This is a genomic window from Algoriphagus sp. 10J20-15 (genome assembly GCF_055809615.1).
In genome coordinates, this window is record NZ_JBVVUG010000032.1 from 115,344 (window position 1) to 230,686 (window position 115,343).

Here is a 115,343-nt window from a genome sequence, read left to right on the forward strand (position 1 = left end):
TTCAGTCGGTTTCCAAAGGAAATATCATAGAAGAGCAATATCAACCTGAAGTCATCAGGAAGCAGATCGCTTCTGAGAAAAACATCAAACTTCTTCAAGGACTTTTGGAAGGAGTTGTAGAGAATGGAACAGCGAAAAATATCGCCAACGCCGATTACAAAATCGCAGGTAAAACAGGTACTGCTCAAAAGCTGATCAACGGACAGTATTCCAGAATTTACTATACAAGTTTCGCAGGCTATTTCCCTGCTGACAATCCAAAATATTCAATGATTGTGGTGATCGATAGTCCAAAAGGCTTTGCTGCATACGGGGGAGATGTGTCTGCGCCGGTTTTTAAAGAAATCGCAGACAAAATCTATGCACTTGACATTGAATTAAACCCAGACAATCAGCAAGAAATATTCAGGGCTGAAGCAGATGGAACGCAATTGCCATACGTGAAAGCAGGCAAAGCGGAAGAGCTTCAAGGCATTTTCCAGCAACTTGGATTGAAGGCATCTGCTGCTAATCCTGAGGAATGGGTGAAGACAGTCGCCCAGGATGCAAGTGTTCAGATGAGCGTCAATGATACAGACAAGTCGACTGTACCTGATGTGTCAGGACTTCCGCTTCGAGATGCGCTTTTCATTCTTGAGAATAAAGGATTGAAAGTCAATTACACTGGGAAAGGCAGAGTAAAAGCGCAGTCTATTTCCGCTGGGACCGAATTAAGACCCAACGCAACCATAAATCTGGTATTAGGATAAATGAAAGTACTAAAAGACATATTATATAAAGTATCGCTTACCTCTACTACCGGAGACATGGAGTTGGGAGTGAAGGATATTGTCTTTGATAGCCGTCAGGTCACGGAAGGAAGTGCTTTCGTAGCGATCAAAGGTACACAGGTAGACGGCCATGAGTTTATTGAAAAAGCAATTGGTTTAGGTGCTCAGAGCATCGTTTGTGAGCAATTGCCAGAGAAACTAGTAGAAGGAATAAGCTACGTGGAAGTGGTGAATTCTGCCCGCGCGCTTGGTGTCATGGCAAGTAACTATTTTGACAATCCTTCTGAGAGTATCAAGGTAGTGGCGATCACAGGTACTAATGGAAAGACCACCACAGCCACTCTTTTGCATCAACTTTTCATGCGAATGGGCTACAGCACAGGCTTGCTTTCTACTGTAGAAAATAAAATTAATGAAACTGTTATCCACGCTACTCATACTACGCCAGACGCGGTGAGTGTGCAGGCTTTGCTTCGCAAAATGGTGAAGGAAGGCTGTACGCATTGCTTTATGGAAGCGAGTTCGCATGCCATTGTGCAAGAGCGAATAGCTGGGTTGAAATTAGCCGGAGCAGTTTTCACAAATATCAGCCATGACCATTTGGATTATCATGGCACGTTTGACGAGTACATCAAGGCAAAAAAGAAGTTGTTTGATGAGCTTCCAAAAGAGGCTTTTGCACTGGTAAATGGTGATGATAAACGAGGATCTGTGATGTTGCAGAATTGCAAAGCTTCACATCAGTTTTTTGCGCTGAAGTCTCCTGCGGAATTCAAAGCCAAAATCATTTCCAATACACTCGAAGGACTGGAGCTAGACATCAACGGTAAGTTGATCTGGTTCAGGATGATCGGGGCATTCAATGCCTACAATCTTCTGGCGGTTCTGGGAGTCACTGTCCTTCTGGGCGAAGAGGAGGACGAAGTTCTTCGTGAGCTTTCAGGGATCCGCGGAGCTAAAGGGCGTTTCGATAGAATTTCCATTGCTGGAATCACTGCTATCGTGGATTATGCGCATACGCCAGATGCTTTGGATAATGTCCTTAAAACAATCAACGGTGCTAGAACGGGTGGGGAACAACTGATCACAGTAGTGGGCTGTGGAGGAAATCGTGACAAAACCAAGCGTCCCATCATGGCAAAAATTGCTGTTCAGGAAAGTGATAAAGCAATTCTTACTTCTGACAACCCTCGATTTGAAGTGCCGGAAGAAATACTAAAAGATATGCAGGCTGGGGTAGGTCCGTCTGAAATCAGAAAAACATTAAACATTGTGGATCGCAGAGAGGCAATTAAGACGGCTTGTATGCTTTCACAAAAAGGAGATATCATTCTTATCGCCGGCAAAGGCCATGAGGATTATCAGGAAATCAAAGGAGTGAAGCATCACTTCGATGATACCGAAGTAGTAACCGAGTTTTTACAACAATTGACACAGAGCTGAGATGTTATATCCACTTTTTGATTATTTGGACAAAGTGCTTGATATCCCCGGAACAGGGGTGTTTAGATTTATCTCATTCCGAGCTGGAATGGCAGCGCTTTTTTCTTTGATCATCACCATCTCTTTTGGTCACAAAATCATTGCTTGGATCAGAAATAAGCAGATCGGGGAGACAGTAAGAGATCTAGGTTTAGAAGGCGAAAAGCAGAAAAAAGGCACACCGACGATGGGGGGCTTGATGATCATGGCTGCGATATTGATTCCGACTTTGCTTTTCGCAGATCTGAATAACATCTACATCATTCTTTTGCTGATCACTACGGTCTGGTTGGGAGCAATTGGCTTTGTAGATGATTACATCAAGGTTTTCAAGAAAAACAAAGAAGGTCTCGCCGGTAGATTTAAGATCATCGGTCAGATTGGCATCGGGATTATCGTGGGTTCCACACTTTATTTCAATGAAAGCGTAGTAATCCGTGAGTTTACCAACCCGGTTTCCATAGAAGAAGGTGTAGTAGAAACGCCAACGTACAGAGATGTGAAAGTGGCTAAAACCACCATTCCTTTTACCAAAAACAATGAGCTGAATTACGAGACTTTGCTTGGCTTCATGGGTGAGGCAATGACTCCGATTCTGTACATTTTCGTCGTGACTTTCATCATTACCGCGGTTTCCAACGGTGCTAATATCACAGATGGTATCGATGGATTGGCAGCAGGAACCTCCGCTATTATCGGATTGACGATTGCGATTTTCGCCTACCTAAGTGGTAATGCGATTTTCTCATCCTACCTCAATATCATGTACATCCCCAATTCAGGTGAGCTGGTGATTTTTGCCTCGGCATTCATCGGAGCTTGTGTGGGTTTCCTATGGTACAATGCTTATCCGGCTCAGGTTTTCATGGGCGACACTGGCAGCTTGATGTTAGGTGGAGTAATTGCTGTTTTGGCGTTGACCCTTCGCAAGGAATTGCTGATTCCAGTAATGTGCGGAGTCTTCGTAATCGAAAATGTAAGTGTGATGCTCCAAGTGGGCTATTTCAAATACACGAAGAAAAAATTTGGGGAAGGGAGAAGAATCTTTTTGATGTCTCCGCTACACCATCATTACCAAAAGAAAAATATCCCAGAGGCCAAAATCGTAACCCGATTCTGGATTGTGGGGATTCTTTTGGCGGTAATCACTTTGGCAACATTGAAACTTAGATAATAGAAATGCAACGATTAGTCATTCTGGGTGCAGGAGAAAGCGGATTGGGAGCAGCAATGCTAGCCAAGCGGGAAGGCTATGTCGTGTTTGTATCTGATGCAGGCAAAATTTCAGAAGCTAGAAAAGCTGAAATGCAGCGTTTAGAAATTCCATTTGAGGAAGGAATGCATACGGAAGAAGAAATTCTATCTGCTGATCTGATTATCAAAAGTTCAGGTATTCCTACAAAAGTTGCAATCGTTCAAAATGCGCTAAAGGCCAAGATTCAGGTAATAGATGAATTGGAGTTTGCCAGCAGATATAGTAAGGGCAAGGTGATCGCGATCACTGGAACGAATGGTAAAACCACTACAACTTTGCTCACCTACCACTTGATGAAAGAAGCAGGTTTGGATGTGGGATTAGCTGGTAATGTAGGGAGAAGCTGGGGCATCTCAGTTATTAGAAGGAGACCGTGAATGGTGGGTGATCGAATGCAGTAGCTTCCAGATTGATGGATTTGTAGACTTCAAGCCTTCTGTAGCCATTCTTACCAACATCACTCCAGATCACTTAGATCGATACGAGTATCAGATTGATAAATACATAGATTCCAAATTTGGAATCTTCAAGAATATGAGTGCAAATGATCAGGCAATTCTCTTTGCTGAGGATTTCTTGACTATGGAAGGATTGAAAAATAATCCTATTCAGCCGACTCAAAACTGGATTTCACTAGAAAGTGCCCAATCAAGTGGGGGGTATTTCAATGGGTCTTCCCTGGAAATAAATGTAGTTGGACATTCAGCAACAATTCCGCTGAATGTTCTTCCTATACAAGGCAAGCATAACATGCTGAATGCACTTTGTGCTGGTTCGGCAGCCTTAATCGCTGGATTGGATGAGGTGGCTATTATAGCTGGGATTCAGACTTTCAAAAATGCGCCACACCGAATGGAGCAAATCCGCGAAATAGATGGAGTGAAGTTTATCAACGACAGTAAAGGCACCAACGTGGAAGCTACGGCTTATGCTTTGGCTAGTTACGACAACCCATTGATCTGGATCGCTGGGGGTGTTGACAAAGGGAATAATTACGCAGTCATTTCACCAGTAGTGGCTGAAAAGGTAAAGTCTCTGATTTGCCTTGGAAAGGATAATGAGAAGCTGAAAACAGCTTTTGGCTCGACAGTGCCTGATGTCCGTGAGACCCAGGATATTTCTGAAGCAGTGAAGTGGGGACAAGTGCTTGGTGAGCCGGGAGATATCGTATTGCTTTCACCTGCTTGTGCAAGTTTCGACTTGTTCAAAAATTATGAAGACCGCGGCAATCAATTCCGCGCGGCAGTAGAAAACCTTAAACCAAAAGCCATCGCATGAGTGAGTTTAAAGCATGGATAGATAGAAATTTCAAAGGCGACCCAATTATTTGGGGCATTGTCATTCTATTGTCGCTTTTCAGCATTCTCGTTGTGTATTCTGCTACGGGCTCTTTGGCTTATAAGTATGCTGGTGGAAACACTGAGTATCTTGATCAGACATTCCATGTTGATTTTTGTGTCACTTGTAGTGATGTGGTTTGCTCATAAAGTTCCTTATAGAAAGTATGCAGTCTATGCTCGATTGGGAGTGATTATCTCCATTCCTCTTTTGTTGGTGACGTACTTGTTTGGATCGAATATCAACGAGGCAAATCGCTGGATAACTATTCCGGTAATAAATCAGGCATTTCAGCCATCGGATTTGGCAAAACTAGCCTTGATAGCTTCCATCGCTGGAATGCTGGCAAGACGTCAAAACAATATCAAAGACTTTAAGAGCACATTTGTTCCTATCATTATTGCGATAGGATTGATCAGTGGATTGATCGCTATGGCAAATTTCTCCACTGCAATTCTACTCTTGATTACCTGTTTGCTAATCATGTTCATTGGAAGAGTTCCTGTGAAATATTTGGCGATGGTTTTAATGGTGGGAGCATTGGGATTGACAGCTGCTGGCTTCATAGGACAAAGAGGAGCGACGCTTGTTTCCAGAGTTCAGGACTTTATGAACGAGGACGAAATTCCATTTCAGGCTGAGCAATCATATATAGCAATCGCCACTGGAGGGATCGGCGGGAAAGGCCCAGGAAATTCTGAGCAGAGAAACTCACTCCCTCATCCTTATTCGGATTTTATCTACGCCATCATCATTGAGGAGTATGGATTGATCGGAGGATTTTCCGTGCTCTTCCTATACCTCGCGCTGCTTTATAGAGGCATGCGTATCGTGGCAAATTCTAATAAAGCATTTGGTGGATTGCTATCTGCGGGATTGAGTTTCGCATTGGTGATTCAGGCATTGGTAAATATGGCAGTGGCCGTCGGGTTGGGGCCGATTACAGGTTTGCCACTTCCTCTGCTAAGCATGGGAGGAACATCCTTGGTGTTCACTGGTATTTCGCTAGGGATTATCCTTTCGGTAAGCCGTGGTGATCATCAAGACGAATCCCAGACTAGCTCAGCCACTGGAAATAGAACAAGACTTAAAACAGCATAATTATTAACGCACAACGCACATATCGCATTTTGATCAGTGGTGGAGGTACCGGAGGACATATCTATCCGGCGATCGCTATTGCACATGCCTGGATGGAAAAATATCCTGCCAGCGAGATCTTATTTGTGGGTGCATTGGGCAAAATGGAAATGCAGAAAGTCCCTGAGGCTGGATACAAAATCAAAGGACTTCCAGTGGCTGGTTTGCAAAGAAGCTTGTCTCTGGAGAACCTGAAGTTTCCTTTCAAACTATTGAAAAGTCTGACTCAAGCTTCCAAGATCATTGCCGATTTTAATCCTGATGCAGTAGTAGGAGTAGGTGGCTACGCAAGTGGGCCGGTGCTTTATGCTGCGCAAAGAAAGGGTATTCCTACGCTGGTACAGGAGCAAAACTCTTATGCTGGTTTGACTAATAAAATTTTGGCTAAACGAGCCAAAAAGATCTGTGTCGCTTATCCTGAAATGGATCGCTTTTTCCCAGCTGACAGAATTGCCTACACAGGAAACCCTGTTCGCAAGGACATTCTTGATCTATCAGGAAAAAGAGAAAAAGCGCTTGCTCATTTCGGGTTAGACCCTGCCAAGAAAACACTTCTCGTTTTGGGTGGCTCACTTGGAGCTAGAACGCTAAATAATGCAGTGTTAGCAGATATGCAAAAACTGGAAGAAGAAGGCTATCAGGTGCTTTGGCAATGTGGCAAATTCTATTTCCAGGAAATGAAAACGAAGCTGGCCGATTCTGGACTGGCGACTATTCACTTGAATGAATTTATCCGCGAGATGGATTTGGCGTATGCCGCTGCGGATGTGATCGTGTCTAGAGCTGGCGCATTGTCGGTTTCAGAACTTTCCCTAGTAGGCAAACCAGTGATTTTCATCCCGTCTCCAAATGTGGCCGAAGACCATCAGACCAAAAATGCAATGGCTTATGTAAGCCACGATGCAGCCTTGCTTTTGAAGGATTCAGAGGCTGTAGGCGCTTTGGAACAAGAAGTAACCAAACTGATGAAGGACAGCGCGCTGTCTGAAGCATTAGGGAATAATATTAAGAATCTGGCTAAGCCGAATGCGGCAAATGCCATAGTGGAAGAAGTAGAACAATTGATTGCATGAGTTTCGAAGGAATAAATAGCGTCCATTTGATCGGTATAGGTGGCATAGGCATGAGTGCTTTGGCTCGCTGGTTCCGCCATGAAGGATATGCTGTGTCCGGCTATGACCGTACGCCTTCCCCGCTTACGGATGAATTGGTCGTCGAAGGAATGCAAATTTCTTTCGAAGACAAACTAGAGACTATCCCTGGTCTTCGTGCTCGGGAATCCTGAGAAATCCCTGATTATTTGGACCCCAGCAATGCCGAAGGAAAGTGTTCAGTTGAATTACTTCAGAGATAATGGCTTCCAATTGAAGAAGAGATCCGAAGTGCTTGGCATGGTGACTAGATCGTATTATGCGATTGCGGTAGCTGGCACACACGGCAAAACAACCACTTCTTCTATGATCGCTCACATGCTGAAATCCGCCAAGAAACCTGTAGTTGCGTTTCTTGGGGGAATCACTCAGAACTATCAAAGCAACCTGATTTTAGGAGGGAAAAAGTCTAAGGAACCAACCTTGGTAGTTGTGGAGGCAGATGAGTTTGATAGATCTTTTCTCAGACTTCATCCGAATGAGATTGTATTAACGAGTGCTGATTCAGATCATTTGGATATCTATGGAGATGAGCAGCACATCTTGGATGGATTCTTAGAGTTTGTCAATCTGCTAGATAAAAAAGGTAGACTTTACATTCAGCAGCAAGCTGGGCAGAGACTTGGAGAAGGAAAACTTCCTAAAGTTGCTACTCGAGAATATGGGTTGAGATCTTCAGGAATAAGTGCAGAAAATATTCAAGCTAGGCCGGGGTCATTTGTCTTTGACTATGTTGATGGCAAGCAGGAGATAAAAGGCTTGGAGTTATTCATTCCAGGTTTTCACAATGTGGAAAATGCTTTGGCAGCTATTGCAATTGCGCTCGATCATCAAATCTCTGAAGAGCAAATCAGAAAAGGAATCAGCTCCTTCAAAGGAGTAAAACGAAGATTTGAGATTCATGTGAATGAAGGAAATCATGTCTTCATAGATGACTATGCACATCATCCTGAAGAGATCAGGGCATGTCTAAGTTCTGTGAGGGCAATGTTTCCTACTAAGAAGTTGACCGTGGTTTTCCAACCGCATTTGTTCACTAGAACTAGAGATTTTGCCGAAGGCTTTGCAGAAAGTCTATCCTTGGCAGACTCGGTGATTTTGTTGGATATATATCCGGCTAGGGAGCTCCCTATTGAGGGGATTACCTCTGCAATGCTACTTGAAGGCATTAATACAGGTCATAAAGAATTGGTGTCCAAGGAGAATTTAATGAGTCATTTAGATCAAGCTTCTCCGGAAGTTTTGGTGACACTTGGGGCTGGCGATATTGATCGTCTAGTGCCAGGAATTGCAGCTTGGATGAAAGAAAGGCTTAATCGATACGCGATATGAAGAGAGCCAACATAAAGAAAATCGTAGCCTTTGTGGTGCTCAGTCTGGTGCTGGTGGGTTTTATAGGGTTTGTGGAAAAGCAGACTCTGTATAAAACTTTCCAAGGTACTGAGCTTGACATCAAAGGCGTGAGTGGTGTCTATTTCGTGGAGGATGCTGAAATCACAAAAATCCTTAATGAAGCCTTTCCTCAATTGAAAGCAGGGTTGATGTTGGAAGAAGTACCGATGAAGGCGATTGAAGCGAGGTTGCTAGGGCATCCATTTGTCAAGTCTGCAGAAGCGATGCTGGGTCAGAAGGGAATTTTGAATTTGAAGATCAGCCAGCATCAGCCAATTGCCAGAATTGCGCAGCCAATGGGAGCGGATGGCTACATCACTACTGAGGGCAAAGTGATTCCTACTTCCACTTCATACACCAGTAGAGTGTTGATTTTGGAAGGCGATTATGCAGAAATGCTGATGGATAAGGGAGAAATCACAACGGATATGCCTGAGTTGATGGATTTGATCACATTCATTACGGAAGATGAGTTTTGGAATGCTCAGATCACCGAATTGGAATTGAATTCGAGAGATGATATCCGCCTGTATCAGCAGGTAGGAAGGCAGATCATCGAGTTTGGTGATGCACATGATATAGAGAATAAGTTTGACCGGATATCGGTTTTTTATAAGGAAATATTGCCCCGCAAGGGGTGGAACGCTTACAACCGTGTTAGCGTGAAGTTTAAGGATCAAATAGTCTGTGAATAATAGCTTGGATATGGAAAACAAAGAATTAATAGTAGGACTGGACATTGGGACAACCAAGATCTGTGTCATCGTAGGTCGCAAGAATGAGTATGGCAAACTCGAAGTTTTAGGCATGGGCAAAGCCGTTTCTGACGGAGTTGATCGTGGTGTAGTGACCAATATTGACAAGACTGTCCATGCGATTGAGAAAGCGGTTGAAGAAGCTTCTGAAATGGCGAATGTTGATATCGCGGATGTCATTGTTGGGATTGCAGGTCAACATATTCAAAGCAAGATTCAGAGTGGTAGCATTATGCGTCAGCCGACGGATGATGAGATCACCATAGAGGATGTGCGCAGACTTTCCAGTGAGATGGAAAACATCCTTATTCCTCCTGAAAATACAATTATACACGTGATGCCACAGGATTATACTGTGGATTACGAAGGTGGTATCAAAGATCCTGTAGGAATGTCCGGTACTCGTTTGGAAGCTGATTTCCATATAATCACTGCCCAGACTACCGCGATAAATAACATTAACAGATGTGTACGTAGAGCAGATTTAGTTTCCAAGCAACTAATTCTGGAGCCGTTGGCAAGTTCACTTTCTGTGTTGAGTGATGATGAGAAAGAAGCAGGCGTTTGCCTGGGAGATATAGGAGGCGGAACTACAGACATCGCCATTTTCTACGAAAATATTATCCGTCACACGGCTGTGATTCCTTTGGGTGGAAATATCATTACTAAGGATATCAAAGAAGGCTGCATGGTGATGCAAAATCAGGCTGAGCTGTTGAAAACAAAATTTGGCAAAGCCATCACAGAAGAGGCAAATCCAAACGAAATCGTCTCGATACCTGGCTTGAGAAATAGAGCTCCAAAAGAGATCTCTATCCGAAATCTAGCTTCCATCATTCAGGCAAGAATGGAGGAAATCATAGAGATCGTGCAGAATGAGATCATGCAAAGTGGACACTACAAGAAACTGGCTGGAGGAATTGTCCTTACAGGTGGTGGCTCTCAATTACAATTTATCAGTCAGCTATTCGAATACATGACTGGCCTTGATACTAGAATCGGCTATCCAAATGAGCATTTGGGTAAATCAGTAATTGAGGAAGTGAAGAGTCCAATGTATGCTACTTCAGTAGGACTTGTGCTTGCTGGTTTCAAAGCACTGGATGATAGAGATCAAGGCTACACTAACCGCACAGCAAACGGAAAACACATAAAGAGACCAAAAACAATGGACATCAGTCCAAAAGATATTTTCGATAAAATCGCGGGAAGACTGAAAGGAATTCTAAGCGATGATATCGGCGACGATATTAACTACTAGGGCTTATGATTGGGGGAGATTGCTGGTGCTGCCGACAATTTCCCTATTTAAAAAACCACTAATACAACCATAGAAAATTCACCAATAAATATAAATATGTCAGATAACATGAAAGATTACAGATTTGATTTACACAAAAACCCAAAGTCAATTATAAAAGTAATTGGCGTAGGTGGAGGCGGTTCTAATGCCGTAAACCACATGTTTGGCCTAGGGATTAAGGACGTTGAGTTTGTGGTAGTCAATACCGATGCTCAGGCGCTTAAGTCTAGCCCGGTTCCGCTTAGATTGCAATTAGGTGCCAATTTGACCGAAGGTCTAGGTGCGGGTGCAAATCCTGAGCAAGGAAAAAATGCAGCAATAGAATCAGAGGATGAGATCCGTGAGCTATTGGCTGACAATACCAAAATGGTATTTATCACAGCTGGAATGGGTGGAGGCACCGGTACTGGTGCGGCACCTGTAGTAGCTAGAATTGCAAAAGAATTGAATATCCTGACTGTGGGTATTGTTACCGCACCATTCATGTTCGAAGGAAAGAAGAAAATGAATGTAGCTCAGGCAGGTATCGAAGCGCTTCGCGAGAATTGTGATACTGTACTGGTTATTTTGAATGATAAACTGAGAGAGATCTATGGTAATCTTGCCATCAGAACTGCTTTCAGCAAAGCGGATGATATACTTTCTACCGCTGCAAGATCTATCGCTGAGATTATCACTGTTCATCAGGATGTCAACGTGGATTTTGAAGATGTGAAGACAGTAATGAAAGACGCTGGTGCTGCGGTGATGGGATCTTCTACCGAGGAAGGTGAAGGACGTGCAATCCGTGCAGCCGGTGCTGCCATTTCTTCTCCATTGTTGAACAACGTGGACATCAAAGGAGCTGAGAAAATCTTGCTTTCTATCATGTCCGGTGAAGATGAGGAATTGTCAATGGACGAATTGAGCGAAATCACTGAATACATCCAAGAGAAAGCTGGCGACAATGCTGAGGTGATCTTCGGTCAAGGTATTGATCCGGAATTGGGCAAAGCTATCCGTGTGACTGTAATTGCTACAGGTTTCCAAATGGACAGATTGGCTGGTACGAAAAGAGAAGAAACTGCTAAGGCTATTGCTGCACCATCTCCTGCTCCTGCTCCTGCTCCAGTTGCAAAAACTCAGGTAGAAGAAATCGAAGAAGAGAAAACAGTAATCAATTTAGATTCAGGAAAATCTGAGAAAGTTAAGGAAGAGCCAGTTGCTAACGGATCTACTTTTGTGTTCTCTATGCCAAAAACTCCTGCTCCTACACCAACTCCAGCGCCGGAAGTGAAGCCAGTTGCTGAAACTCCAAAGAGAGAAGAGCCAGTTGAAGCGCCTAAGCCAGCTCCAAAGAAAGAAAGCTTATTTTCTTTTATGAAAAAGGAGGAAGTGAAAGCTGAAGCTCCAAAGCCTGCGCAGGAGAAAATCGTCCATGATCTTTTCGAAGAAGAAGACGAGAAAAATACTGTACAAGAGCCTAAGAAAGAGGAGCCTGCTACTCCAGCTTTTGCAAATGATTACTATGAGCAAATGAAGCAGAAGGCGATTCAGAGAGCTCACGAGCGTTTTGAAAAGCTAAAAGGTAACCGTGCATTCAATCCAACTCCGGAAGAATTGAAGGAAAAAATGGAAGTGCCTGCTTATCAGCGTAAAAATGTAGTATTGAATGAGCCTCAGCATAGCTCAGAGCCAAGCATCAGTAAGTACAACTTGAGCGATGACAATGAGATTCTAGGAAATAATAGATTCCTGCACGATAATGTGGACTAAGTCCTAAAATTCAAGCAGCATGTCTGCCCGGGTTTGCAGCAAGTCCAAGTACAACCTGTTGGTGAGCAGGTTATCTGACATATTTTGCTCTATTTTAGCGAGTTTCGGCTTAAGAGCAAGGACATGCATACCCAGATAATGGAAGATGTCGGTAAGGTGGCTCATTGCGATGCCACCGCCGCCTATTCCAGATGAAATACCCACCAAAGCACACTTTTTATTCCTAAATGTATTAGGGTAGGTCATCCCGTCGATAAAGGTTTTTAGGATTCCCGGAAAAGAACCGTTGTATTCAGGAACGATGAACACAAACTTTTTCCCACCCACTAGCTGATCGTGGAATTCATTATACAAGTCATGCTTCCCGTTGTTTTCATACAATGCATTCTCAATAAAATCTCCAGGTAAGTTTTCCAATTCAAGAATTTCCGATTGCTCTCCTCTTTCTTTTAAAATAGCTTGATAAAGCTCAGCGATGGTTTTTGAAACAGAATTCTTGCGGTTGGTTCCTACGATTATCTTGATCATTGCATGTTTTTTATGAAAGCAATACACTCTTGCCCCTGCAAAAGTTCGAAGCTGAGCCGTAATTTCTATATTTAGGGCTGGCAAAATATACCATATGAACTACCTAAATCAAATATCCGAAGCAGCATCTTTTATCCAATCACAGTATTCTCAGGAAGTATCTATTGCAATAATTCTAGGAACAGGACTTGGACATTTGGGTGATCAAATTAACGTGGAAAAAGAAATCGACTATGCTGATATCCCTAATTTCCCGCTGTCTACAGTGGAAAGTCATTCTGGGAAATTGATTTTTGGAGAGCTTTCTGGGAAAAAAGTAATGGCAATGAAAGGGCGTTTTCATTACTATGAAGGCTATTCCATGCAGGAGGTTACTTTTCCAGTGAGAGTGATGAAAAAGCTAGGGATAAAAACACTTTTAGTTTCAAATGCCAGTGGAGGACTTAATCCAGAGCAGGAAGTAGGGGATGTAATGCTGATTCGAGATCACATTGATTTGTTTCCGGAGAGCCCACTTCGTGGAAAGCATTATGATGAATTTGGCCCAAGATTTCCGGATATGAGTGATGCCTATTCACAGAATTTGACTGCTATTGCATTGGGTTTTTCCAAAGCAAATAAATTTCGGGTTCACACGGGTGTGTATGTCGGAGTGCAAGGTCCAAACTTGGAAACTCCTGCAGAATACAAATACCTCAGAGGATTGGGCGCAGATGCGGTGGGAATGAGTACGGTGCCCGAGGTGATCGTAGCTCGACAGGCTGGAATTGAAGTTTTTGGAATTTCTGCGATTACAGATCTAGGAGTAGAGGGAAAAATCAAGAAAATCACACTCGCCGAAGTACTTGCTGCTGCTTCGATTGCAGAGCCCGTGATGGCGGAGATCATCAAAGAAGTGGTGAGGCAGATGGATTGAGGTATCCGTTGTCCTGCTTCTCCAGAAGCTGGACCGTATGGTTTTAGTTAAGTGCTATTTCGCTCTTTCAGAGCTTGTGGAAATAGCTAATTTTCAACATTACCCAGCTCTATAGGCTGGGCTAGGTTGTTTAGGGCTTTCAGCCCTTTTTTCCTTAGCTAAATAATATGTCCACTGTGCACTTCTAGGTGGACCAAGGTTAATTTTTCATTTAAAAAAAATGTGCCTCTGGGTCTTGTCGGGAGGACTCACAGCAATAAAACCTTCGAGGTTCAAAAAAAACCTCAAAGGTTTACCACTCTAAGGCCGTGCCGCCCCGAGAGTTAACTACCAACTTGTCGGCTTATAATCTTTCAAGAACTTCCCGTTCCAATGCTTCCCCGTATTGATGCCATCAAATAGCGGATCCATCACTCTTGCCGCACCATCGACGATGTCCAACGGAGGCTGGAAGTCATGTAAATCTTGCTTTCGCTTCGCCAATTCAGCCGGATCCTCATCTGTTACCCAACCAGTGTCTACGGCGTTGGTGTAGATCCCAAATTTCGGTAGCTCAGCGGCAGAAGTTAGTGTCATCATATTCAAGGCAGCCTTTGCCATATTGGTGTGAGGATGTCGGGCTTCCTTGTGGAATTGGTGGAATTTCCCTTCCATCGCCGATACATTGATGATATGTTTTTTACCCGTATTATCCTTCTTCATGATATTTACCAGGCGATTGCATAGCACAAACGGAGCAACAGAATTTACGAGCTGAACTTCTAGCATTTCGTTCGTGTGGATTTCTCCCAACTTCAATCTCCAGCTGTTTGTCTTTCGCAAATCCACTTGCTGCAAATCAGCGTCAAGCTTCCCAATTGGGAAAATCTCCTCAGAACTTAAGGAATCATCTATGCTGTATGGGATTTGTGTCAGCTGAGCAGAGGAAGTTAAGCCAATTCCTAGTTGTTTTCCATGCCAGGAAACAGGCAGATTTTTGTTTTCTCCATCTGCAAATTTCTGACTGAGAATGCGAATCTCTTGCAAACATGCATGATGATCGGAAAGTAGCTTTTGCGAAGCTGAAGAAAGATCCGTCCAAGGCAAAGACTCGTTCTCCATCAAATGCTGGTAAAAGCCTGATGGTCGGCGCACGGTCTGAGCGGCATTGTTGATCAGCACATCCAAGCGATCATATTTCTGCTCTATGTAATTACAAAAAATCTCCACACTAGGAATATGTCTCAAATCCAAGCCATGAATGTGAAGCCTGTCTCCCCATTCCTTAAAATCAGGTTCTTTGGCAAAACGTAAAGCTGAGTCCACCGGAAACCGAGTTGTGGCAATGACAGTTGCTCCCGCTCTCAGCATCATCAGCGTAATGTGGTAGCCGATTTTCAATCGAGATCCAGTCACCAGTGCAACTTGGCCTTTCAGATCTGCCGTTTGAAAACGCTTGGCATAATTGAAATCCCCGCAACTTGAGCACATGGTATCGTAGAAATGATGCAATCTGTCAAAGGATTCCTTGCAGACGTAGCATTCCCGAGGTGATTCAAGAATAATAGCTTCTTCTGCTTCTTTGCCAGTCAAATCTAACATGGTTGGTGCTATGAAAATCGAAGCTTCACGGGCAGAACGGATACCAGTGGTCTTTCTGGCAGATTTGTCTTTGTCTGCAATTTTCTTTCGTTGAATCTTCTTTGCTCCTTTTTTTCGCTCAGCAAGTTCCTCTTTGCTTGGTCTGGAAAATCGTCCTGCAGCCATTAAGAGCGCAAGTCTAGTTTCCGCTGGAATATCAAAAATCTGGTCCGTATCTGCATTCAACCCTTCCAGCACTGCAATGGCTTGTGTGATTTGTTCTGGTGTGATTTTCACTGAGGTTACAGATGCTGGTTCTTTTTCCATGATAGTTAAATACAAGGGCGCAAAAGTAAAGATTTTAAAAATGGAAATTGGTGTGGCAAAGGGAGTGGGGTATTTAATGAAATGGAGATGTCCCACTTTCATTTTTGATTTGGTTTTGAAGTCGGACCCTGAATCTAGATGATCGCGCCTCTGTTGCCTCCGCAAGTGAGTTTCATTGAAGGTTGCTAAAAAAGCCCATGTACTTACCAAAGGGTAACATAGGTTAATCCTTTGCCGCTCCGCTGCGAGAGAAAACAGCTATTTCAAGAAAACTTCTGACCTCACTAAGGGTAAATCCCCAAACCCTTGTCATAGAATCAAACTAAACCAATTAGTATGAATTCGTTTACAAAGATTCTTTGGGTATTATTTTTCATGGGAATCAATCCCCTTCAAGCTCAGCAGCTCACCCAAACTATTCGTGGCACGGTGATCGATCAAATCACAAAAGCTCCCATGCCTGGCGCTACGGTCATGGTTTTGGGTTCAGACCCAGTGATCGGAACTACCACGGATGTGGCTGGGGATTTCAAAATTTCTAATCTTCCATTAGGTGCATATTCGCTTAAAATCAGTTTTATAGGTTTCAAAGAAATTGTCTTCCCGAACGTGCAACTGAACTCAGGCAAGGAAGTCGTCCTGACAATTCCTTTGGAAGAAGATATCACCCAAATCGATGAATTTGTTATTACCGCAACTGATAAAGACCGAACCATCAATGATATGATTCAGGTAAGTGGACGGACATTTTCTGTGGAAGAGGCCAGGAAGTTTGCTGCTGCGGTAAATGACCCAGGGCGAATGGCTTTATCTTTTTCGGGCGTTACAAGTACGGATGATGGCAATAATAATATTTCTATCCGTGGAAATAGTCCCAACGGTTTGCTTTGGAGAATGGAAGGCATAGAAATTCCAAATCCCAATCACTTTGTCAACCCAGGCACTTCAGGTGGTGGGGTATCTATTTTGAGTTCTCAGCTTTTAGCTAATTCAGATTTCCTGACTGGAGCTTTTCCAGCGGAATATGGGAATGCGCTTTCAGGTGTTTTTGATCTGAGCTTGCGCAAAGGGAATAATGAAAATCAGGAATTCACACTACAGGCAGGGTTTCTGGGCTTAGATGTGGCAGCAGAAGGTCCAATAGCCAAAAACTACAAAGGTTCTTATCTGATTAATTATAGATATTCCACGCTCTCTCTGCTTTCAAAGATAGGGCTTCCGCTGGGCGACTTTGTTACCAATTTTCAGGATTTATCTTTCAATGTTTATTTGCCAACTGGACCAAAAAGTACCATCACATTGTTTGGTTTCGGAGGGCTAAGTGATCAGGATGGTGATGCCTTGACTGATTCACTGGAATGGCAATCTGAAGGTGATCGCTATGGTAGTACTTTCTTTTCGAACACAGGAGCAGTAGGAATCAAGCATTCATATATCTTGAATGAGGCAAACTTCTTGCAAACCACGGTTCTCGCTTCAGGAAATGCTTTGGGTACTACAGAGCATAGGCTGGATGATAATCTGCAGTTTCAGGATCGTTTTTATGAAAACTACAGCAATTCAAAAATCACTTTGAGCTCTGTTTTGAACACCAAATTTTCTGCAAAAGCGAATTTGAGAAGTGGGTTTTATGTGAACCAGCTATATTACAATCTTCGGGAAGATAATTATGAGGAAGAAACCCAAAGTTTAGAAACCAACATCAATTCAAAAGGAAATACCCAGAGTGTTCAGGCTTTTTCCCAATTGAATTATCGCGCCAGTGAGCGATTGACTTTCAATGTAGGCTTACATTATTTGCAGCTTTTATTGAACAACTCCAGTTCAGTTGAGCCTAGATTGAGTGCTTCTTATGCCTTGGACGAAAAGCAGCGATTGAGCTTTGGGTATGGATTGCATTCGCAGGTACAGCCACTTGGGACATACTTTGCGGAGCAAGAGGTAAATGGCCAAATTATCCTTCCAAACAAAGATCTAGGACTGAGCAAATCACATCATTTTGTGCTGGGCTATGATCGCTCCTTGACACCATACTTGCGAATGAAAGCGGAAACTTATTACCAGCATCTTTTCAATATTCCTATCAAAAGCGGAGCTGATGAGACCTATTCCATCATCAATCAGCAATGGACTTTTGCCACAGATCCGCTGGTAAATGAGGGTTTTGGAAGAAACTATGGTGTGGAGCTAACTCTAGAGCAGTTTACCCATAAGGATTTGTATTTTCTTCTTTCTACTTCTGTCTACAGCTCAAAGTATAAAACGAATGAGGATGTTTGGAGAAATACAGCATACAATGGCAATTTCAATGTGACGTTCACTGCAGGTAAGGAATATAAACTTAAAAAGGAGCGAGTGCTTGGGCTGAATGTCCGTGCTATTTATTCCGGTGGACTGCGCACCACACCTTTAAATTTGGAAGAATCCATAGAAAAAGGCGAGGGGGTTTATGATGATAATTTAGCCTATTCGTCACAAAATCCATCTTATTTCCGAACAGACTTAAGACTAAGCCTTAAGAAAAATAAGCCTAACTCTACGCGAACTTGGGCACTGGATATTCAAAATGCTACTAATCGCCAGAATGTCTATGGTAGCTATTTCGAGCCGATGAGCAACGAGATCGAAATCTCGTATCAAGCTCCACTGATTCCTATTCTTAGTTATAGAGTAGAATTTTAAATATTGAAACTGAAGTTTGCAAAAGCTTCGGGTTTTCCCTCAATGCCTACTATTCCTGGGAGCACAGTTAAAAAAAAATAGCAGTTTTAATTCGCCTAGTTATAAAATTGGTTTAGGATTTGAGAAGGTGTTTTTCCCAACTTAAAAAAAACACCTATCCTCAATGAAACTACGTTACTCTTTGTTTTTAGCCAGTTTTATACTTTTTAGCCTTACTGCGTGCAGCTCTGATGAAGAACCTCTATTTCAAGATAAGTACACATCTGAAGATTTAATCCAATTGCATGGAGTTGACCAGAAAAATTGGAGAATTGAAGCTTATTATGATAACTACAATCAGAAAGTACTTAGTGCAAAAAACGCATGCTTTGTTGATGATATTTTTGTGTTCCAGAAAGGGACGAAAACAGTACAGGTTGTTCCGGGAGAAATCAGCTGTAGTGAAGTGGAGCCTGAGAATGAAATCACTACAGTTTCCTATGAATTTTACGAACAGGAAGGACTCATCTTTATTTCGATCAGCAAAGCTTCTTTAGTTAATGGAGTTATTAAAAACAACTTTTTCAGTTTGCAACTGGTAGAATTGTCAAACTCAAAAATGATTTTTGCTAGCGGTGAAAAAGGAAACTATGAGGTGGCGATAGTTTTTTCAGCCAGCTAATTTATCTGATCATCAAGGTTAGAATAGGGAAATCCAGATTATTCTGTTCTATCTGTATAATTATTTGCATTTTTGACCATAGTAATCATCAACTACTTTTAGGTGAAAAAACAATTACTTTTTATAATACTGCTGTTATGTCTGCACCCTAGTGTTGGCACAAAGTTCGCAAAATGGCAAAGTAGAAAAGCAAGACTCTACTGTGCAGAAAAAGGTTGATTTCAATGTCATGCCTTACCTCAGTTACAATAGAAACTTGAAGTTTATGATTGGGGCAATTCCCATGGCGATGTATCGATTGAATCAGGCTGATACTATTTCTCCCAAATCACTTTCTGGATTAGCAGCAGTTTATACCACCAATGGATCTTATTTTATCTCGATTTTTAACCGTTGGTATTTGGCTGAGGATACCTGGAGGATCAAACTTTTTGCGGTGAACGGAGACCACAATTCCCAGTTTTACATGGATGATTTGGACGCTCCCGGATTTTATGATTACGGGACCAATACTACGCTTGTGAGCGTTGGAGCTCAGCGAAAGATTGCCAAAAAACTTTTCGTAGGTGTGACATACACCTATGCCAACTACCATACCACGTATGAGGATGGTGTGCAGCCCGAATCGACTACCCAAACGAATGGGCTAGAGCTCAATCTTATGCTTGATACCCGAGATGCTGTCTACTATCCTATGACCGGTGTGAATAGCAAATTGCGGTTTATCGCTTATCCGGAGTGGTTTGGGAATGATGTATCGGCCAATAAAATTCTGACCGAGTACAATCGCTATTTCCCGATGAAAAACGGTAAAGATGTGCTTGCCGCGAGATTTTCAGGCACTTTTGGCTTGGGTGATATTGCCTTCGAGCAGCAGGTAACATTGGGAGGAAAAGATATTAGAGGCTATTCTGAAGGGAAATATAGAGCTGATGGGCAAATGGCGATTCAAGGAGAATACCGCTATAATTTTGGCGAGAAAATGGGCATAGTTGGTTTCGCTGGACTTGCCACGATTTACGGCTCCGATACGGAGTCTTTCAACTGGAAAATGTACCCAGGACTTGGAGTAGGCTATCGCTATAGAGCTTTCAAAACTGTAAAATTCAACATCGGTCTTGATGCAGCTGTAGGCAAAGATGACTGGGGAATTTATTTCAGAATCGGAGAGGCTTTTTAAGTCAGTTGGCAGGCATTAAGTTTTGGTTATTTACCATCAGCTAGCATCGCTTCTCCTTTGATTAGATTCTTCTTGAAGAGCTCAAAATCACGATGTCTTGGTTCAGCTCCCAGTTCCACAGCTTTTTTAAAGAGAGGTACAGCTTCTTCCACTCTTCCTAAAGCCACAAGGCCTTCCCCCATTGAGTCATAGACATTCGGAGAATCAGGATGGTTTTCAAGATTTTGCTGGAAAAGTGATAAAGCCTGCTTGTATTTATCGAAGCGCATTAGGCTATATCCTAACATGTTGATATTTTCTTCGGTGAGTAATGAACCAGGCATATAGGAGAAAAGATCGGAAATAAATGTATCAAACTCTTCTGGGCTGAGCTTATGCGCTGCATTCATGATTTTTTTATTTGGATCAGCATAGAGCACTTGGCGGACGGATTGAGCGATTTGTGTAGGTTCTTGAATAAGAAGTGAATTCATAGATCCTGAAGAGAGAAGCACAGAATATTCAGGGTGGAGAGTTGTGTATTCGTCTAGAAATTTCTTTTTGGACTCAATCAATAAATTGAAAAATTCACCAGAATTCTCTGAAAGCGAACCCATCATTGGGAATGCGTTAAACCTGCTTCCTAGAATCACTAATGAGCTGACCTCTGGAACAGCCTGCGAAGACCAGATTAGCTTATTTTCCTCCAGTATCGTCAAAAACAATTCAGCTTCTTGCGTATTTCCTTTAGAGCGGTTTGTCATGCTCAGGTTTTGAAAATCCATGTATTCTGATACTAACTGCTCACCATCCAAGCCATTCTCGCTTAGGTATGCGCTGAGTTGAGTGGTGTTTTCAATATCTAGGATAGGATCTACATAGATCATTCCTTCTACCTCACTTGGATGGTTTTCGGCAAATTCCCGGATCAGAAGATTTCCCCAGGTGTTCCCTGCCAGAATATAGGGCGGCTGGATTTTCATTTCTGCCAAAAGTGCTTCGAGATCTTTGACACGTGTTTCTAGGGTAGGATTTTCTTCAGATGCTGTAGACTTTCCAAGTCCAAGTCGATCGTAAGAAAGAACAGGTGAAAAATCAGCGATTTGATCAAAAACCCTATTCCATATCTCAAGACTTTCGCCACTTCCTGCTTCCAGAATTACGATGGGTTGATGTGCTTTTCGCTGCTCCAAGCCCGAGGTTTTAATCCGTATTTCTTTTCCATCTATGGGAATTATTTCGGTTTTTGATTGGGCAAAAACCTGAGTGGAAAGTAAGAAAACAGGTAGAAATCCGAGTAAATATGCCTTCTTCATTTGATGAGAAATTAGTTAGAACTAAAAGTTAATTAAAAAATACGAATTGGGAGGCTCTGACTGGCAGTTCTTTACAAAAATTAACTGAGGGTATTTTTAGAAAGAAATTTTCAATCCCCTCGAGAAGTTTGCACTTCATTATTTTTTATACCCCATCCAATCCACTTCTAGCTCAAAGGGTAATTGAGGCTTCTCGAAAGAATTTGGATGGCCCGCGACAGACCAGTCCTGCGTGTGCCAAAAGTTCATTCTATACTTGGAAGCATGTTGGGGAATTCCAAGTTGCGAACCTTGATAGTCCCAGAGCACAACAGTATCCGCAGTCTCAGGATGGAGCATCCACCAGCGCACTTTATCACTTTCCCAATCAAATCCATAAGTATAAAACTTTTCCGAAGCATCGTAATCTTCAATGGCTTGGATACTTTCTGGCATATTTTGCAAACCGGTTAGTGGAGTTGGAGTCCCGTCATAATTCACCTTTGAGATCGTCTCGATGATTTTGCCCTCAGCCAGATTGATGATTCTTCCGATGCGCTGAAGCTTGCCATGCTCACCGGTCCAAGTCCCAACGTAGATGATTCTTGGATCAGCAATCAGCCATTCAAAGTCAATCTCACTCAGACCTAAATCTTTGTCTTCGTGATAAGTGAAATACCCGACTACAGCTCCCACATTCGGTTGCTTATCGCTGACATCTGGTACTTTTAACCTTGCAGAGTAGCTTCCAAAATGGGTGAAATTCTTAGAAATGATCTCAGGACCTTTGCCGGGGCCTGCTTTTTCGTCTGGGTTTAGCTTAAAAGAAAGAATCGTGGTTTCTGGTTCCGAGGGAGATGAGACTCCCATTTTATATTTGAAATCGGCAGGTGTTCCTGTGGAACCGTAGCGGAAATTTTTTGACTTTGAGGAAGAAAAGTCTTCAAAGAAAGATTTCTGCTTTTTATAGGGATCGACTGGAAATAGGCTGAGTGCAACAAGAAACAGGAATATAAGCAGATGCTTCATACGTTGAAGTTAAGGTTGACACAGGTGATTTCCTAAGTCTAGGAATTAGGTGTAGAAGGTGCGAGATTGCTCAAGTAGGGCAGATTTGAGGTTCCCATTTCTTACTTCTTAAGTCAAATGTCTTGAAACTCTAAAACTCAACATCTACAATCCTTCATCATATTTTTGATTCCTTTACGGGTAGAAATTCGAACTGCTTTAAAAAGTGAAGGGGAATTTAAATCGATTGTTTCTCCATCACCTATAGGAATTGGAAATCCTCCCAGGATGGTTTCAATGGAATTTTCAGAAATAATATTTCCTGTTGCAGTTTCCTTCATTGCAATCCGTAGATTACTTTTTACCTGCGTATCAGTATCCCAATAGCTTGGAGAATTAAAGTCGGAGGGATAGACTTTTTCCCAATTGCCTGTCCAAGCTAATTCGCCCAAACTTATCCCGATGAGATAGGATATTCCCAGCTCTAGATGAAGTTGAGCAAGTTGATCAGGGTCATTAATATCTTTGATTCCTGCATTTAGCAGTTCATATTCCATATTATCATAGATGTCCACCTTGGTAAAACCCTCCTCTTGAAAAATTCTGACAATCATTTCTTCCAGATACCTATGATCGCCAGGAGTAAGCTGACTGAAGCCTTCCTGCCAATTGAGTGGTAAAAGCAAAATTCCATCTTCTTGTGCTAGGCAAATATGACAGCTAATTCGCGGATAAATTTTGGTAGAAGAGCAGGCAGAAAAAACTATAAGGGTAAATAGCAGCAGGCAAATGTTTTTCATCATGCACTTATTCAATACGTTAAACCTCACTTAGGGTACGATAGGCTGCCCATTTGCTTACCAATCCAATGATTGAAATGAAATGAATAAGCATTGCTGAGCCTAGAATTAAATCAGTATTTGGTTTACCGTTAATTTTAAAATATGCTCCGAAAAGCATCATACTAACACTAATAAGCAACAGCCGAAACATGAGTTTCTGACGTTTGGTGAGGTTGTTTAGGCGAAGGGAAAGTTTGTAGATGAAATTGGTCATGCGGGTAATTTAGTTGAATACTTGAATTAAATGAGGGGCCACCTGAAAAAATGTAGTTTTCATTCCTGCCAAGTTACTTGGTACCTTGTACTTAGTACACAAAACTATTTTCTCGGATGGAAATCTGTCAGCACTTGCCTTAAGTAATCACGGTCCAAATGCGTGTAAATTTCTGTAGTTGTAATGCTTTCATGCCCAAGCATTTCCTGCACAGCGCGAAGATCAGCTCCACCTTCGATGAGATGCGTAGCAAAAGAATGTCGGAATGTATGAGGAGAAATATTCTTTTCAATTCCAGCCATTTCAGCTGTCTTTTTGATAATTAGGAAAATCATCACTCGAGTTAGTTTCTTACCCCGCCGGTTAAGGAAGACAAATTCCTCATGTCCTTTGGCAATGGTCTGATGTCTCCGAACTTCATTTTTATAAATATTCAGGTATTTCAAAGCATCTTTTCCGATGGGAACCAAGCGCTCTTTGTTACCTTTTCCTGTCACTCTCAGAAACCCAACATCTTCGAAAACCTGTCCTTTTTTCAGTTCTGTCAATTCAGAAACCCGAAGTCCTGAGCTATAAAGCATCTCAAGCATTGCGCGATTGCGATGGCCCTCAGGTTCACCAAGAGGAATTGCTTCTAAAAGCTGTACAATCTCCTGATAACTCAACGTGTCTGGTAGTTTTCGGCCAAGTTTCGGAGCTTCTAAAAGTTGAGCTGGATCTTTAGTGATTCTATCTTCATACATTAGGTATTTGTAGAAAGCTTTGATCCCCGAAATAATTCTAGCGTGTGTATAATCTGATATTTCCAGTTTGGCTAGGTCATTTACAAACTTCCTTAAGTGCTCCAATTCCAACTCTAATGGGCTTTTTTCAGGGAAAGTCACCTCAGAATATGCCGCCAATTTCTCTACATCTCGGGTATAAGCTTCAATGGAATTTTCGCTTAAAGACCGCTCCAGCTTGAGGTAGTGACGGAATTGCTTGATGTGATTTTGCCAGATTTTTTGCATGCAGGTTGGAAGGTTGTAAGGTGATAAAGTTAGAAGGTTTCGTACTTTCCAACCTTACAACTTTACTACTTTACCACTTTATAACCTGAAAATCCTTTTAACTTTGGCTCATCAACTATCAAACCGAATTTTGTTTTGAAAATAATGATTATTAACGGCCCAAATCTTAACCTCCTGGGTAAAAGAGAGCCGGAAGTCTATGGAAGCACTTCTTTCGAAGAATATTTTGAGGGTTTGAAAAAAGCTTTTCAGGATGTTGAACTGCATTATTATCAAAGTAATGTGGAAGGTGAATTGATCAATAAGATCCACGAAGTCGGGTTTTCCTTTGATGCAATCTTGCTGAATGCAGGAGGCTATACGCATACTTCGGTAGCTATTTCAGATGCCATTGCTGGAGTAACCACGCCAACGCTGGAAATACACATTTCGAATATTTATAAGCGGGAGGAATTCCGCCACAAAAGCATTATTTCCAAATCCTGTGTCGGTATGATCTCAGGTCTTGGCCTGAAAGGATACGCCCTAGGAATTCTCTATTTTCAATAACCTATTAACCTATGCTTACATTTGCTCCCGGGCCATCTAAAGTTTATGATGCCCTTCCTACTTATCTGCAAGATGGATACACTGAAGGAATTCTGAGTGCCAATCACCGTAGTAGCGCTTTCATGAACTTGTATCAGGCAACTGAACAATTGATGCGTGAAAAGCTCCATATGCCGGAGGATTACAAGTTGCTTTTTACTTCAAGTGCTACTGAAAACTGGGAGATTATTACTCAGTCTATCGTGCAGCAAGCGAGTTTTCATATCTATTCTGGCTCTTTCGGGAAAAAGTGGATTGGCTTTGCGAAGCATATCAATCCGGCAACTGACGGACTAAAAATCGAAGCAAATCAAGCGCTCGATGTAGCAAACTTGGAGATTTCTGAAGATTTTGATCTGATCGCGCTGACCCAAAATGAGACTGCCAATGCGACGCAGGTTCCGATGTCTGTAATCGAAGAGATCAAGGAGAAATATCCTGAGAAAATGATCGCTGTTGATACTACATCTTCTATAGCAGGAATCGAGTTTGACTTCACTTTGGCGGATATTTGGTATGGTTCAGTTCAAAAGTGTTTTGGACTTCCAGCAGGTTTGGGGATTTTGATCCTTTCTCCAAAAGCTATAGAAAAGTGTGAAAGCAAAGGCGAGAATGGACGCTATAATTCTTTGAGTTTTATCCTTGAAAATGCAGCTGGCTATCAGACGCACTACACACCAAATGTGTTGGGGATCTACTTGCTCAACCGAGTTTTGAAAGATTTGGAAGAAATCCAGCACATCGATGCAAATCTTCGCGAACGTATGCAGAAGTTGGAAAATGCCGTGGCTCAGTCTAAGTCCCTTCGAATGCTAGTGGATAATGCAGAGACAAGAAGTACTACGGTATTAGCGGTAACTGGTCCTGAGGAATTGATTTCAGCAGTGAAAAAGGATGCGGAAAAAGAGGGAATGCAGTTGGGCTCTGGCTATGGTCCGCACAAGCCAACCAGCTTCCGAATCGCCAATTTCCCTGCGATCACCAATCCAGAGATGGATAAGTTGATTGGGTTTTTGGGGAAATATTAAAGAAATTCAGAAAGCTGAAGTCAGAAATTTGAAAGTAAAATCTATGGTTCAAGTTTAAAAACTTGGACCATTTTTATTTTTACCGCCGAGACGCAAAGTTCGCGAAGAATATCACAAAGAATTTTTCTTCACATTATTTTAACCTAAAAACCTTCGAGGTCTTGTAGACCTCAAAGGTTAAATTCCCTACTTTCGCGGCATGTTTGATTTGAAGGAAATTTTATCGGTGTCTTTGATCCTTTTCTCGGTGATTGATATCCTAGGCTCCATTCCGATTATCGTCAACTTGAGGCAGAAAGTTGGCCATATTCAATCCGAAAAAGCAACGCTTGCTGCAGGGGTTTTGATGATTTTGTTCTTGCTTGCAGGAAAGTCTATTTTGGGACTTTTCGGAATTGGAGTGGAGGACTTTGCCATTGCCGGAGCACTGATCATTTTTGCGATTGGTGCTGAGATGATCTTGGGGATTGAGTTGTTTAAGTCTGATCCTGACGCCAAAGACAGTGCTTCCATCGTGCCTATTGCTTTTCCTCTAATTGCTGGAGCAGGTACCTTGACTACTATTTTGACTCTCAAAGCTGAATTTGCACAGATAAATATTGGGATAGGAATTCTTCTTAATCTGATCTTGGTTTATATCGTTTTGAAAAGTACAGGTTGGCTGGAGCGCAAAATCGGTAAGACTGGTCTGGATGTCCTTAGAAGGATTTTTGGTATTATTTTGCTTTCTATCGCTGTGAAGATTTTCAAGACGAATGCCTTCCCAATCGGCGTGGATTCTGGGATTTAATCTTTTTCTCTCCTTCATTTTGACTTTCTTTGCGACATGATTACCATTTACACTGATGGCGCTGCCAAAGGCAATCCCGGTCCGGGAGGCTATGGCGCCGTTTTGAAATTCGGAAAACACCGCAAAGAGCTATCTGAAGGCTTTCGATTGACGACCAATAACCGCATGGAGTTGCTGGCTGTTATCCGTGCCTTACAGGCTATCAACACCACTGAATTTCCTGTTCAGATTTATTCAGACAGCAAATATGTGGTGGATGCTATTGAAAAAGGCTGGCTTTGGGGATGGCAGAAAAAAGGCTTCAAGGACAAGAAAAACCCAGATCTCTGGTTACGCTATATTCCACTTCACCTGAAATACAAACCGAAATTCATCTGGGTAAAAGGTCATGCAGGCAACATCGAGAATGAGCGCTGTGATGTGCTAGCGGTACAGGCCGCAGAGGGATTTGATCTGAAAGCAGATACTGGATACGAAGAAAGCCAGAAGTAAAATCTAAAATCTAAATTCGAGAAGTCTGAAAATGTAACACAGACTTCAGATTTCAGATTTTATAATTTCTCCATTGAGATTAAGGGAATATCAGCTCTATTCATTTCTGAAAGAGGTTTGTATGCTGACTCAGGATATTGCCAGCCATCTTCTCCTAATTCATAAAGCAAAGGAGCGAGGTTTTGAACAGCAGCTTTACAGCCTTGGACGATTGCTCCCATATTCCCAGTTTGTTTGGAGAGAACTGCTTCATTTTCAATTTCAAAAGGGCCAGAGAACTGACGTTCCTTTAGAATATTTACAAAAGCTCTCCAATCCATAGAATCGCCTAATCCAAAGCCTGGTAGGGTAGCTTCGTAGTGATGTCTATCCCAAGGATTGGTGCTGGAAGGAATGCCAGCTTTTTCTGCCCATTCAGATCGAACTTCCTGCATGGGATACATATTCCCCCAGAATGGATCCGAGTTATTTCGGGTGGATTTCACATGAATTCTCTTCAGGCGATTCATGTCGGTGTTTTTGATCACTTCGACAGGATCAGTATGCTGCCAAACGTCGTGAGAAGGATCATAGATTTCCCCATGATTGGACTCGGGGATTAAATCATACATGATTTTCCGTGCAGCCAAAACCCCCGTCAAGTTATTGAATGTGCCGTAATGTCCTGAACTTCTCCATCCTTCCATGGGGCAGTTTTCATAGAGAACTGTCACTCCAAGGCTATTAGCATAGCGGATTATTGGACCAAAAATTCGCTGATATTCCAACAGATTTTTCTCAAACCCACCTTCTTGATTTCCGAGTTCGTGATCGTAACCGACGAATGTTCCCACTTTCACGTCGTTCTCATCCCCGCCAAGCAGGTAAGCCATTCGAATCAATCTTAATAGATGGTTTTGATTCTTAACTCGCTCCGCAGGATCTCCACCGATTAGATTATCAAAAGCGCCAATAGAAAGGCGAAGTTTCGCTGCATTGAATCTTTCAATCAGTTTATTGGCTTCTTCAGGTCCAAAATTCTCATAATCTAAGTGAGTAGCGACGAAATCATCACGTGTTCCATCTTTTCTGAAAACGCATAAGTCAAGGCCTTGTACGCCTATTTCTGTTGCTTTTTCTATCGTCTGATCTAAGTTGAGTTGATCAAAAGCAGAAGTCATGATCCAGATTGGATTTGCCATTTTGGGAGTGTTTTGAGAGGCTTAAAAAAAGGAAATAACCGAAGCTTTGGAAAAGAGCAGGGTTATTTCCTTAAGGTAAGTAGTGATTTGATAAGCAGTAGTTTAATGAACAAATGTCACCACCAATTTTTGAGTAATTCCTGAAAGTGAAACATTTTGGGAAACCACAAGCTCATTTGCTGATACGCTTTCTACTATCATATTCCCTTCGGCGCCAGGTACTTCAATGATCTCAGTATCGACTAGTAGAATTTTAGTGGATTCGTTATAATCCCATATAAAATTCACCGTTTGCGGCTCCGTTTGACTGCACTTGGTAGGACCTGCATCTAATACGCCAAGTTTGACGGCGGTTTCATAATTAAAAGTTACCTCGTTGTCTTGCAGGCAGGGGTCTATTTGAGAGATTACATTAAAGCTACCTACTTTGGCAGTGCTCAGTTTCCAGGAAATTCCAGAGCCGATAAGCTCAGCATCGGATTTTGAGGGATTGGGATCATCATCACTGCAAGATATTAGAGTTGCCAAAATGGCTAATGGTAGTAGAAAATTGAATTTGACTAGTGACTTCATAAGGAAAAATTAATAGAAAGAGAAAGTCTAAAAGTAAGAAAAAATACCTTTTATAAGCCTAATCCGTGATTAATAGGCTTATTCGTTCGATGAATATTGTTTTCTTATCACCACTTTTTGCTGTTGTCTCACCCAAAGTGCTTTTGCTAAATCTGTCGCCACTTCATCTGGTTCTGATTCATGAAGAATTCTTTTGAGCTTTTCCTCTCCCAAATCAACTCTGTAACAAATCTGAATTAAACGCTCAAATTCCCGGTCGAGCATGTAGGAAATCACCTTGGATAGTATGCTAATGGCTTTTTCCTCATCTAATGCCTCAGCTTTCTCTGGAAAGTCAAAATCTTTGCGAAGCAATAAAAAGGTTTCTTGGGATAAGGATTCGCTCATGATAGTGCCAAAAAAGCCCCGAGGTGAATCGGGGCTGTAATATTATTCTTTAGATTTTTGGTTAGCCTTAGCCTTAGGTTTTTCCTCTTTAGCTTTTTCCTTCACTTCAGGAGCTTTTTCAACCGTTTCTTCTGCTTTTACCAAAACTTCCGGTGCTTGTGTTCGGAGTAATTTGTACCAAGTGATCAATTTCTTGATATCAGAAGTATATACTCTCGCTTCGTCAACCTCTGGAAGGACATGCTTCATAAATGCTCTTAGCTCAGCATCATCAGGATTTGCATCCAAACCAAGATCGCCTTGGAATTCAGCTTCTATCTTCTGCATCACAGATTCTAGCGGCTCAGCGCCCTCTTCTGTCAAGGTATAAATAGAAATATCGCTTAGAATAGATACACGCTGGGACATGCCGGCAACGAGTTTAGTTTTCTTCGCATCCATACTTTCCAGGATCACTCCTGTGCGTGAAGGCTTCAACACTTTGAACAAACCGGGTTTACCGGCTACGGTGGCAAGATCTTTAAAATTCATTTGGTTAATTTTTTCGAGGCTGCAAATATAGGATTATCAATTAAATGATTCACCTAGCTTCATATTCTGTTACTAGTTCTTCCATAAACTTTGTCAGTTCAACTTTGCCGGTGCTAGCTTCTGCACTGGTGACAAAGTAGTCTGGATTCTCACCGAACATCTCTCTGGTTTTCTTCAAAAACTTCTGGATGTTTTGATCAGTTTTTGACTTGGACTGCTTGTCTGCTTTAGTGAAAACCAGGGCAGTTGGCACTTCCTGTGTGCCGCACCAAAGCAAAAACTCCAAATCAATCTGCTGAGGTGCAAGGCGGCTATCAATTAGGACAAAAACGCCACAAAGATTTTCTCTTTTTGTAAGGTAGGTAGTAATCATACTTTCCCATCCCTGCTTCACTTTCAGGTTCACTTTGGCGAAGCCATAGCCTGGAAGATCGACAAGGTACCACTTATCATTGATCATGAAGTGGTTGATGAGCTGGGTTTTCCCTGGTTTTTGTGAGGTTTTTGCCAGTCCTTTTTGGTTGACGAGCATGTTGATCAGTGAGCTTTTGCCCACATTGGATCTTCCGATAAAAGCAATCTCCGCTCGGTCAGGCTTTGGACAATTACCGGGATTCGAATTACTGATTACAAAGGTGGCTTTCTGGATCATCTGCAAGTATTTGAGTGCAAAAGTACGACAATATCCGAAAAGGGCAGGATGAAAGCGAAGTGGAACAATTTTCCTTTCCTCGTGTTTCTTGCCTATTATTGTCCTTTCAAAGATAGAATTCAGATGGCCGTAGTACCTTATAAAGACAAGCAAGATTCCAAAAAAGATCAGGTAGCTGAGATGTTCAATAACATTTCTGGCAAATATGATTTGCTCAATCACGTGCTCAGCATGGGAATTGATATCACTTGGAGAAAAAAAGCAATTAAATATCTGAAAGATGATCAGCCCAAGTTAATCTTGGATATTGCTACTGGGACTGGAGATTTTGCGATTGAAGCACTCTCTTTGAACCCTGATAAGATCATCGGAGTGGATATTTCCGAAGGTATGCTTGAGGAAGGACGCAAAAAAATGAAGAAAAAAGGGCTAGAGGATAAGATTGAGCTTCAGCTCGGCGATTCCGAAGGGTTACTTTTTGAAGATAATAAGTTTGATGCAGTCATCGTTTCTTTTGGAGTTAGGAACTTTGAGAATTTGGAGAAAGGTCTTGCAGACATGTATCGTGTCCTGAAGCCTGGCGGCAAAGTGGTGATTTTGGAATTTAGCAAGCCAACCAAAGCACCGATGAAGCAGGCTTACGCATTTTATTCCAAAGCTATCCTTCCACAGATTGGCAAGATTGTATCCAAAGACAATTCTGCTTATACTTATCTTCCTGAGTCAGTACAGGCCTTTCCGGACGGAATGGATTTCCTGAGAATTATGAATAACGTTGGATTCACAAGTAACCTATGCAAACCACTCACATTTGGAATAAGCTCAATCTACGTAGGCACAAAGTAGTCCTACTGGGTTTTGTTTTTTTCTTCGCGGCGATTCCAACGTTTGGGCAAGGTATGTTTGGCTTGACTTCGGCTTCGAGCTCAGACAACAGGCCACTTTCTTACGGATTCTTTTTGGCAGCTCATAATAGCACGCTTCAAATCAAGTATACAGATGAATTTATGAATGCCTCTTCTACCGATCCTATGTCTGGTGTTAGAAGTATTCAAACTAAGTTTTCCCAGGGTTCTCCCTTGGATTTATAGGGATTTTAAGATTTCATGATCAGGTTTCATTGATGTTTACCCCGAAAGTTGGCTTCTATGAATACAAAACTGCAGTGACCTATTTCAATGACCAGATCGATACTGAATTAATCGGAGGAGATGTGGTACTTAGTGAAGAAAATCTTGGGAAAGTCATAGAATATAGCTCAGAAGCGACAATGGTCGAACTGCCACTTTTGTTTAAATATAGATCGGTCAGATGGAATAACACGAGGATGTATTGGCTAGGTGGTGCGAGCTACCAGTTTCGCACCAAAGGTCAGGACGAAGCAAATGTGGACGATATCGTGATGACTGGCCAAGACTTTTCTATAGAGGCAGGGATGGGGTTTGAGATCTATTTCAAATACTTCAAATTCGCGCCGGAGATTCGTTTTTCACATGGGCTGATGAATGCCTATCAGGCTGAAAACACGCGTCCTGAACTTCGAAATGCAATTGAATCTATCAAAAGAAAGTCAATTACGCTCTATCTGAATTTTCAATAAGAGGGATTGTGAAATTTGAATATTCATAAATTGTAAGATTTGGCAATGCCTATTTGAAGTGAACCATTTGAGATTGGACATTGATCATTGAGAGTTGTCCATTGATTATTTTTTATCTTGCCTTCATGAAAAACAAAATTGCCTTAGTCACAGGAGCGACTTCCGGGATCGGCAAAGCCGCTGCTATCACCCTCGCGAAAATTGGCTTTAACATCATTGCGACAGGAAGACGAGGGAATCGCCTGGAAGAATTGAAATCAGAATTGCCTTCCGGAGTTGATTTTTTGCCTTTGGTTTTCGACGTGCGAGATAGGGAAAAAGTAAAGGAAATCCTTGACAACCTTCCTGAAAAGTGGAGAACTATCGATGTGCTGATCAACAATGCCGGAAATGCACATGGAATCGATCCAGTACAAACTGCCAACCTCGACGATTGGGATGCGATGATGGATATCAATGTGAAAGGACTTTTGTACGTTTCCAGAGCTATTATTCCAGGTATGACATCACGGAAATCAGGAATGATCATCAATATAGGGTCTATCGCTGGAAAGGAAGTTTATCCCAATGGCAGCGTCTATTGCGGCAGCAAACATGCTGTCGATGCGATCACCAAAGGGATGCGAATAGATTTGAATTCCTTCGGGATACGTGTAGTTGCGATTCACCCTGGTTTGGTGGAAACTGAGTTCTCCTTGGTGAGATTTAAAGGAAATGAAGACAAGGCAGACGCTGTCTATCAGGGAATAGAGCCACTGGTAGCTCAGGACATTGCAGATATAGTAGAATTTGCGGTAACTAGACCTCCGCATGTTACCATTGCTGATGTAGTAGTGCTCCCAACGGCTCAGGCTTCTGCTACCATTGTCAATAGAAAATAGAAATTTTGAGAAAAATTCACATACCTGTTTTACTGCTAATGCTAAGTTGTGGCACTTCCCAGAAGAGCGATCAGGAGATATTTTCCGAACAGCAACGGGAAGTATTAGATCCCATAAAGGAAGTAGATCTTGTAGAGGAAATGCCAGAGTTAGAAAAAACTCTTCGTGCACAAGGATTGGTTGAGTTGGAGGGATTTATTCCAGAGATTAAAGTAGAACTGAAATATTCCACGACCGACAATTTCTTCAAACAGGATGTCTATGGAGATTTAACCAAGGCCTTTCTTCAACCAGAAGTTGCTGAGCAATTGAAAAAAGCTCAGGAAATGCTCAAAGCTGAATATCCAGACTATACCTTGCTTGTATATGATGGCGTGCGTCCATCTTCGGTGCAGCAGATCCTGTGGGACAATCTGGATAAACCTGACAGCCTGAAGCCTTTGTATGTAGCCGATCCCAAAAAAGGTAGTTTACACAACTTTGGAGTTGCAGTGGATTTGACGATTTTCGACACGAAAGCAGACTCAACCTTGGATATGGGCACTGGCTATGATTACTTTGGCTATCCAGCATATCCTGATCGTGAAGATCAAATGCTAGCGGAAGGAAAAATAACCAAAGAACAAATCGCAAACCGGGAAATTCTCCGTAAAGTGATGACTTCAAACGGTTTTACAGGAGTCGGCTCTGAATGGTGGCATTTCAATGCTTTCTCTAGAAAAGAAGCTGGAGAAAAGTTTGAAATTATCAAGTGACAATGCCCAAATTTCAATGCTCAATTATCAAGTATCAATATTCAACAAAGCTATAACTTAACCCTATGACCTTAAAAAACACACTTTTAACCCTTACGCTGATTTTCAGTATTGCACTAGTATCTCATGCTCAGCAATTCAGAGCCTTAGTTTTTAGTAAGACTGCAGGATTCCGCCACCAGTCTATACCTGAAGCTGTAGCGGCTATTAAACAACTTGGGAAAACTCAAGGTTTCGCTGTTTATACTACAGAAGATGCAGGTGCTTTCAATGATGATAACCTTGCGAAATACGATGTCGTAATTTTAGCATCGACTACTGGTACGATCTTTAATGACGAACAAAAAGCAGCTTTCCAGAAGTATGTTCAAAGTGGAAAGGGCGTGGTAGGAATTCACTCTGCAACTGATACAGAATATGAGTGGCCTTGGTACAATAAGATGATAGGAGCATATTTCCTTACGCACCCTGCGCAACAGACACTACGATTAGAAGTGGTAGATCAGAACCACCCCGCGACTTGGCATTTACCAAAAAACTGGATGTGGTTTGACGAGCTATATGAATTTAGAGATATCAATCCTGATATCAAGGTCTTGATAAAAGCAGACGAAAGCACCTATAAGGTAGGAAAGGGTAACGGAGATAATCACCCTATGTCTTGGTATCATGAGTTTGATGGTGGGAGAGTGTTCTATACAGCTCTAGGGCATGTGGAATCTGCATGGGTAGAACCTGATTTCTTAAAGCATGTTTCTGGCGGCATATGGTATGCAGCCACTGGTCATCCGTTCAAATAGGTTGCACTAACGCGCCTACCGGTATTCTCTTTGAAGAAATTATGCGGTAAATTCTAAAGCCTGAAAATTTAAAGAGCAGGAAAAACTGTTTTTCTGGAACTTAATGCCAGCAAATCGGTTTGCTAAATAAAAATAAAGATCACCATGCTACAAGCACAAGCAAGACCTGTACACCTCTACATGGAGGCCAATCCAAACCCGAATTCCCTGAAATTTGTAGCCAACTTTATGTTGGTAGACGAGGGAGTAAGTTTTGATTTTCCTGATGCTGAAAGTGCCAAAATCAGTCCTTTAGCCCAAGAGCTTTTTAATTTTGCCGCAGTAGAGCGTGTTTTTATCGCTTCTAATTTTGTGACTGTCACTAAGTCTGAGTCAGTTGAATGGGCAGAGATCCAAGGAATCGTTCGTGATCATATCAAGCAATACCTAGAAGCAGGCAAAGCGCCAGTTCCAGTTGCTTTTGAAAAAGATCCGTTGTTCGATGAAAATGATTCTGAAGTGGTGAAAAAAATCAAAGGAATTCTGGATGAGTACATCCGTCCGGCAGTAGAGCAAGATGGTGGTGCGATTGTTTTCCATTCTTTCCATGAAGGTGTGGTGAAAGTGCAGCTGCAAGGCTCATGCTCAGGGTGTCCTTCAAGTACAGTGACCTTGAAAGCAGGAATTCAAAACCTTCTTACCAGAATGCTTCCAGAAGTGAAGGAAGTGGTAGCAGAAGGAGTTTAAGTTGGTTATTTATGGGAAAAAGAGATTGGTCCTGGGCGATTCTTGGAGTTATTGCTTTGGGGATTCGCTATTTGGCAGCTCAAAACCCTGAAGCAACTGACGATATTTACTCGAGAATATTCTTTCCGGGAATCCGGAATGTTATTGATTTGACGCTGGGAAGACTGCCTTTTCCCAGCGTTTATTTGTTTATAGTGTCCGTGATGCTGATTTTTGGCATTTACCTTTATAAGCTTCACAAAAAAATCGGTTGGAAAAACAGAGTTCTCTATTCCTTGCGTGCATTTGCAAATGGAATTGGCGCATTGATTTTCTTTTTTCTATTTCTCTGGGGTTTCAATTACCAACGTACTCCTATCGTAAAGCAACTCAACCTCAGTCCGCGTGCCATGAATTTGGACGAGTTGAAAAGCGAAGTGCTCATTACCCAGCGTCTAGCTCTGCAATACCGGAATGCGATCACTCGTGATACTACGGCAATTGAGGAGATTCTTGCCTATCCAGATTTGGAAAAGTTAGTGAGGGCAAACATAGCTGACAACCTAGACATGATGGGCTTGAATTTCACTGGTCGTCCACGGACAAAGCTGTTTCCACCACCTGGCTTTATGCGTAAGATGGGAATCTTGGGCATCTATTTTCCTTTTACCGGGGAAAGCTACATCGATCCAACCTTGCATGCCTTAGAGAAGCCTTTTACAGTAGCCCACGAGATGGCACACAGCTATGGCGTTACCGATGAAGGTGAGGCCAACTTTATTGCCTGGGTAATTTGTACCAATTCTGATGACCCACTGCTTGGCTATTCAGGCCAGCTCCGATTATTGAATTATCAGATTTCGGATTTCTACCGAATGGCTCCGGAAGAGTATAAAATCTGGGTGAAAACCTTGGATCCTGGAATCCGAAATGATATGATTTCCCTTCGAAAAGCAAGTGAAGCGATCAAAGCCTATTCTTTGGAGTTAAGCAGAAAAACGAATGATGTGTTTCTAAAAACTCAAGGCGTAAAAGCTGGAATCAACAGTTACCAGCAATTACCTAAGTTGGCATTTGCATGGCGGGAGCGGATGAAGTGAGGTAGCGGTGTACAAAACAAGCTTCGAACTTTTCTATCTTTAGTTTGAGACATCCTTATAAAAACACTATTTTAGGAACTGTATTATTTTAATAGTTTCAAATAGCTGTTTTTAAACTTTCTATCTATGCGCTCAATTGTATTCCTACTCATTGTATTGTTTTCCAGTCATACTACTTTCTCTCAAATCACCATAGAGACTGAGTGGAATAGCGATGGGGATATTGAGTTGTATGCGACTAATACCGAAAGATTACCATATACTGTTTTGATCGATGTGACTGGCCACAACAATGTGCTTCCTATTGGATCATCTGGTTTGGTCGTCGCTAGGTCTGGGAGATCCAAAGTGTCCACGTTGAAGCGGAGAACGGAAGGTCAGAGTACAAGTATTAGTTATACCTATTCCTTCATCAAGGGAGATTACTTTGCCAAATCGCGTTCTGAGCCAGTGTATCTCATTCCACTTCCCGAAGGTACGCTAGCTTCAGGTATTCGTATGACGCATATAGAAAATCATCTTCAGCCAGAGAAAGCCAACATGGACTATGTTGGGATATCGTTTAGGTTTGATTTGCCAACGGAGATTCTTGCACCACGGAAAGGGATCGTTTCAGCAGTTAGCATGGAGCAATACGACGAGAAGCAAAACCTGGATTATGACAGATCCGAGAATTTCATTGAGTTATTTCATGACGATGGATCATTGACTAAAATAATGGTTTTGCGTCCGGGAAGTCAAAAAGTGAAAGTTGGGCAAGAAGTGTTTCCTGGAGACGTGCTCGCTGAGTCGGCTGGGGAGGAGTATAATTCAGGTTTACATGTACGATTAGTCAATATGAAACCTATAAAAGATGAGGAGGGCAAGTTGAAGTACTTACTCGAGCCCATGAAATTCGTTTTTAAGGAAGGGCAGTCAGATTTTCCTGAAACGCAAAAAGTGGAGGTAGCTTATCCTGAAGAGATAGTCACTGCCGAAATGAATAAAAAAGAGAAGAAAACCTTTGCTGCGAAGGGTCAGGATTGAATTATTTTCTTTCTATTACCAAACCAAACTCCAATAATTACAGCTACGATACCGATGTAGTGTCCTAGAAGTAATACTTCTCCATCAAGTACTCCCCAGAAAATTGCCACAATTGGGATAATATATGTCACAGAAGCAGCGAAGACTGGGGTAGCTGTTTTTACCATCACATTGAAAATAATCAATGCGATAGCAGTACCCATCACTCCCAGTAAAGTCACATATCCCAGAGCTAGCATTGCACCTTCCATATTCACTACTTTGTAGGAAAACTGTGTGCCAGCCATCAAGTAAACTAATGCCATTGGCAAGACCATCAATAAGGATATTGCAGTGATCTCAATGGGTTTTAGCTTTACAAATTTGTACTTGATGATGTTCAGATTGAATCCATAGCAGACACAGGCCAAGAGTACGAAAAATGCGTAAGAGTTAATGTCGGTGAATGCTCCAAATCCAGAACCTTCCTTCACAGTAACTAGGATAAATACACCGATAAAAGCGATTGCAAGCCCAATTCCATTACGTCTCGTAATTTTGGAATTAAAGAATAAAGCTCCTATGACAACTACTGCGAGAGGCGTAAGTGCATTCAGAACGCCCGTAAGTGAGCTACTGAGTTGAGTCTGAGCTTTGGCAAAAAGGAACGCAGGAATGAAGCTGCCTACCAATCCCACAATTATGAGATTTTTGATTTGGCTTTTGTCCAGATTTTTAATCCTAGGAATGGAAAGTGGCAGGAGGAAAGTTGCCGCAGCCACAATTCTGTAAGCTCCAACCTCTCCCGGAGAGAAAACTTCCAATCCTCGCTTGATCAAGATAAATGAGCTGCCCCAGATTAGAGACAACAGAATAAGTAAACCCCAGTTTTTGAGATTGCTATCGTTGGTGGTAGTGGACATTGGCTATGGCGGATATTTGTCCGTTACACAAAGGAAGCAAAACCAAAGAATATTTGTTTCGAAAAATAGAGTCAGAGGGTAAAAAGTTTAAGAGACAAAAAATAGAAAAGTGGTAAGATTGAAGAGAACCTTTCAACCTTACCACTTTTCAACTTTCTCCTAAAAAACGTGATCTGCATAGACGTCAGAAACTTGATTTAGAATTTCGCACACATGTTCGTAAGTTTCTGCAGTAACCATTTCAGTACGATACTGTTTGAAGTTTGGCATTCCGCGGAAATAGTTGGTGTAATGTCTTCTCATTTCGAGAATCCCAAGTTTTGGGCCTTTCCACTCTACAGAGAAATCCAGATGCTTCTTTGCGACAGCAATTCTTTCGTCCAATCCAGGAGCAGCCAACTTTTCTCCAGTAGCTAAGAAATGCTTGATTTCATTGAAGATCCAGGGGTATCCAATAGATGCACGACCGATCATCATGCCGTCCACGTTGTATTTGTTTTTGTATTCCTGCGCTTTTTCAGGAGTGTCTATATCCCCATTTCCGAAAACAGGAATGTGAAGACGCGGGTTGTCTTTAACCAGATTCAAATAACTCCAATCTGCTTCGCCTTTATACATTTGAGCTCTGGTACGGGCGTGAATGCTGATTGCTTGAATTCCTACATCTTGGAGGCGTTCAGCCACTTCCACGATACGGATGGTGTTTTGATCCCAGCCGAGTCTAGTTTTCACTGTAACTGGAATGTTTACAGCTTTTACGATCTCCGCAGTCATCGAGACCATTTTGTCGATATCAAGAAGAATGCCCGCTCCAGCGCCTTTGCATGCAACTTTGTTTACTGGACAGCCATAATTGATATCTAGAATGTCTGGTTTTGCTTCTTCTACGATTGCTGCTGCTTCACGCATAGATTCGATCTCATTTCCAAAGATTTGAATGCCAATTGGCTTTTCATAATCGAAAATGTCCAGTTTGGCCACACTCTTTGCAGCATCGCGGATCAATCCTTCCGAGCTGATAAATTCCGTGTACATTAAGTCTGCACCGTTCTGTTTACAGACTGCTCTAAACGGCGGATCGCTCACATCTTCCATTGGTGCAAGCAACAATGGGAAGTCCCCTAACTCCAAGTTTCCTATCTTAACCACTTCTTATTTTAAATTTGCGCGTAAATTTACCTCAATTATGGAGATATACGAAACGGAATCAGAAATTGCCAAGAGGAAGAGTTGGCTTTTGTCCCTGGTAGTCATTGTTTTAGTGGGTTTGGGAGTATTAGTAGTGCTTCAAGTAATTGCTTTAGCTGTTGCGCCTTTTCTATTTAATATCACAATAGAAGAGATAATGGGGCTTATGACAGGTGATTATTCCGCTAATAATGGGCGGATGGCTATGTTTTTTGTTCAAGGAATTGGTTCTGGAATTGGTTTTTGGCTGGCAGCCTATGTGATTACTCATTTTATAGATAAAGCGGACCTGCATTGGGAAATTCAATTACCGAGATTTAATGCTAAAGGCGCGGGGTTGGTCTTTCTGATCGCAGTAGGAGGTATGCTTTTCAATGGGCTGTTAGTCTATTGGAACTCTCAATTGGTTCTTCCAGAGGCTTTTTCTGGCCTCGAGGTTTGGATGCAAGAAATGGAGACCCAGTTAATGGAGATGACTAAATACCTCACCGATTTTCAGACTATACCAGAGCTACTAATGGGTATTTTAGTCATTGGAATTCTAGCTGGAATAGGTGAAGAAATGTTTTTCAGAGGTCTTATCCAGCCAAAGATGCATTTATATACAGGGAATGGTCACGCTGGTGTATGGGTGACGGCTTTTATATTTTCAGCAATTCACCTTCAATTTTACGGGTTTCTTCCCCGTTTATTTTTAGGAGGTATGTTTGGTTACCTTTATTATTATTCCGGAAGTCTTACCTATCCTATTTTAGCCCATATTTTAAATAATACGGTGACTGTATTGATGGTATATGCGGCTAATCAAGGAATGATAGATTTTGATATGGAGTCAACAGACACAGTGTCATATCCTGCTGCTATGATAGGATTATTGGTTCTTGTGGCTGGAATCTATTACTTTAAGAAAATAAATAAACCCAATGGAAAACTGGATCAAGGTATTTGAAAGTGCTCAGCAAGTGAGAGCTGAAATCGTGAAAGGAGTATTGGAAGAGCACCAGATACAAGCTGTCGTATTGAATAAAAAGGAAACAGTATACCAGATTTTCGGCAATTATGAAGTTCATGTACAACGTGAAAATATGATAGCGGCGAATAACCTAATTCAGAATGAGATCACGTTTTAGTATTAATAATTACAGTAATCTAGGGCAAAGAGCCATTACTGGATTGTTTGGAGCATTGGTGATAGTGGGGGGATGCATCTATTCCGAATATACTTATTTCTTGGTGTTTGCAGGGATTCTTGGTTTTTCTCAAATGGAGTTTTATAAACTCAGTGGCCTAGATGGAATGCTGCCCTTGAAGAGTTTTGGGACATTTCTAGGCCTGATGATTTTTTGTTTAACCTTTTTGGTTGAGCAAGAGCATCTTTCCAGTAACTATTTCTTTCTGATCTTCCCTATTGTCTCACTCACCTTTTTTATAAAGCTTTATCGTAAAACTGACAAAAAGCCTTTCACTGGTGTAGCTTTTACTTTTTTAGGTCTTTTCTATGTGGCTGTACCGTTTTCTCTGCTAAATCTTGCAGTATTCTCAGTAGATGCTACCTATAATTATGAGATCATTATTGGCTGCCTATTGATTCTTTGGGCAAGTGATACGGGAGCATACTTTGCGGGAACAAAATTTGGTAAGACTAAGTTATTCGAACGTGTCTCACCGAAGAAGTCTTGGGAAGGATTTTTGGGTGGCGCATTTTCAGCAATAGGAGTCGCTTTCATCTTAACTCGGTATTTTCACGTTATTGAAGATTGGAAGTGGCTAGTCATAGCTGGGATTATCATTATTGCAGGCACCTATGGGGATCTGATTGAGTCGCTTTTCAAGCGATCAATAGAGATCAAGGACTCCGGAAAAGGGCTTCCTGGCCATGGGGGATTTATGGATCGTTTTGACGGATTGTTACTTTCGGCCCCATTTATCACTGCCTTTTTGAAAATCTTCTAATTTGAAGCCCTCTTGATTGAAAATCTGCTTAATATTGCACCGCATTTGAATAACTAAATCAAACCCGAATATGGCTTACATTGAACCGGCTCCGATTAAGGACAAAGAAAATCCTCTGGAGTCAATGATGGAAAGATTCAACATTGCAGCTGAAAAGCTAGGCCTCTCTGACGAGGTGTACAATGTCCTGAAAAATCCAGCCAAACAAGTTATCGTATCCTTACCTATCACCATGGACAATGGGAAGATTCAGGTCTTCGAAGGGATACGAGTAATTCACTCAAATATTCTTGGCCCAGCAAAAGGCGGTATCCGCTTCGCTCCCGATGTACACATCGACGAGGTGCGTGCTTTAGCGGCTTGGATGACTTGGAAATGTGCCGTAGTGGACATTCCATACGGTGGAGGCAAAGGCGGTGTGAGATGTAATCCTAGAGAAATGTCTAAGGGTGAAATCGAACGTCTTGTCAGAGCTTATACCATGGCTATGATTGATGTTTTCGGTCCGGACAAGGATATTCCAGCACCGGATATGGGAACTGGTCCCCGAGAAATGGCTTGGCTAATGGATGAGTATTCCAAAGCAAAAGGGATGACAGTAAGTTCGGTTGTAACTGGTAAGCCTCTAGTTTTGGGAGGTTCATTGGGTAGAACTGAGGCGACAGGCCGTGGAGTGATGGTGACTGCTTTGGCAGCTATGCAAAAATTGAAAATTAATCCATTCCAAGCGACATGCGCTGTTCAAGGCTTTGGAAATGTGGGTTCTTGGGCAGCTAGACTGTTGGAAGAAAGAGGGTTGAAAATCGTAGCAATCTCTGACCATACAGGTGCTTTTTATAATGAAAATGGGATCAATATTGTAGAGGCCATCGCTTATCGCGATTCTAATAACAATAACCTGGAAGGCTTCAAAGGCGGGGAGAAAATGCTGGATGCCGGTGATTTGCTTACATTGGAAGTGGACGTGTTAGTTCCTGCTGCTGTAGAAGATGTGATCACTATTCACAATGTAAACGACATTAAAGCCAAGCTCATCGTAGAAGGTGCAAATGGTCCTACGTCGGCAAAAGCTGATGCAATCATTAATGAAAAAGGCATCATGGCAGTACCTGATATCTTGGCAAATGCCGGTGGGGTGACTGTTTCTTATTTCGAATGGGTTCAAAATAGATTGGGATACAAATGGACTGCTGACCGTGTAAACAGACGCTCAGACCGTATCATGAAGGATTCCTTTGAAATGGTCTATCAAGCTTCCCAGAAGTACGATGTACCAATGAGAATAGCTGCATATATCGTTGCAATCGATAAAGTAGCGAAGACATATACATTTAGAGGAGGATTCTAATACCCTTCTCTCAAAAGAATATTTTATCTTTGAGGCGTGGGGAGATTCCCCGCGCCTTTTAGTTTATAAGCATATGACCATACACCGCGAAGGACGAGTTTTGTTATTTTGGCTACTAATTATTTTAGTTGCCGGGAATTATTTGATCATCTACTTTATGCCAGATGCTCGAGTGCTTTCTAATGTTGCTGTTTTAGGAAGTATAGTGCTTTATCTAATTATCCTCCAGTTTTTCCGTAGCCCCATCATTCAATTGCCAACCGATGAAAGCCTGGTCTATGCTCCTGTTGATGGGAAAGTGGTAGTGATTGAAGAAGCATTTGAAGATGAATATTTGAAAGAGAATCGCAGACAGGTGTCGATCTTCATGTCTCCAATCAACGTGCATATCACCCGATCTCCGATTAAGGGTATTGTGGAGTTTTTCCAGTATCATCCGGGGAAATATCTCGTAGCTTGGCATCCAAAATCAAGCACTGAAAATGAGCGAACTTCTATGGTAGTGACTCATGAAGGTGGTACGAAGCTCATGGTAAGACAGGTAGCTGGAGCTCTAGCTAGAAGAATCAAATGGTATGTAAAGCCAGGTTCAGAACTTGCTTCAGGCGGAGAATTTGGGTTTATTAAATTTGGCTCACGAGTGGATATTTATCTTCCACTGGATGCTGAGATCTTAGTGGGATTAGAAGAGAAAACTAAAGGTGGAAGAACTCCGATTGCGAGATTGAAAGCTTAATCTTTTGAGAAACTTTTATTACCAAAAATGCTCCAATTAAGGAGCGTTTTTGGTTTTATGCCTTGATGACTTTTTTGTACACCACAAATCCAAGCCCTAGCGTAACCAAGAATAAAATCAGACTGATCCATTCAAAAGTTCTTTTTTCTGAGAGCTTTTCTTCGATTAATTTGTCTCTTTCTGCAACCGCTCTTTTTAACGCCTGCACATCCTTTTCCTGCTTGAAAGCAATTGCTTTGTAGTCTTCCCCTGTCTGAGTGGCTACTGTGGTTTCTATATCCCCGATCATTCTAAGTTCATCCATGATCAGGTTGTCCTTAGCGATAATGCGCTCCAGCCACTCGTTGGTTTCTATCATATCTTTTTTGGTGCGATTTCCAAAGATACCAGACTTCTTGCTTTCAGATTCCTTCCATTGGCGGGTTAGCGCATCGCGCTCTTGAACCATTTTTTCAAGCTTGGCTTTGCCAGCTTCAGTGAATTGCGGTGTTAGTATATTTAGAAAAGTCAGGAGAACTATGAGAATCATTTTTCTTGGGATATTAATGGACTTAAAAGTAAAGAATCAGGAAACTTGATATTCACTTTCGTACGAATATATAGGAAAGCGAATATGAGCATGCCAACGGAGAATATAAGAATAGCGGATTCATCTTGCCAAGAAGCAAATTGCAGGGTTTTTATTTCCTGAGTTTTCTGAGCCAATGCGTTTTTTAGCTTTTGAATATCTTTTTCTTGGGAAAGTGTAATCGCTTTGTAGTTTTCGTTTTCTGAAATAAGTGAAGCTTCGTCGATACGATTATTCAACTTCAGTTTTTGGATAATTGCATTATCTTTTTCGATGATCTGCATTGCTAGTGCATAATTTACCGTCTGATTTGTGGGGATTTCTAACCCAAATACGACTGAGCTTTCATTTGATTCTGCTTTTAACTGCTGAATCATGGACTCTCGCTCTGTCAATAATGTGGACGTAGCATTGCTAGCGTAGATCTGAATTGGTAATAAAAATAGCCAAGTAAAAATTGCAGTTTTCATAAGATAGAGTTAAGATAAGGTTGGTGGTTTATCTACTTTCTTTCCAAACAGCATTCCAGTTGGCCAACTTATTTTTTCCAGCCTCTCGTCATTTCCTTTTTACCAGGAGAAGGCCAGGAAGGGATTCAACTTCAAGTCCGAGTTCTTTCAGATCTCTCCTCAGTTGTCCTGTTGCACAGTAGGTAGTGAAGATTCCTCCAGGGTTTATGGTATCGCAAACCTTCCCTAACACCTCTTTTTGCCACATTTCAGGCTGTTTACTTGGTGCAAACGCATCGTAGAATACTACATCTGTAGGGTAAAGGACCACGTCATTAAGCGTAGTATTTTCTTTTTTCATATTGAAATACTCAGACATGATTACGCCTTTATCCCAATCTGCTTTGTGCAATCTTTGCAAATATGGCTTGTAGTGAAATATAGCATCGTCCATATCTCCATAATTAAGCTGGGAATAAATGTCCTCAGGTAGTGGAAATGGCTCAATGCTGTGATAGAGTACAGGTATCTGGTTTTGCTCAGCCCATACAAGTGTTAGCCAGGCATTCAGACCGGTGCCAAATCCTACCTCAAAAATGCGAAGTGGCTTTTTTCTAGGATGATTCATTACCCATGAATCCAACCCATAAAGCATAAAAACATGAATTGATTCTTTGAAGGCACCATGAAAACTATGGTAAGTTTCTTTTAACTCTTCATTGTAAAGAGAATGAGAGCCATCCTCCGTAGTGATGATTTTTAACTTGTTGCTCATACAGAGTAGATTAAAGCTGTACAGTACGCCGAAACTCCCTCTTGCCGACCTACAAAACCTAGCTTTTCGGTTGTAGTAGCTTTGATGGAAATGTCATTTTCTAAGACATTCATTACCTCAGCCAGACAAGTTTTCATAGTTGGTATATGGGGGTTGACCTTAGGAACTTGAAGACAGATCGTAGTGTCTAAATTCCCTACTTCAAAGCCAGCTTCCCGAATTAAAACCATAACTTCTGATAGCAAAATTTTGCTATCAATGCCTTTAAATTGCGGGTCTTGATCAGAAAAATGATGTCCTATGTCACGTAAGTTTGCAGCACCAAGAAGCGCATCACAAATCACATGGATCAATACATCCGCATCGGAATGTCCGACCGCACCTTTCTCGTGTTCTAGTTTTATTCCTCCCAGCCAAAAGTCGTAGCCTTCCTTTAGTTGATGGACATCGTAGCCGAAACCTATTCTGAATTTGTTCATGCAGGTACAGATTTATAATATAATACAGAAGAGTTTTCTTCACGGATTAAGCGATTTGCCCAAGTCATGATTTCCTCCCCTTTTATGTTTGATTTATTTTCGAATTCCTCGTAATACAGGTCTGGATTACCAAGCTGTGCATAATTAGCCAAGTTCATTGCCCGATTAAGAACTTGAATTGACTCGTATGTTTTCATTGCTTCACCTTGGTTCTTTACTTTTTGTAAGGCGTGTTCAGATATTTCAGAATTTAGAAATTTAGAAATCACTTCATCCAGCCCCTGTTCTGCTTCTTCGGCAGAAACTCCATTTTCCATTTTTCCGGAGAAAATAAGTAAGCCTGGGTCTACCGAACCTAAAATATAAGCGCCTACCGCCGCGAAAAGTTTTCCGTTTTTCACAAGAGTTTGCTCAAGGAGTGAAGACTTCCCAAAGCCAATAATGTCGGTAATCAAATCAGCTTCCAAATATCCTTGGGTAAGTTTAGCTGGCATTTTATAGGCTTTGTACAGTGCGTCAGTTGGGACGTCAGCTTCTACTAGTTTGGTTCTTTTGGCGAGCTGAGCAGGTTGCGACTGGTATCTGATGGTTTGCTTTGGAAAGATTAGGAATCGGTTCAAACCACTTCTTAGCCAAGCGCTCTACCTCCGCTTGAGTCACTGCTCCAGCGACGACTAGGACAGCATTGTCCGGTCTATAATTCGCCTGATAAAATTCCCAAACATCCTCTTGGGTGTAGTTGATGATATCGTTTAGATTTTGGCCAATGGTTGGCCATCTATAAGGGTGTGTTGTATAGGCAAGGTCTCGCAAATGGTGAAATACATCTCCATAAGGCTGATTGAGGTAGCGCTGCTTGTATTCCTCCATCACTACTTTCCGCTGAGTTTCGATTGTTTTTTCGCTCAGCGTCAATTGTAGCATACGGTCAGATTCCAGCCAAAAGGCTGTCTCCAGATTTGCGGCAGGAATCGTAATGTAGTAGTTCGTAATATCAGGACTGGTAAATGCATTACAGGCACCACCAACACGCTCGAGTTCACGATCGAATACAGGAACATTCGCAGAACTGCCGAACATTAAATGTTCGAAGAAATGAGCAAGGCCGGTTTTGCCGAGTTTTTCATTTCGGGATCCGACTTTATATAATAGGTTGAAAACAGCGATTTTGCTGCCGTGATCCTCGTGGACGATCACTTCTAATCCGTTTTCTAGGAAAAATCTTGTGTAGGGTAGCATAATTGTAGCTTGCAAAGCTAAGATAATTGGCAATTATGGCTAATCAGCTGGATAGATTTTAAGTAAACCTTAGCAATCAAGCTTGAGTTTAACCATAAACTATCCCTTTGGTGTAAGCATTCCTGATTTTTTCGAAAAAAAAACGAACTTTGGAATGATTGCTTAAGTTAGTTTTCCAATATAACCCTCAGCTCAATTCCCTTATGAAAAAACATTGCGTAGAACTTCACAAGACTGGACAGTTTTCACAATTTTTTTTGGATTATATCGGAGGGAAAAAAGAATTACAACCTTTTTATGCTCACGCTCCTAAGCTGGAGAGTTTCAAACAGGCTATTGAGCAAAAGACTTTTTCAGATGAAAATCGCAAAGTGCTGGTAGAAGCGCTGCATAGTCAATATGCAAATCAGGAAGTGAGTTACGCTGTTTCTTCCAACATTAAGGCATTGGCTTCAGAAGGTACATTCACGGTGACTACAGGTCATCAATTGAATTTATTCACCGGTCCACTTTACTTTATTTATAAGATTGTTTCTACAATTAATCTGGCCAAAAAATTAGCTGAAACATACCCGAACTACAAGTTTGTGCCTGTTTATTGGATGGCCACTGAGGACCACGATTTTGATGAGATCAATTATTTCAAACTTGATGGCAAGAAATATCAATGGAATTCTGATCAGACTGGTGCAGTTGGAGATTTTGAACTTGATAAAAGTTTTAAGGAATTTCTTAAATCAGTATCCTTTGCTCCGCAGGTATTTTTAGATGCATATTCTTCATCTAAAACGCTAGCAGAGGCAGTCCGCAAGTATGTGAATTCACTTTTTGGCGAGGAAGGTTTGCTGATTGTGGATGGAGATGATGCGAGTTTGAAACGGGAATTTACAGAGGTCATACTTTCTGATTTGTTCAAACATACTCCTTTTACAAAGGCAAATGAAGCGACTGAGGAATTGGAGGAATTGGGATATAGCAGTCAGATCTTCCCTCGGGAAGTTAATTTATTCTCCCTGGACAAAGGGATTAGGGAGCGGATTGAAAAGATGGATTCTGGATTTGGTGTGGTAAATACCGAATTGCGATTTTCCGATGAAGAAATGGAGGCTTTAGTAGAGTCAAATCCAGAGCGATTTAGTCCGAACGTAGTCTTGCGTCCACTTTATCAGGAAACCATTCTGCCTAATCTGGCTTATTTGGGAGGCCCAGCTGAAGTAGTTTATTGGCTGCAGCTGAAGAGTGTTTTCGATCATTTTAAAACTCCTTTCCCTGTCTTACTACCTCGGAATTTCGCTTTGCTCGCAAACGAAAAAGTACAGCGCAAAATGCAACAATTGAATTGGAGTGTTGAGGATTTATTTGTGGACGTGGAGCACTGGAAAAAGACTTTTGTGAAGGCTGAAGCTAGCATGGACATAGAGCTCACTAAGCAGAAAGAGGTGATTTCAGCACTATTCGATATGAAAGGTAAGGAAGCTGCACATTTGGAGAAGACCTTGGAAAATGCATTCGAAGCTGGGAAAATGAGATCATTGAAGATCATTGATCAAATGTCCAGAAAGCTGCGTAAAGCAGAGGAACGTCGTCTGCATACACAAATTGAGCGTGCCTGTTGTATTCAGGAGTTAGTGAAGCCAGGAGGTAGCCCACAGGAGCGGGTGGTAAATATGATGCAGTTTTATCTTGCTAACCCAGATCTGATCTCTGAGCTTCTGGATTGCTTCGATCCGCTGGATTTCAGAATGATGGTATTGACAAATGAGTCTTGATAAGCACCAGCTAAGAACTTTTTACAAAGAGCTTCGTGCGGCTTTGTCAAACGAAGAGATCGAACAGAAATCGCTTCAGATTTCTAACAATGTGATTGATTTTTTGAAAGAGCGAAAAGGCCTCAATCATTTTCACCTATTCTTTCCCATTCCAAAGCAACTGGAAGTGAATACCTATCCTATCAAGGAGCATATACAAGAGAGGGGTGGAACGGTTTATACTTCAAAGGTTGATCCAGGTTCATTGAAATTGCAGACTTTGCTTTTAAAGTCTGGCACAAACTTTCAGCTTGATAGTTGGGGAATTCCGATTCCAGAAGAGTATGAGTTCGCTTCGAATGAGATGATTCAGTTGGTTTTTGTGCCCTTGCTAGTTTATGATCAAAAAGGGAATAGAATTGGATTTGGCAAAGGGTATTATGATGTGTTTTTGGCCAGTTTGTATCCTTCAGTAATAAAGGTCGGATTGAGTTTTTTCTCTCCAGAACTGAGTATTCCATCTGAATTACATGATATCCCACTGGATTATTGTATTACGCCAGAAAATATTATTACTTTTTAAACTTGAATTAATGAGCTACTCTATGCGATTTACTTTACTCGTGGTTTTTGTTACGCTTTCTCTTTTGTTTTCAGCAGTAGTTGAATCCAAAGCGCAAATCCAAGATTACAATACCATGATTGGGATTACTGGCGGAACTAATATTGGCGGAACTATAAAACAATTTATTTCTTACAATGGCGCCGTTGACCTGCTTGTTTACAAGAGATGGAAAGGCTGGGTTGCAGCTGCATTATATGAGCACCATATGGACATTCGAGAATTCCGAGGGCTTGAGTGGTATTTTGGTGGCGGAGCTCATTACGGAATATGGAAAGATGGAAAAGGTGAGCCACCTTGGGTGTATAAGATTGATCAGGATTATAAGGTGTTCGGAATTGATGCAATTACCGGAGTGGAATACAACATTAATAAGAGTAATTTTTTTGTAGGGTTGTATTGGAAGCCTGCCTATAATTTCACCGACTTTACTAAGTTTTGGGAGGATGAAGTGGCATTTACGCTACGATATTCTTTGTAATGGAAAACTTTTTTTATTGAATGGTGAGACTTCTAATCCTAGGTTTAATATAGATAGTTGAGGAAGCTAAAATTTAAATGAGCAGCGCCAGATCGGCGCTGCTTTTTTTATTCAATTTATTTTATATCACTGATATTAAGTATATTAAAATATCATTTTTAATACATTACTCTTTTTAAAACTAGATTTTTATGTCGCAATCAACGGAGGTTTCTGAAACGCTTAAACCATTTAAATCCATTGGAGTCTGCTTTAGCGGCGGTGGCTACAGAGCTACAGCTTTCAGCTTGGGGGTTTTAGATTACCTGAATAGAATTGAGTTTGAAGGAAAACCGCTACTTGAAAACGTAATAGCGCTTAGCTCAGTAAGCGGAGGGACAATTACTGCAGGTTTATTTGCCGCGAGCAATGCCAAAGGGGAATCCTTCGAGGCTTTTTATTCAAAACTTTATTCTTTTTTAAAGGAAGATAAGCTGGTAGGGGAGGCTACGGCAAAGTTTATGGATAATGAATTTTGGCAGACCACGACTAGGAGTAGATCAGTGATTAATGGCTTTGCATTGACATATTATGAGAAGCTAGTTGCTGAAAGCTTTGAGGATTTAAAGCCGCAGAAAATACAAGGTCACTTGAAGTATGTCTGCTTTAATGCTACTGAATTTACATATGGGTTGACTTTTAGATTTCAGAACGTTAATAAGTTTGGGAATTATGAATTGAAATGTGATCAGCTTCAAGCTGTATTGAGCGACATACGGATTGCCGATGCAATTGCTTCTTCTTCATGTTTTCCCGTAGGGTTTGCGCCCATGATTTTCCCAAATGATTACTTAGAAAATCACGAAAGTCAAGAATATATTAACCTGATCACTGTTCCCAAATTTGCCAAGGGTGTAGGTATAATGGATGGAGGTATTGTGGATAATCAAGGGATTGGCAGCATGGTGAATTTTGATAAGAGTTCTCAGGAAGGTTTTCCTTTAGATCTACTTATTGTGAATGATGTAGATGGTTTTGTTATGCCACCTTGGAATCTTTATCAAGGCGAAAATTCAAGTGAGGGTAAAGAACCGTTCTCTTCCTATGTTGCAGGGTGGCTAGGGCACCTTCAATTGAAGCCTATTTATTGGATTGGCCTTTTGATAGGGATCTTTGGGTTAATTTTTTCAAGTGTTTTAGACGTATTTTTTGAGAAAACCTGGATTTTGCTTTATGGTATTTCAAGTGGGTTGATCGGCATATTTGCCGTATTAACTAGCTTGGGGCTTTTGGGTGATTACGTAGTGAAAAAAGCTAAGAATGAAGTGCAGGGAATGGTTAAAAATGTCTTGCCACATGCCTTGCTGGATGACGTGGAGAGATTCGCCAATTTGGAAGTAAATCAGGTAAAAGATATGGTGATCAATAGATGGACTTCAGCGCTACTAATGATTAATGAGATATTCCTCAGACAAATAAGAAGGTTGAATTTTGACTTGCTTTATACCACCCCAAAATTCGCTAATCGAAGAGTAACTTCAACAGTGTACCAACTGAACGGAAAGCAAAACACGATCAGTGATGAAAAACAAAAAGAAAAGGCGGATGATATCACTGTATCGAAAAAAATCAAAGAATCTGCGCTTCTCGCTTCGCAGATGCCTACCACATTGTGGTGGGATAGCGAGGACTTAAAAGTGCACCGTCAGGATAACCTTATCGCTTGCGGACAGTTTACTACTTGTTACAATCTAATAAAGTACATTCAGAAACTTCCTTCAGAATATCAAACGGATCAGGTGAAGAATCTCCATAAAGCCCTTTTGGAAGATTGGAAACAATTCACTGCCGACCCATTAATTTTTGTAAGGAAATAGTTATCACTTTTGCTGCTTTTTATCGAGTAGTAGGGGGAAATGAGGTGGTATTTGTACAATAAAATTAACTAGTAACAACGGTTTTCAATGAGTTTTATGAAATATAGATTCAAGAAGCTATTCTTTGGCTGAATTTTCCATACGTGTTGAATAGAATCAATTAGTATATTCGGAAAGGCAAATAAGCAATTTTTTATTATAGGATTAAGACCTTAGCTTTGGATTCTTCTTGAACAATTAACAATGGATAAGTTTTCTTATATCGCTAATGCTCACGTGTCTTATATCGATGAGCTATACTCTTCTTACAAGAGTGACCCAGAATCAATCGACCCAAGCTGGAAAGAGTTTTTTGACGGCTTTGACTTTGCACTAACCAACTACGGTGAAGAAGAGGTCGGAGCTTTGTCAAATGGAAAGTCTACTCCTCCTGCCAAAAATGGCGCACTTGCCACTCCAGGTACCATTATGGACATGGAGCAATTGCCTAAGGAAATTAAGGTGAGAGCATTGATTCATGCTTACAGATCTCGAGCTCACTTGAGATCAAAGACTAACCCTGTACGAGAGCGAAGAGATAGAAAAGCTTTGATCGACCCTCAGGACTTTGGGTTGGGGCAGGAAGACATGAATACCGAATTCCAAGCTGGTAACGAGATTGGTATCGGTTCTGCAAAACTTTCTAAGATTTTAGATTCTTTAAAGTCTATTTACGAAGGATCTGTAGGGTTTGAATACCTATATATACGCGATCCGGAAATGTTGGATTGGTTTAAGACTAAAGTGGAAAAAGAAGCTTTAGCATTTAATCCAACTCATGAGGAGAAAAAAAGAATCCTTTCGAAACTTAACCAAGCGGTAGTTTTCGAAAACTTTTTGCACACCAAATATCTTGGTCAAAAGCGTTTTTCACTGGAAGGTGGAGAAAGCACCATTCCATTCTTGGATGCTGTAATTAATACTTCTTCTCAGTTAGGCGTGAAGGAAGTGATGATAGGCATGGCTCACAGAGGTCGTTTGAATGTTTTGGCAAATATAATGGGCAAAACCTACGAGCAGATTTTCTCTGAATTCGAAGGAACAGCCAAGCCGGATTTAACAATGGGCGATGGGGATGTGAAATATCACATGGGTTATTCCAGTGATATTGTGACGCATTCGGAGAATAAGGTTCACCTGAAACTAGCGCCAAACCCTTCTCACCTAGAGGCTGTGGATCCAGTAGTGGAAGGTTTCCTACGTGCAAAGATCGATTCAGAATACAAAGGTGATTATACCAAAGCACTTCCAATTTTGATTCATGGAGATGCTGCTATCGCTGGTCAAGGAATCGTTTACGAGGTGACTCAGATGGAAGATCTGAAAGGTTATAATACGGGTGGTACGATCCACTTTGTAATCAATAATCAAGTTGGTTTTACTACCGATTTTGATGATGCCCGTTCTTCTATCTATTGTACTGACATTGCTAAAATCATTGACGCACCTGTCATTCACGTGAATGGTGATAATGCTGAGGCTGTAGTATTTGCAGCAAAACTTGCAGCGGAATTCAGACAAAAATTCAGCCGTGATATTTTTGTGGACATGGTCTGCTATAGACGTCATGGGCATAATGAGTCTGACGAACCGAAGTTCACTCAGCCAGAACTTTACAACATCATTTCTAAACACCCAAATCCAAGAGAGATCTACGTGAAGCGCCTCGCTGAACGTGGTGATGTGGAAGCTAAATTGGCTTCGCAAATGGATGAGGAATTCAGACAGTTGCTTCAGGATCGTTTGAATTTGGTAAAGGAAAAGCCTCTTCCATATCAGGCAACTCGATTCGAAGAAGAATGGAGTAACTTGAGAAGATCTAAGCCAGAGGATTTTGATCAATCCCCTCAGACTGGTGTAACTCAGGAGCAAATAGAAAAAGTTGCTGAAGCGCTTACTGTGATTCCTAAAGGATTTAAGCCGCTTAAGCAGATTGAAGCCCAGCTGAAGCAGCGTAAAGACATGTTTTTCCAGTCTAAATCATTAAACTGGGCAGCAGCAGAATTACTTGCTTACGGTTCCTTGACTTTGGAAGGAAAGACTGTTCGATTGACTGGCCAGGATGTGCAAAGAGGGACTTTCTCTCACCGTCATGCGGTCCTTCATGATGCCAATACAAATAAAGCCTACAATTCCCTAAAAGAAATGAAGGACAGAAAAGGTGAATTCTATATCTACAATTCACTTCTTTCTGAATACGCGGTTTTAGGTTTTGAATATGGTTATGCCATGGCAAACCCAAATTCCTTGACGATCTGGGAAGCACAATTTGGTGATTTCGCCAATGGCGCTCAAACCATGATTGACCAGTTTATTACCTCTGGTGAATCAAAATGGCAGAAAATGAACGGTTTGGTAATGTTGCTTCCACATGGCTATGAAGGTCAGGGACCAGAGCACTCCAATGCACGTCCGGAAAGATTCCTGCAGCTTGCTGCTGAATACAACACAGTTGTCGCTAACGTAACTGAGCCGTCTAACTTCTTCCACTTGCTGAGAAGACAGCTGGCTTGGGAATTTAGAAAGCCATGTATTGTCATGTCGCCTAAGTCTTTGCTTAGACATCCAAAAGTAGTTTCTCCACTTTTCGAATTTACTTCGGGTACTTTCAGAGAAGTCCTTCCAGACACTACGGTGAATGCTAAAGATGTGAAACGTGTTGTGCTTTGCTCAGGAAAGATCTATTACGACTTGGAAGAAGCTCGTGAGAAAGAGAAAGTAAAAGATGTGGCTATCGTTAGGATCGAGCAACTACACCCACTTCCTAAGAAGCAGATGCTGGATGCTTTGTCTGCTTATCCAGAAGCTGAATTAGTTTGGGTACAGGAAGAACCATCTAACATGGGCTATTGGAATTATATGTTAAGACTCCTTTATAAAGAATTACCTATGGAGGTGATCGCAAGAAAAGCAAGTGCTTCGCCTGCCACAGGATATAATAAAGTCCACGTGGAAGAGCAGAAAAATATTGTTGCTCAGGCACTTAAATTGAAATAATTACAGCTCTTTTTATAAAGACATCCAAAATAATCGTATCATTTTGTTCCTCTCTTTTTGACTAGAAAGAAAAAAAAGAAAAACTTATGAGCAAAGAAATTAAAGTCCCAGCGGTAGGAGATCCATCACGGAAGTAACTATCGGTCAATGGTTTAAAAAAGATGGAGAGGAGAGTTCAGATGGACGAAGTCCTTTGTGAACTGGAATCTGATAAAGCCACTTTTGAATTGCCGGCAGAAGCTGCTGGGCGTGCTTAGAATCAAAGCCCAAGAAGGTGATGTACTGGAAATAGGAGCTGTGATCTGTGAAATTGACGAAACTGGAACTCCAGGGTAAATCTGAGCCAGCTGCTGAAGCTGCACCCAAAGCAGAAGCAAAATCTTCTGAATCAAAAGCTACCGGAGAAGTGAAAGACATGGTAGTGCCTACTGTAGGTGAGTCTATCACGGAAGTTACTTTGGCTAACTGGCTAAAAGGTGATGGAGATTATGTGAAGTTGGATGAAATCATCGCTGAGGTAGATTCTGATAAGGCTACTTTTGAATTGCCAGCTGAGGCATCAGGAATTCTTCGCCACGTGGCGCAAGAAGGCGATGTGCTTGAGATTGGTGGAATGATCTGTAAAATCGAAGTGACGGAAGGCGAACCAGCGGCTGCAGCTAGTTCTGAATCTTCTTCTGAATCAGCTCCAGCAGCTGCCTCAGGAAATACAAACTATGCTACTGGACATGCGTCTCCTGCAGCTTCGAAGATTTTGGCAGAAAAGGGAGTTTCTCCTGAGTCTGTAAAAGGAACTGGAAAAGACGGTAGAATTACTAAAGAAGATGCTCAATCTGCTCAAAAAGCTGCTCCAGCTCCAGCAAAAGCTGAAAGCAAACCAGCGGCGGCTTCTGCTCCTGCACCAGTTGCTGGTTCTAGAAACGAGCGCAGAGAGAAAATGTCTTCTTTAAGAAAAACAGTTGCAAAGCGTTTGGTTTCTGTGAAAAATGAAACAGCCATGTTGACCACATTCAATGAGGTGAACATGAAGCCGATCATGGATTTGAGATCCAAATTCAAAGAGCAATTTAAAGAGAAGCATGGTGTAGGACTTGGTTTCATGTCCTTCTTCACCAAAGCTGTTTGTGTAGCCCTTCAGGAATGGCCTGCAGTAAATGCTAAAATTGACGGAAACGAGATCGTTTACAACGATTACTGTGATATTTCAATTGCCGTTTCTGCTCCAAAAGGATTGGTAGTTCCGGTAATCAGAAATGCCGAAACACTAAGTTTTGATCAGGTAGAAAAAGAGGTGGTAAGATTGGCTATGAAAGCTAGAGACAACAAGCTTTCTATAGAGGAAATGACTGGCGGTACGTTCACATTGACTAACGGAGGAATCTTCGGTTCAATGATGTCAACACCTATCATCAATGCTCCACAATCTGCTATCCTGGGAATGCACAACATCGTTCAACGCCCAATGGCGGTAAATGGTGAGGTTGTAATCCTTCCGATGATGTATCTGGCACTTTCTTATGACCACAGAATCATTGATGGCCGTGAGTCGGTAAGCTTCCTCGTTCGAGTAAAAGAATTGCTTGAAGATCCGACAAGATTGTTGTTTGGAGTCTAAGGATTTAAGATTTCTGATATACGATTTACGATGGGCTGAGGAACTTCAGCCCTCATTTTAACAAGTCTTGGCTCATGGTTCTAGACTCTAAAAAGACAAAAAAATGTACGACGTAATAGTTATAGGTTCTGGTCCAGGTGGATATGTTGCAGCGATTCGCTGTGCGCAGCTTGGGTTGAAAACCGCCATTGTTGAAAAATACCCAACGCTAGGAGGGACTTGCCTGAATGTGGGTTGTATCCCGTCCAAGGCATTGTTGGATTCCTCTGAGCATTATCATAATGCAGCTCACACGTTCGAAACTCACGGCATTAAGTTGAGCAATTTGAAAGTAGATTTGAAGCAAATGATTACCCGTAAGAATGACGTGGTAAAGCAAAATACAGATGGGATTGATTACTTGATGAAGAAGAACAAAATCGATGTTCATCAAGGAGTTGGCTCTTTCGTAGATAAAACTACTGTGAAAGTGACTAAAGATGACGGTTCTGCTTCTGACATTCAGGGTAAAAACATCATTATAGCAACCGGTTCTAAACCATCTACTTTGCCTTTCATTAAGATCGACAAAGAAAGAGTGATCACTTCTACTGAAACTTTGAACTTGAAAGAGATTCCGAAGCACCTAGTAGTAATCGGTGGCGGAGTAATCGGCTTGGAGCTAGGTTCTGTGTATGCGAGATTGGGTGCGAAGGTTTCTGTGATCGAATTCATGGATTCATTAATTCCTACCATGGATCGCACCATGGGCAAGGAACTTCAGAAGTCCTTGAAGAAAATTGGCTTTGAATTTTTCCTGAAGCATAAAGTAACTTCTGTAGAAAGCAAAGGCAAAGAAGTGACTGTGAAAGCTGAGAATGCAAAAGGTGAAACGGTAGAAGTGAAAGGCGATTATGTCTTGGTTTCAATTGGTAGAAGACCTTACACTGATGGCTTGAATGCTGAAGCTGCAGGTGTGAAAATCACCGACAGAGGTCAAGTGGAGGTGAATGATCATCTTCAGACCAATGTGCCAAATATCTATGCAATCGGTGATGTGGTGAAAGGTGCCATGCTTGCTCACAAAGCTGAGGAAGAAGGTGTCTTTGTTGCTGAGACTATATTAGGTCAAAAGCCTCATATCAACTACAACCTGATTCCTGGTGTAGTTTATACTTGGCCGGAAGTAGCTGCCGTAGGATATACCGAAGAGCAATTGAAGGAAAAAGGCATCAAGTACAAGGCTGGTAAATTCCCTTTCATGGCTTCAGGCCGTGCAAGAGCTTCCATGGATACTGATGGCTTGGTTAAAGTCTTGGCAGATGCTGAGACAGATGAGATCCTTGGCGTTCACATGATCGGTCCAAGAACTGCTGATATGATAGCTGAAGCGGTTGTTGCGATGGAATATAGAGCATCGGCTGAGGATATCGCCAGAATGTCTCATGCTCACCCGACTTATACTGAAGCTTTCAAAGAGGCTTGTTTGGCTGCTACTGATAATAGAGCGCTACATATTTAATAAAATTAGTACCCTTGCTGATTTAAGCCATTCGGAGAGATTCGAGTGGCTTTTTCTTTTTGAGGAAAAATGAGTTATTTCCAACATGAAGTTCAAAATTGCAATTATTGGAGCGGGAAACGTGGCCTGGCATTTGGCTCCAGCTCTGGAAGATGCCGGACATGTTATCACAGAGGTTTATGCGCGCACGATAAAAAGTGCCGAAAATATCACTGGTCGTGTTTATGCCGGAGAGTCTAAGGATGATCTTGATTTTTCGGCTAGCGAAGCAGAGATTTTCATTTTGGCAGTCAAAGATTCTGCGATACTTGAAGTTGCAGATGAGATAATTTTACCGGAAGATTCTATTCTGGTTCATACTTCTGGATCTGTAGGCTTAGATATTTTGAATTATAGCTCAGCCAGCTACACAGGCATATTTTATCCCTTGCAATCCTTTACTAAGGGTAGAAAAATTGAATTTGATGAAGTACCTTTTTTGTTGGAGTCTGATGATGAAGAGACCTTACAAAAACTCAAAAAGCTAGCTAAAAGCATATCCCCTCTGACTTATACTGTGAGATCAAAGGATAGGAAAGCGATGCATATTGCAGCTGTTTTTGCGAGCAACTTTTCCAATCATATGATTAGAATAGCGGAGGAGGTAATGCACCGGCAAGGGTTGGATTTCGAAATGCTTAAACCGCTGATAATCGAAACTATTTCAAAAAGTCTTCAAATGGGAGCTAAGGCTGCTCAAACTGGCCCTGCAATTCGGGAGGATTATGAAACACCTGGAAGACCATCATCGCTTTTTGAATTACAACGAATCAATAGCAGAAATCTACAGATTAGTCTCCCAGGATATTATTGATAGCTAATTAATGGTTCCAAGTCCCGAATTTCCCGGCTTGGTAATCAGCATAGGCTTCTTGGATTTGCTTGGTGGTGTTCATTACAAATGGACCTTGAGCAACCATTGGCTCATTGAAAGATAAAGCATTACCTAAAATCAGAACAGCGTCATCGGTAGCTTCTACGCTAATTGCTCCCTCTTGATTTTCAAATTCCACTAAATTCCTGAAATTGACTTCTTCGCCGTTGACCTTCAGTGTACCTCGCACGATGTAGAAGAAAATGCTCTCATCCTTGGGGAGTGATTTTTCAAACTTTCCTCCTTTTTCCAAATAAATAGTACTCATCGTGATTGGGAAGTTTCCCTCAAAAGCACCTTCAGTTCCTTCCCACTCTCCGAATAACTGCTGGACCTTTACTTTGCCTCCATCCAATTCGAAAGTTTGAATTTCTTCTTTTTGCAGGCCAACATAACTCGGTTTCATCATCTTTTTATCCGCAGGAAGATTCAGCCAAAGCTGTAAAATTTCAAGGTCTCCACCTTTTTTCTTGAATTCATCGCTACTGACCTCAGCATGTATCAGCCCGCTACCAGCGGTCATGTATTGAACCCCTCCTGGTCCGATGACAGATTCATGTCCGGATGAATCTTTGTGCATGATATCTCCCGCTAGTATAAAAGTTACAGTCTCCATTCCACGATGCGGGTGCGGACCAAAAGGCAAGCCTTCATTGTTGGATGGATAAGTTTGAAAACCGTGATGGTTTAGAAAAATAAATGGGTCTAAATGATCCAAAGATCTGGTAGGCATAGGACTATATGTCACCAAATCCGCTATAGGTCGGTATTCTGCTTTATGTATTTTTTTAATTGCTCTCATGATATTTCAATTAATGTATATACATGTAATTGATTTCAAGTCAATTTGGTTTGCCTAAATTCAACTTATTTTGGAATATCCTTGAGTCTAAGCTCGAACAAGTCTGTTCGACGATCCTTGCGATTTCTCACGCTTCCAAATTGCTCTAACTCCCGCAACAAGGATAGATCAACATCTGCAATCAGTGTCATTTCGCTATTTGGGGTGGCTTCAGCCTTGATGCCATTACTAGGGAATGCGAAATCACAAGGTGTAATGACCATAGACTGTGCATATTGCATATCCATATTGTGAACCTTTGGCAAGTTGCCCACACTTCCTGCCATGGCTACGTAGCATTCATTTTCTATCGCTCTTGCCATTGCACAATTGCGGACTCTAGAATAGCCATTCTGGGTATCTGTTAAGAATGGGATGAAAAGAATATCCATTCCTTCATCAGCTAGAATTCTGCTTAGTTCCGGGAATTCTGCATCGTAGCAGATCAAGATTCCGATTTTTCCACAGTCAGTATCAAAAGCTTTCAGTTGCGTTCCGCCTTGCATGCCCCATACTTTAGCTTCCAAGGGTGAAATATGCAGCTTCTCATACATTTCAACGGATCCATCACGTTTGCAGAGGTAGCCTACATTGTATAGCTTATCATTTTTTATTTTCGGCATAGAGCCAGTGATGATATTGATATTATAGGACACAGATAGCTGCGCAAAACGCTTCACGATCTCATCAGTATATTTTGCTAATCCACGAACAGCCTGTGCTTCACTTAAGTGATTGAATTCTGCCATCAACGGAGCATTAAATAGCTCAGGGAAAAGCGCGAAATCTGAGCGATAACCAGATACTGCATCGATGAAGTACTCTGCTTGCTGCATTAACTCATCCAAATTGTCATACAGGCGCATCTGCCATTGAATCAGGCCAAGACGAACAATAGTCTTATTTGTGGAGGCTTTTTTATTTGGCTTTTCGTAGAAAATATTATTCCACTCCAACAATACGGCGAACTCACTGGAGGCGGCATCACCCTCAAGATAGTTTTTCATGATCCTAGCTGGGTGGAAGTCATTTGCTAACTGAAAATTCAGAACTGGGTCATAGATTTCCTTGAGCTTTACTTTTTCCAAGTATTCCTTTGGCCCCATTTTATCTGCATACTTGTGATAATTTGGGATTCTACCTCCAAAGACTATTCCTTTCAAGTTCAGTTTTTCACATAGCTCTTTTCTATAATCGTACAACCTTCTTCCTAGCCTCAATCCGCGAAATTCTGGTTTGATAAACACATCTATACCATACAGCATATCTCCTGCATTGTTATGGTTGTCGAAGGTGAAGTCAGTCGTAATATCTTTGTATGTATGCTCACCTTCCAGATCAGCGTCGCTCACAATAATCGAAAGCGCACAGCCAGCTAGTTTGTCGTTGATGCGAATGACTACCTGACCTTCAGGAAACTTGGTGATCAAACTTTCAATTTGACTTTCCTTCCAATACGAACCAGGCATACTTCTGTATGCTTCGATCATTGCCGATTTGAGATCTGCGTAATCAGAAGGTTGTAGGTAGGATAATGATATGTTTTCTACTTGCGTATTGTCCATGTTAAGTTACTGAATGTGGATTTTAGGCTGCTAACTGGGTGCGATATTAGTCTAATTCTTTGTCAATTCTAAGAATGGTCTGAAGTAAGACATTCGCTCCATTTGCAATGTCCTCTGGAGATGAATATTCCTGCGGGGAATGGCTGATTCCATTTTTACTTGGGATAAAAATCATCCCAATAGGACCAATTCTGGCCATTTCCTGCCCATCGTGGCCGGCACCACTTGGTAAATACATCGTGCTCAGACCAAGTGTGGAGGCAGAACTTTCAATTGCTTTTTGAATAACGGGATTGGCAATTGCTGGCTCGCTAGCCACTTCTTGGTGAACTACGTTGAGCTTTGTACCGCTTTCTTCAGCAAATGTCCTCGCTTTGATCTCAAGTTCTGAATAAATTTTCCAGATTTTTTCAGAAGAAAGGTCTCGCAACTCCAAATTCAGAGTTACTTCACCTGGGATTACATTTCCAGCACCTGGGAAAGCTTCTATTTTCCCTACGGTTCCCACCTGAGCTCCAGCGTATGAATTGACTGTTTCATTCACTGCCAAAATAAATTTAGCAGCAGGAAGCATAGGGTCTTTTCTCATGTTCATTGGAGTGGTTCCAGCGTGGTTTGCCGTCCCTTTAAAAGTGAATTGCCACCATTCTATGGCGACAATTCCTTCAACTACTCCAATCTGCTTTTGGTTTTTTTCAAGGTTTCCACCTTGCTCGATGTGAAGCTCTAGGAAAGCAGCTATATCGCCCTTTTCTCTCTTTACTTCCATTATCCGATCTGGATTTCCTCCTACTGCTCTGATTCCTTCGGATTGAGTCAGTCCACTACTACTTTTTGTTGTCAAGGCTGCCTGCAGAAAGTTGTCCAGCAATAGCGCGACTGCCAACTACTCCGCCTTCTTCATTGGTGAAAAGAATGAGCTCTAAAGGATGCAGTGTAGTGACGTTGTTTTCGATTAATGTTTGCATTACTTCAATAGCTCCCATGGATCCCACTGGTCCATCGTAATCTCCACCGTTTGGGACTTCATCTATATGAGATCCGAAAGCTATGGGCTTTAATTTAGGATTACTTCCAGTCTTTTTTGCGATAACGTTGCCTGCAAAATCAATCGATACTTCAAGGCCAAGCTTTTCTAATTTTCCCAATAAAAACTTGCGAGCTGCGATCTCATGGGTGCTGTAGGCAACTCGATCAGATCCGCCAGCATCATTTTTCCCATAAGTAGAAAGTTCATGGATTAGGCCTGTAAGTCGTTCTTGGTTTACTTGAATAGTCTGAGAGTAGACGTCTGCGCCAAAAAAAAATGTATGAAGGCAAATGGAAAAGAGTTTAATAAAAATATGTTTCATAAGGTAGAATCTAGTACGATAAGATAATTATAGTAGATGCAAACAAAAAATCCCTTCCAGTATGGAAAGGATTTTTTAGGAGAATTTTTTGATTATTTAAGCCATGCTAATTTTACTTCCTCAGGAGCTTTCATCCTGTCTGCTAACCTCATGTATCTATCAGATAGCTTTACAAGGTAATCTTGAGCTTTTGATGCCACATCGTTAAGGCCTGTGAGACTTTCGATTTTCCAGAGTTGAACCAAATGGTCAATTATTCTAGCATAATCCCATCCAGTATATATCCCGACTTTCTGTGTAATAGCTGAGAATTGGGTGAATAGAGAAGGGTTTGAGCCACCTTCGCCCATTAATACGGCAGGCATGACAATCTGCTTTCTCATTAGTTTTTCGAAAGCGATAATTGCTCCATTTGGATCTATTTCAAAAATGGCTGACATAAAGCTCTTGTAAGCTTTTTCATGTCTTGCTTCATCACCCGCAATTTGCTTACAAATTCTGCCTAGGACTGGATCTCCCGCGATATCAGCAAGTTTGCCAGTATTTACGTGAGAAACCTTGGTAGCTCTTTCCTGAAAGGATGTGTATACTATTGCCTGATAAGGATCTCCGCCAGTATTGGCATCAAAACCATTCATAAGAAGCCTGTGGATTGTTTGCTCTACGGCTTTCATATCCACCCTTCCTGTCATGTAAAGGTATTTATTAAGCAGGTCGCCGTGGCGGTTTTCTTCGGCCGTCCAAGACTTACTCCATCTCACCCATCCGGATGGCGACAGAAGTGAACGTTCTGGATTAATGCCTTCAAGTAAATTGAAATAGGTCTGATAACTTGGAAGGGCTTCCTCTGTAATCATATTACCTACGAGTGAGGTCAAAACTGTATCTGGTATTCCCTCAGATCTTTGCTGAAGTAATTTCACCTGATCATGTATGTCGGGATCGCTAAAGTCAGGTAGAAAATCTGAAGGTTGCCAACACTTGTCTGGGTCAACCAGAATATTATCCACCGCTTCACTAACGAGACCATCCAATTGGGATATGACCTCTATATTCTTTTCTAGTTCGTAATCTATTTCTCCTGATTTCATCATGGATAAATTTAAGCCCGAATTATAATTGATTCGGTACGGATTTGAATTAGGACAAATTTACTCACAAATGGACAAATTACAGATAGAAAGTACCTATCAATGATTTGTCTTTCTGTAAGTAGCCAGCTTACAGATATTTAACTATTCAAAACATGATAAAATTCATAAAATATGGCATGTTTTGCTTTTCTGCACTCCAAAAAGGGTGAGATTCTCTTGAATGCATGTTTATTAATATAAGGAAAATTTTCACCTTCTCGTTCACCTAACTTAAAAAAGCCTCCAAGGGGAGGCTTTTAACTCTAATGCGAAAAGATGGATTAATAGTCCAACTTATAGGCTACAACTTTGTTTTTGAAAAATGTTGGGACTAAAATGATGTTGTCTTCCGGTATAAACCCAATATCTGCTGTATTAGAGGACGCGTCTTTCGTATCTAAAAGCAAAGTCTCACCTTCTGCACTTACAAAGTAAATTTCTCCCGCCCAGCGAGAAGCCACATAATTTCCATCTCCCAAAATAACAAGCCCATCACCTCCAGTTACTGTGCTATTCATGATATTTGCTGTTCCATCTGAATTGAGCGACACTAGGCCAGATTTATCTAACCCATAGATGGCTCCATCTTCTCCGACAGCAATACCATTGATAGACTCATGGCCTTCAGTTACGGTAGAAATTGTACCGCCATCAAGCATATGTACTTTACCAGTATTCATGTCTGTAAAGTAAACTTTGCCATCGTATGTGGCCAAATCATTAAGAAACTGTCCCCCTTCTATTGGGTATTTATTGGAGATTTTTCCTGTTTCCAAATTGATTTCGACCAATTGATCAATGTCAGTTACATACAAGTTTCCATTTGCAATACCCATTCCTTTTGGAGCATTTAGACCAGTGACCCACTCCTGAGCGACTATATTTCCTTGTTTATCAATGATGGCAATAGATCCTTTACCATCTTTATCTGTAGGTTGACCTTCGATATTGGAAACATAAATTTTACCTGTAGTAGCATCATATAAAACAGATTCGTTAGTAGTTAAGGTAGAATCAGTTTCCCAGATTTTGGTTAATGTGGGGGTTTTTACCTCTTCTACCACGACTTCTTCGGTTGTTTCTTCTGTTTTAGGGGAAGAGCAACTCGCGATTAGGACTGCGCTTGAAAGTCCAAGAAGACCAAGTTTAAATGTTGTAGATTTCATATTAGTTTTTAGTTAAGGTCCAGTTGTATTGATTGAAATTTGCAGGAGCTGTATCTTTTAGGCGTTCACCTATTTCTTCAAGATAGAGGGTGTTGTACCTAAGTCTTGAAATATAATTGGGTAATGTAGGATCTCCATTCCAGCAATGTTCGGCACGATCGCCGTATGCGACGGTGCCGGCATAATATGGGTTTTGAGTTTGTTCCAAAAATTCTTCAGTCAAGTAAACAGCATTATTCAGGTAATAATTATCCATATCTCCACAGAATATGTTTACTTTTCCTTCAAGTTTTGGACCTAAAGTGTCCCAGTCCCGCTCCATAATATAACGAAGGTCGTAATTTTCCTTCCAATAAGAAGCTACTTGCGGGTCGATTTCTCCGGAATATTTGTCCCAAATGGGTTTTGGATAGCCATCTTCTCCAGCTGGAGAATAAACAGCTTGCCAAATATCGAATTGGTCTCCAGATCTACTTTTGGTGCCCCCGATAGCCAGTTCTTTATGGTTCATATCCTGCACAGTAGCTGAAATATGGCCTAAATAATCCCTATGACTTGGACGAAGAGTCTTTCGGAATTCTCCTTCCTGATAGTAAGCATTCTGATCTTCATAGAGATTAATAGAAGTATAAGCCCTAAAGTCAATTGGGTCTGGGCATGCTGCAAAACAGCCATTATATTCATCAGGATAAAAAACCTGTACAGCTAAAGCTTCCCATCCTCCAGTGGATCCCCCATAAAGGAAACGTGACCAGCCTTCGCCTATACCTCGGAATTTTTCCTCAATATGGGGAATCAATTCATAGGTAATAGCATCGCCGTATGGTCCTAGATTGGCAGAGTTGACTGCATAGCTATCGTCATAATAGGGGTTTGCGTGTTGGATCTCAATAATAATGAAGCGCTGGAAGTCTGGCGAAATCCATTTTTGATAAAAATCATAGGCTTCTTGCTGCTGAATTTTTTCATAGCCATAGATTCCAAATCGTGCACTGTAATCATCTTCAGAAAGGTTGGGGTCGGGTGGGATTGTTCTAAATCCTGAAAAATCCGAAGGAAAATGTCCATGGAAAATCATCAAAGGATAATACTCATTTGAGTTTTCATCATAACCTTCTGGAAGTAGAACGTTTGCTCCAAGGAACATGTCTCTTCCCCAGAATTCTGAAAGTTTTTCTGATTTAAATTTAATGTGCTTGATGTATTTTGTGTCTTCGGGCTGGGTGACTTCTGGGATACTATTATCAATCGTCAAGCTTAGCTTTTGGCCTTTTTTCCATTCCACTTTTACTGGAGTGCTGTATATGTTTTTAGGAGCCCGCGCCCATTGCCTTCCTTCTCCTTGATCCATTGGAAGTTTTACAGTATGCCCGTCAGCTCTTTTGAAGGTGTCGTGCTTTTGAATAAAAGCTTGAATGTAATAGGAACCTTCTTCCAGATCTTTGAGGTTTTCTACTGGGTATCCAAAACTTTCATTGTCGAAAAGGATATGTTTTGAAGCTTCATAATTTTCAAAGTCCATTCCGAAAACTTGATTTGTATTTACATTGTCACTGATGCCAAATCTAGGTTCTGAGGTGCTATCTGTAGAAAAAATTAAAAGTACTCTACCATCTTTTAGGTCGGCTTGCACGGATTCATCAATTTCGATTTCGATTTGAGATTCGTTTAAAGATGTGCAGGCCCAACTAGCAAAAAGCATCAAGGCGTAATAGATGAATTGTTTCATGATGGGTGGTTTTGTATTGGAATTTACATATTTCCCATTAATTCTCGGGGTGATTGGGTTTTTTATGGTTTAAAATTGGCGATTATTTGGTTCAGAATGCCATTGATGGATTAATTGGATATCAAATAGAAAAACACCTTATCTTACGCTATAAATCAACCCACCAACTTATGAGAAAGTATTTAAATCTTGCCATAATGGCCACTATGGTATTTTCATGTGCCCCAAAAGAAGAAGTAGCAGTCGATTACACAACTTTATCTGATGAGGAACGCCTTGAAGTCGCCACCCAAATTGCGCATGAGACTATCATGGTAGATGGCCATGTAGATTTACCCTACCGGATGAAAGTAGGTGGATTCACACTACAGCGTGAGATTTTGGATGTATCAGTTCGTACACCGGATGGCAATTTTGATTTTCCAAGAGCAAAAGAAGGTGGTCTGGATGCGCCTTTCATGTCTATCTACATTCCCGCAGGGCTCCAGCAGACCCCAGGTTCCTCTAAAGCTTTGGCTGATTCACTTATTCTAATGACTGAGCGATTGGCAGAGACTTTCCCAGATCAATTTGCTATGGCATATAGCCCAGCCGATGTTGAGGCTAATTTTGCTTCTGGCAAAGTCTCTCTTCCGATGGGTATGGAAAATGGATCTGCACTAGAAGATGATATTTCTAATGTTGAATATTTTCACGGAAGAGGTATTCGCTACATCACACTAACTCACGGAAAAGCGAACCTAATTGGTGATAGTAGTTATGATACAGTTCGTCTGTATAATGGATTGAGCGAATATGGAGAGCAGGTAGTAGCTGAGATGAATCGAGTGGGAATTATGGTCGATCTTTCTCATGTATCTGATGATACCTTTAAGGATGCATTAGCTATCACAAAGGTGCCCGTAATTGCCTCTCACTCTTCAGTTAGAAAGTTTACTCCAGGCTTCGAAAGAAATATGAATGATGAGCTTATTCAGGCTATGGCTAAAAATGGAGGAGTGATGATGATTAATTTCGGCGGGACTTTTATTGATTCTGCTTACGCTGCGGGTAGTTCGGCCGTACGCGAGCACCTTGTTAACTATCTGGCAGAAAATAATCTTTCAAGAAGAGACTCTGCTGCTCAGGCTTATATTTCTGAATACACAGCTGCTAATAATCCATTCCCGACAGTGCAACGAGTTGCTGATCACATAGATTATGTAAAAGACTTGGTAGGCATTGACTACGTAGGTTTAGGGTCTGATTTTGATGGGGTAGGGGATTCCCTTCCTACAGGATTGAAAGATGTTTCCATGTATCCAAATTTGATAGCGGAACTCTTGAAAAGGGGATATTCTAGGGAGGAAATTGAGAAAATCTGTTATAAAAATGTGTTTAGAGTATGGCAGGCTGTAGACGATTATGCAGCTTCTCAAAAGGGATAAATATTTGAAAGATATTTTTAATGCAACCCTGTTTCATGTAAATGAAGCAGGGTTTTACTTTTTAAAATCAAATGTGCCCTAAACTATACTTTAGATGTTCTTCTATCATTTAATAAATAGATGTGGTGACTTTATTGATAGCTCTAAATCCAGCTCTTCATTATTAGATCACGCATAGTGATTGTATTAAAATGAGTAAACTAAACTTGTTTTGAATATTCATAATGTCCCAAAACCATCATATTTCAAATAAAATTCTGTCAAAATTTCCGTTTTAGGGTATAAAACTCAATTTTTCCAGCCATTATGACCGAAAAACGTAATTGGAAGTAGTTTTGATAATATGGGATAAGAGAAGGGCGAAAAGTTAAGGCACTCTTCTCAAATTTCTAATTGTAGATACCACTATTGCTAATAACCAACTATACCTATGGACTTTAAACAATTCACTATAAAATCTCAGGAGGCGATACAGAAAGCTCTTGAGCTCGCTACCGCGGCTGGTCAGCCCAACATTGAGCCAGCACATTTGCTGAAAGGAATTATCTCAGAAGATGAGAATGTCACTGAGTTCTTGTTTAAGAAACTTGGGACCAATAAGCAGTTTATTTCTCAAAGACTGGATGAGCAATTGGCGCGACTACCGAAAGTAAGTGGTGGTCAACAGCCTCATTTATCTAATTATTCTAATCAGGTGCTTACAAAAGCGAAGGAATATCTGAAGACTTTTGGAGATGAATATGTCGCAATAGAGCATTTATTGCTGGCTATTTTGGCCTCAGGAGATGGGACTTCCCAATTATTGAAGGATCAGGGTATTTCAGAAAAAGCATTGATTGAAGCTATTAAAGAACTTAGAAAAGGAAATAAAGTGACCGATCCAAATGCAGAAAGTAAATATCAGGCGCTAGAGAAATACTCCAAGAACCTGAATGAAATGGCTAAGAAGGGGAAAATTGACCCTGTGATTGGCCGAGATGAAGAAATCAGAAGAGTACTTCAGATTTTAGCAAGAAGAACTAAAAACAACCCAATTCTACTCGGCGAGCCGGGAGTAGGTAAGACAGCTATTGTAGAAGGCCTGGCACAAAGAATTGTATCTGGAGATGTGCCTGAAAACCTAAAATCAAAGACATTGATTTCTTTGGATATGGGTTTGCTGGTAGCAGGCGCCAAATACAAAGGAGAGTTTGAGGAGAGATTGAAGGCTGTCATAAAAGAAGTAACCGATGCCGAAGGGGAGATTATTCTCTTTATCGATGAGATTCATACGCTCATTGGTGCAGGCGGTGGTGGAGAAGGAGCTATGGACGCTGCAAACTTACTTAAACCCGCTTTGGCTCGTGGAGAACTTCATGCAATCGGTGCTACTACGCTAAAAGAGTATCAGAAATACATCGAAAAAGATAAGGCGCTGGAGAGAAGATTTCAGGCTGTAATTGTAGACGAACCTGATGCTGCCGATGCGATTTCCATCCTTCGAGGAATCAAGGATAAATATGAATTACACCACGGAGTACGTATCAAGGATGACGCTGTGATAGCCGCAGTTGAGCTTTCTCAGCGATACATTTCAGATCGTTTCTTGCCGGATAAGGCAATTGACTTGATGGATGAAGCTGGCGCTAAATTGAGAATGGAAATTGATTCATTGCCTCAGGAATTGGATGAGTTAAATCGTAGAATCATGCAGCTGGAGATCGAGCGAGAAGCTATCCGTAGGGAAAAGAACAAAGATAAAGAGACAGTTTTGAGCAAAGAACTAGCTGAACTCGCTGAAAAGCGTGACAATGTTAAAGCGAAGTGGGAAAGTGAAAAAGCTGTTATTACTGGAATCCAAAGAGAAAAGGAGCGAATTGACAATTATAAAATTGAAGCTGAGCAGGCTGAACGATCAGGAGATTTTGGTAAAGTCGCTGAAATCAGATATGGGAAGATCGGGGAGGCAGAGCAGAAATTGGAGTCATTCAAAAGCCAATTAAAAGAAATGCAGGCCGGTTCGCCTTTGCTCAAAGAGGAAGTTGATCAAGAGGATATTGCCGCGGTTGTTTCTAAATGGACTGGCATACCAATGAATAAAATGATTCAATCTGAGCGGGAGAAATTGCTTCATCTGGAGGAAGAGCTTGGAAAAAGAGTCGCTGGTCAGAAAGAGGCAATCACAGCATTATCTGATGCAGTTCGCCGAAGCCGTGCTGGCCTGCAGGATCCAAAACGGCCGATTGGTAGCTTCATCTTTATGGGTACTACAGGTGTCGGAAAGACTGAACTTGCAAAAGCTTTGGCCGAATACCTGTTCAATGATGAGAATTCCATGGTTCGGATCGACATGTCCGAATATCAGGAAAGGCATGCAGTAAGCCGATTGGTGGGAGCGCCTCCGGGCTATGTGGGTTATGATGAAGGTGGTCAGTTGACTGAGGCGGTGCGTAGAAAACCATATTCTGTGATTTTGCTGGATGAAATTGAAAAAGCACATCCTGATGTGTTTAACATTCTCCTACAGGTGTTGGATGACGGACGGTTGACAGATAACAAAGGTCGTGTGGCGAATTTTAAAAACACGATTATCATCTTGACTACAAATATCGGTTCTCATTTGATCCAAGAGCGATTTGCTGAGATGGAGGAATGGAACAAGGAAGATGTTTTGGAAAAGACCAAAGCTGAGGTGTTTGATTTGTTCGAAGAAGTCCGTAAGGCCTGAGTTTCTTAACCGAATTGATGAGACGATAATGTTTGAACCATTGAATAAGGGGATCATTCGCAAAATCGTAGATATACAATGGAGAGAGATTCAGCATAGATTATCTGAATCAGGAATCGAAATCGAAGCGACCAAGGAGGTCTTGGATTACCTTGGAGAAATGGGATTTGATGCCAACTTCGGAGCCAGACCGCTAAAGAGAACTATGCAGCAGATTGATCTTAAATGAGCTTTCCAAGCGAATCGTTATCCGGCTATATCAAGAATGAATTCAGGCTGTATTGGTTGATCTTGATGCAGATAAGCAAGTCTACTTTAAGAATGTAGATGCAGAAGTAGAAGTGTAATTTAGGTTACGTCGTTATAGTTAAACCCTCGGAGTATGTAGCTTCGAGGGTTTTTATTTTAGTTAAATTAAAGGATGCTTGAACACTTCTTCCAATGTCCCTATTGTGTAGGTGAAATCTCTATGCTGATTGATCCTTCGGTCCCTGACCAAAAATATATAGAAGACTGTGAGATTTGCTGCAACCCGATTGAAATTCAATTTGCAGTAGAGGAAGGAGGAATTATTTCTTTTGAGGCAAAATCTATTGATCAATAACTTAATTAACTGGCGTGTGTCCTAACAAATAATTTGTCAACAAAGTGTATAAATGCAGTGATGTGCCTTCCCCTTCATAAATCCCATGAGAACGGTTTGGATAGGGCATCATTTGGAATTGCTTGTTGTGCTTGATCAGCTCGTTCCATAAGCATTTCGGCTCCTTGATAATGCACGTTGTCATCGCCGGTACCATGCACGATTAAAAGATTTCCTTCGAGGTTTTTGGCATAGGTGATAGGAGATCCATTTACGAAGTCCTCCATGTTTTCCTGAGGCAATCCCATATAGCGCTCTTGATAGATATTGTCATAGATGAGCTGATTGGAAACCGCTGCCACGGACATTCCTGTCTGATAAATTTCGGGGAATTTAAACATTTGATTAAGCGTCATAGATCCACCGCCGCTCCATCCCCAAACAGCTACTCTTGTTTCATCAAGAGAAGGAAGCTTCAGTAATTCCTTTGCTGCCAAACCTTGATCTTGGGCATTGATCACGCCGATTTTTCGGTAGATACTTTTTCTCCATGCACTTCCTTTGAGAGTCGGCGTGCCCCGATCGTCCATGTCGATGATGAAGTAACCTTTTTGCGCAAGCATAATATTATAAAGTCCGACTTGCGTATCCGTCGCCACTGTGCTCCAAGGTTCACCATAGACATGGAATAGCACAGGGTATTTCTTTGTCTCATCAAAATCAATTGGATAAATAACCCTTGCGTCTAGCGTCACACCTTCTGAAGTAGTCACGGTAGTGAATTTGATTTCTGGAGTTTTGAGAGAAGCCAGTTTCTGTTTGTAGGCAGTGTTTTCTACCAGATTTTTTACGATATCATGCTTAGGTAGAGATACCAATCTTACACTCAAAGGATCGTTAGTGCTTTGGTGACTATGCACCGCTACCATTCCATTAGGAGCAATATTATAAGTGTTTACACCTGAAAAGGACTCTGGAGTAACTTTTCTAAGTTTACCTTTTCCTGCCAAATCAATCGCATAAAGGTAGCGCTGAACAGGGTTGTTTGGCGATGCAATAAAATAGACTTCCTTATCTGTAACTCCCCCAAAAGAGGCTACATCAAAAGCTCCAGGGGTAATTAGGGTTTTCTGTCCATTGCTGATATTTACCTTATATATGTGCCTCCATGCATCCTTTTCTGTCATTCGGAGAAAAGCTTTTCCACCATCTACAATTGGTAAACTATTGTCCGCTCCAGCCATTTTTAGAAAGATCCGGATAGGCCAAGTCAACCCAAGTTTCTTCAGATTCAGTATAAATTTCCTTTCAGCTCAGAAGTGGATGGTTTGAAAGTCCAAATGGTCGGTATGAGTTTTGCTTTCGATTCATCTGCTGGATGAGGAGCAAATCGGCGTTGATCCATTGCATCCCGGGCAGGTAATTTTCTTTTTCTCCTCCCGGAACTGGAATCCATTTAGTTTGCTTCGTCACCATGTCTACCAATCCGATTTTGGCACCAGCAGGCTCTTGTCCCACTTTTGGATATTGAAGTGGGATAGGCTTTACGGAATTGAGCCGAGTTGGTATTATTGATCATGTAAAAAGTGCCGATTTTCGATGCGTCAATCTGCCAGTATGAAATGAACTTATCATCAGGACTCCATTGAAAACCGTCTCTTTTACCAAACTCTTCTTCATACGCCCAATCGAATGTTCCATTGATGATTTTATCTGTGCCATCAACTGTCAACTGAGTGACTTTTCCTGTCACGAAATCTTCTAAATACAAATTGAATTTCTGTACGTAGGCAACCTTTGAATTGTCTGAGGAAAACTTTGCAAACATCAGAGATGAGGGCTCAAACTCACTTCCCAATTGCTTCAATTCTTTGCTTACTAAATCATATACAAAATAGTCTCCTTTGGTATTGGATCTCCAAACCCTGCTGGAATTAGTGAATACCAAGACTTTCGATCCATCATCAGAAAGGCTGAAAGATTCTATATTAATTGGTTTACCACTGCTTTGCAGTGCTGAGCCAGGAACAAAGACACTTTTTTCTAAACTCTTGCTATCCCATCTTGCCAATTCATTTCCTTTCTCCACAGTCACATAAGCGGCTCCATTTTCGATCCACTGAATCGGTTGAAGTCTCTCCTGCTGAAATTCACTTGAGGCATAGATCCGCTCTAAGGTGAGTAGGTCTTTTTGCTGGGCAAATGTGGAAGTACTGACTAGAGAGAAAAGAAATACTATGCAAAGAAATAGGGTAGGAAAACGCATGAACTATTTGGTTTAAACTGAAGTATTCAAAAATAAGGGAATATCCCAATACTTTTCAGTAGAGGTCAATTCAAAAGAAAAACAGGTCAATCAGACCTGTTTTGAGCTTTTGTTAAGAATGGGGATTTCTGACTTCAGCTAATAATAAAAACTATAAAACCCCGTCTTTCAATTTGATCTGTCCTAAGGACTTCGGGAGTTCTTTGATTTTCACATCTATCGAATTTGATTCCTTCCCAATATACCCAATATTCAACGTGATACTTTTGTTTTTGAATTGGCTAAGATCTAACTCAAAGAATCCATTTTCGTCCGAAACCACTCCTTTGGTAGTGCTATCCACTAAAATCGTTGCACCGATTATTGGAGAATTTTTCTTATCAACGATTTGACCTCTGACAATAGGTGTACTTGCAGGTCTTTCCATTTTTTGAGCAATGGATTCTTGGCTTAAGGAAATGCACAAGATAACTCCTAGAAAAAAGTAAATGCGAAGGAAATTAGATGTTAGCATGGTTCAAGGATCAAGAAGTATGAATTGTTTGAATGAATTAACTAAGATTATTGGTGTAAATCAAGTTATTGAATAGTAAATATTTACATCTTTACAATCCTGGCGAAATCAGGTTTTCCTCGGTGAGCATCTTTATTATAAAGGATTTTGACAGCACTTACTGCTTCAAACGATAATTCATTGTTAAGTTAATTTGTCTCATTTGACGTTGAGAGCTTGCTTCAGTATAGAAATTATCCCCTTCTGTGATGTTTCTGTTTATTCGGGAATTCAGGATATCTGTAGCATTTAAGGTTAAGGTGCCGCGATCTTTAATTATATCCTTACTTGCAGACAAGTCCATGAAAAATATCCCTTTTCTGATACCCTGTGCTGTTTTTTGCTTTGCTTCATAATTAGCGCGGAACTGTATATCCAAGCCATTTTTTAAAGTGAACCGGGAAGTTTGTCGGAATAGCCAAGAGTAAGTTTTAGCTGTGTAGTCCGCTTGGATGTTACTTCCATCAATTTTTGCATGAAAGAAATTCACATTTACGTCAATTTTCCACCACTCTTTTGGCCGATAATCTCCACTAAGTTCTAATCCAAATGATTTTTCTCCATTTAAATTGTAGGGTTTTGTCACCGAACTCCCATCATTATTTACAGTTCTCAACCGTTCTATTTTTTCATCAGTACTTCTGTAATAAACAGTCGAAAAAAGAGTCCCTTTGTCGAAATATTTAATATGTCCAAGTTCGAATGCATTGGTGTATTCTGGGTTCAAATCTGGATTTCCACTACTGAAATTTCTAGCATCTGAGAACGTTACATAAGGACTCAAATCATTATAAACTGGCCTTTGCACTCTTCTGCTATAGCTGAGTTGAAAAGCATTTTCTTGCGTGATGTTGTAAGTCAAGTGAGCACTCGGAAAAAGATTCGTGTACTTTCGTGGATTCTCTTCATTTGTCTCTTCGAGAATAGTTTTGACATCTGTATTTTCCACTCGCAAACCTGCCTGATAGCTCCAGTTATTCGTTTTATTGCCAATGATTCCGTAAGCGGCCATGATGTTTTCATCGTAAAGAAAAATATTATCTAGTCATTGGAATCGGAGTAAACTCTCCATCCTCACCTTTCTCCTGAACTAGGTAGTCATTTTTCATTCTTCTAAAACTTGTTCTAAAGCCTGTTTCAAACTTCCCCTCTTTTGCAAAAGGCTTGACGTAGTCCAACATGATCAAATATTGGTTTTCATATTCGTCATTTAGCGAGGTTTGAACTTGCTCAAGGGAGGTGTCTTCGACTCCTTCAGGCGAATAGGTATTTTGTGTAAAAATTTGATCAGAATTTTCCCAATAATTCAAATAGGTAAACGTAGCTGTGAGCTCATGACCTTTCTGCTCAAATGCCCGCTTGTAGTTCGCTGAGATTTCTGAGTTTGGTTCTTGCTCAGTTTCATCCTGAGTTCTTAAACTATAAGTCTGCAAATTGCCAATGGTATTCCAAGAGTCTTCATAACGAAAATCTGTGAGTCTATGCGCATCACTTCTTCGCCAGATGTAGGATAAAGTCAGAATACTATTTTCATTGAAATAATAATCCAGTCCACCTCTGATATTGTTATTCCAACTAGCCACCGTGCCTTCTCTAGTCTGATTTGAGATAAATGTGGTGTCTTGTGTATAGACTTCCTGATACAAATCTGCCACATTTGGTGAGCGTCGGTGGGCCAAACCATAGTTTATAAACCAGTTGATTTTTTTGTGCCTGTAGTTCAAATTCGCAGTGAAACCAAGGTTCGTGGGAGTTCCAGCGATTACTTCAAAGGAACCGTTGAACCCTTGATTATTCTCTTTTTTCAAAATGATATTAATGACACCAGCCATACCTTCAGCTTCATATCTGGCAGACGGATTCGTGATCACTTCTACTCGATCTATCATATTGGCTGGGAGCTGGCGCAACCCACTACTTCCTTTGAAACTAACCAACCCAGAGGGCTTCCCATCGATCAAAATTCTAACATTAGATGAGCCTCTCAATCGTACATTTCCTTCCGGATCTACTGCAATAGAAGGCAAATTCATCAGAATGTCATTTGCCGTTCCACCGGCATTTGCCAAATCCTTACCCACGTTGAAAATTCGCTTATCAAGTGAAAGCTCCATGATCGTTTTTTCACCGCGAACTACCACTTCTTCCAAATCTTCAGAAGTTGATTCCAACGTTATAATACCAAGATCAACTTTGTTGTTTTGAGGTGAAAAATTGATTGATCTAGTCTTATGAGATTCAAAGCCCATGAATTCAATCAATGCGTAAAAGTTACCATTAGGAACATCTATGCTGAACTTCCCGTTTTCTTCCGATATCCCACCGGCCACCAAGCTGTCTTTTTCTGAATAGATGCCAACAGTAGCGAAACCTAATGGGTTTTCACTCCCTTTTTCATGGATTGTTCCGGAAAGTTTGGCCTGGTTTTGTTGAGCAAAAGCGTAGGTGTTAAATAGGATTGCTATTGAAAGGAAAGCCCCGAATTTCCCAAGACAGCTAAGTTTGGTTTGGTCCATTTTGCAATTCTAGGTTTGATTTTTTGGGTTTCTTTACTCCAAATCAACTGTTGAAGGGAGTGGATTTGACAGGAATATATTTTGAATATTCGGGAAATCCAGAGATTAAGTGATCAATGGTCTAAAAGTTTGCTGGGAAATAACGTTTAGACCTTTGCGTTACTATTTCTTTGTTAGAAGACCTACTTTAATTCCCAAAGTCACATGTGGGATATAGTCCCTTCCGTTTATTCGGTATCGATCACTACCCAAAAAATTCTCGTCTTCTTTATTTTGAATTGGAGATACTTTTAGCATAGTTATTTTGGTGTACCTAGTCCGAATTCCAATTCCGACAAAACTGTCTAATAGTATATTTTGAGAAATTAATTTCTGCTTACCTAATTTTAATCCGGTGCCCAGCACCTGAAAGTCAATGTGTGCTTTATCATACCAAGTTTTGGAATTTGAAGAATAGTAGTAATCATCTGTACGATTGAAGTCCTTTTCGACAAAAAATAATTCAACCCCCCAATAGTTCTTTGCAGAATAAAGTTTTAATTCGTTCTTCGTTCTCCACATAGAGAACTGTTCATTTTTTCCTCTACCTGAAGAGATTCCAATAAAGCCGCCATTCAATCCTATTTCTGACTGAATACTAAGTTTTGGACTCAAAAAGTATTCAATTCCGCCCTGAACGACAACGGTCTCAGGTTCCAAAAGTGCCATAGGAGAGGCCTTAATCAAAATGTTTTTGTCAAGTCTAGGTATTTGTTGAGCGAAGTTTTTCGAAGGCATTAGCCAAAATAGTAGAATACATACCACTTTGAGCCAACAGCTTGATTTCATTTTAAGATCAAAATATCTGGTACTTGCATTGTTTTCTGGTGTCAACTTATTGAAATTTTTATTTCCTTCTAAATAGCTTTGCAACCAATTTCCTGGTATAATCAAATCGATCAATTGGTCCAATAAGTGAGCCATGTATCATTTCCATTCCGTCCATTCCAGCGAATTTGGGTTGGTTAGGATAGATTAATATGAAGCTATTATTCTTCAACCAAGTATTGATCAAGTTTGGAACCTGCTCCAATTTTGGATGGTAGGAAATGGTGCCTTTTCTGCTCAAAATCATGATCAAATTATCATCAGACTTTAGATGAATATTAAGATTTGAAAGCTCTTCCCATCCTGGAAATGCACGAAAATCAACTCTGATTGGATGATTTTTTAGGATATCGGCCAGGTATTCTCTTGTTTCAGGTGCTACATAAAAGATAATTCTAGCTCCAGTATTTCTAGCTATATTCCAGACTTTGACCAGCCAAAACGGGAATCCTAGCTCTTTTTCTGCATTCGGAGGTACTAGGATCAAATGTCTCTTGTGGGTATCGAACGGTTGATGGGATTTGTAAATAAAGGTCGTTGTATTTGATTTACTTAGCAGACCTTCCGTGAGATTTCCCAAAAAGCTATCATCTATACCTTGTTTTTCATGAAGGCCTAATACTAGGTCGGTAATTTTATTCTCATGGATTACACCTGTAATTCCTTGTTCAACATTTGTGTCATAACGTAGCAGTTCAATCAGAAAGTGGTCTGTAGCCGATGCTGTTTCACTCGCTTTGTTTAACGTTTTTTGAGCCTTCATTTCTGCCGCAGAATCCTGTAGATCTGGGTTGATGATACTCAAAGCATACATACTACTTTTCCTTTTTGGCGACTGGATTAAGATACTTAGATTGATAAGTTCATCCGATGTTTCCTGATTTCTGACAGGGATAAGAATTCGCTCAACAATTTCTTTTTCACTATTTGCATCGTCAATAACCGTTTCAGCTAGTGCAATATTCTTAGCGCCTTTTTGAGCTTCCAAAGAGGCAATGGTACAGGTGATGAGTATCATGATGATTGTACCATTTAAGATAGATTCTGATAAAAGGCGGATGGGCTCACCTAAATCATCATATCCTATAAATGTATTAAACCCGATGATTACAGCTGCTAGAGTTGCTGCTGCTTGGGCATTACTAAGTCCAAAAATTATCCTACGTTCATCTATTGTGAATTTGTATGTTTTTTGTGTTGCTAAGGCAGCTAGCCATTTTGCGGTAATAGCAATAGTCGTCATCACAAACGCTACCCAGATCGTTTCCCAACTTTGAAAAAACACCCTGAAATCAACTAACATTCCTACTCCAATTAGGAAAAATGGGATAAATATTGAATTACCAACAAACTCTATCCGATTCATCAGAGGCGAAGTATGGGGAATCATTGAATTGATGGATAGACCAACAAGGAATGCCCCAATAATAGCCTCAATTCCTGCAAGTTCAGCCAAAGTGGCACCTAAAAATACTAGTACTAATACAAAAATGTATTGAGAAGAATTATCTAAGTATTTTTTGAAAAACCATCGAGCAAGCCGAGGGAAACCAAAGATGATAGTCAGTGCAAATAAAGTGATAGAAAGAATTAGTTTTAGCCAGAAAAGAGTGTTTACTTCTCCTTTGGTAGAGCCAATAATTATTGCCAAAATCAATAAGGCCAAGGTGTCTGTGATTAAGGTTCCTCCGACTGTAATATTTACCGCTCGGTTTTTCCCAATTCCCAATTTTGAAATTAAAGGATAGGCAATTAAGGTATGTGAAGCAAACATGCTGGCAAGCAAGACTGAAGAGATCAATGACAAATCAAGAAGGAAGAGCCCTGAGATGATTCCTAATATCATGGGAATTAGGAAGGTATACATTCCAAAAACCAGGCTCTTATTCCGGTTTTTCTTAAACTCATGCAAATCGATCTCTAATCCAGCGAGAAACATGATATAGAGTAGTCCAGCAGTGCCAGAAAGAATAATCCCACTGTCCCGCTCAATTAGGGCCACTCCATTTGGGCCAACAATAGCACCAGCTATGATTAACCCTAATAATGGAGGGATTTTTATACGGTTTAATAGTATGGGAGCCAAAAGGATGATCAATAGAATCAATAGAAATTTGATCACCGGATTGGTAATTGGCAATTCGGATGAAAAAATCGATTCTAGGATCATGTTTTAGGATTTTATTTCTTATTCAAAGCTCCATGCTAACTAAGTAGGTAGTATATCCAATGTATGCTAGTAATAGTATGATAGCCTCCCATCTGTCCAGACTCTTTCTTTTGCCGGAAAACATAGCAATGAAGAGAAATAGCGTGCCACCTAAAAGCAAGTATATGTCGTTATTAAATGTGATTTGAAATGGTAAAGGTCTAATGATTGAACTTACACCGAGTATCAAGAAAATATTAAAAATATTGGAGCCAATTATATTACCTATTGCGATATCATTGTTCTTCTTTAAAGATGCCACTACAGAGGTAGCCAATTCTGGCAGGGATGTTCCGGCAGCAATGATGGTGAGTCCGATGATTTTCTCGCTCACACCTAAACTGTTGGCAATTGTCACAGCGTTATCCACTACTAGTTTTCCGCCCAAAACAAGCCCCGCTAGCCCGCCTAAAATCAGAGTCCAGATTTTGAGATTTGAGTAGACTTTTTGCTCTATTTCTTGATTAGTAGTTTCTGATTTGAGTTGTGTGAAAACATAGTATAGAAATGCAGCAAAACAAACCAATAGAACTATCCCTTCAATCATCGATAAACTAGGTGCTGTATTTGAGAAATAATTATTGACCATCAGCAATAAGATGATAGCCGCGATAAAAGAAAAGGGAATCTCTTTCCAAACCGAACTAGATTGAACGGCTAGCGGGGTAATTAATCCTGCTACTCCAAGAATGAAAAACAGATTAAAATTATTGGATCCGATTACATTACCGAAAACTATATCTGCGTAGCCTTGTGCGGAAGCAACTGAATTGACTACTAATTCTGGTGCGGATGTACCAAAAGCCACTATAGTCAGACCGATAGCCAAGTCCGAAACTTTGTGTTTTTTTGCTAGTACCGATGCACCATCTACCAGCCAATTAGCACCTTTTACTAATAGTAAAAGACCTGCAATAAGAATGACACTTTGAAGAATCATAGCTTTGGTGATTTTTCTTCTACAGCTAAATGCTTTAAAAATCTATCAAAAGTAGAATGAAATATGTAGGTAATTTCATGCTATACCAATAAATATTTTTAAAGGAAAAGTGGTTTGACTTTAGCCTATCTTTTATCATCCACAATTTTAACTTGCTTTGTTGTTTTTATTTGATGTTTTTCCTAACATGCTTATAAACAAATTCTTATGAAGCTGTTTTATTTGCCGTTAATATTCATGTTTACTTTTTCCGTTTCCGCAGTTTTGGCCCAAGAAAATATACCTCCACATATAAAGGAAGGTATTACCTATCGTGTAATGAATTTTCACCTTGGGTGGGAGTGATGCCAGTTGCCAATCCGGCTATTACTTACGATTTTACTCTTAACTATAAAATCGTTTTTGATTTGAATGGGAAAGTGAAAGACTCTACAGTCGCAAACCCTATTCTTTTAGAAGTGGCAAGGACTTATAATCTCACCGTTGCAAATGGAGTTCCTGCTGAAAAATTCAAGTAGCGGCTGTTATCCATGGAGGTTTGGTGGATGTGATATTAACAGAAGAGGACTACCAACCTCTGATGCTCAAAGTGCCTTAAATTGAATCAGTCGTTAAACCAGAGGTAAAGCATGGGCGATACTAATGGGCAATGGTCTCGGTTTTTTAAATTTCTAAATCACTTTTGTGATTTTAAAATCAGATTCATTGTAGGATACATAGATAATTAAGTAGTAATTCTACTGATACGAGGGGCGAATTCTAAGTAAGATAGATTCTGTTTGTGATGATCTCAAGTAAGCAACATAGCTTGAAAATTCTATCCGAACAGATTGCATAAGGGTATTAGGCTGGATGACAGTAAGTGCTACAGTATCAGCAAAAAGCTTGGTATTTGAGACTACTAAAAAAATCAATTTAGCTATTAAATCAAAAAAGGGGTTCGATAATAAATCGAACCCCTTTGATTATGTGTTGAGTGCTAATTACTTCACTTCGAAGCTAGCTCTTCTAGCCATTTGTCTTGCATCTGCTGATGACTTATCTACGCTGGTATCTTCACCATATCCTTTGTAGGATAATCTTGAAGCATCAACTCCTGAAGCTACTAAGATGTCATAAACAGCCTTAGCTCTTCTTTCAGAAAGTTTCATGTTGTAATCTTCAGGACCTAATTCATCAGCATAACCTTTGATTTCAACACTTACCCCTGGATTCTTTTTCAAGAAATTTGAAACATAGCTAGCTGCGCTAGTAGAGTATCCAAGTGGCTTAGAGCTATCGAATGCGTAGTAAACATTAACATAACCGTCATTGATAGCTTTCTTGAAGAAATCAAGTTGCTCTTGTACTTCTTCAACTGGACATCCATTTGTTGATGCTGGACCAGGAAGGAAAGGACACTTATCCATGTGATCAGGAGTTCCATCACCATCAGAATCCAAAGTCATACCTGCGGAGTTAACTCTTGCACCAGCTGGAGTATTAGGCTCTTTATCTAAATAATCAGGAACGCCATCACCGTCAGAATCCTTCAACATATCTTTGATTCCGTTGATTTGAGTAGCAAGTTCTTCTTTTGTAGCATATTTATCTGCAGCAATGTACCAGTCAGCGTGCTCTTCATTTTTACCTAAGTAGAACTGAAGACCTATTGTACCAGTCCACAATACGCTATTAGCTCCGAAGAAACCATTGTCGATCGCTGGTCCGATTGGAGTAGATCCATCCCAAGTAACTGTCTGGCGACCGTTAATGATGGTACTGATGTCTCCATAAAGAGCAACACCTTTACCCAACTTCAATTGAGGAGTTACACCAACTATAAAGTTGTAAACGTCATCAGTTTCACCTGCATAAAGGTTTTCTTGAGGTTTCACACTACCGATACCACCACCAAAATGACCTAGCAAACCTAGAGATCTTGAAAATGATTCGAAATTCATGATTCTACCAAGGTTGGAAACCATTTGAAGATCCAAACGATAATATTTGGTGTCAAATGAACCTGTCATAGCATCGTCATTACCTGCTTCTTTCACAGATCCGAAACCGTAATCTAGTTTCAAACCAAATTTCTCGTTAAACATGTACCTAGCACCGAAATCGATGTGACCTAAGTTGAGAGTAGGAGACAGATATCCAGCTGCAATGGGTGCCATCGGTTTATTAAAACCTCCGCCAACTTCCAGAGAGAATTTGTCGAATTCCTGTGCATTTGCTCCAACTGAAAGAGCGCCTGCGATAATTGTTGATAGTATTAGTTTTTTCATAACAAAAAATTTTTGTTCAAATTTTAAGTGTTGATTGATGTGAATACAAATTTATAAACTTTTAATTTACTACAAATCTAGCTGAATTATTTAAAACCCACTGAGGATAAAAAATAAATTCCAGTCTTTTTTCAAATATAACATCGAAATATTAACATAATTTATGCCACAATGAAATTTTTATTCGAAATCCTTAAACAAAACAGTGTTTCGGGAGATGAATCCAAAACGTCAGAATCCATATTAAAGTATATAGCACAACGGAAGAAAAGTTGGAAAGTTTTGCCAGAAATCTATTCTGGAGAAGATTTTCATGATTGTATTTTACTGAAATTTGGAAAGCCTAGAACAGCTGTTTTTGCTCATATAGATACCATAGGATTTATGTCAAGGTATAATAATCAGCTGATTAGCATTGGCGGGCCAGAGGTAATTGAAGGTACTTTATTGGAGGGGAAGGACTCGTTAGGAGAGATATCTTGTAAAATAAAAGGTGATGAAAATAATATTTCTCATGATTTTCCGAGAGGTATAGACCCTGGTACTCGCCTATCTTTTGCTCAGAATATTAGAATAAACGATGAATTTATTCAGGCAGCCTATTTGGATAATAGGTTAGGAGTTTATTCTGCGCTAGAGCTCTGCGAAAAAATTTCCGATGGTTGGGTGGTATTTTCCACATATGAGGAACATGGCGGAGGAAGCATGCCATTTTTACTCAAGTTCATTCAGGAAACATCTCCCGTTAAACAAGCATTGATCTCTGATATTACCTGGATTACAGAAGGGGTTCAGTTTCATAAAGGCGTGGTGATTTCCATTAGAGATAAATTTATCCCCAGAAAAAAGTTTATTGATAGAATAATAAGTCTTGCAAATGAAAGTGGAATACCCTTCCAGCTTGAAGTGGAGGAATATGGCGGAAGTGATGGTAGAGAGGTGCAGTTTTCCCCATATGCAATAGATTGGTGTTTTATAGGTGCAGCTGAAGAAAATGTACATTCTCCGGATGAAAAGGTTTCTTTGGTTGATTTGGAAGCGATGCTAAAGATTTATCCCTACTTACTAGAGAGACTTTAATTATATAGGATGAGTATTATTTTAAAAGACAAGATATTTGAGATTTACCTAAGCGCCGAAAAGATTCGTGTTAGGAATACAGAACTTGGGAAAGCTATATCTCGGGATTTTGTAGGCAAGGAATTGGTTGTAATTGGGATTTTGAATGGATCCTTTGTGTTTATGGCTGATCTATGCAGGCAAATAGATTTACCAATTTCTACTTCTTTTATAAAAGTGAGTAGTTATTCAGGAACAGAATCAACAGGGAATGTGCGGTCTATCTTAGGCTTAGAAGAAAAAATTGAGGGAAAAAATGTACTGATTGTAGAGGATATAGTTGATACTGGAATCAGCATGGATTATTTGTTAAAGGCACTTTCTGAGTTCAATCCTGCCAAAATTTCCATAGTAACTTTGCTACACAAACCTGATGCTTTTCAGTTTAATTACGCGTTGGATTATGTGGGTTTTGAAATTCCCAATAAATTTGTGGTCGGTTACGGCCTTGATTACGATGGTTTGGGTAGGAATTTACCTGATATTTACCAGCTCAGTACTCCTTAAATAATAGACTTACGAATGTATAATATTGTATTATTTGGTCCTCCGGGTGCAGGCAAAGGCACTCAAAGTGAAAAACTTATTGAGAAATACGGACTTACTCATTTATCCACTGGGGATCTTTTTAGAAAGCACCTAGGAGAAGGAACGGAACTTGGCCTACTCGCCAAAAAGTACATGAACGAAGGTCGATTGGTTCCTGATGAGGTTGTGATTGGAATGGTTGAGGATAAGATCAATGAGACTAAAAATGCCAAAGGATTTATTTTTGATGGCTTTCCACGTACTACCGCACAGGCAGAAGCTTTGGATAAAATGCTCTCTAAGCATAGTCTTGAGATCAATGGCATGATAGCTCTTGATGTACCTGAAGAAGTATTGAGAGTGAGAATTAAAGAGCGGGGTAAAACTTCTAACCGAGTGGATGATCAAGATGATGAAAAAATCAACACACGTATAAAAGTATACTTGGATGAGACTCTCCCGGTAGCTGATTATTATGGTTCACAAGAGAAACTTCAGAAAATCAATGGCGTAGGAGAGATCGATCAGATCTTCTCAGACATCACTTCGGTAATTGATAGCTACTGATTGCCTTTAATTTCCTAATTTTGCAAATCATATATGGCTAAGCTAGTAAGCTTAGCCTTTTTCTTTATCACAAAATGGCTGATTCAAATTTCATAGATTATGTAAAGTTCTGTTCCAGGTCTGGGGCAGGTGGACCTGGATCTACGCATTTTCGGAGAGAAAAGCATGTGCCTAAAGGAGGACCCGATGGCGGCGATGGCGGAAGAGGGGGACACATTATAGTAAGAGGCACGACTCAAGTATGGACTTTGCTACATCTCAAGTACAAAAAACATGTTATTGCCGAGGCTGGGAAAAGTGGCGAGGGAGGAAGAAGAACTGGTGCTGACGGTAAGGATATAATTTTGGAAGTACCACTTGGTACCATTGCAAAAGATGCTGAAACAGGAGAAAAACGCTTCGAAATCACAGAAGATGGCCAAGAAGTAATTCTTACCAAAGGCGGGAGAGGTGGACTGGGAAATGACCATTTCAAAACATCTACGAATCAAGCTCCTCATTATTCTCAGCCTGGAGAAGAAGGAATCGAAGAGTGGATTATTTTAGAGTTGAAGCTTCTGGCGGATGTAGGTTTGGTAGGATTTCCAAATGCGGGCAAATCGACCTTGCTTTCTTCTATATCTGCAGCTAGACCTGAGATTGGAGATTATCCTTTTACTACCCTTGTGCCAAATCTTGGCGTTGTAGCCTACAGAGGAGATCAGTCTTTCGTGATGGCAGACATCCCAGGAATCATCGAAGGAGCTGCAGAAGGCAAAGGGCTAGGAATTCGTTTTCTCCGCCATATAGAGCGCAACTCGATTTTACTATTCATGGTGCCTGCAGACGCTGCTGATATTGGAGAGCAATACAGAATTTTACTGGGAGAACTGGAAAAGTATAATCCAGAATTGCTAGATAAGCGAAGACTGCTTGCTATATCCAAAGCAGATATGCTGGATGACGAACTTGTCAAGGAAATGGAAAAAGAAGTCCCGGAAGGAATTCCTTATGTGTTTATATCTTCTGTCTCCCAATACAATCTTGACAGGCTTAAAGATCTAATCTGGCAGGCTATACACGAGGGGTAAGGTGTCAGTTTGTCAGACATCGCGCAATGGCAACAATATTGATAACCCCATAACGCCAACTATTGTCTATTTCAATTATGACTAATAAAGAACAAGTGGATCAAGAAATGAATCTCAAGGACGAGAATATCAATGAGGAAGCGGTAGAAAACGCTTCTTCCGAAACGGAACTTGAAGAACAAGCTCCTCAAACTGAATCAGAAGAAAATAAATTGGAGTATGAAGTAGCCGATCTTAAAGATAAATACCTTCGTCTCTATTCAGATTTTGAGAATTATAGAAAAAGAACTGCAAAGGAGCGATTGGATTTGATTTCAACAGCTTCCGAGGATGTTATTAGGGATCTAATTCCAATTTTGGATGATTTTGAGCGAGCTTTAAAAGCCAGTGAAAATGAGGCTGAAGGAGCTAAAGTAAGAGAAGGTGATCTTCTTATTTTTCAAAAATTCGGAAAAATACTTGGTTCAAAAGGCTTAAAGCCAATGGATGATCTAGTAGGTAAGCCTTTCGATCCGGAAACCCAGGAAGCAATAACCCAGATCCTGGCACCTAGCGAAGACTTGAAAGGAAAAGTAGTTGATGTAATCGAAAAAGGTTACGTATTAGGAGATAAAGTAGTACGCTACGCAAAAGTAGTGACAGGAGCATAATATTATGGCGAAAAGAGATTATTACGAAGTACTTGGAGTAACAAAGTCCGCATCTGCCGATGAAATAAAAAAGGCGTATCGGAAACTAGCGATTCAATTTCATCCGGATAAAAATCCTGACAATCCAGAAGCTGAAGACAAATTCAAAGAAGCAGCTGAGGCTTACGAGGTTTTAAGTAATCCTGAGAAAAAGCAACGTTATGATCAATTTGGTCATCAAGGTGTTGGTGGAGCTGGAGGTTTTGGCGGCGGTGGAATGAACATGGATGACATCTTTTCCCAATTCGGCGATATTTTCGGCGGAGGAGGCGGAGGCGGTTTCGGTTCATTTTTCGGCGGAGGCGGCGGTGGCCGTCGCACCAAAAAAGGAACGAATCTTCGCGTAAAGATGAAGTTAACTCTTGCTGAGATTGCTAATGGCGTGGAGAAAAAGATTAAAGTGAAACGCCATCTTATAGCTGATGGAGTCACTTTCAAATCTTGTTCAGCATGCCAAGGATCTGGCCAGGTTAAGAAAGTAGTGAATACGATGTTGGGCCAAATGGTTTCAGCTAGCACCTGCGGTGTTTGTGGGGGAAGTGGTCAGATTGTAGATAAAAAGCCTGCTGATGCTGACGCAAGAGGTCTAGTGGTGAAAGAGGAAGTGATTTCTATCAATATCCCTGGCGGGGTAGCTGAAGGAATGCAGCTAAGTATGTCTGGCAAAGGGAATGAGATTCCTGGTGGAATTGCCGGAGATCTTCTTATAGTTATAGAGGAAATTGAAGATAAGGTACTTCAACGTGATGGGAATAATGTGATCTATGATCTATACGTTTCCTTTGTAGATGCAGCACTTGGTGCTTCTATAGAGGTGCCAACCATAGAAGGAAAAGTAAAAATCAAAATTGAGCAAGGAACTCAAAGTGGTAAAATGCTCCGTTTGAAAGGAAAGGGTATTAAAGATATAAATGGATATACCAAAGGTGATCAATTGATCATGGTCAATGTGTGGACGCCTACCCATCTATCCAAAGATGAAAAAGAAGCGTTAGAAGGACTGAGATACTCAGACAACTTCAAACCAGATCCAGGAAACAGCGAGAAATCCTTCTTTGATAAAATGAAAGAGTTCTTTTAATACAATAAAGCCAGAAGCAATTCTGGCTTTTTTTATATTTTTAAAAAACCTTTTTAAAGTCGCCTCGTAACCTTACCGTATGCTTAAAAGATTGTGTCTGCTTTTTCTGATGATGATTGGATGGGTAGCTGTGGGTAAGGCGCAACTAGTCAAAGAGTTCAAGGCGACAGAAAAAGACGGTTTTGATATGGTTGCTTTGGAGTTCACCTCCTACAAGAGTACCACACAGCTGAAGAGAACCAAATCTTCAGATCCTGTCTATATTCATGGGCATCTCGATCAAACGAATATCCTTCCGGTATTTTCTCAGAAAGTATCAAATAATATACTTCAGACCACATTGGTTCATAAGAACGTGGAGTCCGAAAATCTCGGGAAAAGTATCACATCCAAACTATTTTCGGGATCTTCAGATGATTTTGATCACAGCTGGAATGTAGGTTTAAGTACCAATTATCTTTATCATCTCGATTTTAATTTGGGAATGGGCAAGTCAGACTTTGACCTTGCCAATCTAACCATCAGTCAGCTGAAAGTGAAAAGTGCCAGTGCTGATGTGGCTATCCGCTATAGTAGCGACTCTCCAAATCAAGTTCAGATGGATACCCTTTTGGTAACCCTAAATATGGGGACCGTAGTGGTAAATGATGCCAATTTCACCAATGCCAAGAGAATGATATTCGAAGTTAACTATGGCAAAATCGATTTGGAATTCTCAGATGGCATGCATAATGCCAGCCATATTATTGCTGCAGTTGGTGCAGGAACACTTCACGTGCGTTTGCCTTCTGACTCTTTTCCCATCAAAATAAAAATGAGAACTACGGCTATGTGTAAAACCACCTTGCCAAAGTATTTAAAAACCTTAGAAAAAGGAACATACATAACAAAAGGGTTCAAAGTGGATGACCCAAGATTAATGGAATTGATCATTGATGTAGGAGTGGGTTCTTTAACAGTGGAATAATTCCTATTTTTTCAGATATGTTAAAAATCAATAAGCTTAATAAATCCTACGGAGTCAATAAAGCACTTACAGAGGTGGATTTAAATGTATCCGAAGGTGTGGTTTTTGGACTTCTCGGGCCAAATGGAGCGGGTAAAACCACGCTGATTCGGATTATTAATCAGATTATAGATAGCGATAGCGGTGAAGTTTACATTGGCGGTGAGCTTTTGGCACCTAAGCATATTGGACTGATTGGCTACTTGCCAGAAGAGCGTGGGCTTTATAAGAAAATGAAGGTCTGGGATCAGATGCTTTATTTCGCGAGATTAAAAGGACTTAGTCCTCATGAGGCCAAACTGAAGATCAAATACTGGCTGGAAAAGCTGGAAATGGAGACTTGGAAGGACAAGAAGATTGAAGATCTATCCAAAGGCATGGCGCAGAAAGTCCAGTTTATCTCCACAATAATTCATAATCCTCCGCTCTTGATCCTCGATGAACCTTTCTCCGGTTTTGATCCAGTTAATGCAGAAATCATCAAAAATGAGATTTTGGAACTCAAGGAGAAAGGCACCACAGTGATCCTCAGTACTCACAGAATGGAGTCTGTAGAGCTGCTGTGTCGACCAGGTCGCAATGATCAATCGCTCGAAGAAAATCTTGGATGGTACAATCAAGCAGGTGAAATCCATCTATAGACCGGAAGTCTATACGATAACTCTTGATCACCTTACTAGAGATTTGCCGACGGAGTGGATATCCAAAGAAGACGAAGGAAGCTACAGTTTTACGCTACCTCTTAGTGGGAAATTGCCAAATGAACTTCTCAATGAGTTAATGCAATATGGTCAAGTGAGCCAGTTTCAAGAACTGATTCCGAGTATGGAAGAAATTTTTATTCACCAGGTAAAGTCAACAGAAAATGGATAAGATCTGGTTAGTAATTCAGCGTGAGTATGTAGCTCGCGTCAAAAAGAAATCGTTTTTGCTTGTCACCTTATTGACTCCTTTGATTTTCCCAGCCATCATGGGAATTTTCGTGTGGATCGCTTTAGAAGAGGAAGACAATCAAGCGCTGAGAATCATCGAGGTGGTAGATGATAATAAGCTGTTTTTCTTGGAAAGTTCTGAGCAGTATGCTTTTTCCTTTTCGGATATAAACTCTGAAGAAGCCAAGAAATTAGTACAGGATGGAGACCGTTACGGCTTTCTGCATATCCCTAAGTTTGATATAAAAGATCCAACGGGGATTTCTTTTTATGGAGAAGAAAATCCAAGTATGAGTCTGATCAGCTATTTGGAAAATAATCTGCGGAAGAAAATCGAGGAACAACGGCTTTTTGAAAGTGGAATTGATCCAAAAATTATAAATGATGTCCGGACAAAAGTGGCGATCAAATCCATTACGCTAGATGAAGAGGGGACAGAAACTGTAAGCGACGCGACAGTGAATTATGCAATAGGCTTTGTTGCAGGCATTTTGATCTACATGTTCATTTTCATCTATGGCAATCAGATTATGCAAGGTGTGATTGAAGAAAAGTCCAGTAGGATCGTGGAGATATTGGTTTCTTCACTGAAGCCTTTTCAGCTGATGCTGGGAAAAATCATTGGCATTGCTGGAGTTGGACTAACTCAACTTCTAATTTGGATCGTGCTAGTGGGAACGTTGACGACTATTGTGACGGGCTTTCTAGGGATGCAAATGCCCCAGCAACAGGCGATGGAATTGGCCAATCCTGAATTGGCTCAAGGCCTAGCTCAAAACACAGAAATGGGTGAAATTCTGCAAGTGATCGCAGGAATTAATTACATGGAGATAGCCTTAAGTTTTGTTTTTTACTTCTTGGGCGGATACCTATTGTATGGAGCTTTGTTTGCAGCGATTGGATCTGCGGTGGATGCACCTTCGGACGCGCAGCAGTTTATGTTACCCGTGACTATTCCTTTGATTGTAGCCTACATGGGTTTGTTTGTTTTTGTACTGAATGATCCCACCAGCACTACGTCATTTTGGCTATCAGTAGTTCCGCTGACTTCGCCGATTGCGATGATGGGTAGGGTAAGTTATGGCGTGCCATTTTGGGAGCTAGCTTTATCTATGGGGCTTTTAATCGTTGGCTTTTTATTTACTACTTGGGTAGCGGGTAAGATCTACCGAATAGGAATTCTGATGCATGGAACAAAGCCAAGCTATAAGACACTTTGGAAGTGGATCAAGACGAATAATTGAGAAGCTAAAATCTTAATATTTTGTAGCAAAATATAAATATCAAGGTGGTAGAGCTAAATACCAATAAATCAAGAGTCAGAAAAAAGAGTCAAGAAGTAGCAATTTTTGATAGAAAAAAATCCCGATCAGTTGCTGGTCGGGATTTTAGTTTAGGCGTTATTGGGGGAAGATCATTCTTATTATCTCAAATACGCAGAAAGCATCCATACTACTTTTTCTTTTGCAGTAATGTAGTCACTCATCAGGGAAGCCGTTCCCTCATCGCCTGATGCTCCTGCTGCTTCGAGGGTTTCTCTTTCGAGTTGCAAAAGGGTGTTCATATTTGACTTGATTATCTCCACCATTTTCATGGGATCTGTAATTTCTTTTGCCTCTTTGATAGAAGCAGTGTCAATGTATTCCTGATATGAAGAAAGTGGTCTGGCCCCTAAAGTCAAAATTCGTTCTGCAGTTTCGTCTACTGCCAAGTTCGCAGCATTGTAAAGTTCTTCAAATTTGGCATGAAGCTCAAAGAAATTTGGGCCGGAAACATTCCAATGAAAATTCCTCAAATTCTGGTAGTAAATCTGATAATTAGCTAGTAGGTCATTAAGTTTTTCTACCAATACCTTACTTTCTTTGATTTCTAATCCAATGTCATTCGTTTTCATATGTCTGTTGTTTGTTTTTCTAGTGTCATATGGAATCTAGCATGCGATATAACTATCCCGTTTTGTGACGCCGGAGGGATGCTCGATTTCATATTTAAGTTGTTTAATTTTCTCTGCTTGAATTAAAGTATAAATTTACTCCATAGGTCGATACCTTCCCAACTGATAAATTCTATCTTCAAGTCATACTATCTATGTGATTGGGAAGTTAGTAACGGTAGTAATTCAAGTTTGATTAATGAAAAAAAGATTTCAAGACCTTACCTCTTTAGATTTTTATACAAATAAGAAGCAAGTCAAATGGCTTGTCGTTGCGGCCTCACTAATCATAGGAGCAGGTTCGATTTGGTATACTAATAGTCTGGTGGAGGAATTGCGCGAGCGGGAAAGGAGGCAGATCGAATTGCTGTCCAGTGCGCTGGAGTATGCAGCTACTACGATGGAGAATCTCACGTTTATCAACCAGGAGATCATCCAACAGAATTATTCCATTCCGATCATTATGGTGGATGATTCGGCCAATCCTATTGAATTTAGAAATATACCTTTTAAGAATAATGCAAGTGCTGCCGATTCTGCAGAAACGCTGCAAAAGGAGCTGGCAGAGATGCGAGCGGAGTACGAACCTATTTTGCTTCCAGAGGCAGATATTCTGGTTTATTACAGGAACTCTGAATTGCTGATTAATCTAAAGTATTATCCTTACGTGCAATTAGGAATTATTCTGATTTTTGGCGTATTGGCTTATGCGCTTTTTAACCAAAGTAAAATTGCGGAGCAAAACCGTGTGTGGGCTGGTCTTACTAAAGAAACTGCGCATCAATTGGGAACGCCGATCGCTTCTTTGATGGCTTGGATTGATTACCTGCGGAACTCTCCAGTCTGGGAGGAAAATAAGGAAATCATCACCGAAATGGATAAGGACGTGGTGAAGCTGAGGATGGTGACGGAGCGATTTAGCAGTATTGGCAGTAAGCCCGTGATCCAATCAGGGAATGTCTACGAAGCAATTGACGAAACAATTAATTACCTCCGTCCGAGAATATCTACCAAAGTGGATTTGAATATTCATGCAGACACTAAGGATCTCGATGCGATGATGAATAAGCCACTGTTTGAGTGGGTGATAGAAAATATCTGTAAAAATGCTGTAGATGCGATGAAGGGTAAAGGGCAGATTGATATTACCATTCTACAGGATAGTGATAAGTATGTGATTATAGATATCACAGACACCGGGAAGGGCATGGAAAAGCGAATGTACAAACGTGTATTTAATCCAGGATTCTCTACCCGTCAAAGAGGTTGGGGGCTGGGTTTGACACTCGCAAAAAGAATCGTGGAAGGATATCATGGCGGGAGGATTTTTGTCAAAAACTCAGAAGTTGGAGTAGGAACCACCTTTAGGATATTGCTTCACGGAAATCATGAAGGGGCCTCACAGTTTATTACCGAGGGAATCTTGGAGTATTAGGGATTTGTGATTTCGGATATATGATTTACGAGATTCCCGATAGAGTTAAGCGAAAACTACTATTCTGAGCTTTTTGAAAAAAGAATGAAGGTAAACTTGTAGGCAAAGATCGAAGTCCCAATTGAACTCGTAAATCCAAAATCGTAATTCGTAAATTCTTTCCACCTATTTTTTCCCTACCTTTGCAGCCTTAATTTGATGTCACCCATGAGTTTGAAAGAAGAAATCCAGAAGCGTAGAACCTTTGCAATTATTGCTCACCCTGATGCAGGAAAGACTACTTTGACTGAAAAGTTGTTGCTTTTTGGTGGTGCGATACAGACTGCGGGTGCGGTGAAATCCAATAAAATCGACACAGGAACCAAGTCGGATTGGATGGCAATAGAGAAGCAAAGAGGTATCTCTGTGGCTACTTCTGTCATGGGTTTCGAATACAAAGACATCAAAATCAACCTGCTTGATACGCCTGATCACCAGGATTTTGCTGAGGATACTTACCGCACATTGACGGCGGTCGATTCGGTCATTATGGTAATTGACTGTGTGAAAGGGGTGGAGATTCAGACGGAGAAGCTTATGGAAGTTTGCCGGATGAGAAATACGCCTGTGATCTGCTTTATCAACAAACTCGATAGAGAGGGACGTGATCCTTACGAATTGATCGAGGAAGTAGAGCAAAAATTGAATATTCAGTGCCGTCCGCTTTCTTGGCCTATCGGCATGGGAAAGACATTCAAAGGTGTTTACAATCTGTTTGATCACAAACTCAATCTTTTTACCCCGTCTCAACGAAAACTCAGTGATGTTCGCCAATCTTTTGAAGACGTGAATGATCCGGAATTGGAAGAATTAATCGGGAAAAACTACGCTAATCAGCTTCGCGAAGATGTTGAATTGATTGAAGGAGTGTATCCTGATTTTGATCCTACAGAATATTTGGAAGGAAAAGTAGCGCCGGTGTTCTTTGGCTCAGCGGTGAATAACTTCGGCATCAATGAGATGTTGGATACCTTTATCAAAATTGCGCCAGCACCGAAAAGCCGTAGAACTGAGGAGCGTGAGGTGAAGCCTGATGAGAAGAAATTCTCAGGTTTTGTATTTAAGATTCACGCCAACATGGATCCAAATCACCGGAACCGGATTGCATTCTTGAGAATATGCTCAGGGACTTTTGAGCGGAACAAACCTTACAATCACGTGCGTGGACCAAAGCCATTGCGCTTTTCCAATGTGACTCAGTTTATGGCGCAGGATAAGGAAATGGTCGATGAGGCATTTCCAGGAGATATTGTAGGCTTGTATGATACTGGAAATCTGAAGATCGGCGATACGCTGACGGATGGTGAAGACATGCAGTTTGTAGGTATTCCGAGTTTCTCGCCGGAGATTTTCCGTGAAGTGGTGAACAAGGATGCGATGAAGACCAAGCAACTCGAAAAAGGCCTGAAACAACTCATGGAAGAAGGAGTGGCGCAGATGTTCACCTTCGATATGGGTTCTAGAAAAGTAGTCGGGACAGTTGGTCAACTTCAGTTTGAAGTAATCCAGTTCCGCTTGAAAAACGAATACAATGCCACGGTGGAGTTTCATCCGATGAACCTGTATAAAGCCTGCTGGATCACGAGCAAGGACAAAAAGCAACTGGAAGAATTTGTCCGTTCCAAAAACCGTCACATCGCTCATGATAAAGACGGCAAGCTGGTCTTTATGGCCGAGTCAAAAGCCTGGCTTCAGATGGTAATGGATAATTACCCTGATATAGAATTCCACTTTACTTCGGATATTTAGTGAAAAACCCTCCAGATTTTTAAATCTGGAGGGTTTTTACTTTAGGGATTACTTTTCAATAGTGTAGTTAAATTTTGTAGATCCAGGCTTACCGCCTCCACTAATTCCTTCTATCTCTCCATAAATCAAATGCTCTGCATCAGAATTATAGAAAGATACAGAGGCCTTTCCCGACGAATTTGTCTGGATATTCGGTGCCCAAAAAAGAGTGGCGCGCTGATCTGGTTTAGGAAGTGAACTGATATCTGCTGGATATTTGGGTGAGTAGAATTCCTTTTCTACCTGATAGCCCTTCATGGTCAATGCGGCATCCTGTTGGATTGGTTTTTTATCAGTACCAAGGTCTTTCCTCGTGTAAAATCCAATTACTCCATTTGATCCTCTAGCACCGAATATCGCCGTGTCCGCTCCCTTCCATACTCGGTAGCCTTCGATTTCTTGCACAGGGATAGTGAGCAAGGATTCTAGTTTTACTTGAATGTCATCCACCATGAGCATCGGTTCCATACTGCTGTTGATAGAATTCATTCCTTGGATGAGAATCTTCGCAGTTTCTCCATATCCCGTTATTTGTACACCAGCCACTCTGCCTCTCAGTAGATCTAACGGATTCATCAGGTTTTCTAGTGCCGGCTTGCCAGCCACTTGCATCTGTACAGTTCCAGCGCCATAAGTACTGGAGATATTGGAGGGTTGATCTATTCTTTTTGCCCTCACTTCTACTCCCTCAAGGGCAAATTCCGAGTTATCAAAGTCAAATGCTTTATCAATAGCTAGACGCACGGCAGCTTTTGTTAAGAAATTCTGCTCCAAAGCCGAAGCTTGGGTGAAAGTAGAAGGGATTTGGTAGGATAGCTGTGGCGAACTATAGGAGCTTTCTGTCAAAATAGTAGCTATTCTACCATTGCTTGTTTTCCCCTGTAGGATTATTTTCGTAGAGTCAAAGAAGATAAGGTCATGGATTTCAAACTCACCTCTTGAATTGGTTAGTACTGTTTTTGATTCTGGGAAGGGAAATAACGACAGGTAGGATACAGTTCCGGATTCTACTGGCTGATTTTTCTTTTCATCAGTAAGTACTCCTATGATCGTCAATCCTTTTTCAACGCCATATTCAGGATCTGTCACGTTTTCGCTCAATGCTTCTTTTATTGTAAATCTCCGCCAGCCTTGCGTCAGCATAAGGATATCCAAGTCTTTTGTGCGATCCTGATTTGTGAGATTGAAATAGTATCCGGGTGATTCGATATGCCCTTTCAGTTCTGAGGAAAGCAAAAGGTTCGATTGTATTGTTTCCTTGTTTTCATTCAGAGCTACCTGACTTCCGTCAAATACGCTCAATGACATATTGGCCGCGACTGGATTTCCCTCTTTATCCTTTGCTTCTATATCAATTTGAACTCGTTCTCTAGGCTTATAAACCGATTTGTCCATAGATACAGTGATTTTCATCTGATCTTGGTGGTCAATGAAAATTATTCTCTCTGCTAAAGGATTTCCGTTTTCATCCATCACAGTGATTTGAGCGATTCCTGAGGGAAATTCTTTCTTTGGGATTCGGGTAAAGCTTACTTTTCTAGAAAGATCAGCCTGGCTAGATGCACAGACTATTCCACGTGTTTGCGCCAAAAGATAGACAGTTTGAAGGGTGGAATTCTCTGAAGCTTGAACCTTCACGAGGATATCTGCTGTAGTAGGCGAATTCGTCACAGAGAGAATTATTCCTGAATCAAGGGCTTTTGGCAGCGGTACTATTTCATCGCTATTCTCTAATAATGCTGTGTATTTCTTCCCTTCTTTGGGCATCAAGGCAAAAACACCCATACCCAATTTATTGCTTTCAAACGTAGCAACTTCCTGTTCGTCTTCAAAGACTTTTCCGCTCACTACTTTACCCAATCCGTCCTTTCCGATAGCTTTGAAGCCTACTTTACTCATGATCCCATTGACTAAATTACCTCCTTCGGGAAAAAACTGAAGAGCTATGGTTTCATCACTTAACACATTATTGATGGGGTCTTGGGTATTCCAGATTTTTATCTGTTTATGAAAAAAATAAGCTGCATCGGCATTCCGCATCCAATTGGTATAGGAGCGAACTAGGTAGTTTCCTGAGGGAAGGGATTCATCTAATTCTACCTGACCTGCGGCAAAACCTTCTGGAGAAAAAAGCTGATGCTGCTGTATAACTTCACCGGAACTATTGATCAACTCTACATAAATAGTGTTGCTGAGTAAAGAAGCTTCGTGGTATGGACCAGCGGTCAGGTAAGCTTTAAGCCAAATAGTCTCCCCAGAGGAATATTGAGCTCTGTCTAGATGCAGGTAAACTTTCTCCTGAGGAAGCTCAGTGATATATCTTTTGAACCCTGCAATGATTTGCTCCAGAGGATTAATGATGGGAAAAAAGGAGAGGAAGATAAAGGCTGAAAGGACAACCAGTATTCCAATGGAGGTTTTAATAGGGTCTGCCTTAGCCAAAAGTTATTTAGTTAGAATCGGGATTAAATTAAACTAACTTTTTGATTTAATCCTATGAGAAAATTCTTCTTTCAGAAATCTAAAAATCTCGCTTTTCAAAATAAGATAAGCAGAAGCAGCACAACGTTAATGACAATTCTGATTACGAAAGCAGTTATGTTTTTACGTGAGTTCTCAATTTCTTCCTTGTGGTTCAAAGTTTGAAAAAGGTAATAAGCAGAACCAATAATCGTCAAGGAAATGAGGATGATCAACGGAATAAGTAGGAATTCCAGCCCATTTATTCTTCTCATAGCGGCATTTGTGATATAAGAAATCACCGTCACCACAGATCCAGTGGATTGGGCTTTATGGATTTCACCAAATCTATTGACGTTCATATTTTTCACTTTGAAATGTTTGAGATTATTGTTCGGTGTTAGTGCATTATGATGCAATTAAATAATGAGGAGTAGGTTTTAACGTCTTAATATTATCTCTTTAGTAAAAAAATGATTAGGGCTATTGTTGCTCCAATCAATAGTATGATACCTTGTGTTCTTGCTGATTTTGTCGATTCTGATTCTTTCATTTCTATCGTATTTCTTTACAATTCCAATCAATCTTCCAAAAACACCTCCTCAAACTCAAATCGCTGTCCATTAAATAAACCCTTGTCGCTCAGTTTCAAATCAGGAATTACGAGCAGAGCCATAAAGCTTAGCGTCATAAAAGGAGAACTAAGCGTTGCTCCCATTTCCTTGGCAAGTCTATCGATCTTCGTGTATGAAGCAACAACTTCATATCCGTCTGAAGCTGACATGATTCCTCCGACTGGTAGCGGAAGTATTTCTTCCTGATTTCTGGAAACTGCAGAAACACCACCTTTGGCTTCGATTATTAGATTGACGGCTTTGCAAATGGATTCATCATCGATTCCTACTGCTATGATATTATGTGAGTCGTGTCCAACTGAGGAAGCGATCGCTCCCGTTTTCAATCCGAAGTTTTTGATGAAAGCCACCGCTGGTGGAGCATCTTTGTAGCGATTGACCACGGTGATTTTCAAGATGTCCTCGGCTGGATTCGATTCTGCAAAGCCATCTTTGATTAGAATCTCTCCAGAAATTTCTGGTGTGATCAATTGTCCATCTAGTGCCTCGATTACTCTGACTTTGGAGCCGTTTGCTTTGATTTGAAAGTCTTCAGGGGTTTTAAGAGAAGTATTAAAATTGTTGATGATCTCGTTTGTGATTGGCTGAATCAGCGTCTTTCCATTCTCCGCTACTTTCTCTCCATCAATGTAGGTGCTAATTACCTGAAAGTCTTTCAAGTCATTTACCAGAATAAAATCTGCAGGATCTCCTTCTCTCAGTTGTCCAACATTCATCGCATAGTGAGCGATAGGATTCAGACAAGCTGCCTGAAGTACATTAAAAACATCTTTGCCTTTTGCGATAGCTCTAGCCGCAAGTTCATTGATATGAGAAACTGCCAGATTATCCGGATGCTTGTCATCTGAACAAAACATAATCATCTCAGGGTATTCATCGATCAGATCTATAAGTGCTTCGAAGTTTTTAGCAGCCGAACCTTCTCGGATAGCGATTTTCATTCCCAGCTTTAATTTCCCTAAGGCTTCCTCAGCCGTGAAACACTCATGATCGGTGCTTGGGCCAGCACTGACGTATTTCTCTGCCAGTTCTCCTTTTAGTCCTGGTGCATGTCCATCGATGGGTTTGCCGTATTTCTTTGAGATTCGGATTTTCTCCATCACCAGCTCATCCCGATTCACCGTTCCGGGCCAGTTCATCATTTCCGCGAGGTAATGAATCTCGGGGCGAGACATCAGGTTTTCAATATCTGCTGCATTGATCTCACCGCCGGCCGTCTCGAAAGGCGTGGCTGGAACGCAGGACGGGGCACCGAAGTAGAATTTGAAAGGAACCTGCTTTCCGTTTTCTATCATGTATTCAACGCCTTGCATTCCGCAGACATTGGCGATCTCGTGTGGATCGGAGACTGTCGCCACCGTGCCATGAACTACAGCAAGTCGGGCGAATTCCGAAGGAACAAGCATGGAGCTTTCCACATGCACATGCGCATCGATAAAGCCAGGCATAAGGTAGGGCAAGGAAGGATCAGCTTCGATATGCTCGAATTTTGATATTTTTCCTTCGAGTATAGTGATTGAAACGGAGTGGATTTTACGTTTTGATATATCGACGAATTGTCCTTGGATCTGCATGAAAATGTATGATTGAATTACTTGGAGAGAATCTGTATTAGTGATTCGGTTCCGAGTGTTGGGGATAGGTTTGGATTAAAACTACTATATTTGCGCAGTAATAAAAAAACGAATCAAGCGGGTTTTTGAATGAATAAAATCGTCATCGCCATCGATGGATATTCTGGATGTGGGAAGAGCTCCACTGCCAAAGCAGTTGCCAAGGACTTGGGATATACGTACATCGATTCCGGAGCCATGTATAGAGCGGCGACTCTACACTTTTTGAATAATTTCCTTTCTCCATCCAATCCACATGATGTGGAAAAAGGGCTTAAATCCTTAGAGATTTCTTTTCATCTAAATCCGGACACCCATAAACAAGAGACCTATCTCAATGGTTTGAATGTGGAGGGTGAGATCCGTACTATGCGAATTTCCAATAAAGTGTCTGAAGTCGCCACGGTCGCTGCCATCAGAAAAGAGTTGGTAGCGCAGCAGCAACGACTTGGAAAGAAAAAAGGAGTGGTAATGGATGGACGTGATATTGGCTCGGTAGTTTTTCCTAATGCAGATCTGAAAGTGTTTATGACTGCGGACTTAGATACTCGTGCTATCAGAAGGCAAGAAGAGCTTTTGGAAAAAGGAGAGTTGGTGGACTTGCAAGAGATTAAAGCTAACCTCGCTGATCGAGACAGAGTAGATTCTTCTCGTGTAGAAAGCCCACTAAAGAAAATGCCAGATGCTCTGGAGGTAGATACCAGTAATATTACCTTTGCGGAGCAGGTGGGGAAGATCGTCCACTCGGCAAGACAAATTATTGATAAACAAGAGAGCTATGCAGGTAAGCATTGATAAAAACTCTGGGTATTGCTTCGGTGTCGAATTTGCCATCAAAATGGCGGAGGATGAGATGGAGCAAAGCGACCAGCTGTATTGCCTAGGCGATATCGTGCATAATGATATGGAGGTTTCGCGTCTTAGCGCCAAAGGTTTGGTTGTTATAGATCGAGAGCAGTTGTCAGAATTGCATGATTGCAAGGTGTTGATTCGCGCACATGGCGAACCGCCTGAGACCTATAGAACTGCCATAGAAAACAATATTGAACTAATTGATGCTTCCTGTCCAGTAGTGTTGAAGCTACAACATCGCGTGAAAAGTGCATTCGATAAAATGGAGCGTGAAGACGGACAGATTGTTATTTATGGTAAAAAAGGCCATGCGGAAGTAATTGGCTTGACTGGACAGACTTTGGAAAAGGCTATCGTGGTGATGGAAGAGGCTGATTTGGAAAAGATAGATTTTACCAGACCTGTGACGCTTTTCAGTCAGACTACCAAAAGCACGAAAGGCTTCTATGAGATTTCTCAGAAAATAGAAGATCGCATTCAGGCTGCTAAGCAAGAACTTACGCGAGAAACTTTCAATGCAAATGATTCGATTTGCCGGCAGGTGTCTAATCGTGAACCACAGCTACAGCGATTTTCTCAGGAAAATGATGTGATTTTATTTGTGTCTGGAAAGAAAAGCTCAAATGGCAAGGCACTTCATCAAGTGTGTCTGGCTCAAAATGAAAGAAGCTATTTCATTGAAAATGAGAAAGAGATTAATCCAGATTGGTTTCAAAAAGATGAAAAAGTAGGGATATGCGGAGCAACATCTACACCAATGTGGCTGATGGAGCAAGTGAAATCATACGTGGAATCACTCGAAGAAGGGGTGCTTTCAGTTTAAAATAGAGTTATTTAAAAACTTAGGAAGCCATTCTTCCAAAAGTTCAAACATTAAAGTTCATATACCCTCAAATTAAAAAGGTTATTTATTAGATTTGGGGCGTTTTTCAAAAGCTCATAGTTCAAAAACAGATATGTCTAAAATAGTGAAGCTTAAGAAAGGTTTTGACATCAACTTGGTGGGAAAGGCTAAGCAAGAGCTTGCTGATTTCGCCCCGGCTCAAACCTTCGCAATTAAGCCGACAGACTTTATCGGGCTCCAGCGCCCTAAAGTTCTTGTCAATGAAGGAGATACCGTTAAGGCAGGTACTCCAGTCCTGATCGACAAAGCATTGGATCAAGTAATTTATGCGGCTCCTGTTTCCGGCAAAATTGTCGAGATTAAAAGAGGCGATCGCAGGAAATTGCTTGAAATCAGTATTTTGGCGGATGCTACCATCGTCCACGAGCAACTAGGTGCTGTTAATATTGCTTCTCTAGATAGAGATGCTTTGGCAGCAAAACTGGCAGCGAGTGGTGTTTGGCCAAACATCATCCAAAGACCTTACGGTATAGTCGCAAATCCAGCGGATACTCCTAAGAGTATTTTCATATCTGCTTTTGATACCCATCCATTGGCTCCAGACTATGCTTTCGCATTGCAGGGCCAAGAGAAATATCTTCAGGCAGGAATTGAAGCTTTGGCTAAACTGACAAGTGGCAAAGTCCACCTGAATGTGGACGGCTCAAAGGCGACTCCATCTGTTTTTGCAGAATTGAAAGGCGCTCAAGTGAACAAATTCTCTGGACCGCACCCTGCAGGAAATGTAGGAGTGCAGATTCACCACTTAGATCCGATCAATAAAGGTGAAATCGCTTGGACGATCACTCCATACGGAGTTGCTCAGATCGGGAAATTAATTTTAGAAGGTGTTTACGATGCTTCTAAAGTTATAGCAGTAACCGGTTCTGAATTGACCAAGGCTGCCTATGTAAAGACGTACATGGGAGCTTCTGTTTCTACTTTTGTGAAAGGAAATCTTAATTCAGGTCACGTAAGAGTGATCTCTGGAAATGTCCTTACTGGAGAGAAAATTTCGTTGGAAGGTTTCTTAGGTTTCTATCACAATCAGATTACCGTTATTCCTGAGGGTGATTACTATGAGTTCATGGGATGGGCAAAACCTACCACTAGATTGAGTTACCACAGAGCACTAGGATTACTTTCCTTCCTTACACCAAATAAAGAATTCGTCATGGATTCAAACGGTAGAGGCGAAGAAAGAGCATTCGTGCAAACTGGTGTTTTTGAATCTGTTACTCCCATGGATATACTTCCAGTTTATCTTTTGAAAGCTATTATGGCTGAGGATTTTGACGAAATCGAAGAATTGGGAATCTATGAGATCGTGGAAGAAGATTTAGCTCTTTGCGAGTTTGTGGATGTGTCAAAGCATCCTGTGCAGGAGTTGGTGAGAAAAGGAATTGAATTAATCCAATACAGTTAATCCATATGAAGTTTCTAAGAGATTTATTGGACAAGCAGAAGCCACTTTTCGAAAAAGGTGGCAAGCTTGAAAGTCTATATTACGCGTTTGAAGCAGGGGAGACATTTATGTTCAGCCCTAAGCATACTACCGGCATCAAAGGTGCTCAGGTAAAAGATGCTATTGATTTGAAGCGAATGATGATCACAGTGGTAATTGCTATGATTCCTTGTTTGCTTTTTGGTATGTACAATACTGGTCATCAGCATTTACTCGCAACTGGCGGAACAGCCGGTTTGTGGGAGAATTTTGGTGAGAAGTTAGGCATTGGAGCAATGCTCGTGCTTCCTCTTGTTTTAGTAGCCTATACAGCCGGTGGTGTTGTAGAAGCAGTTTTCGCAATCGTGCGTAAGCACCCGATCAACGAAGGCTTCCTGGGAACAGGGATGCTTATTCCTTTGGTAGTGCCTGCTACTACTCCTTTGTGGCAAGTAGCTTTAGCTACTGTATTTGCAGTAGTGATTGCAAAGGAAGTATTCGGTGGTACTGGTATGAATGTGTTAAACGTAGCCATGACAGCAAGAGCGTTTTTGTATTTTGCTTACCCGGCACAGATTTCTGGTGACCAGGTTTGGACTTACTTAGGTGATAAGATGCCAGTTGATGGTTTCTCAGGAGCTACTGCTCTTTCAGTAGTTTACAATGCAGGCGTAGAAGGAACCCAGTCAGCAGTAGAGGCTTTAGCTGCCCATAATACAGTTTTGGGATCAGGATTATATGAATTTGCAAATCTATTTATGGGTTGGATTCCTGGCTTCATCGGTGAGACATCTACTTTGATGGCTTTGGTTGGCGCGGCGATTTTAATTGCTACTGGCGTTGCTAGCTGGAAGATTATCTTCTCAGGATTTGCAGGAGCATACATCATGGGCTTTGTGATGAATCTATTTGCAGTAAATGAATACATGGCTTTACCTCCTCAGTACCACTGGGTGATGGGTGGTTTAGCCTTTGGAATTGTCTTTATGGCAACTGATCCAGTATCTGCCGCTCAGACAGAAACGGGTAAATGGATATACGGTTTATTGATCGGATTCCTGACTGTGATCATTCGAGTGACTAACCCAGCTTATCCTGAGGGAATTATGCTAGCGGTTCTATTCATGAACGTGTTCGCTCCACTGATCGATTATTATGTAGTTAAGGCAAATAAAACAAGGAGGTTACAACGTGCAACAGTCTAATACTTATATTATTACGTTCTCCGTCATCTTGACGGTGGTTCTAGGATTACTTCTTTCAGGGACTTCTCAAGTTTTGGGTCCAATGCAAAAAGAAGCAATTGCTTTAGATAACAAAAAGCAAATCTTGGGTGCAGTTATATCTGGAGAAGAGATTGCTGCCATGACTCCTCAGGAGGTGAATGACTACTATAATAGCAGAATTGCTTCCGTTGTAGTAGATCTAAGTGGCAAAGAAGTTACTGAGCGTGAAGGAGTAGCTGTCACTGCAGAAACTGTGGATATCGCTAAGAACTATAAAAAGCCAGCAGAAGAAAGACTATACCCAGTGTATATTTATCATGCAGAGGGAAGTCCTGAAGCAGCTGAGAATTATATTTTACCTCTTTACGGAGCAGGTCTTTGGGATGCAATCTGGGGATATGTGGCTTTAGAAACAGATATGAACACAGTGGGTGGGATTACTTTGGCTCACGCTGGCGAGACTCCAGGTCTTGGTGCTAGAATCACTGAGCCAGGTGTTCAACAGAGATATGAAGGCAAGACTATTTACAATGAATCAGGAGAGTTAGTAGCAGTGGAGATGCAAAAAGGGGAAGGCAAAGACTATTCTGATGATCCTCATCAGGTGGACGGTATGTCTGGAGCTACGATTACTGCTAAAGGAGTTAATAATATGCTTAAGAATTACTTGGGCTACTATGAAGCCTACATTGAAAATAAGAAGTCTTCTTCATCTGTAGCAACACTATAATCGAACTATTCAACTCAATAATTATTAAATATGAGTGCTGAAACTATAGAAAAAAAGCCTGCAGAGGCATTACTCTCCAAGCGCAGGAAAAAACTGGTAACTGATCCTTTGATTGATGACAACCCAGTGACCATTCAGGTACTTGGCATTTGTTCTGCTCTTGCAGTTACGACGCAAATGAAACCTACACTGGTTATGGCTATTGCGGTTATCTTCGTAATTGTGATGTCAAATTTTTTGATTTCTCTTATGAGAAATACTATTCCTAGCCGAGTTAGGATTATCGTACAGCTTGCAGTAGTAGCTACCTTGGTAACTTTAGTGAATGAGGTATTGAAAGCTTTTGCATATGATATGTACAAAGAACTATCCGTATTCGTTGGTTTGATCATTACCAATTGTATAGTAATGGGTCGTTTAGAAGCTTTCGCTTTGGGTAATAAACCATATGATTCCATTCTTGATGGATTTGGGTCTGCTCTAGGATACTCTTGGATTATCTTGACTGTAGCATTCTTTAGAGAACTGCTAGGATCAGGTGCTGTTTTTGGAATTCCTATTTACGACTATATATCCGGCTTATTTGGTCCTGACTTCCAACTGGCAACAAATGGCCTCATGGTCTCTCCTGTAGGGGCATTTATGGTATTGGGATTATTGATTTGGGTACAGCGTACCAAAACTGGATATGTTGAACACTAAAACCAACTGAAGAAATGGATTTATTTAATTTAGGTATTCGGTCGATCTTTATCGACAATATGATTTTCGCTTACTTCCTTGGGATGTGTTCCTTCTTAGCAGTTTCCAAGAAAGTAACTACTGCAATTGGTCTTGGTGCAGCAGTAATATTTGTATTGACTGTGACTGTACCGGTGAACTGGTTGTTGAATGAATATGTACTGAAAGAAGGCGCTTTATCTTGGGTAAATGCAGGATTAGCAGACATAGATCTCTCCTTTCTAAGATTCATCATGTTTATTGCGATTATCGCAGCGATGGTTCAATTGGTGGAAATGGTGGTTGAGAAATTTGCTCCAGCTCTTTACGGTGCTTTGGGTATATTTCTGCCTTTGATCGCAGTAAATTGTGCTATCCTAGGTGGTTCTCTTTTCATGGCACAACGTGATTATACGCTTGCAGAATCTGCTGTTTATGGTTTTGGATCTGGTACTGGATTTTGCCTTGCTATTGTGGCCTTGGCTGCGATTCGTGAGAAATTAAAATATTCACATGTTCCAAATGGCTTGAAAGGATTGGGTATAACAATGCTTCTAACTGGATTGATGGGAATCGCGTTTATGTCCTTTATGGGAATCGATTTGTAATCAGGTTCTTGCTCAAATATTCAAAAGCTCCGAGATACTATCTCGGAGCTTTTGTTTTTAGCGGTGTTTGATTTTGTCTAATAGCTCGTAACTTTTACCTTTAATTTACTATTCAAGAACCCTGACTCTTATGAAAACCCTATTGGCATTGTGCTGCTTTGTAGCACTTTCATTTTCTGCTACCGCACAAAGCGGAGACTGGATTGAGCTATTCAATGGCGAAAATCTGGACGGCTGGAAAATATCAGAAAACTCTAAATCTTTTCAAGTGGAAGATGGAGTAATTAAAGTGGCTGGACCACGAGGTCATGCTTTCTATAATGGAGAAGTAGCAAATCATGACTTCAACAACTTTGAAGTAATTGCAGAAGTAAAGACTATGCCAGGAGCCAACTCCGGTATTTTTATCCATACCCAATACCAAGAAGATGGCTGGCCAAATGTAGGCTATGAAATCCAAGTGAATCAAAGCCATACTGACTGGAGAAAAACAGGTAGTGTGTATTCTTTCCAAGATGTAAAAGATGTCTATGTAAAAGACGGAGAGTGGTACACTGAGCATATCATCGTACAAGGAGATGTAGTAACTGTAAAAATAAACGGTGAAACAGTCAATGTATATGACCAATCCAAAGATGAAAACCGTAAAGGTGATCTAGGTACCAAAAAAGTTGATCATGGAACCATCGCACTTCAAGCACACGATCCTAAATCTGTGATTTATTATAAAAGTGTGAAAGTGAAATTGCTTCCAGACTGATCTAAAGAAATTTAAGCGGAAGCTATCTTCCAGTTTAAATCCTGATTATTATTGAGTAATAATCAGGATTTTCATTTTACCACCATGGCATTTACTTACAAACGCATCATTTCTTATTTTCTTCGGGGCTTGCTATTCATCACTCCGGTGGCAGTGACGCTTTATATAATTTTCCAAACTATCCTTTTTCTGGACAACTTGATTCCAGTACCCCTGCCGGGAATTGGTATTTTGATGGTTTTGGCATTGATTACTTTTGTAGGCTATCTGGCAAGCCTATTCTTTGCTCAACCTATTTTTGATTGGTTTGAGAGAGGCCTGATCAAGATCCCTTTGGTGAATTTGATCTACACCAGTATCAAAGATTTGATGGGAGCTTTTGTAGGTGACAAAAAGAAGTTTTCCTCACCTGTCAAAGTGCAGCTGAGCGATACGCTTATCCGTTTGGGTTTTATTACCCAGGAAGATATGTCCATCGTGGGTGAGCCTGATATGGTATCTGTTTATTTCCCTCACAGCTACAATGTCTCTGGGAATGTATTATTGGTACCAAAAGATAAGGTGACTCCGCTAATAGGCGTGAAAAGCTCTGATGTGATGAAGTTTATGGTAAGTGGGGGAGTTTCGCCATTAATTTAATAATCAGAGGAGCTAAGAAAAGAGCCTGTGGATTCCAAAGGCTCTAATGTCCTACTGCAAAACTTCCACCACTTGCTCATATCTTTCTGTGAATCTGCCAATCTCCCAGATCACCTGATTTTGGAGCTTCATTGCTTCTTCAAACCAATCCTTATTATCTGGATCTACAGCAACCATTAATCCGCCGCTAGTTTGTGGGTCGCAAAGTTTGACCAAGTCCATTCCGACTACTCCTTTTGTTTTGGCGCTGTAGGCATTCCAATTACGGTAGGTATTATCAGGGAAAATAAACTGATTGATGTATTCCTGTACCCCAGCTATCATTGGGAGTTTATGGAGATCTATTTCAGCTGAAAGGCCTGATCCCTCACACATTTCTATCAAATGCCCAAGCAATCCGAATCCTGTGACGTCCGTCATGGCATGGACCTCCTCATGATTTCCAATGATTTCACCAATAGAATTCAATCTACAAGCGGTATCAAGTAAGCTCAGGTAATCTTTATCAGATATCTTCTGACGCTTAAGCGCTGTAGCCAATACGCCTACTCCCAGCGGTTTCGTGAGGTAAATGATATCGCCAATTTTAGCGCCTTGGTTCTTTTTGATTTTATGCGGATGAACAATTCCGTTCACTGAAAGGCCAAAAATAGGATCCTTAGCAGCAATGGAATGTCCGCCTGCCAATTCAATTCCAGCAGCTTTGCAAATAGATTTTGCTCCTTCCATTACCTTGGCTGCGAGTTCAGGCGCAAGTTTTTCCACAGGCCAACTTAGAATGGCATTCGCGAAAATTGGCTTACCACCCATGGCGTAGACATCTGAAAGTGCATTTGCAGCAGCTATTCTACCAAAGTCAAAAGGATCATCTACGATAGGAGTAAAAAAGTCAACCGTATTGATCACCGCCAAATCTTCCGAAACCTGGTAAACGGCAGCATCATCCTTTCCTGAATTTCCTACCAATAAATTAGGGTCAGATTGCGTGAAGGAGCCACTTGAACTTAAGATTTGGTCTAAAATGGCTGGTGCGATTTTACAACCACAGCCTGAGCCTTCACTCCATTCAGTTAGTCGGGTTGGTGTATTTTCCATGAAATTGGGATTTTGCTTCAAGTAGTTTTTTGGTGGATGTGTCCTCGTCGATTCCTGATAGGTCTAATTGGATCGTTTTCCCGTCAGCGTGCTTATCCAGATCAAAGGAATAAGCCTTATCATAGTAGATTAGCATGTTTGCGATCCAAGCTTCATGATTTCCTTCTACAATTGCTTGTATTGCTTCTGAAGTCCGTAATCCCCCGAGGCGTTTTTTGATCCGTAAAACTGCGAGAATTAACTCGTCCTGAGGTAAACTTCCGTATTCTTCTACGATCAAATTGATTCGTTCTTGATCAGTCTTATAAATATCGATCAGGGGTGATGCTAGCATTTGGTGGTAGAAATTGTCCGGAAGAATCAATCTTCCGATTTTCCGGCTTTCATTTTCCACCCAACTTGGTTTCTTAGGGTCAAGCTTTTGTAAAGTTTCAGCAAATATGTTCTCAAATTGCTCCACCGTGGGCTGAGCAGGTTGGCCTATAGCACCAAATGAGGATCCTTTATGGTTAGCGAGCCCTTCCAAATCGATAGTTTGCTCTCCAGATTCCTGAAGTTTTTTAAGTAGTCGGGTTTTACCCGTTCCTGTTTTTCCACCCAAAACTATTAGGTTCCAGTCTTTTCTAACCATATCAAAACTGAACGTTCTATAAGTTTTATAGCCACCTCTTAAGCGGAAAATCTCAAAACCTATCATAGTTAGTAGCCAAGCAAGAATATGACTTCTCATTCCACCACGCCAGCAGTAGATGATGATTTTTTTCTCAGGAAAGCGTTTAAGGACGTCTTTTAGGATTAAATGAAACCTAGGCCCAACTAATTCAAATCCTTTGATAGTGGCTTCTTCGGGGCCTCGTTCTTTGTAAAGCGTGCCGACTTGAATTCGCTCAGTATTATTCAGGATTGGGATGTTAAAAGAGCCTGGTATATGGCTTTGATCAAATTCTTTTTCGCTACGGGCATCGATCACTGGAATCTGATCTCTCAAACTCCAAAACTCATCTAAAGAAATTAATTGCTCCGCCATAAAGTTTGAAGATAAAAAAAGCCGCAAGGAATTCCTTGCGGCTCTGACTGTAATATAGTCAACTAATTAAAGTTGAGCATCTAGTTTTTGAGATAAAACAGATTTTGGAACTGCTCCAACCTGCTTGTCTACGATTTCTCCACCTTTGAAGAATAGGAGTGTTGGGATAGATCTGATTCCGAACGCTTGAGCTACACCTGGATTTGCATCCACGTCTACTTTACCTACGACAGCTTTGCCATCATAATCTCCAGCTAGTTCTTCCACCACTGGACCGATCATTTTACAAGGTCCGCACCACTCAGCCCAAAAATCCACTAGGATTGGCTGCTCAGATTTGATGATTTCTTCAAAGTTTGCGTCAGTAATTTCTATTGCTTTTGACATTGTATGTTTGGTTTTTGATTTCTAAATTTCAAATATATGTGCAAAAGCCAATAGCGTATTAATAAGTTCCGAGGGAGTTGATTTTTTTGTCTATAGGGAATTGAGAAAAGTTATGAGGCTCTTATTGTTTAGTAATATTCGAACATCTTTTTTTCTGTCGGGGTGGTTCCAAAATTTAAGTCATTAGTAATCTCTTCTATTAGTTTTCCTTCGGCATTATAATCGTATTCAAATGCGGGTCTGTAATTGGGGCCTAAAATTTTGAGGGATTTCGACACGAGCAAGCCTTTATCGTTATAATCGTATTTATACTGATAGAAAGGTCCAGTCATTCCCGTCTGAGAATAATTTTCACCTGTAATTAATTCTGAATTTTCAGATTCATATAGATACTCATGCAAGTCGAAGTTGATTTCAGTTCCTCTCCTGTAAGTAGAAAGCCTGCCCAGTTCATCGAAAATGTATCTTGAATACTGTTCAAAAACCCCTTCTTTCTCTCTTATGACATCAATTTTTCTGCTCTCGTTTTCATAGTAGCTCTGAAAATTATAGCGAAAAGCAAAACCCGATGGTGTTGGGATATAAACACTGGTCTTATCGAGCTTTCCATTTGCTAAATATGTGTTTAACTCAATTAAGGTAGTATCTCCATTTTGTATTCGTACTTTCAAAAGCTCCCGATCTAGGGTGTCATAATAGTAGTCTGTCCTAGATTGTAATGTCTCTGGACCATAATAAAAGAATTCGCTTCTTAGTTTTCCTGCTGGCGTTACTAAGGTTCCTTCTAGCACTTGATGAAGTCTCAATACATTTTCATCGAGAATTTCTGGTATTAGAGGAGGCTCTGTACTTTCACAAGAAATCAATATTCCAACTGCGAGAACATATAGTAGATTCTTCATTGGTATGACGTTTGATCTGCAAATAACTAATTGAATTTAAGAGAAATAACTTAAAAACTAATTTCCTGTTCTTGCAAATTTTTTGAAAACTTAAACCACCTTATACATCACCTCAGGAATTTGTTTCAGCTCATTGATCATTTCTGCACATGGATCGATAGAAAATCTCTTTGAAAATAGCTCTAACGCTAAATTTTCTTTCCGGTCAACCACATCAAAATACAACTTGGCATCACCTTTATATTTCTCAGTAATTGCTTCTAGTTTTTCCATAAGATCCAACGTCAAATCGTCCAAGTCAATATTTACCCGAAGGCCTTTGACCATTTTACCGCGGATCTCGTCTAGCAAAGTAATGTTACCAATCTTAAATTCTAGTTCATTTTCGGCCCATCGTTTACCAGCAACAGTTCCGCTGATAAACAAGAACCAGCCAGGCATAAAGTACTCTTTGAATCTCACGTAATCATCTCCAAATAGGAAAAACGTAAAGGCCCCTTGATAATCTTCCAATGTCAGTGTTCCGAAAGGCTTTCCGTTTTTGGTAGTTCGATGTGCAAAAGTCGAAACTGATCCAGCCAATTTGATGTCTGTTCGATTTCTCAAACTTTCCAAGTCATTCAAATCAGGCAAAGAAGCATTAGTGAACGACTCAATTTCCAATCTAAATTGGTCTAGTGGATGACCGGAGATATATAGACCTACCACTTCTTTTTCGATGTTTAATTGCTGCAATTGAGTGAAAGGCTCCATCGGTGCAATAGTAGGAAGCGGTACTTCCATATTTCCTGCACCTCCGCCGAAAAGACTTACCTGATTGCTTTCTTCTTCCTGCTGCACTTTTTGAGCATACTTTGTCGCTTTCTCGATCAAATTCAAATCTCCATCTGCAGCTTCTAAATATTGTCTTCTATGATGCTGTGGAAAACAATCAAACCCACCGGCCATCGCCAAAGCTTCCATGGTTTTCTTATTCAAAGCCTTGGAACTTACCCGCTTTGCAAAGTCAAAGATATTTTTATAAGGGCCATTCTTCTCCCGTTCTTCAATAATCGCATCAACTGCTGCGGAGCCCGCTCCTTTAATTGCAGCCATGCCAAACCGAATTTCTCCAGCCTGGTTTACGGTAAATCCATTTTTGGATTCATTCACATCCGGCCCTAAAACTGGGATTCCGGCACGCTTACATTCCTCCATGAAAAACGTCACCTGAGTGATGTCGTTCATGTTATTACTCAGTACGGAAGCAAGATATTCCGCAGGATAATGAGCTTTTAGATACGCCGTTTGATAAGCGATCCATGCATAGCAAGTTGAGTGGGATTTGTTAAATGCATAGGATGCAAATGCTTCCCAGTCAGTCCAAATCTTTGAAAGTTTCTTTGCATCATGACCTTTTGCAGAAGCCTGCTCGACAAACTTCGGTTTCATTTTGTCGAGTACATCTTTCTGCTTTTTACCCATCGCCTTACGCAAAACATCCGCCTCACCTTTAGTGAATCCAGCAAGTTTTTGGGACAAAAGCATCACTTGCTCTTGGTAAACGGTAATTCCGTATGTTTCCTCCAAGTATTCCTGCATGTCGTCCAGATCATATTCGATCGCTTCAGTTCCATGCTTTCTTTTAATAAAAGAAGGGATATATGCCAAAGGCCCCGGTCTATACAAGGCATTCATAGCAATCAAATCTGCAAAAACCGTAGGTTTTAGTTCCCGCATGTATTTCTGCATTCCGGCAGATTCATACTGGAAAATGCCGACGGTTTCACCACGTTGGAAAAGCTCGTAGGTTTTAGCATCGTCAATTGGGAAATGGTCCGCATCCAACTCGATTCCGTGACGTTCTTTTACAATCCGAACGGCGGTTTTAATCAGTGTCAGCGTTTTTAGACCCAAAAAGTCCATCTTCAACAGTCCTGCAGATTCCACTACGGAGTTATCAAACTGCGTACAAACCATGTCAGAATCCTTCGCTAGTGCTACCGGTACATAATTCGTAATATCTGCGGGCGTAATGATGACACCACAGGCATGGATTCCAAGGTTTCGAACAGAGCCTTCCAGCATAGTTGCCTGATTGATCGTTTTCGCAGAATCATCCTGTCCTTTGGAAATCCGGATCAATTCGTCTGCTTTGGCAATCATTTCACCTTGCCCTTTTAGCTTATCAGAAAGTGCAGCCCGATTTCCAGCTAAACCAAATAACGCTTTTAGCTTGATATCTGGTACCAAACCGGCAAGTCTTCCAGCTTCAGGAAGAGGTAAATTTAAAACTCGTGCTGTATCACGGATGGCGGACTTAGCTGCCATGGTGCCATAGGTGATGATTTGTGCAACTTGGTTGGAACCGTATTTTTTGATTACATAATCGATTACGGAACCCCTACCTTCATCGTCAAAGTCAATATCAATATCGGGAAGTGAGACTCGATCTGGATTTAGGAATCTCTCAAATAGTAGATTGTATGCGATTGGGTCAATGTTGGTGATGCCTGTGCAATAAGCAACGGCTGAACCTGCAGCAGATCCACGACCTGGGCCTACAGACACCCCCATTTTTCTAGCCTCCACAATGAAATCCTGAACAATCAGGAAATATCCGGGATAACCTGTATTCTCAATAGTTGCCAATTCAAAATCCAAGCGTTCTGTTATCTCCGGAGTGATTTCCGCATACCGTTTTTTTGCACCCTCGTAGGTAAGATGTCTTAAAAAAGCATTTTCTCCACGTTTTCCTCCATCGACTTCGTCCTCTGGATGTTTGAATTCATCAGGAATCTCAAAAGCAGGAAGAAGTACTTCTCTGGCTAATTTATAGGTCTCGATTTTCTCGGTAATCTCATTGGTACATTCGATGGCTTCAGGCAAATCCGCGAAGAGCTTTTTCATCTCATCGGGAGTTTTGATGTAGAATTCATCATTTGGGAAGCCATAGCGGAATTCTCTTCCTCGCTTTCCAATGTATTTTTTTGGCTTGTCGTAAAGCTCACCGTCTTTCACACAAAGCAATACATCATGCGCTTTTGCATCAGTTTTCTCACTGTAATAGGAATTGTTTGCTGCAAAATATTTCACGTCATATTTCTTGGCAAATTCCAAGAGCACTTCATTCACTTTCTCCTCTTCTGGTATTCCATGTCTATTGAGCTCCACATAGAAGTCTTCTCCAAACTGCTCTTTCCACCAGACGAAAGCTTCCTCTGCTTGTGTTTCTCCGACATTCAAAATCAAAAAAGGAATCTCTCCCCATAGCCCGCCGGTGGTTGCAATGAGGTCTCCTTTGTATTGAACCAAGAGCTCTTTGTCTATTCTAGGTAGATAGTAAAAGCCTTCGATGTTGGCATAAGAAGCTAGTTTTGCCAGGTTATGATAGCCAGCTTTATTTTTTGCCAAGAGAACAGTTTGATAACCATCATCCTTATTGGATTTGTTTTTTCTGTCTCGACACAGGTTGAATTCGCAACCTAAAATTGGTTTAATGTCTTTGCCTAACGCTTCTTTTACAAAGTGGAAAGCACCCATCATATTTCCGTGATCAGTCAATGCGATGGCTGGCATTCCGAGCTCCTTTGCGCGAGCAATCATGGCCGGAATCTCAGAAGTCGCTTGCAACACAGAATACTGACTGTGCACGTGCAGGTGAGTGAATGGAATGTCCGTTAAATCTGAAATGTCAGCTTTACCTGCTTGCTTTAGCACATCTTTGGCGGCCGCTTTCTGTGCATCTTTTGCTTGCGCAAAGTTTGCTTCTTCTAGCTTTGGAGCTTCGTAGATTACTTCAGCGATGGTAACTCCAGCTTCGGGAGCTTGGACGCCTTGATTAATCAACCCAAAGAAACAGCGTGCAGTAGCATCAACATCATAAGCTGCATCGTGCGCATCACCGAAGCCTTTTCCGAAAAGCTTTTGATGAAGTTCAGTAAGTGTTGGCCACTTGTATTTGCCACCTCTACCGCCAGGAAGTGCACAGAAATCAGTTGATATGTCCTTGGTGTCCAGTTGTTGTGCCG

The 115,343-nt window shown here is 41.0% G+C and carries 106 protein-coding genes and 6 pseudogenes (2 of these 112 cut by a window edge); 68 read left to right on the forward strand and 44 right to left on the reverse strand.

Going from position 1 to position 115,343, the window contains the following annotated elements; translation table 11 throughout:
* The 12 genes and pseudogenes from AC0L6R_RS12720 to ftsZ all read left to right on the forward strand — a co-directional run.
* Positions 1–749, forward strand: partial view of a penicillin-binding protein gene (locus AC0L6R_RS12720; RefSeq protein ID WP_283414755.1) — the 3' portion only. 1,360 nt of this gene lie to the left of the window's left edge; 749 of the gene's 2,109 nt are visible here — the last part of the coding sequence; its start codon lies beyond the left edge, outside the window; its stop codon occupies positions 747–749.
* On the forward strand, positions 750–2,213 hold the full coding sequence (locus AC0L6R_RS12725) for a UDP-N-acetylmuramoyl-L-alanyl-D-glutamate--2,6-diaminopimelate ligase (protein ID WP_283414754.1): 1,464 nt from the start codon (positions 750–752) through the stop codon (positions 2,211–2,213).
* A gap of 1 nt (position 2,214) precedes the next feature.
* Positions 2,215–3,426, forward strand: coding sequence for a phospho-N-acetylmuramoyl-pentapeptide-transferase (mraY, locus tag AC0L6R_RS12730; protein ID WP_283414753.1), 1,212 nt, complete (start codon positions 2,215–2,217; stop codon positions 3,424–3,426).
* A gap of 5 nt (positions 3,427–3,431) precedes the next feature.
* Positions 3,432–3,884 carry a Mur ligase family protein gene (locus AC0L6R_RS12735; RefSeq protein WP_473271543.1) on the forward strand — a complete coding sequence of 151 codons (453 nt, stop codon included), beginning with the start codon at positions 3,432–3,434 and terminating at the stop codon, positions 3,882–3,884.
* 7 nt (positions 3,885–3,891) lie between these two features.
* Entirely contained in the window at positions 3,892–4,785 is an 894-nt protein-coding gene (gene murD, locus AC0L6R_RS12740) for a UDP-N-acetylmuramoyl-L-alanine--D-glutamate ligase (protein ID WP_473271544.1), read from the forward strand.
* Positions 4,782–5,946: pseudogene (locus tag AC0L6R_RS12745) on the forward strand (FtsW/RodA/SpoVE family cell cycle protein). The gene murD and the pseudogene AC0L6R_RS12745 overlap by 4 nt, the downstream one beginning before the upstream one ends.
* 29 nt (positions 5,947–5,975) lie before the next feature.
* Complete coding sequence (gene murG, locus AC0L6R_RS12750) at positions 5,976–7,058, forward strand: undecaprenyldiphospho-muramoylpentapeptide beta-N-acetylglucosaminyltransferase (protein WP_283414750.1); 1,083 nt, start codon at positions 5,976–5,978, stop codon at positions 7,056–7,058.
* Entirely contained in the window at positions 7,055–7,270 is a 216-nt protein-coding gene (locus tag AC0L6R_RS12755; RefSeq protein ID WP_473271545.1) for a Mur ligase domain-containing protein, read from the forward strand. The genes murG and AC0L6R_RS12755 overlap by 4 nt, the downstream gene beginning before the upstream one ends.
* Positions 7,254–8,468: a UDP-N-acetylmuramate--L-alanine ligase gene (locus tag AC0L6R_RS12760; protein WP_473271546.1), complete on the forward strand. Its 1,215-nt coding sequence runs from the start codon at positions 7,254–7,256 to the stop codon at positions 8,466–8,468. Before AC0L6R_RS12755 ends, AC0L6R_RS12760 begins: the two co-directional genes overlap by 17 nt.
* A complete protein-coding gene (locus AC0L6R_RS12765; RefSeq protein ID WP_473271547.1) occupies positions 8,465–9,223 on the forward strand; it encodes a cell division protein FtsQ/DivIB in 759 nt (252 codons plus the stop codon). The genes AC0L6R_RS12760 and AC0L6R_RS12765 overlap by 4 nt, the downstream gene beginning before the upstream one ends.
* 10 nt (positions 9,224–9,233) lie before the next feature.
* Positions 9,234–10,544: a cell division protein FtsA gene (gene ftsA, locus AC0L6R_RS12770; protein ID WP_473271548.1), complete on the forward strand. Its 1,311-nt coding sequence runs from the start codon at positions 9,234–9,236 to the stop codon at positions 10,542–10,544.
* 96 nt (positions 10,545–10,640) lie between these two features.
* Positions 10,641–12,341: a cell division protein FtsZ gene (gene ftsZ / locus AC0L6R_RS12775; protein ID WP_473271549.1), complete on the forward strand. Its 1,701-nt coding sequence runs from the start codon at positions 10,641–10,643 to the stop codon at positions 12,339–12,341.
* A 3-nt stretch (positions 12,342–12,344) separates the two neighbouring features.
* Here the strand turns inward: ftsZ and AC0L6R_RS12780 are convergent, their stop codons facing one another.
* Positions 12,345–12,869 carry an NADPH-dependent FMN reductase gene (locus AC0L6R_RS12780; protein ID WP_473271550.1) on the reverse strand — a complete coding sequence of 175 codons (525 nt, stop codon included), beginning with the start codon at positions 12,867–12,869 and terminating at the stop codon, positions 12,345–12,347.
* Between the two features lie 94 nt (positions 12,870–12,963).
* On the opposite strand from AC0L6R_RS12780, the gene AC0L6R_RS12785 reads away from it, so the two are divergent.
* Positions 12,964–13,785: a purine-nucleoside phosphorylase gene (locus tag AC0L6R_RS12785; protein ID WP_473271551.1), complete on the forward strand. Its 822-nt coding sequence runs from the start codon at positions 12,964–12,966 to the stop codon at positions 13,783–13,785.
* 327 nt (positions 13,786–14,112) lie between these two features.
* Here the strand turns inward: AC0L6R_RS12785 and AC0L6R_RS12790 are convergent, their stop codons facing one another.
* The gene (locus AC0L6R_RS12790) at positions 14,113–15,672 is read right to left on the reverse strand and encodes an SDR family NAD(P)-dependent oxidoreductase (protein ID WP_473271552.1); all 1,560 of its coding nucleotides are present in this window, start codon (positions 15,670–15,672) and stop codon (positions 14,113–14,115) included.
* A gap of 336 nt (positions 15,673–16,008) precedes the next feature.
* On the opposite strand from AC0L6R_RS12790, the gene AC0L6R_RS12795 reads away from it, so the two are divergent.
* The 3 genes from AC0L6R_RS12795 (at position 16,009) to AC0L6R_RS12805 (ending at position 20,195) form a co-directional block, all read left to right on the forward strand.
* Positions 16,009–18,354, forward strand: a complete 2,346-nt coding sequence (locus AC0L6R_RS12795) for a TonB-dependent receptor (protein ID WP_473271553.1) — start codon at positions 16,009–16,011, stop codon at positions 18,352–18,354.
* Between the two features lie 163 nt (positions 18,355–18,517).
* Positions 18,518–19,015: a hypothetical protein gene (locus AC0L6R_RS12800; RefSeq protein ID WP_473271554.1), complete on the forward strand. Its 498-nt coding sequence runs from the start codon at positions 18,518–18,520 to the stop codon at positions 19,013–19,015.
* Positions 19,016–19,166: 151 nt separating this feature from the next.
* Positions 19,167–20,195: a BamA/TamA family outer membrane protein gene (locus tag AC0L6R_RS12805; protein WP_473271555.1), complete on the forward strand. Its 1,029-nt coding sequence runs from the start codon at positions 19,167–19,169 to the stop codon at positions 20,193–20,195.
* A 26-nt stretch (positions 20,196–20,221) separates the two neighbouring features.
* Here AC0L6R_RS12805 and AC0L6R_RS12810 read toward each other — a convergent pair whose 3' ends face one another.
* From AC0L6R_RS12810 to xerD, 5 genes are all read right to left on the reverse strand, one after another.
* Positions 20,222–21,490, reverse strand: coding sequence for an alpha/beta fold hydrolase (locus AC0L6R_RS12810; protein ID WP_473271556.1), 1,269 nt, complete (start codon positions 21,488–21,490; stop codon positions 20,222–20,224).
* A gap of 138 nt (positions 21,491–21,628) precedes the next feature.
* The gene (locus AC0L6R_RS12815) at positions 21,629–22,498 is read right to left on the reverse strand and encodes a glycoside hydrolase family 16 protein (protein WP_473271557.1); all 870 of its coding nucleotides are present in this window, start codon (positions 22,496–22,498) and stop codon (positions 21,629–21,631) included.
* 137 nt (positions 22,499–22,635) lie between these two features.
* Complete coding sequence (locus AC0L6R_RS12820; RefSeq protein ID WP_473271558.1) at positions 22,636–23,163, reverse strand: hypothetical protein; 528 nt, start codon at positions 23,161–23,163, stop codon at positions 22,636–22,638.
* Positions 23,164–23,296: 133 nt separating this feature from the next.
* Complete coding sequence (locus AC0L6R_RS12825) at positions 23,297–23,533, reverse strand: hypothetical protein (RefSeq protein ID WP_283414736.1); 237 nt, start codon at positions 23,531–23,533, stop codon at positions 23,297–23,299.
* Positions 23,534–23,637: 104 nt separating this feature from the next.
* Positions 23,638–24,543 (reverse strand): site-specific tyrosine recombinase XerD, encoded by a 906-nt coding sequence (gene xerD / locus AC0L6R_RS12830; protein WP_473271559.1) that lies wholly within the window; start codon positions 24,541–24,543, stop codon positions 23,638–23,640.
* A gap of 135 nt (positions 24,544–24,678) precedes the next feature.
* On the opposite strand from xerD, the gene aroQ reads away from it, so the two are divergent.
* The 4 genes from aroQ to rnhA all read left to right on the forward strand — a co-directional run bounded on the left by aroQ (position 24,679) and on the right by rnhA (position 27,441).
* The gene (gene aroQ, locus AC0L6R_RS12835; protein ID WP_283414734.1) at positions 24,679–25,092 is read left to right on the forward strand and encodes a type II 3-dehydroquinate dehydratase; all 414 of its coding nucleotides are present in this window, start codon (positions 24,679–24,681) and stop codon (positions 25,090–25,092) included.
* 11 nt (positions 25,093–25,103) lie between these two features.
* On the forward strand, positions 25,104–26,159 hold the full coding sequence (locus AC0L6R_RS12840) for an aminotransferase class V-fold PLP-dependent enzyme (protein ID WP_473271560.1): 1,056 nt from the start codon (positions 25,104–25,106) through the stop codon (positions 26,157–26,159).
* Positions 26,160–26,358: 199 nt separating this feature from the next.
* Positions 26,359–26,949 carry a MarC family protein gene (locus AC0L6R_RS12845; protein WP_283414732.1) on the forward strand — a complete coding sequence of 197 codons (591 nt, stop codon included), beginning with the start codon at positions 26,359–26,361 and terminating at the stop codon, positions 26,947–26,949.
* Between the two features lie 36 nt (positions 26,950–26,985).
* Positions 26,986–27,441, forward strand: a complete 456-nt coding sequence (rnhA, locus tag AC0L6R_RS12850; RefSeq protein ID WP_339876174.1) for a ribonuclease HI — start codon at positions 26,986–26,988, stop codon at positions 27,439–27,441.
* 59 nt (positions 27,442–27,500) lie between these two features.
* On the opposite strand, the gene AC0L6R_RS12855 is transcribed toward rnhA, so the two are convergent.
* The 5 genes from AC0L6R_RS12855 to yihA all read right to left on the reverse strand — a co-directional run bounded on the left by AC0L6R_RS12855 (position 27,501) and on the right by yihA (position 30,765).
* On the reverse strand, positions 27,501–28,622 hold the full coding sequence (locus tag AC0L6R_RS12855; protein WP_473271561.1) for a sugar phosphate isomerase/epimerase family protein: 1,122 nt from the start codon (positions 28,620–28,622) through the stop codon (positions 27,501–27,503).
* 102 nt (positions 28,623–28,724) lie between these two features.
* Positions 28,725–29,195 carry a hypothetical protein gene (locus AC0L6R_RS12860; protein ID WP_283414729.1) on the reverse strand — a complete coding sequence of 157 codons (471 nt, stop codon included), beginning with the start codon at positions 29,193–29,195 and terminating at the stop codon, positions 28,725–28,727.
* A gap of 78 nt (positions 29,196–29,273) precedes the next feature.
* Entirely contained in the window at positions 29,274–29,582 is a 309-nt protein-coding gene (locus tag AC0L6R_RS12865) for a hypothetical protein (RefSeq protein ID WP_473271562.1), read from the reverse strand.
* A gap of 42 nt (positions 29,583–29,624) precedes the next feature.
* Entirely contained in the window at positions 29,625–30,113 is a 489-nt protein-coding gene (locus AC0L6R_RS12870; protein ID WP_473271563.1) for a DUF5606 family protein, read from the reverse strand.
* A 49-nt stretch (positions 30,114–30,162) separates the two neighbouring features.
* Positions 30,163–30,765: a ribosome biogenesis GTP-binding protein YihA/YsxC gene (gene yihA / locus AC0L6R_RS12875; protein WP_473271564.1), complete on the reverse strand. Its 603-nt coding sequence runs from the start codon at positions 30,763–30,765 to the stop codon at positions 30,163–30,165.
* A 123-nt stretch (positions 30,766–30,888) separates the two neighbouring features.
* Here yihA and ubiE point away from each other — a divergent pair, with 123 nt between their 5' ends.
* The 9 genes from ubiE (at position 30,889) to AC0L6R_RS12920 (ending at position 37,632) form a co-directional block, all read left to right on the forward strand.
* The gene (ubiE, locus tag AC0L6R_RS12880) at positions 30,889–31,611 is read left to right on the forward strand and encodes a bifunctional demethylmenaquinone methyltransferase/2-methoxy-6-polyprenyl-1,4-benzoquinol methylase UbiE (protein WP_283414771.1); all 723 of its coding nucleotides are present in this window, start codon (positions 30,889–30,891) and stop codon (positions 31,609–31,611) included.
* Positions 31,560–31,856: a hypothetical protein gene (locus AC0L6R_RS12885; protein ID WP_473271565.1), complete on the forward strand. Its 297-nt coding sequence runs from the start codon at positions 31,560–31,562 to the stop codon at positions 31,854–31,856. Before ubiE ends, AC0L6R_RS12885 begins: the two co-directional genes overlap by 52 nt.
* Positions 31,857–31,888: 32 nt before the next feature.
* Entirely contained in the window at positions 31,889–32,365 is a 477-nt protein-coding gene (gene porT, locus AC0L6R_RS12890) for a type IX secretion/gliding motility protein PorT/SprT (protein WP_473271566.1), read from the forward strand.
* A 125-nt stretch (positions 32,366–32,490) separates the two neighbouring features.
* Complete coding sequence (locus AC0L6R_RS12895; RefSeq protein ID WP_473271567.1) at positions 32,491–33,246, forward strand: SDR family NAD(P)-dependent oxidoreductase; 756 nt, start codon at positions 32,491–32,493, stop codon at positions 33,244–33,246.
* Between the two features lie 5 nt (positions 33,247–33,251).
* A complete protein-coding gene (locus tag AC0L6R_RS12900) occupies positions 33,252–34,001 on the forward strand; it encodes a M15 family metallopeptidase (protein ID WP_377919309.1) in 750 nt (249 codons plus the stop codon).
* Between the two features lie 65 nt (positions 34,002–34,066).
* Positions 34,067–34,801: a ThuA domain-containing protein gene (locus AC0L6R_RS12905; protein WP_473271568.1), complete on the forward strand. Its 735-nt coding sequence runs from the start codon at positions 34,067–34,069 to the stop codon at positions 34,799–34,801.
* A gap of 144 nt (positions 34,802–34,945) precedes the next feature.
* The gene (locus AC0L6R_RS12910) at positions 34,946–35,527 is read left to right on the forward strand and encodes a NifU family protein (RefSeq protein WP_283414722.1); all 582 of its coding nucleotides are present in this window, start codon (positions 34,946–34,948) and stop codon (positions 35,525–35,527) included.
* 11 nt (positions 35,528–35,538) lie between these two features.
* Positions 35,539–36,606 carry a DUF3810 domain-containing protein gene (locus tag AC0L6R_RS12915; protein ID WP_473271569.1) on the forward strand — a complete coding sequence of 356 codons (1,068 nt, stop codon included), beginning with the start codon at positions 35,539–35,541 and terminating at the stop codon, positions 36,604–36,606.
* A 126-nt stretch (positions 36,607–36,732) separates the two neighbouring features.
* Positions 36,733–37,632, forward strand: coding sequence for a M23 family metallopeptidase (locus AC0L6R_RS12920; RefSeq protein WP_473271570.1), 900 nt, complete (start codon positions 36,733–36,735; stop codon positions 37,630–37,632).
* On the opposite strand, the gene AC0L6R_RS12925 is transcribed toward AC0L6R_RS12920, so the two are convergent.
* A complete protein-coding gene (locus tag AC0L6R_RS12925) occupies positions 37,623–38,534 on the reverse strand; it encodes a DMT family transporter (RefSeq protein WP_473271571.1) in 912 nt (303 codons plus the stop codon). The two genes, AC0L6R_RS12920 and AC0L6R_RS12925, sit on opposite strands and share 10 nt — an antisense overlap.
* Before the next feature lie 159 nt (positions 38,535–38,693).
* A complete protein-coding gene (dusB, locus tag AC0L6R_RS12930) occupies positions 38,694–39,683 on the reverse strand; it encodes a tRNA dihydrouridine synthase DusB (protein WP_283414718.1) in 990 nt (329 codons plus the stop codon).
* 37 nt (positions 39,684–39,720) lie between these two features.
* On the opposite strand from dusB, the gene AC0L6R_RS12935 reads away from it, so the two are divergent.
* The 5 genes from AC0L6R_RS12935 to AC0L6R_RS12955 all read left to right on the forward strand — a co-directional run bounded on the left by AC0L6R_RS12935 (position 39,721) and on the right by AC0L6R_RS12955 (position 43,759).
* The gene (locus AC0L6R_RS12935) at positions 39,721–40,671 is read left to right on the forward strand and encodes a CPBP family intramembrane glutamic endopeptidase (RefSeq protein WP_283414717.1); all 951 of its coding nucleotides are present in this window, start codon (positions 39,721–39,723) and stop codon (positions 40,669–40,671) included.
* A complete protein-coding gene (locus AC0L6R_RS12940) occupies positions 40,646–40,852 on the forward strand; it encodes a putative signal transducing protein (protein ID WP_283414716.1) in 207 nt (68 codons plus the stop codon). The genes AC0L6R_RS12935 and AC0L6R_RS12940 overlap by 26 nt, the downstream gene beginning before the upstream one ends.
* Complete coding sequence (locus AC0L6R_RS12945; RefSeq protein ID WP_283414715.1) at positions 40,836–41,675, forward strand: phosphatidate cytidylyltransferase; 840 nt, start codon at positions 40,836–40,838, stop codon at positions 41,673–41,675. The genes AC0L6R_RS12940 and AC0L6R_RS12945 overlap by 17 nt, the downstream gene beginning before the upstream one ends.
* Positions 41,676–41,745: 70 nt before the next feature.
* Complete coding sequence (locus AC0L6R_RS12950; RefSeq protein ID WP_283414714.1) at positions 41,746–43,023, forward strand: Glu/Leu/Phe/Val family dehydrogenase; 1,278 nt, start codon at positions 41,746–41,748, stop codon at positions 43,021–43,023.
* Between the two features lie 73 nt (positions 43,024–43,096).
* Entirely contained in the window at positions 43,097–43,759 is a 663-nt protein-coding gene (locus tag AC0L6R_RS12955; RefSeq protein ID WP_473271572.1) for a phosphatidylserine decarboxylase family protein, read from the forward strand.
* Between the two features lie 55 nt (positions 43,760–43,814).
* On the opposite strand, the gene AC0L6R_RS12960 is transcribed toward AC0L6R_RS12955, so the two are convergent.
* From AC0L6R_RS12960 to AC0L6R_RS12980, 5 genes and pseudogenes are all read right to left on the reverse strand, one after another.
* Entirely contained in the window at positions 43,815–44,288 is a 474-nt protein-coding gene (locus AC0L6R_RS12960) for a Clp protease ClpB (RefSeq protein WP_473271573.1), read from the reverse strand.
* Positions 44,285–44,797 carry a hypothetical protein gene (locus AC0L6R_RS12965; RefSeq protein WP_473271574.1) on the reverse strand — a complete coding sequence of 171 codons (513 nt, stop codon included), beginning with the start codon at positions 44,795–44,797 and terminating at the stop codon, positions 44,285–44,287. Before AC0L6R_RS12965 ends, AC0L6R_RS12960 begins: the two co-directional genes overlap by 4 nt.
* 68 nt (positions 44,798–44,865) lie before the next feature.
* Positions 44,866–45,551, reverse strand: a pseudogene (gene mnmC2, locus AC0L6R_RS12970) (tRNA (5-methylaminomethyl-2-thiouridine)(34)-methyltransferase MnmC2).
* Positions 45,548–46,030, reverse strand: coding sequence for a 2-C-methyl-D-erythritol 2,4-cyclodiphosphate synthase (gene ispF, locus AC0L6R_RS12975; RefSeq protein WP_473271575.1), 483 nt, complete (start codon positions 46,028–46,030; stop codon positions 45,548–45,550). Before ispF ends, mnmC2 begins: the two are co-directional and overlap by 4 nt.
* A pseudogene (locus AC0L6R_RS12980) lies at positions 46,027–47,269 on the reverse strand (M16 family metallopeptidase). Before AC0L6R_RS12980 ends, ispF begins: the two are co-directional and overlap by 4 nt.
* A gap of 203 nt (positions 47,270–47,472) precedes the next feature.
* Between AC0L6R_RS12980 and bshC the strand changes: the two are divergent.
* The 9 genes and pseudogenes from bshC to AC0L6R_RS13025 all read left to right on the forward strand — a co-directional run bounded on the left by bshC (position 47,473) and on the right by AC0L6R_RS13025 (position 58,988).
* Positions 47,473–49,038 carry a bacillithiol biosynthesis cysteine-adding enzyme BshC gene (gene bshC, locus AC0L6R_RS12985; RefSeq protein WP_473271576.1) on the forward strand — a complete coding sequence of 522 codons (1,566 nt, stop codon included), beginning with the start codon at positions 47,473–47,475 and terminating at the stop codon, positions 49,036–49,038.
* Positions 49,028–49,600, forward strand: a complete 573-nt coding sequence (locus tag AC0L6R_RS12990; protein WP_473271577.1) for a 5-formyltetrahydrofolate cyclo-ligase — start codon at positions 49,028–49,030, stop codon at positions 49,598–49,600. Before bshC ends, AC0L6R_RS12990 begins: the two co-directional genes overlap by 11 nt.
* 10 nt (positions 49,601–49,610) lie before the next feature.
* On the forward strand, positions 49,611–50,120 hold the full coding sequence (locus tag AC0L6R_RS12995; RefSeq protein WP_283414705.1) for a hypothetical protein: 510 nt from the start codon (positions 49,611–49,613) through the stop codon (positions 50,118–50,120).
* A 191-nt stretch (positions 50,121–50,311) separates the two neighbouring features.
* Complete coding sequence (locus tag AC0L6R_RS13000) at positions 50,312–51,976, forward strand: patatin-like phospholipase family protein (RefSeq protein ID WP_473271578.1); 1,665 nt, start codon at positions 50,312–50,314, stop codon at positions 51,974–51,976.
* 243 nt (positions 51,977–52,219) lie between these two features.
* A complete protein-coding gene (locus tag AC0L6R_RS13005) occupies positions 52,220–55,012 on the forward strand; it encodes a 2-oxoglutarate dehydrogenase E1 component (RefSeq protein WP_473271579.1) in 2,793 nt (930 codons plus the stop codon).
* A gap of 179 nt (positions 55,013–55,191) precedes the next feature.
* Positions 55,192–55,269, forward strand: a complete 78-nt coding sequence (locus AC0L6R_RS13010) for a biotin/lipoyl-containing protein (protein WP_473271638.1) — start codon at positions 55,192–55,194, stop codon at positions 55,267–55,269.
* Between the two features lie 47 nt (positions 55,270–55,316).
* Positions 55,317–56,627, forward strand: a complete 1,311-nt coding sequence (gene odhB / locus AC0L6R_RS13015; RefSeq protein WP_473271580.1) for a 2-oxoglutarate dehydrogenase complex dihydrolipoyllysine-residue succinyltransferase — start codon at positions 55,317–55,319, stop codon at positions 56,625–56,627.
* A gap of 103 nt (positions 56,628–56,730) precedes the next feature.
* A complete protein-coding gene (gene lpdA, locus AC0L6R_RS13020; RefSeq protein ID WP_473271581.1) occupies positions 56,731–58,128 on the forward strand; it encodes a dihydrolipoyl dehydrogenase in 1,398 nt (465 codons plus the stop codon).
* Positions 58,129–58,213: 85 nt separating this feature from the next.
* A pseudogene (locus tag AC0L6R_RS13025) lies at positions 58,214–58,988 on the forward strand (Rossmann-like and DUF2520 domain-containing protein).
* On the opposite strand, the gene AC0L6R_RS13030 reads toward AC0L6R_RS13025, so the two are convergent.
* The 7 genes from AC0L6R_RS13030 to AC0L6R_RS13060 form a co-directional block, all read right to left on the reverse strand.
* Positions 58,989–59,843, reverse strand: a complete 855-nt coding sequence (locus AC0L6R_RS13030; RefSeq protein ID WP_473271582.1) for a pirin family protein — start codon at positions 59,841–59,843, stop codon at positions 58,989–58,991.
* A 65-nt stretch (positions 59,844–59,908) separates the two neighbouring features.
* On the reverse strand, positions 59,909–61,447 hold the full coding sequence (locus AC0L6R_RS13035) for a carbon-nitrogen hydrolase family protein (protein ID WP_283414698.1): 1,539 nt from the start codon (positions 61,445–61,447) through the stop codon (positions 59,909–59,911).
* Between the two features lie 46 nt (positions 61,448–61,493).
* A complete protein-coding gene (locus AC0L6R_RS13040) occupies positions 61,494–62,291 on the reverse strand; it encodes a hydantoinase/carbamoylase family amidase (RefSeq protein WP_473271583.1) in 798 nt (265 codons plus the stop codon).
* Positions 62,275–62,799, reverse strand: coding sequence for a M20/M25/M40 family metallo-hydrolase (locus tag AC0L6R_RS13045; protein WP_473271584.1), 525 nt, complete (start codon positions 62,797–62,799; stop codon positions 62,275–62,277). Before AC0L6R_RS13045 ends, AC0L6R_RS13040 begins: the two co-directional genes overlap by 17 nt.
* A gap of 92 nt (positions 62,800–62,891) precedes the next feature.
* On the reverse strand, positions 62,892–63,893 hold the full coding sequence (locus tag AC0L6R_RS13050; protein WP_283414696.1) for an acyl-ACP desaturase: 1,002 nt from the start codon (positions 63,891–63,893) through the stop codon (positions 62,892–62,894).
* A 320-nt stretch (positions 63,894–64,213) separates the two neighbouring features.
* On the reverse strand, positions 64,214–65,098 hold the full coding sequence (locus tag AC0L6R_RS13055; protein WP_473271585.1) for an SMP-30/gluconolactonase/LRE family protein: 885 nt from the start codon (positions 65,096–65,098) through the stop codon (positions 64,214–64,216).
* A gap of 1 nt (position 65,099) precedes the next feature.
* Positions 65,100–66,827, reverse strand: coding sequence for an alpha/beta hydrolase-fold protein (locus AC0L6R_RS13060; protein WP_473271586.1), 1,728 nt, complete (start codon positions 66,825–66,827; stop codon positions 65,100–65,102).
* Between the two features lie 170 nt (positions 66,828–66,997).
* Here AC0L6R_RS13060 and AC0L6R_RS13065 point away from each other — a divergent pair, with 170 nt between their 5' ends.
* The 3 genes and pseudogenes from AC0L6R_RS13065 (at position 66,998) to AC0L6R_RS13075 (ending at position 71,565) form a co-directional block, all read left to right on the forward strand.
* The gene (locus tag AC0L6R_RS13065) at positions 66,998–68,254 is read left to right on the forward strand and encodes a dipeptidase (protein ID WP_473271587.1); all 1,257 of its coding nucleotides are present in this window, start codon (positions 66,998–67,000) and stop codon (positions 68,252–68,254) included.
* Positions 68,255–68,684: 430 nt separating this feature from the next.
* Positions 68,685–71,308, forward strand: a pseudogene (gene clpB, locus AC0L6R_RS13070) (ATP-dependent chaperone ClpB).
* 74 nt (positions 71,309–71,382) lie between these two features.
* A complete protein-coding gene (locus AC0L6R_RS13075) occupies positions 71,383–71,565 on the forward strand; it encodes a CPXCG motif-containing cysteine-rich protein (protein WP_283414691.1) in 183 nt (60 codons plus the stop codon).
* A gap of 74 nt (positions 71,566–71,639) precedes the next feature.
* Here AC0L6R_RS13075 and AC0L6R_RS13080 read toward each other — a convergent pair whose 3' ends face one another.
* The 8 genes and pseudogenes from AC0L6R_RS13080 to AC0L6R_RS13115 all read right to left on the reverse strand — a co-directional run bounded on the left by AC0L6R_RS13080 (position 71,640) and on the right by AC0L6R_RS13115 (position 80,895).
* Positions 71,640–72,788 (reverse strand): alpha/beta hydrolase family protein, encoded by a 1,149-nt coding sequence (locus AC0L6R_RS13080; RefSeq protein ID WP_473271588.1) that lies wholly within the window; start codon positions 72,786–72,788, stop codon positions 71,640–71,642.
* 64 nt (positions 72,789–72,852) lie between these two features.
* Positions 72,853–73,810, reverse strand: a pseudogene (locus AC0L6R_RS13085) (DPP IV N-terminal domain-containing protein).
* Between the two features lie 151 nt (positions 73,811–73,961).
* A complete protein-coding gene (locus tag AC0L6R_RS13090; RefSeq protein ID WP_473271589.1) occupies positions 73,962–74,237 on the reverse strand; it encodes a carboxypeptidase-like regulatory domain-containing protein in 276 nt (91 codons plus the stop codon).
* A gap of 244 nt (positions 74,238–74,481) precedes the next feature.
* Positions 74,482–75,375: an outer membrane beta-barrel family protein gene (locus AC0L6R_RS13095; protein WP_473271591.1), complete on the reverse strand. Its 894-nt coding sequence runs from the start codon at positions 75,373–75,375 to the stop codon at positions 74,482–74,484.
* Positions 75,376–75,400: 25 nt separating this feature from the next.
* Positions 75,401–76,879 carry a TonB-dependent receptor gene (locus AC0L6R_RS13100; protein WP_473271592.1) on the reverse strand — a complete coding sequence of 493 codons (1,479 nt, stop codon included), beginning with the start codon at positions 76,877–76,879 and terminating at the stop codon, positions 75,401–75,403.
* 162 nt (positions 76,880–77,041) lie between these two features.
* Positions 77,042–77,587 (reverse strand): DUF3575 domain-containing protein, encoded by a 546-nt coding sequence (locus tag AC0L6R_RS13105; RefSeq protein ID WP_473271594.1) that lies wholly within the window; start codon positions 77,585–77,587, stop codon positions 77,042–77,044.
* A 178-nt stretch (positions 77,588–77,765) separates the two neighbouring features.
* Entirely contained in the window at positions 77,766–79,916 is a 2,151-nt protein-coding gene (locus AC0L6R_RS13110; protein ID WP_473271596.1) for a cation:proton antiporter domain-containing protein, read from the reverse strand.
* A 22-nt stretch (positions 79,917–79,938) separates the two neighbouring features.
* Positions 79,939–80,895 carry a calcium/sodium antiporter gene (locus tag AC0L6R_RS13115; protein ID WP_473271598.1) on the reverse strand — a complete coding sequence of 319 codons (957 nt, stop codon included), beginning with the start codon at positions 80,893–80,895 and terminating at the stop codon, positions 79,939–79,941.
* Between the two features lie 341 nt (positions 80,896–81,236).
* Between AC0L6R_RS13115 and AC0L6R_RS13120 the strand changes: the two genes are divergently transcribed.
* Positions 81,237–81,413: a hypothetical protein gene (locus tag AC0L6R_RS13120; protein WP_473271599.1), complete on the forward strand. Its 177-nt coding sequence runs from the start codon at positions 81,237–81,239 to the stop codon at positions 81,411–81,413.
* A gap of 465 nt (positions 81,414–81,878) precedes the next feature.
* On the opposite strand, the gene AC0L6R_RS13125 is transcribed toward AC0L6R_RS13120, so the two are convergent.
* The gene (locus AC0L6R_RS13125) at positions 81,879–83,165 is read right to left on the reverse strand and encodes an OmpA family protein (RefSeq protein WP_283414682.1); all 1,287 of its coding nucleotides are present in this window, start codon (positions 83,163–83,165) and stop codon (positions 81,879–81,881) included.
* A gap of 171 nt (positions 83,166–83,336) precedes the next feature.
* Between AC0L6R_RS13125 and AC0L6R_RS13130 the strand changes: the two genes are divergently transcribed.
* The 10 genes from AC0L6R_RS13130 (at position 83,337) to AC0L6R_RS13175 (ending at position 91,401) form a co-directional block, all read left to right on the forward strand.
* The gene (locus tag AC0L6R_RS13130) at positions 83,337–84,245 is read left to right on the forward strand and encodes an aminopeptidase (RefSeq protein WP_283414681.1); all 909 of its coding nucleotides are present in this window, start codon (positions 83,337–83,339) and stop codon (positions 84,243–84,245) included.
* Between the two features lie 9 nt (positions 84,246–84,254).
* Positions 84,255–84,791, forward strand: coding sequence for a hypoxanthine phosphoribosyltransferase (gene hpt / locus AC0L6R_RS13135; RefSeq protein ID WP_283414680.1), 537 nt, complete (start codon positions 84,255–84,257; stop codon positions 84,789–84,791).
* A 15-nt stretch (positions 84,792–84,806) separates the two neighbouring features.
* A complete protein-coding gene (locus AC0L6R_RS13140; protein ID WP_283414679.1) occupies positions 84,807–85,379 on the forward strand; it encodes an adenylate kinase in 573 nt (190 codons plus the stop codon).
* Positions 85,380–85,453: 74 nt separating this feature from the next.
* The gene (obgE, locus tag AC0L6R_RS13145; RefSeq protein ID WP_473271600.1) at positions 85,454–86,449 is read left to right on the forward strand and encodes a GTPase ObgE; all 996 of its coding nucleotides are present in this window, start codon (positions 85,454–85,456) and stop codon (positions 86,447–86,449) included.
* A 77-nt stretch (positions 86,450–86,526) separates the two neighbouring features.
* A complete protein-coding gene (locus AC0L6R_RS13150; RefSeq protein ID WP_473271601.1) occupies positions 86,527–87,099 on the forward strand; it encodes a nucleotide exchange factor GrpE in 573 nt (190 codons plus the stop codon).
* Between the two features lie 4 nt (positions 87,100–87,103).
* Positions 87,104–88,219 carry a molecular chaperone DnaJ gene (gene dnaJ / locus AC0L6R_RS13155; RefSeq protein WP_283414676.1) on the forward strand — a complete coding sequence of 372 codons (1,116 nt, stop codon included), beginning with the start codon at positions 87,104–87,106 and terminating at the stop codon, positions 88,217–88,219.
* Positions 88,220–88,298: 79 nt separating this feature from the next.
* Entirely contained in the window at positions 88,299–89,186 is an 888-nt protein-coding gene (locus tag AC0L6R_RS13160) for a hypothetical protein (RefSeq protein ID WP_473271602.1), read from the forward strand.
* Positions 89,187–89,203: 17 nt separating this feature from the next.
* The gene (locus AC0L6R_RS13165; protein WP_473271603.1) at positions 89,204–89,866 is read left to right on the forward strand and encodes an ABC transporter ATP-binding protein; all 663 of its coding nucleotides are present in this window, start codon (positions 89,204–89,206) and stop codon (positions 89,864–89,866) included.
* Positions 89,850–90,098: a DUF4162 domain-containing protein gene (locus AC0L6R_RS13170; protein ID WP_473271604.1), complete on the forward strand. Its 249-nt coding sequence runs from the start codon at positions 89,850–89,852 to the stop codon at positions 90,096–90,098. Before AC0L6R_RS13165 ends, AC0L6R_RS13170 begins: the two co-directional genes overlap by 17 nt.
* Complete coding sequence (locus AC0L6R_RS13175) at positions 90,091–91,401, forward strand: ABC transporter permease (protein WP_283414673.1); 1,311 nt, start codon at positions 90,091–90,093, stop codon at positions 91,399–91,401. The genes AC0L6R_RS13170 and AC0L6R_RS13175 overlap by 8 nt, the downstream gene beginning before the upstream one ends.
* A 179-nt stretch (positions 91,402–91,580) precedes the next feature.
* On the opposite strand, the gene AC0L6R_RS13180 is transcribed toward AC0L6R_RS13175, so the two are convergent.
* On the reverse strand, positions 91,581–92,051 hold the full coding sequence (locus AC0L6R_RS13180) for a Dps family protein (RefSeq protein WP_283414672.1): 471 nt from the start codon (positions 92,049–92,051) through the stop codon (positions 91,581–91,583).
* Between the two features lie 238 nt (positions 92,052–92,289).
* Between AC0L6R_RS13180 and AC0L6R_RS13185 the strand changes: the two genes are divergently transcribed.
* Entirely contained in the window at positions 92,290–93,525 is a 1,236-nt protein-coding gene (locus AC0L6R_RS13185) for a sensor histidine kinase (RefSeq protein WP_283414671.1), read from the forward strand.
* Positions 93,526–93,732: 207 nt separating this feature from the next.
* Positions 93,733–95,313 (forward strand): peptide chain release factor 3, encoded by a 1,581-nt coding sequence (locus AC0L6R_RS13190; protein ID WP_473271605.1) that lies wholly within the window; start codon positions 93,733–93,735, stop codon positions 95,311–95,313.
* 48 nt (positions 95,314–95,361) lie between these two features.
* Here AC0L6R_RS13190 and AC0L6R_RS13195 read toward each other — a convergent pair whose 3' ends face one another.
* From AC0L6R_RS13195 to ade, 3 genes are all read right to left on the reverse strand, one after another.
* The gene (locus tag AC0L6R_RS13195; RefSeq protein ID WP_473271606.1) at positions 95,362–97,794 is read right to left on the reverse strand and encodes a TonB-dependent receptor plug domain-containing protein; all 2,433 of its coding nucleotides are present in this window, start codon (positions 97,792–97,794) and stop codon (positions 95,362–95,364) included.
* Between the two features lie 95 nt (positions 97,795–97,889).
* On the reverse strand, positions 97,890–98,174 hold the full coding sequence (locus tag AC0L6R_RS13200; RefSeq protein ID WP_473271608.1) for a hypothetical protein: 285 nt from the start codon (positions 98,172–98,174) through the stop codon (positions 97,890–97,892).
* A 218-nt stretch (positions 98,175–98,392) separates the two neighbouring features.
* Positions 98,393–100,021, reverse strand: a complete 1,629-nt coding sequence (ade, locus tag AC0L6R_RS13205) for an adenine deaminase (RefSeq protein WP_473271609.1) — start codon at positions 100,019–100,021, stop codon at positions 98,393–98,395.
* 129 nt (positions 100,022–100,150) lie between these two features.
* Between ade and cmk the strand changes: the two genes are divergently transcribed.
* From cmk to AC0L6R_RS13250, 9 genes are all read left to right on the forward strand, one after another.
* Positions 100,151–100,855, forward strand: coding sequence for a (d)CMP kinase (cmk, locus tag AC0L6R_RS13210; protein ID WP_283414666.1), 705 nt, complete (start codon positions 100,151–100,153; stop codon positions 100,853–100,855).
* Complete coding sequence (locus AC0L6R_RS13215) at positions 100,839–101,735, forward strand: 4-hydroxy-3-methylbut-2-enyl diphosphate reductase (protein WP_473271610.1); 897 nt, start codon at positions 100,839–100,841, stop codon at positions 101,733–101,735. The genes cmk and AC0L6R_RS13215 overlap by 17 nt, the downstream gene beginning before the upstream one ends.
* Positions 101,736–101,868: 133 nt before the next feature.
* Positions 101,869–103,221, forward strand: a complete 1,353-nt coding sequence (locus tag AC0L6R_RS13220; RefSeq protein ID WP_283414664.1) for a Na(+)-translocating NADH-quinone reductase subunit A — start codon at positions 101,869–101,871, stop codon at positions 103,219–103,221.
* A 5-nt stretch (positions 103,222–103,226) separates the two neighbouring features.
* Positions 103,227–104,444: an NADH:ubiquinone reductase (Na(+)-transporting) subunit B gene (locus AC0L6R_RS13225; protein ID WP_473271611.1), complete on the forward strand. Its 1,218-nt coding sequence runs from the start codon at positions 103,227–103,229 to the stop codon at positions 104,442–104,444.
* Complete coding sequence (nqrC, locus tag AC0L6R_RS13230; RefSeq protein ID WP_283414662.1) at positions 104,431–105,195, forward strand: NADH:ubiquinone reductase (Na(+)-transporting) subunit C; 765 nt, start codon at positions 104,431–104,433, stop codon at positions 105,193–105,195. The genes AC0L6R_RS13225 and nqrC overlap by 14 nt, the downstream gene beginning before the upstream one ends.
* Before the next feature lie 30 nt (positions 105,196–105,225).
* A complete protein-coding gene (locus AC0L6R_RS13235; RefSeq protein ID WP_283414661.1) occupies positions 105,226–105,897 on the forward strand; it encodes an NADH:ubiquinone reductase (Na(+)-transporting) subunit D in 672 nt (223 codons plus the stop codon).
* Positions 105,898–105,911: 14 nt separating this feature from the next.
* A complete protein-coding gene (gene nqrE, locus AC0L6R_RS13240) occupies positions 105,912–106,523 on the forward strand; it encodes an NADH:ubiquinone reductase (Na(+)-transporting) subunit E (RefSeq protein ID WP_283414660.1) in 612 nt (203 codons plus the stop codon).
* Positions 106,524–106,653: 130 nt separating this feature from the next.
* Complete coding sequence (locus AC0L6R_RS13245; protein WP_473271612.1) at positions 106,654–107,283, forward strand: 3-keto-disaccharide hydrolase; 630 nt, start codon at positions 106,654–106,656, stop codon at positions 107,281–107,283.
* Between the two features lie 84 nt (positions 107,284–107,367).
* On the forward strand, positions 107,368–107,922 hold the full coding sequence (locus tag AC0L6R_RS13250) for a DUF502 domain-containing protein (RefSeq protein WP_473271640.1): 555 nt from the start codon (positions 107,368–107,370) through the stop codon (positions 107,920–107,922).
* A 51-nt stretch (positions 107,923–107,973) separates the two neighbouring features.
* On the opposite strand, the gene selD is transcribed toward AC0L6R_RS13250, so the two are convergent.
* From selD to dnaE, 5 genes are all read right to left on the reverse strand, one after another.
* Positions 107,974–109,017: a selenide, water dikinase SelD gene (gene selD, locus AC0L6R_RS13255; RefSeq protein ID WP_473271613.1), complete on the reverse strand. Its 1,044-nt coding sequence runs from the start codon at positions 109,015–109,017 to the stop codon at positions 107,974–107,976.
* Positions 108,989–110,044: a tRNA 2-selenouridine(34) synthase MnmH gene (gene mnmH, locus AC0L6R_RS13260; RefSeq protein ID WP_473271614.1), complete on the reverse strand. Its 1,056-nt coding sequence runs from the start codon at positions 110,042–110,044 to the stop codon at positions 108,989–108,991. The genes selD and mnmH overlap by 29 nt, the downstream gene beginning before the upstream one ends.
* A gap of 66 nt (positions 110,045–110,110) precedes the next feature.
* A complete protein-coding gene (gene trxA, locus AC0L6R_RS13265) occupies positions 110,111–110,431 on the reverse strand; it encodes a thioredoxin (protein ID WP_111612532.1) in 321 nt (106 codons plus the stop codon).
* Positions 110,432–110,559: 128 nt separating this feature from the next.
* The gene (locus AC0L6R_RS13270) at positions 110,560–111,333 is read right to left on the reverse strand and encodes a hypothetical protein (RefSeq protein ID WP_473271615.1); all 774 of its coding nucleotides are present in this window, start codon (positions 111,331–111,333) and stop codon (positions 110,560–110,562) included.
* A gap of 90 nt (positions 111,334–111,423) precedes the next feature.
* On the reverse strand, positions 111,424–115,343 hold the 3' portion of the coding sequence (dnaE, locus tag AC0L6R_RS13275) for a DNA polymerase III subunit alpha (protein ID WP_283414655.1). Its footprint extends 367 nt past the window's final position; the window shows 3,920 of its 4,287 coding nt (coding positions 368–4,287); the start codon falls outside the window, past its right edge; it ends in the stop codon at positions 111,424–111,426.

Coding starts and splice junctions, on each gene's coding strand:
- AC0L6R_RS12780 (WP_473271550.1), bottom strand. CDS start 12,869: ATGATCAAGATAATCGTAGGAACCAACCGCAAGAATTCTGTTTCAAAA.
- AC0L6R_RS13090 (WP_473271589.1), bottom strand. CDS start 74,237: ATGGAAAGACCTGCAAGTACACCTATTGTCAGAGGTCAAATCGTTGAT.
- hpt (WP_283414680.1), top strand. CDS start 84,255: ATGAGTATTATTTTAAAAGACAAGATATTTGAGATTTACCTAAGCGCC.
- AC0L6R_RS13160 (WP_473271602.1), top strand. CDS start 88,299: ATGCTTAAAAGATTGTGTCTGCTTTTTCTGATGATGATTGGATGGGTA.
- AC0L6R_RS13245 (WP_473271612.1), top strand. CDS start 106,654: ATGAAAACCCTATTGGCATTGTGCTGCTTTGTAGCACTTTCATTTTCT.
- AC0L6R_RS13100 (WP_473271592.1), bottom strand. CDS start 76,879: ATGGACCAAACCAAACTTAGCTGTCTTGGGAAATTCGGGGCTTTCCTT.
- AC0L6R_RS13185 (WP_283414671.1), top strand. CDS start 92,290: ATGAAAAAAAGATTTCAAGACCTTACCTCTTTAGATTTTTATACAAAT.
- ftsZ (WP_473271549.1), top strand. CDS start 10,641: ATGTCAGATAACATGAAAGATTACAGATTTGATTTACACAAAAACCCA.
- AC0L6R_RS12810 (WP_473271556.1), bottom strand. CDS start 21,490: ATGAAGAAGGCATATTTACTCGGATTTCTACCTGTTTTCTTACTTTCC.
- AC0L6R_RS12915 (WP_473271569.1), top strand. CDS start 35,539: ATGGGAAAAAGAGATTGGTCCTGGGCGATTCTTGGAGTTATTGCTTTG.
- AC0L6R_RS12785 (WP_473271551.1), top strand. CDS start 12,964: ATGAACTACCTAAATCAAATATCCGAAGCAGCATCTTTTATCCAATCA.
- AC0L6R_RS12800 (WP_473271554.1), top strand. CDS start 18,518: ATGAAACTACGTTACTCTTTGTTTTTAGCCAGTTTTATACTTTTTAGC.
- AC0L6R_RS12940 (WP_283414716.1), top strand. CDS start 40,646: ATGGAAAACTGGATCAAGGTATTTGAAAGTGCTCAGCAAGTGAGAGCT.
- AC0L6R_RS12860 (WP_283414729.1), bottom strand. CDS start 29,195: ATGAAGTCACTAGTCAAATTCAATTTTCTACTACCATTAGCCATTTTG.
- AC0L6R_RS13050 (WP_283414696.1), bottom strand. CDS start 63,893: ATGATGAAATCAGGAGAAATAGATTACGAACTAGAAAAGAATATAGAG.
- dnaJ (WP_283414676.1), top strand. CDS start 87,104: ATGGCGAAAAGAGATTATTACGAAGTACTTGGAGTAACAAAGTCCGCA.
- AC0L6R_RS13035 (WP_283414698.1), bottom strand. CDS start 61,447: ATGGACAATACGCAAGTAGAAAACATATCATTATCCTACCTACAACCT.
- AC0L6R_RS13075 (WP_283414691.1), top strand. CDS start 71,383: ATGCTTGAACACTTCTTCCAATGTCCCTATTGTGTAGGTGAAATCTCT.
- AC0L6R_RS12840 (WP_473271560.1), top strand. CDS start 25,104: ATGCTTACATTTGCTCCCGGGCCATCTAAAGTTTATGATGCCCTTCCT.
- AC0L6R_RS12950 (WP_283414714.1), top strand. CDS start 41,746: ATGGCTTACATTGAACCGGCTCCGATTAAGGACAAAGAAAATCCTCTG.
- AC0L6R_RS13235 (WP_283414661.1), top strand. CDS start 105,226: ATGAGTGCTGAAACTATAGAAAAAAAGCCTGCAGAGGCATTACTCTCC.
- AC0L6R_RS13105 (WP_473271594.1), bottom strand. CDS start 77,587: ATGGCACTTTTGGAACCTGAGACCGTTGTCGTTCAGGGCGGAATTGAA.
- AC0L6R_RS13165 (WP_473271603.1), top strand. CDS start 89,204: ATGTTAAAAATCAATAAGCTTAATAAATCCTACGGAGTCAATAAAGCA.
- AC0L6R_RS12765 (WP_473271547.1), top strand. CDS start 8,465: ATGAAGAGAGCCAACATAAAGAAAATCGTAGCCTTTGTGGTGCTCAGT.
- ispF (WP_473271575.1), bottom strand. CDS start 46,030: ATGAACAAATTCAGAATAGGTTTCGGCTACGATGTCCATCAACTAAAG.
- AC0L6R_RS12855 (WP_473271561.1), bottom strand. CDS start 28,622: ATGGCAAATCCAATCTGGATCATGACTTCTGCTTTTGATCAACTCAAC.
- AC0L6R_RS13215 (WP_473271610.1), top strand. CDS start 100,839: ATGCAGGTAAGCATTGATAAAAACTCTGGGTATTGCTTCGGTGTCGAA.
- AC0L6R_RS12965 (WP_473271574.1), bottom strand. CDS start 44,797: ATGAAAACTGCAATTTTTACTTGGCTATTTTTATTACCAATTCAGATC.
- mnmH (WP_473271614.1), bottom strand. CDS start 110,044: ATGGCGGAGCAATTAATTTCTTTAGATGAGTTTTGGAGTTTGAGAGAT.
- AC0L6R_RS13270 (WP_473271615.1), bottom strand. CDS start 111,333: ATGAAGAATCTACTATATGTTCTCGCAGTTGGAATATTGATTTCTTGT.
- mraY (WP_283414753.1), top strand. CDS start 2,215: ATGTTATATCCACTTTTTGATTATTTGGACAAAGTGCTTGATATCCCC.
- AC0L6R_RS12935 (WP_283414717.1), top strand. CDS start 39,721: ATGGAGATATACGAAACGGAATCAGAAATTGCCAAGAGGAAGAGTTGG.
- AC0L6R_RS13055 (WP_473271585.1), bottom strand. CDS start 65,098: ATGAAATCTACAACATTTAAACTTGGTCTTCTTGGACTTTCAAGCGCA.
- AC0L6R_RS13200 (WP_473271608.1), bottom strand. CDS start 98,174: ATGAACGTCAATAGATTTGGTGAAATCCATAAAGCCCAATCCACTGGA.
- AC0L6R_RS13065 (WP_473271587.1), top strand. CDS start 66,998: ATGAGAAAGTATTTAAATCTTGCCATAATGGCCACTATGGTATTTTCA.
- lpdA (WP_473271581.1), top strand. CDS start 56,731: ATGTACGACGTAATAGTTATAGGTTCTGGTCCAGGTGGATATGTTGCA.
- obgE (WP_473271600.1), top strand. CDS start 85,454: ATGGCTGATTCAAATTTCATAGATTATGTAAAGTTCTGTTCCAGGTCT.
- AC0L6R_RS12885 (WP_473271565.1), top strand. CDS start 31,560: ATGCAAACCACTCACATTTGGAATAAGCTCAATCTACGTAGGCACAAA.
- AC0L6R_RS12825 (WP_283414736.1), bottom strand. CDS start 23,533: ATGACCAATTTCATCTACAAACTTTCCCTTCGCCTAAACAACCTCACC.
- AC0L6R_RS13030 (WP_473271582.1), bottom strand. CDS start 59,843: ATGAGAGCAATTAAAAAAATACATAAAGCAGAATACCGACCTATAGCG.
- AC0L6R_RS13060 (WP_473271586.1), bottom strand. CDS start 66,827: ATGAAACAATTCATCTATTACGCCTTGATGCTTTTTGCTAGTTGGGCC.
- AC0L6R_RS12795 (WP_473271553.1), top strand. CDS start 16,009: ATGAATTCGTTTACAAAGATTCTTTGGGTATTATTTTTCATGGGAATC.
- nqrE (WP_283414660.1), top strand. CDS start 105,912: ATGGATTTATTTAATTTAGGTATTCGGTCGATCTTTATCGACAATATG.
- AC0L6R_RS12735 (WP_473271543.1), top strand. CDS start 3,432: ATGCAACGATTAGTCATTCTGGGTGCAGGAGAAAGCGGATTGGGAGCA.
- AC0L6R_RS12990 (WP_473271577.1), top strand. CDS start 49,028: ATGAGTCTTGATAAGCACCAGCTAAGAACTTTTTACAAAGAGCTTCGT.
- AC0L6R_RS13045 (WP_473271584.1), bottom strand. CDS start 62,799: ATGAAACATATTTTTATTAAACTCTTTTCCATTTGCCTTCATACATTT.
- AC0L6R_RS12725 (WP_283414754.1), top strand. CDS start 750: ATGAAAGTACTAAAAGACATATTATATAAAGTATCGCTTACCTCTACT.
- ade (WP_473271609.1), bottom strand. CDS start 100,021: ATGCAGATCCAAGGACAATTCGTCGATATATCAAAACGTAAAATCCAC.
- porT (WP_473271566.1), top strand. CDS start 31,889: ATGTTTACCCCGAAAGTTGGCTTCTATGAATACAAAACTGCAGTGACC.
- AC0L6R_RS12910 (WP_283414722.1), top strand. CDS start 34,946: ATGCTACAAGCACAAGCAAGACCTGTACACCTCTACATGGAGGCCAAT.
- AC0L6R_RS13175 (WP_283414673.1), top strand. CDS start 90,091: ATGGATAAGATCTGGTTAGTAATTCAGCGTGAGTATGTAGCTCGCGTC.
- yihA (WP_473271564.1), bottom strand. CDS start 30,765: ATGATCCAGAAAGCCACCTTTGTAATCAGTAATTCGAATCCCGGTAAT.
- AC0L6R_RS13095 (WP_473271591.1), bottom strand. CDS start 75,375: ATGGCCGCTTACGGAATCATTGGCAATAAAACGAATAACTGGAGCTAT.
- AC0L6R_RS13010 (WP_473271638.1), top strand. CDS start 55,192: ATGGACGAAGTCCTTTGTGAACTGGAATCTGATAAAGCCACTTTTGAA.
- xerD (WP_473271559.1), bottom strand. CDS start 24,543: ATGCAAAAAATCTGGCAAAATCACATCAAGCAATTCCGTCACTACCTC.
- AC0L6R_RS13125 (WP_283414682.1), bottom strand. CDS start 83,165: ATGAAAAAACTAATACTATCAACAATTATCGCAGGCGCTCTTTCAGTT.
- AC0L6R_RS12925 (WP_473271571.1), bottom strand. CDS start 38,534: ATGTCCACTACCACCAACGATAGCAATCTCAAAAACTGGGGTTTACTT.
- AC0L6R_RS13115 (WP_473271598.1), bottom strand. CDS start 80,895: ATGATTCTTCAAAGTGTCATTCTTATTGCAGGTCTTTTACTATTAGTA.
- AC0L6R_RS12905 (WP_473271568.1), top strand. CDS start 34,067: ATGACCTTAAAAAACACACTTTTAACCCTTACGCTGATTTTCAGTATT.
- ubiE (WP_283414771.1), top strand. CDS start 30,889: ATGGCCGTAGTACCTTATAAAGACAAGCAAGATTCCAAAAAAGATCAG.
- AC0L6R_RS12870 (WP_473271563.1), bottom strand. CDS start 30,113: ATGAATTTTAAAGATCTTGCCACCGTAGCCGGTAAACCCGGTTTGTTC.
- AC0L6R_RS12845 (WP_283414732.1), top strand. CDS start 26,359: ATGTTTGATTTGAAGGAAATTTTATCGGTGTCTTTGATCCTTTTCTCG.
- ftsA (WP_473271548.1), top strand. CDS start 9,234: ATGGAAAACAAAGAATTAATAGTAGGACTGGACATTGGGACAACCAAG.
- AC0L6R_RS13110 (WP_473271596.1), bottom strand. CDS start 79,916: ATGATCCTAGAATCGATTTTTTCATCCGAATTGCCAATTACCAATCCG.
- AC0L6R_RS13190 (WP_473271605.1), top strand. CDS start 93,733: ATGAGTTTGAAAGAAGAAATCCAGAAGCGTAGAACCTTTGCAATTATT.
- AC0L6R_RS12815 (WP_473271557.1), bottom strand. CDS start 22,498: ATGAAGCATCTGCTTATATTCCTGTTTCTTGTTGCACTCAGCCTATTT.
- cmk (WP_283414666.1), top strand. CDS start 100,151: ATGAATAAAATCGTCATCGCCATCGATGGATATTCTGGATGTGGGAAG.
- AC0L6R_RS12945 (WP_283414715.1), top strand. CDS start 40,836: ATGAGATCACGTTTTAGTATTAATAATTACAGTAATCTAGGGCAAAGA.
- AC0L6R_RS12955 (WP_473271572.1), top strand. CDS start 43,097: ATGACCATACACCGCGAAGGACGAGTTTTGTTATTTTGGCTACTAATT.
- AC0L6R_RS13005 (WP_473271579.1), top strand. CDS start 52,220: ATGGATAAGTTTTCTTATATCGCTAATGCTCACGTGTCTTATATCGAT.
- trxA (WP_111612532.1), bottom strand. CDS start 110,431: ATGTCAAAAGCAATAGAAATTACTGACGCAAACTTTGAAGAAATCATC.
- AC0L6R_RS13000 (WP_473271578.1), top strand. CDS start 50,312: ATGTCGCAATCAACGGAGGTTTCTGAAACGCTTAAACCATTTAAATCC.
- AC0L6R_RS12960 (WP_473271573.1), bottom strand. CDS start 44,288: ATGATTCTCATAGTTCTCCTGACTTTTCTAAATATACTAACACCGCAA.
- AC0L6R_RS12755 (WP_473271545.1), top strand. CDS start 7,055: ATGAGTTTCGAAGGAATAAATAGCGTCCATTTGATCGGTATAGGTGGC.
- AC0L6R_RS13250 (WP_473271640.1), top strand. CDS start 107,368: ATGGCATTTACTTACAAACGCATCATTTCTTATTTTCTTCGGGGCTTG.
- AC0L6R_RS13180 (WP_283414672.1), bottom strand. CDS start 92,051: ATGAAAACGAATGACATTGGATTAGAAATCAAAGAAAGTAAGGTATTG.
- selD (WP_473271613.1), bottom strand. CDS start 109,017: ATGGAAAATACACCAACCCGACTAACTGAATGGAGTGAAGGCTCAGGC.
- AC0L6R_RS13140 (WP_283414679.1), top strand. CDS start 84,807: ATGTATAATATTGTATTATTTGGTCCTCCGGGTGCAGGCAAAGGCACT.
- AC0L6R_RS13130 (WP_283414681.1), top strand. CDS start 83,337: ATGAAATTTTTATTCGAAATCCTTAAACAAAACAGTGTTTCGGGAGAT.
- AC0L6R_RS13220 (WP_283414664.1), top strand. CDS start 101,869: ATGTCTAAAATAGTGAAGCTTAAGAAAGGTTTTGACATCAACTTGGTG.
- rnhA (WP_339876174.1), top strand. CDS start 26,986: ATGATTACCATTTACACTGATGGCGCTGCCAAAGGCAATCCCGGTCCG.
- AC0L6R_RS13080 (WP_473271588.1), bottom strand. CDS start 72,788: ATGGCTGGAGCGGACAATAGTTTACCAATTGTAGATGGTGGAAAAGCT.
- AC0L6R_RS12790 (WP_473271552.1), bottom strand. CDS start 15,672: ATGGAAAAAGAACCAGCATCTGTAACCTCAGTGAAAATCACACCAGAA.
- AC0L6R_RS12920 (WP_473271570.1), top strand. CDS start 36,733: ATGCGCTCAATTGTATTCCTACTCATTGTATTGTTTTCCAGTCATACT.
- AC0L6R_RS12995 (WP_283414705.1), top strand. CDS start 49,611: ATGAGCTACTCTATGCGATTTACTTTACTCGTGGTTTTTGTTACGCTT.
- AC0L6R_RS13225 (WP_473271611.1), top strand. CDS start 103,227: ATGAAGTTTCTAAGAGATTTATTGGACAAGCAGAAGCCACTTTTCGAA.
- AC0L6R_RS12895 (WP_473271567.1), top strand. CDS start 32,491: ATGAAAAACAAAATTGCCTTAGTCACAGGAGCGACTTCCGGGATCGGC.
- AC0L6R_RS13150 (WP_473271601.1), top strand. CDS start 86,527: ATGACTAATAAAGAACAAGTGGATCAAGAAATGAATCTCAAGGACGAG.
- bshC (WP_473271576.1), top strand. CDS start 47,473: ATGAAAAAACATTGCGTAGAACTTCACAAGACTGGACAGTTTTCACAA.
- AC0L6R_RS12865 (WP_473271562.1), bottom strand. CDS start 29,582: ATGAGCGAATCCTTATCCCAAGAAACCTTTTTATTGCTTCGCAAAGAT.